The sequence below is a fragment of the Pseudoalteromonas sp. SR45-6 genome, from assembly GCF_014163545.1.
GTDB classification, from domain to species: domain Bacteria; phylum Pseudomonadota; class Gammaproteobacteria; order Enterobacterales; family Alteromonadaceae; genus Pseudoalteromonas; species Pseudoalteromonas rhizosphaerae.
Genome location: NZ_JACJDM010000002.1, coordinates 1 through 111,687 on the forward strand (window position 1 = coordinate 1; position 111,687 = coordinate 111,687).

General features: G+C 39.1%; 76 protein-coding genes. 45 read left to right on the top strand and 31 right to left on the bottom strand.

What is annotated here, in order from left to right; translation table 11 throughout:
* Positions 1-56 precede the first annotated feature (56 nt).
* Complete coding sequence (locus H5158_RS01280) at positions 57-599, bottom strand: GbsR/MarR family transcriptional regulator (protein WP_182739280.1); 543 nt, start codon at positions 597-599, stop codon at positions 57-59.
* Between the two features lie 285 nt (positions 600-884).
* Between H5158_RS01280 and adhP the strand changes: the two genes are divergently transcribed.
* Positions 885-1,895, top strand: a complete 1,011-nt coding sequence (gene adhP / locus H5158_RS01285) for an alcohol dehydrogenase AdhP (RefSeq protein ID WP_149980237.1) — start codon at positions 885-887, stop codon at positions 1,893-1,895.
* A gap of 47 nt (positions 1,896-1,942) precedes the next feature.
* Here adhP and H5158_RS01290 read toward each other — a convergent pair whose 3' ends face one another.
* Together H5158_RS01290 and H5158_RS01295 are read right to left on the bottom strand one after the other, a co-directional pair.
* Positions 1,943-4,354 (bottom strand): TonB-dependent siderophore receptor, encoded by a 2,412-nt coding sequence (locus H5158_RS01290; RefSeq protein ID WP_182739281.1) that lies wholly within the window; start codon positions 4,352-4,354, stop codon positions 1,943-1,945.
* A gap of 189 nt (positions 4,355-4,543) precedes the next feature.
* Positions 4,544-5,812 carry an amidohydrolase family protein gene (locus tag H5158_RS01295; RefSeq protein WP_182739282.1) on the bottom strand — a complete coding sequence of 423 codons (1,269 nt, stop codon included), beginning with the start codon at positions 5,810-5,812 and terminating at the stop codon, positions 4,544-4,546.
* A 146-nt stretch (positions 5,813-5,958) separates the two neighbouring features.
* Between H5158_RS01295 and H5158_RS01300 the strand changes: the two genes are divergently transcribed.
* The 3 genes from H5158_RS01300 to H5158_RS01310 all read left to right on the top strand — a co-directional run bounded on the left by H5158_RS01300 (position 5,959) and on the right by H5158_RS01310 (position 8,872).
* Positions 5,959-7,779 carry a DUF885 family protein gene (locus H5158_RS01300; RefSeq protein ID WP_182739283.1) on the top strand — a complete coding sequence of 607 codons (1,821 nt, stop codon included), beginning with the start codon at positions 5,959-5,961 and terminating at the stop codon, positions 7,777-7,779.
* A gap of 95 nt (positions 7,780-7,874) precedes the next feature.
* Positions 7,875-8,372, top strand: a complete 498-nt coding sequence (locus H5158_RS01305) for a YcgN family cysteine cluster protein (RefSeq protein ID WP_149980241.1) — start codon at positions 7,875-7,877, stop codon at positions 8,370-8,372.
* On the top strand, positions 8,372-8,872 hold the full coding sequence (locus tag H5158_RS01310) for an RNA methyltransferase (RefSeq protein WP_024605233.1): 501 nt from the start codon (positions 8,372-8,374) through the stop codon (positions 8,870-8,872). Before H5158_RS01305 ends, H5158_RS01310 begins: the two co-directional genes overlap by 1 nt.
* A 72-nt stretch (positions 8,873-8,944) precedes the next feature.
* On the opposite strand, the gene H5158_RS01315 is transcribed toward H5158_RS01310, so the two are convergent.
* The gene (locus H5158_RS01315; RefSeq protein ID WP_182739284.1) at positions 8,945-10,675 is read right to left on the bottom strand and encodes a hypothetical protein; all 1,731 of its coding nucleotides are present in this window, start codon (positions 10,673-10,675) and stop codon (positions 8,945-8,947) included.
* A 248-nt stretch (positions 10,676-10,923) separates the two neighbouring features.
* On the opposite strand from H5158_RS01315, the gene H5158_RS01320 reads away from it, so the two are divergent.
* The 14 genes from H5158_RS01320 (at position 10,924) to H5158_RS01385 (ending at position 31,440) form a co-directional block, all read left to right on the top strand.
* Positions 10,924-12,624 (top strand): M1 family metallopeptidase, encoded by a 1,701-nt coding sequence (locus H5158_RS01320; protein WP_182739285.1) that lies wholly within the window; start codon positions 10,924-10,926, stop codon positions 12,622-12,624.
* A 214-nt stretch (positions 12,625-12,838) separates the two neighbouring features.
* The gene (locus tag H5158_RS01325) at positions 12,839-14,110 is read left to right on the top strand and encodes a sugar MFS transporter (RefSeq protein WP_182739286.1); all 1,272 of its coding nucleotides are present in this window, start codon (positions 12,839-12,841) and stop codon (positions 14,108-14,110) included.
* 424 nt (positions 14,111-14,534) lie between these two features.
* Positions 14,535-16,424, top strand: coding sequence for a methyl-accepting chemotaxis protein (locus H5158_RS01330; RefSeq protein ID WP_149980244.1), 1,890 nt, complete (start codon positions 14,535-14,537; stop codon positions 16,422-16,424).
* Between the two features lie 110 nt (positions 16,425-16,534).
* Entirely contained in the window at positions 16,535-17,152 is a 618-nt protein-coding gene (locus H5158_RS01335; RefSeq protein WP_149980245.1) for a DsbA family protein, read from the top strand.
* 215 nt (positions 17,153-17,367) lie between these two features.
* Positions 17,368-18,120: a DUF3450 domain-containing protein gene (locus H5158_RS01340; RefSeq protein ID WP_149980246.1), complete on the top strand. Its 753-nt coding sequence runs from the start codon at positions 17,368-17,370 to the stop codon at positions 18,118-18,120.
* 9 nt (positions 18,121-18,129) lie between these two features.
* The gene (locus tag H5158_RS01345) at positions 18,130-19,497 is read left to right on the top strand and encodes a MotA/TolQ/ExbB proton channel family protein (RefSeq protein ID WP_182739287.1); all 1,368 of its coding nucleotides are present in this window, start codon (positions 18,130-18,132) and stop codon (positions 19,495-19,497) included.
* A 3-nt stretch (positions 19,498-19,500) separates the two neighbouring features.
* Entirely contained in the window at positions 19,501-20,028 is a 528-nt protein-coding gene (locus tag H5158_RS01350; RefSeq protein WP_145235579.1) for a MotA/TolQ/ExbB proton channel family protein, read from the top strand.
* A 50-nt stretch (positions 20,029-20,078) separates the two neighbouring features.
* On the top strand, positions 20,079-20,489 hold the full coding sequence (locus tag H5158_RS01355) for a biopolymer transporter ExbD (protein WP_182739288.1): 411 nt from the start codon (positions 20,079-20,081) through the stop codon (positions 20,487-20,489).
* A 10-nt stretch (positions 20,490-20,499) separates the two neighbouring features.
* Positions 20,500-21,105, top strand: a complete 606-nt coding sequence (locus H5158_RS01360; RefSeq protein ID WP_182717243.1) for an energy transducer TonB — start codon at positions 20,500-20,502, stop codon at positions 21,103-21,105.
* A gap of 18 nt (positions 21,106-21,123) precedes the next feature.
* Positions 21,124-22,431 carry a lipopolysaccharide assembly protein LapB gene (locus H5158_RS01365; protein WP_182739289.1) on the top strand — a complete coding sequence of 436 codons (1,308 nt, stop codon included), beginning with the start codon at positions 21,124-21,126 and terminating at the stop codon, positions 22,429-22,431.
* A gap of 312 nt (positions 22,432-22,743) precedes the next feature.
* Entirely contained in the window at positions 22,744-24,363 is a 1,620-nt protein-coding gene (locus tag H5158_RS01370) for a hypothetical protein (RefSeq protein ID WP_182717245.1), read from the top strand.
* Positions 24,364-24,435: 72 nt separating this feature from the next.
* Entirely contained in the window at positions 24,436-27,159 is a 2,724-nt protein-coding gene (locus H5158_RS01375) for a TonB-dependent receptor plug domain-containing protein (RefSeq protein ID WP_182739290.1), read from the top strand.
* 999 nt (positions 27,160-28,158) lie between these two features.
* Positions 28,159-29,301, top strand: coding sequence for an aspartate-semialdehyde dehydrogenase (asd, locus tag H5158_RS01380; RefSeq protein WP_182731235.1), 1,143 nt, complete (start codon positions 28,159-28,161; stop codon positions 29,299-29,301).
* A 180-nt stretch (positions 29,302-29,481) separates the two neighbouring features.
* Positions 29,482-31,440 (top strand): methyl-accepting chemotaxis protein, encoded by a 1,959-nt coding sequence (locus tag H5158_RS01385; protein WP_182739291.1) that lies wholly within the window; start codon positions 29,482-29,484, stop codon positions 31,438-31,440.
* A 105-nt stretch (positions 31,441-31,545) separates the two neighbouring features.
* On the opposite strand, the gene H5158_RS01390 is transcribed toward H5158_RS01385, so the two are convergent.
* Both H5158_RS01390 and H5158_RS01395 read right to left on the bottom strand, forming a co-directional pair.
* Complete coding sequence (locus tag H5158_RS01390; protein ID WP_182739292.1) at positions 31,546-33,810, bottom strand: bifunctional diguanylate cyclase/phosphodiesterase; 2,265 nt, start codon at positions 33,808-33,810, stop codon at positions 31,546-31,548.
* Between the two features lie 186 nt (positions 33,811-33,996).
* On the bottom strand, positions 33,997-34,803 hold the full coding sequence (locus tag H5158_RS01395) for an ion transporter (RefSeq protein ID WP_182717347.1): 807 nt from the start codon (positions 34,801-34,803) through the stop codon (positions 33,997-33,999).
* A gap of 102 nt (positions 34,804-34,905) precedes the next feature.
* On the opposite strand from H5158_RS01395, the gene H5158_RS01400 reads away from it, so the two are divergent.
* The 6 genes from H5158_RS01400 to H5158_RS01425 all read left to right on the top strand — a co-directional run bounded on the left by H5158_RS01400 (position 34,906) and on the right by H5158_RS01425 (position 39,035).
* Positions 34,906-35,151, top strand: a complete 246-nt coding sequence (locus H5158_RS01400; RefSeq protein ID WP_182717251.1) for a hypothetical protein — start codon at positions 34,906-34,908, stop codon at positions 35,149-35,151.
* Positions 35,144-35,422, top strand: a complete 279-nt coding sequence (locus H5158_RS01405; protein ID WP_182739293.1) for a hypothetical protein — start codon at positions 35,144-35,146, stop codon at positions 35,420-35,422. The genes H5158_RS01400 and H5158_RS01405 overlap by 8 nt, the downstream gene beginning before the upstream one ends.
* Before the next feature lie 287 nt (positions 35,423-35,709).
* On the top strand, positions 35,710-37,599 hold the full coding sequence (locus tag H5158_RS01410) for a bifunctional diguanylate cyclase/phosphodiesterase (RefSeq protein ID WP_182739294.1): 1,890 nt from the start codon (positions 35,710-35,712) through the stop codon (positions 37,597-37,599).
* Between the two features lie 155 nt (positions 37,600-37,754).
* On the top strand, positions 37,755-37,949 hold the full coding sequence (locus tag H5158_RS01415; protein ID WP_145239148.1) for a YwbE family protein: 195 nt from the start codon (positions 37,755-37,757) through the stop codon (positions 37,947-37,949).
* Entirely contained in the window at positions 37,946-38,464 is a 519-nt protein-coding gene (locus H5158_RS01420; RefSeq protein WP_182717254.1) for a DUF4240 domain-containing protein, read from the top strand. Before H5158_RS01415 ends, H5158_RS01420 begins: the two co-directional genes overlap by 4 nt.
* Before the next feature lie 106 nt (positions 38,465-38,570).
* The gene (locus H5158_RS01425; protein ID WP_145239144.1) at positions 38,571-39,035 is read left to right on the top strand and encodes a hypothetical protein; all 465 of its coding nucleotides are present in this window, start codon (positions 38,571-38,573) and stop codon (positions 39,033-39,035) included.
* A 22-nt stretch (positions 39,036-39,057) separates the two neighbouring features.
* Here H5158_RS01425 and H5158_RS01430 read toward each other — a convergent pair whose 3' ends face one another.
* The 3 genes from H5158_RS01430 to H5158_RS01440 form a co-directional block, all read right to left on the bottom strand.
* Complete coding sequence (locus tag H5158_RS01430) at positions 39,058-40,320, bottom strand: Y-family DNA polymerase (RefSeq protein WP_182717255.1); 1,263 nt, start codon at positions 40,318-40,320, stop codon at positions 39,058-39,060.
* Complete coding sequence (locus H5158_RS01435; RefSeq protein WP_145239137.1) at positions 40,308-40,721, bottom strand: LexA family transcriptional regulator; 414 nt, start codon at positions 40,719-40,721, stop codon at positions 40,308-40,310. The genes H5158_RS01430 and H5158_RS01435 overlap by 13 nt, the downstream gene beginning before the upstream one ends.
* An 82-nt stretch (positions 40,722-40,803) precedes the next feature.
* Positions 40,804-41,223 (bottom strand): MarR family winged helix-turn-helix transcriptional regulator, encoded by a 420-nt coding sequence (locus tag H5158_RS01440; RefSeq protein WP_145239134.1) that lies wholly within the window; start codon positions 41,221-41,223, stop codon positions 40,804-40,806.
* Positions 41,224-41,333: 110 nt separating this feature from the next.
* On the opposite strand from H5158_RS01440, the gene H5158_RS01445 reads away from it, so the two are divergent.
* Entirely contained in the window at positions 41,334-42,086 is a 753-nt protein-coding gene (locus H5158_RS01445) for a siderophore-interacting protein (protein ID WP_182739295.1), read from the top strand.
* Between the two features lie 240 nt (positions 42,087-42,326).
* On the opposite strand, the gene H5158_RS01450 is transcribed toward H5158_RS01445, so the two are convergent.
* From H5158_RS01450 to H5158_RS01460, 3 genes are read right to left on the bottom strand one after another with little or no spacing between them, the layout of a single operon-like run.
* Positions 42,327-43,283 carry a sugar kinase gene (locus H5158_RS01450; RefSeq protein WP_182739296.1) on the bottom strand — a complete coding sequence of 319 codons (957 nt, stop codon included), beginning with the start codon at positions 43,281-43,283 and terminating at the stop codon, positions 42,327-42,329.
* On the bottom strand, positions 43,284-44,771 hold the full coding sequence (locus tag H5158_RS01455) for a UxaA family hydrolase (RefSeq protein WP_145239125.1): 1,488 nt from the start codon (positions 44,769-44,771) through the stop codon (positions 43,284-43,286).
* 1 nt (position 44,772) lies between these two features.
* Positions 44,773-46,230, bottom strand: coding sequence for a tagaturonate reductase (locus H5158_RS01460; RefSeq protein WP_182739297.1), 1,458 nt, complete (start codon positions 46,228-46,230; stop codon positions 44,773-44,775).
* 185 nt (positions 46,231-46,415) lie between these two features.
* Here H5158_RS01460 and kduD point away from each other — a divergent pair, with 185 nt between their 5' ends.
* From kduD to H5158_RS01490, 6 genes are all read left to right on the top strand, one after another.
* Positions 46,416-47,180, top strand: coding sequence for a 2-dehydro-3-deoxy-D-gluconate 5-dehydrogenase KduD (kduD, locus tag H5158_RS01465; protein ID WP_182739298.1), 765 nt, complete (start codon positions 46,416-46,418; stop codon positions 47,178-47,180).
* 23 nt (positions 47,181-47,203) lie between these two features.
* Complete coding sequence (kduI, locus tag H5158_RS01470) at positions 47,204-48,046, top strand: 5-dehydro-4-deoxy-D-glucuronate isomerase (protein ID WP_145239116.1); 843 nt, start codon at positions 47,204-47,206, stop codon at positions 48,044-48,046.
* Positions 48,047-48,087: 41 nt separating this feature from the next.
* A complete protein-coding gene (locus H5158_RS01475) occupies positions 48,088-49,065 on the top strand; it encodes a TRAP transporter substrate-binding protein (RefSeq protein WP_259397119.1) in 978 nt (325 codons plus the stop codon).
* Positions 49,066-49,074: 9 nt separating this feature from the next.
* A complete protein-coding gene (locus H5158_RS01480) occupies positions 49,075-49,563 on the top strand; it encodes a TRAP transporter small permease (protein ID WP_145239113.1) in 489 nt (162 codons plus the stop codon).
* A complete protein-coding gene (locus H5158_RS01485; protein WP_145239111.1) occupies positions 49,563-50,864 on the top strand; it encodes a TRAP transporter large permease in 1,302 nt (433 codons plus the stop codon). The genes H5158_RS01480 and H5158_RS01485 overlap by 1 nt, the downstream gene beginning before the upstream one ends.
* A 190-nt stretch (positions 50,865-51,054) precedes the next feature.
* Positions 51,055-52,074, top strand: coding sequence for a LacI family DNA-binding transcriptional regulator (locus H5158_RS01490; protein WP_145239108.1), 1,020 nt, complete (start codon positions 51,055-51,057; stop codon positions 52,072-52,074).
* 640 nt (positions 52,075-52,714) lie between these two features.
* On the opposite strand, the gene H5158_RS01495 is transcribed toward H5158_RS01490, so the two are convergent.
* Together H5158_RS01495 and H5158_RS01500 are read right to left on the bottom strand one after the other, a co-directional pair.
* The gene (locus H5158_RS01495) at positions 52,715-58,885 is read right to left on the bottom strand and encodes a pectinesterase family protein (protein ID WP_182739299.1); all 6,171 of its coding nucleotides are present in this window, start codon (positions 58,883-58,885) and stop codon (positions 52,715-52,717) included.
* A gap of 78 nt (positions 58,886-58,963) precedes the next feature.
* Complete coding sequence (locus tag H5158_RS01500) at positions 58,964-61,927, bottom strand: TonB-dependent receptor (RefSeq protein WP_182739300.1); 2,964 nt, start codon at positions 61,925-61,927, stop codon at positions 58,964-58,966.
* A 190-nt stretch (positions 61,928-62,117) separates the two neighbouring features.
* Between H5158_RS01500 and H5158_RS01505 the strand changes: the two genes are divergently transcribed.
* On the top strand, positions 62,118-63,545 hold the full coding sequence (locus tag H5158_RS01505) for a polysaccharide lyase family 1 protein (protein WP_182739301.1): 1,428 nt from the start codon (positions 62,118-62,120) through the stop codon (positions 63,543-63,545).
* A gap of 85 nt (positions 63,546-63,630) precedes the next feature.
* Here H5158_RS01505 and H5158_RS01510 read toward each other — a convergent pair whose 3' ends face one another.
* The 9 genes from H5158_RS01510 to H5158_RS01550 all read right to left on the bottom strand — a co-directional run bounded on the left by H5158_RS01510 (position 63,631) and on the right by H5158_RS01550 (position 80,357).
* A complete protein-coding gene (locus tag H5158_RS01510; protein ID WP_259399400.1) occupies positions 63,631-64,593 on the bottom strand; it encodes an alpha/beta hydrolase in 963 nt (320 codons plus the stop codon).
* A complete protein-coding gene (locus H5158_RS01515) occupies positions 64,594-66,261 on the bottom strand; it encodes a glycoside hydrolase 43 family protein (protein ID WP_182739302.1) in 1,668 nt (555 codons plus the stop codon).
* Between the two features lie 3 nt (positions 66,262-66,264).
* Positions 66,265-67,479 (bottom strand): glycoside hydrolase family 105 protein, encoded by a 1,215-nt coding sequence (locus H5158_RS01520; protein ID WP_259399401.1) that lies wholly within the window; start codon positions 67,477-67,479, stop codon positions 66,265-66,267.
* Between the two features lie 110 nt (positions 67,480-67,589).
* On the bottom strand, positions 67,590-70,139 hold the full coding sequence (locus tag H5158_RS01525; protein WP_182739304.1) for a glycoside hydrolase family 88 protein: 2,550 nt from the start codon (positions 70,137-70,139) through the stop codon (positions 67,590-67,592).
* A gap of 49 nt (positions 70,140-70,188) precedes the next feature.
* Entirely contained in the window at positions 70,189-71,637 is a 1,449-nt protein-coding gene (gene uxaC, locus H5158_RS01530) for a glucuronate isomerase (RefSeq protein ID WP_182739305.1), read from the bottom strand.
* A gap of 91 nt (positions 71,638-71,728) precedes the next feature.
* Positions 71,729-72,352, bottom strand: coding sequence for a bifunctional 4-hydroxy-2-oxoglutarate aldolase/2-dehydro-3-deoxy-phosphogluconate aldolase (gene eda, locus H5158_RS01535; RefSeq protein WP_145239081.1), 624 nt, complete (start codon positions 72,350-72,352; stop codon positions 71,729-71,731).
* A 22-nt stretch (positions 72,353-72,374) separates the two neighbouring features.
* A complete protein-coding gene (locus H5158_RS01540) occupies positions 72,375-73,844 on the bottom strand; it encodes a glycoside hydrolase family 28 protein (RefSeq protein WP_182731219.1) in 1,470 nt (489 codons plus the stop codon).
* Between the two features lie 241 nt (positions 73,845-74,085).
* On the bottom strand, positions 74,086-77,109 hold the full coding sequence (locus H5158_RS01545; protein WP_182739306.1) for a TonB-dependent receptor: 3,024 nt from the start codon (positions 77,107-77,109) through the stop codon (positions 74,086-74,088).
* 533 nt (positions 77,110-77,642) lie between these two features.
* Complete coding sequence (locus H5158_RS01550; RefSeq protein WP_182739307.1) at positions 77,643-80,357, bottom strand: TonB-dependent receptor; 2,715 nt, start codon at positions 80,355-80,357, stop codon at positions 77,643-77,645.
* 421 nt (positions 80,358-80,778) lie between these two features.
* Here H5158_RS01550 and H5158_RS01555 point away from each other — a divergent pair, with 421 nt between their 5' ends.
* The 3 genes from H5158_RS01555 (at position 80,779) to H5158_RS01565 (ending at position 84,013) form a co-directional block, all read left to right on the top strand.
* The gene (locus tag H5158_RS01555) at positions 80,779-81,537 is read left to right on the top strand and encodes a rhamnogalacturonan acetylesterase (protein ID WP_182717271.1); all 759 of its coding nucleotides are present in this window, start codon (positions 80,779-80,781) and stop codon (positions 81,535-81,537) included.
* Positions 81,538-81,797: 260 nt separating this feature from the next.
* Positions 81,798-82,793, top strand: a complete 996-nt coding sequence (locus H5158_RS01560) for an LLM class flavin-dependent oxidoreductase (RefSeq protein WP_182717272.1) — start codon at positions 81,798-81,800, stop codon at positions 82,791-82,793.
* Positions 82,794-83,032: 239 nt separating this feature from the next.
* Positions 83,033-84,013, top strand: coding sequence for a patatin family protein (locus tag H5158_RS01565; protein ID WP_145239058.1), 981 nt, complete (start codon positions 83,033-83,035; stop codon positions 84,011-84,013).
* A gap of 83 nt (positions 84,014-84,096) precedes the next feature.
* Here the strand turns inward: H5158_RS01565 and H5158_RS01570 are convergent, their stop codons facing one another.
* Together H5158_RS01570 and H5158_RS01575 are read right to left on the bottom strand one after the other, a co-directional pair.
* On the bottom strand, positions 84,097-84,963 hold the full coding sequence (locus H5158_RS01570; RefSeq protein WP_182739308.1) for a DMT family transporter: 867 nt from the start codon (positions 84,961-84,963) through the stop codon (positions 84,097-84,099).
* An 88-nt stretch (positions 84,964-85,051) separates the two neighbouring features.
* Positions 85,052-85,762: an AraC family transcriptional regulator gene (locus tag H5158_RS01575; RefSeq protein ID WP_182739309.1), complete on the bottom strand. Its 711-nt coding sequence runs from the start codon at positions 85,760-85,762 to the stop codon at positions 85,052-85,054.
* A gap of 193 nt (positions 85,763-85,955) precedes the next feature.
* On the opposite strand from H5158_RS01575, the gene H5158_RS01580 reads away from it, so the two are divergent.
* Together H5158_RS01580 and H5158_RS01585 are read left to right on the top strand one after the other, a co-directional pair.
* Positions 85,956-87,362 carry a sodium:alanine symporter family protein gene (locus tag H5158_RS01580; protein ID WP_182739310.1) on the top strand — a complete coding sequence of 469 codons (1,407 nt, stop codon included), beginning with the start codon at positions 85,956-85,958 and terminating at the stop codon, positions 87,360-87,362.
* Between the two features lie 128 nt (positions 87,363-87,490).
* Positions 87,491-88,537, top strand: a complete 1,047-nt coding sequence (locus H5158_RS01585; protein WP_182739311.1) for a patatin-like phospholipase family protein — start codon at positions 87,491-87,493, stop codon at positions 88,535-88,537.
* Positions 88,538-88,672: 135 nt separating this feature from the next.
* On the opposite strand, the gene H5158_RS01590 is transcribed toward H5158_RS01585, so the two are convergent.
* Together H5158_RS01590 and H5158_RS01595 are read right to left on the bottom strand one after the other, a co-directional pair.
* Positions 88,673-89,056 (bottom strand): hypothetical protein, encoded by a 384-nt coding sequence (locus H5158_RS01590; protein WP_182717277.1) that lies wholly within the window; start codon positions 89,054-89,056, stop codon positions 88,673-88,675.
* 665 nt (positions 89,057-89,721) lie between these two features.
* The gene (locus H5158_RS01595; protein ID WP_145239042.1) at positions 89,722-90,285 is read right to left on the bottom strand and encodes a YSC84-related protein; all 564 of its coding nucleotides are present in this window, start codon (positions 90,283-90,285) and stop codon (positions 89,722-89,724) included.
* A 142-nt stretch (positions 90,286-90,427) separates the two neighbouring features.
* Between H5158_RS01595 and H5158_RS01600 the strand changes: the two genes are divergently transcribed.
* Together H5158_RS01600 and H5158_RS01605 are read left to right on the top strand one after the other, a co-directional pair.
* A complete protein-coding gene (locus H5158_RS01600; protein WP_182739312.1) occupies positions 90,428-91,639 on the top strand; it encodes a tyrosine-type recombinase/integrase in 1,212 nt (403 codons plus the stop codon).
* Positions 91,640-92,830, top strand: a complete 1,191-nt coding sequence (locus tag H5158_RS01605) for a sodium:proton antiporter (protein WP_182739313.1) — start codon at positions 91,640-91,642, stop codon at positions 92,828-92,830. It begins immediately after the preceding gene.
* A 57-nt stretch (positions 92,831-92,887) separates the two neighbouring features.
* On the opposite strand, the gene H5158_RS01610 is transcribed toward H5158_RS01605, so the two are convergent.
* Positions 92,888-95,944, bottom strand: coding sequence for an FAD-binding and (Fe-S)-binding domain-containing protein (locus tag H5158_RS01610; RefSeq protein ID WP_182739314.1), 3,057 nt, complete (start codon positions 95,942-95,944; stop codon positions 92,888-92,890).
* A gap of 149 nt (positions 95,945-96,093) precedes the next feature.
* Between H5158_RS01610 and H5158_RS01615 the strand changes: the two genes are divergently transcribed.
* A complete protein-coding gene (locus H5158_RS01615; protein ID WP_145239030.1) occupies positions 96,094-96,303 on the top strand; it encodes a PGPGW domain-containing protein in 210 nt (69 codons plus the stop codon).
* A 77-nt stretch (positions 96,304-96,380) separates the two neighbouring features.
* Here H5158_RS01615 and ppsA read toward each other — a convergent pair whose 3' ends face one another.
* Positions 96,381-98,756 (bottom strand): phosphoenolpyruvate synthase, encoded by a 2,376-nt coding sequence (gene ppsA, locus H5158_RS01620; protein ID WP_149980298.1) that lies wholly within the window; start codon positions 98,754-98,756, stop codon positions 96,381-96,383.
* Positions 98,757-98,910: 154 nt separating this feature from the next.
* Between ppsA and H5158_RS01625 the strand changes: the two genes are divergently transcribed.
* Positions 98,911-99,720 (top strand): pyruvate, water dikinase regulatory protein, encoded by an 810-nt coding sequence (locus tag H5158_RS01625; RefSeq protein WP_145239024.1) that lies wholly within the window; start codon positions 98,911-98,913, stop codon positions 99,718-99,720.
* Between the two features lie 94 nt (positions 99,721-99,814).
* Here H5158_RS01625 and H5158_RS01630 read toward each other — a convergent pair whose 3' ends face one another.
* On the bottom strand, positions 99,815-101,164 hold the full coding sequence (locus H5158_RS01630) for a class II 3-deoxy-7-phosphoheptulonate synthase (RefSeq protein WP_145239021.1): 1,350 nt from the start codon (positions 101,162-101,164) through the stop codon (positions 99,815-99,817).
* Between the two features lie 1,280 nt (positions 101,165-102,444).
* Between H5158_RS01630 and H5158_RS01635 the strand changes: the two genes are divergently transcribed.
* Positions 102,445-103,320, top strand: a complete 876-nt coding sequence (locus tag H5158_RS01635) for a DNA replication terminus site-binding protein (protein ID WP_145239018.1) — start codon at positions 102,445-102,447, stop codon at positions 103,318-103,320.
* 57 nt (positions 103,321-103,377) lie between these two features.
* Here the strand turns inward: H5158_RS01635 and H5158_RS01640 are convergent, their stop codons facing one another.
* Positions 103,378-104,592 (bottom strand): replication protein A, encoded by a 1,215-nt coding sequence (locus tag H5158_RS01640; RefSeq protein WP_145239015.1) that lies wholly within the window; start codon positions 104,590-104,592, stop codon positions 103,378-103,380.
* Between the two features lie 771 nt (positions 104,593-105,363).
* Between H5158_RS01640 and H5158_RS01645 the strand changes: the two genes are divergently transcribed.
* From H5158_RS01645 to H5158_RS01655, 3 genes are all read left to right on the top strand, one after another.
* Positions 105,364-106,602, top strand: coding sequence for an AAA family ATPase (locus H5158_RS01645; protein WP_145239012.1), 1,239 nt, complete (start codon positions 105,364-105,366; stop codon positions 106,600-106,602).
* Positions 106,603-106,617: 15 nt separating this feature from the next.
* Positions 106,618-107,580: a transcriptional regulator gene (locus H5158_RS01650; protein ID WP_182717281.1), complete on the top strand. Its 963-nt coding sequence runs from the start codon at positions 106,618-106,620 to the stop codon at positions 107,578-107,580.
* A gap of 412 nt (positions 107,581-107,992) precedes the next feature.
* On the top strand, positions 107,993-111,139 hold the full coding sequence (locus tag H5158_RS01655) for a DEAD/DEAH box helicase (protein ID WP_182739315.1): 3,147 nt from the start codon (positions 107,993-107,995) through the stop codon (positions 111,137-111,139).
* Positions 111,140-111,687: the final 548 nt, after the last annotated feature.

Below are 111,687 nucleotides of genomic sequence, written 5' to 3' on the forward strand. Positions count from 1 at the left end.
CCTAGAACCTAGAACCATAAAGCACGCTAACTTTACTCTCGTCCCTCGCTAACTCTTCATTTCTTCAATATCTTATCTTTAAAGTCGAGTACTTTACCAATACCTGAGCCTAGCTTCATTAAGCTTTGTAGCTGTTCAGGGCTTAAGCGCTGTAGTTCTGAAGACCACTTAGTGACGGTTTCGAGTAGATCATGAATTTCATGCATTTGTTTCTGGGCAAACTTTTCATCGTCGTTGGTTGCAGGCTCTAGCAAATTATCTCTGAGTAAACTGAGAGTAGGGTCAATCTCACGCTTTTTACGCTCTTCAAATACGCGGTTTGCCATATCCCAAATACTGCCAGCGGGTGCGTAGTATTCTTTTCTGTCACCTGGAATATGCTGCACTTTAATTAAGCGCCAAGATTGTAATTCTTTGATACCCATACTGACATTACCGCGAGATATACTCAGGGCGTCGGCGATTTCGTTCGCTGTCATTGGCTCTTTGGTTATGATCAATAAACCACACATTTGGCCGATTGTGCGATTAAAACCCCAACGACTGCCCATTTCGCCACAGTGCATTACAAAGGCAAAGTTCTTATCTGATAACGTCATTGCTTCTCAAGTTTCAATAAATAATGAAATTAATGCTAGCACGCTGAATATGTTTAGCAAGATTTACTGAGCAATACGCTGAATTTTCCTTGGCTGAATCAAGCCTATGGGATTATGTGTTGGTACTAATAGTCGTTCTTAGTCGTTCAGAACAAGTTATATCACTAAAGTTTGATTTAGATTAATTTTTGCTCATCTAGAGTCGCGTAAGGTGTACACTAATTTACGACAACTAATTTCTTAACAACTACTCAATAACAACTTCGCAACAACAAGGAACGAGCAATGAAAGCAGCCGTTAATAGTACTTACAAAGGCAAATTAGAAATTTCAGACTTACCCATTCCAACCGTTGGAGTCAATGATGTTTTAGTTAAAATAGCCGCATGTGGTGTGTGTCATACTGATTTACATGCCTGTCATGGTGATTGGCCAGTAAAGCCTAAAATGCCGTTAGTTCCAGGGCATGAAGGTGTTGGAGTGATCGAACAGCTGGGTAGTAATATTACTCATTTGGAAATTGGTGATCGTGTTGGCATTCCTTGGCTATACAGTGCATGTGGTCATTGTGAATTTTGTTTAGAAGGTAAAGAGACCTTATGTCTTTCTCAGCATAATACGGGTTACTCAGTTGATGGTAGTTACGCAGAATATTGCTTAGCTGATGGGAACTATGTTGTAAAGATCCCTGAAGGCTTAGGTTTTTCAGAAGCTGCGCCATTATTTTGTGCCGGTGTTACAACCTATAAAGCGCTAAAAGTGTCAGGTGCTAAGCCAGGACAATGGGTCGCTATTGTTGGTGTAGGTGGGCTTGGGCATCTTGCGGTGCAATATGCAAAGGCAATGGGCTTTAATGTAATTGCAGTGGATACTGGTGTTGAAAAACTGGCTTTAGCAAAAGAGTTAGGTGCAGATATCACACTGGACTTTAAAGAATGTGTGCCTAGTGAGGCTATATTTGAGCAGGTAGGGGGCGCACATGCTGTGGTATGTACCGCTGTATCCAAGCCGGGGTTTGAGCAAGCTTATAAGAGTGTTCGCCGTGGTGGAAAATGCGTGTTAGTTGGCCTGCCTCCAGAGGATATGCCGTTGCCTATTTTTGATACTGTACTCAATGGTGTTTCTGTTGTTGGCTCAATTGTTGGCACACGTAGAGATTTACAAGAATGTTTAGAGTTTGCTGCACAGGGCAAAGTCAAAGCAATTATTGAAGAAAAACGTCTTGAAGATATCAATGACATATTTGACGATATGCTCAAAGGTGAAATTAATGGCCGTATAGTCGTCACTATGTAAAGGTAAAAAAGCGCACAAGCATTTTGTGCGCTTTTGCAGCTTATAACTTAAAGCTTATAGCTCAAAGTTAGCTTCGCATTGCGTTCTTCGCCTGGCATACCACCTAAAAACATTGCCTTTGAGTAATACACTTTATTAAACAGGTTGTTTAAGTTTAGCTGTAAGCCCCATTTATCAGTGTTGTAACTCAGTGCTGCATCATAAATGGTATAACTTGGCACATAACCATCAGGGATGCCGAATGATGACGAGTTAGTACTGCGATCATCAACATACTTAACACCGGCACTTAATTTTAGCGGCTGAGCTAGTTCAAACCACTGAGCACTGTATGTTAACCATGTGCTTGCTGTTACATAAGGTACACCTTTTTGACGTGCAGCAAATGAGCTCACATTTGGATTTTTCTGCTCACGTGCATCTTGATAAACACCATTGATATTCACTTTCCATTGCTCATTTAAATAGGCGTTTAAATCAAGCTCAACACCACGGGTTTTTTCTTCGCCATCAAAAAAGCTTTCAGGAATTGATGGATCAGGTTTCGTGTCATCAAACGCTGGGTTTGCATACTCTAAGTTAGTTCGCGCGGTATCAAATACGACTAGTGAGGCGAGTAGCTGATCGTCAAAGCCTTTCATTCTAATACCTAAATCAGTACTCAGTGACTCAGCATCTTCACGGTCGGCTTCATTACCTGCCACAGAGCCTAAAACGCTATACGCGGTGCGGCCTTTTGAATGATTAATGAAAATAGAAACATCATCGCTTGGTTTGTACGTCGCGCCTAAGTTATAGGTTAAGCCGTTATCTGAAGTGCTAGCTTCTGGGGTTGCAGCAGCTGCACTGGCGCGGTAACGGGCATCAACACCTAAATGTTCATATTTTTGAGTAATTTCGTTGTATGCCACACCAATACGAGTTGTGAAAGTGTCATTGATATAAGCAACATGTTGCAGCCCTAAGCCCCATGCTTGCACTTTTTTACTGTAATTACTGGTTTTAAGCGGATCGTAATCATTAAACTGGCCATCACTCCAATTGGGCTTACGGATATCTAAAATATAAGGTAAAGAGCCTTGATAAGTTACATCGCCATTTTTATCTTTTAGAATATAGTCTTTATCCCAAATAGAGTATTGCGTAAAACGGATATCACGGTCTTCGTAGTTTGCATTGACTAAGAATTCGTTATCAATATCACCTAAACTAAAGTCATAGCGTAAATCTGCAAAGTATTGCCATGACTTTTCATCAGCCTCTACTTGGCGATATTCTTGGCGCCGTGCTGCAAATGGATAAAGTACATCATCAACCACCAATGGTGCACGAGGATCAGCATTGATCACACCGTTGCGTTGCCAATACACATAATTATAGGCACCTGTTTGTCTGGCAAAGCTTGACTCATAATTACGGTATTGCAATTGCTGATTTAAAAATAAGTCATCCGTTAAGTAATAATTATGAGTGAGTTTAAAGCGTAGCTCTTCACCTTCATTATCTTTTGCCATCGGAGATATAATACCGCGATGACCAAATTTATACGGCGTTAAACCATCGTTAGCGGCAAGTGAATTAGCGAGTTGTTCACGTTGTGCATCAGAGAGTTGCAGCCCCGCTGAGGTTGGATCGTTAACTAAATCATCCGCAGTCACTTGGCCGGCGGTTTTACCATTTACCGACTGCGCATTATAAATACGGATAGGGTGGCCAATGGAATCAACTGCAATTGCATCTTTAATATAAGCGGCTGAGATCATAATATTTTGGCGATCACTAACTACATATTTTAATGCGCCGTAGATCTCATCACGGTCATCTTTTAAATCACGATAGCCGTCACTGCGCGCGGTTTTTGCATTCACTCTGTATGCAAGGTTATCTGTGATCGCGTCAGTACTATCAAACGATAGCGAGTAAGTGTTCCATTGGCCTACTTCAGCTTGAACTGTGTGCTTAGCTTCAAACTCTGGTTTCTTTTCAATTAGGTTTATCACACCACCGGCGCTGCCCATGCCATATAAACCGGTTGCAGGACCTTTAAGTACTTCTACTGCTTCAACGTTGGTTAATGAGCGAGTCGGGTTAAAGGTGTTGCCTAAACCTGCACCACCGTACATACCATCGTAGGTGTAGTTTGCGCCTAGGCCACGGATCACTAAGTTATCACCAATGCCGTAGTTATTACCGGCTTGTGTTACGCCACTAATATTACGTGCTAAATCTTGTAAGTTATCTACACCTTGGGAATTTATCAGTTCTTGGTCAACCACCACGATTGGTGCAGGTGTTTCCATTAACGACATATCAGATTTAGTGGCTAAACCAGAGTTAAGTACCACAGAGTTTTGCTTTTGATAAACGGAGATACGTTCTATATCTGATTGCTCTGCAGCTAAAGTGCTATAAGACGTTAAACAGGCGAGGGTAAGTAGTGAAAGTTTATGGGTTGTCATAAAATGTTATCATTGAATTGTTTTTCGCAATGATAATGTGTTGCATTTGTATTTCAAGTGTTAATTACCTAGAACGGGCAAATTATTTTTATTTATGCAAATTTGTTACCTTTTGTTTTCTGTTGATTTACATTGACGTGTTGTAACTACTTAAAATGAGTGAGGGGGCATAACGCCCCCAGCTATTAATTATTTATACTTTGTTCCTGCTTTCATTACGAATTCAACATTCTCTAAAAGAGAAATATCGTGTAATGGGTTGCCTTTAACGGCAATGATATCTGCTGCAAAACCTGTTTTAATTTGCCCTAGTTGGTTTTCAACTCTTAGCAGCTTAGCGCCATTGATCGTGGCTGCTTGAATAGCTTGCAATGGTGTCATGCCAAATTCAACCATGCGCGAAAACTGCTTGGCATTATCGCCATGAGGATAAATAGCCGCATCAGTACCAAACACCATATTTACGCCAGCCTTTACTGCTCGGCTAAAACTATCACGCTGTTTTTTAGAAACTTGGCGCTCTTTTGCTAGGTTTTCTTCGGCTACACCATTTTGCTCACCAAACGTGAGGGTATATTCAGTGTTATAAATATCCATTGAAAACCAAGTGCCGTGTTTTTTTGCCAGTTTAATTGCTTCATCGTCAACAAAACTCACATGTTCAACACTGTCTACACCGGCTTTAATGGCTGCGGTAATACCACTGGTACCATGTGCATGTGCAGCAACCGTTAAACCGCGCATATGTGCTTCATCAACAATGGCAGTCATTTCTTCTAATGAATACTGTTGAATACCTACTTTTGTGCCCTTGGAAAATACTCCCCCAGTGGCGCAAAACTTAATAACATTGGCACCGTACTTAATGTTTTCGCGTACTTTTGCACGAACAGCCCATGGGCCATCAGCCACACCTTCGGCAGTGTATTTCATTTCAGGAGGTAGACGGTTGTTGTCACAGTGACCACCCGTTACACCCAAAGAGGGACCAGCAGCCCAGATGCGTGGGCCAATAATATCGCCTGCATTAATGCCGTCACGTACTGCAATGACACTGTAACCTTCGGCGCCCACGTTACGTAAAGTTGTAAAGCCCGCTTTTAAGGTTTTTTCTGCAAAATAGGCCGCTTTAATCGCTTTACGTGGCACTGACTGACCGATACGTTCACTACGAGGGACTGTTGGATCGCTGGTTAAGTGTACGTGCATATCCATCAGGCCAGGCAGAATGGTTAACTCGGGCAACTTAATATGGTCATCACCTTGTTGTAAGGTTGGCATGGTGCCACTACTGATTTTAGTAATGATACCGTCATCGATTTGAATAAGCGGTGCATTAATAAGCTTGCCATTATTAACGTCTAGCATTGCTTTAGCACTAACGTATGTTGTTGCTTGTGCGCTAAAAGCGCTGACACACAATAAGCCCAAAGGGACAGAAAGTGATAATTTATTCATTTATTTTCTAATTTTTGATTATTTAATATAGCAATGTAGCAAGCAGTTTTTAGGCTGTAAACAAAACGCGATAAGTATCGTATTTTCTTTATTTAGCGATTTGAAAGCTGCATACTTGCGCTAACTACTTATACTCAGGGATCATTATGAAAAAATTTAAGTTAACCTTGCTTGTCGCTGGTGTACTCAGCGCTTTGTCTGCGTGTTCAAATACGGCTAATAATAATTTAAACAAGCCACAATCAGCATTAACAAGTGAAACTGCCAGCGCAACAACACAACAATTAAATAGCTTGGTTGAGCAGTACTTTGTTGATTCGTTGCAATTTAGCCCTCTTGATGCAACTTATATTGGCTATAACCAATACAACAACCAATTTACAGCACCGATTACCGAGCAAAACCGAGCTCAGCAGCTTGCTTTTTATAAAGATTATCAGCAACGTTTAGCGGCGATTGACCAGCAGCAGTTAACCGGTCAAGCCTTATTAAGTTATGAAATACTGGCACGGGATTTAGCATTAACAATCGAAGGTTTTCAATTCCCGAGTTACTTATTACCAATTAACCAAATGTCTGGCGCTCACAATACGTTTGCAGGCTTTGGATCGGCGCAAAGTGCGCAGCCATTTGCAAGCTACCAAGATTATGAAAATTTCGTCGCGCGTGCTGAAGGTTTTGTAACTTGGTTAAGCAGTGTGCAAGATGCTATGCAGCAAGGGGTAAATGAAGGCATTGTTTTACCAAAGCCATTAGCTGAAAAGTTATTACCGCAATTTCAAGCGCATATAGTTACCAGTGCAGAACAATCTTTATTTTATAGTCCGATAAAGCAGCTTCCAGAGCAATTCACAGCAGCGCAAAAGCAACAACTCACAGACCAATATAGTGCACTTATTATGGATAAGTTGGTCCCAGCGTATACAAAAATGAGCGAGTTTTTAGCGACCACTTATATACCAAATAGCCGTGCAACAGTAGGTTATAGCGATTTACCAAATGGTAAAGCATGGTATGAATACCAAATAAAGAAAAACACCACCTTGAGTTTATCTGCTGATGAAATTCATGAAATTGGTTTAAAAGAAGTATCGCGTATCCTTAATGAGATGAAAACAGTAAAGGAAACCGTTGGTTTTAAAGGCAGTTTAAGTGAGTTTTTTACTCATTTACGAGATTCTGATGAGTTTTATTTTGATACACCTGAGCAATTAATTGCGGCCTATGAAGCCGTAAAGTTAAAAATTGACGCGCGTGTGCCTAAATTATTTAACATTGCCCCCAAAGCTGATTACGTTGTAAAAGCGGTTGAAGATTTTCGTGCTGAGTCTGCGGCAGGAGCATCTTATCAATCACCTGCGCCGGATGGCTCTCGTCCAGGAATTTTTTATATTAATACCTTTAATTTAAAAGCGCAGCCTAAGTTTCTACTCGAAACATTGTCAATCCATGAGGCAGCCCCAGGACACCATTTTCAAATCGCCTTACAGCAAGAAGTTCAGTCATTACCTGAGTTTCGAAAATTTGGTGGTTACACAGTGTTCGCCGAAGGTTGGGCATTATATGCTGAAAGCCTAGGTAAAGAATTGGGTTTATTTACCGACCCATATATGTGGTATGGCCGTTTATCTGATGAGCAATTACGCGCTATGCGATTAGTGCTCGATACAGGTTTCCATGCTAAGGGCTGGACTCGTCAACAAGGTATTGATTATATGCTGGCTAATTCCTCAATGGCTTTGAGTGATGTAACCGCAGAAGTTGAGCGCTATATAGCTTGGCCAGGACAAGCATTGTCGTATAAATTAGGGCAATTTAAAATTCAAGAACTGCGAGATTATTGTAAACAAGCATTAGGTGATAAATTTGATATTAAAGAGTTTCATACGCAAATTTTAATTGATGGTGCTTTGCCGATGCCAATACTAGAAGCGAAAATTAAACGTTGGGTTGATACGCAGCGCTAACTTTTAAACTTGAAATAGCGCAAAGCTGAATGTAGCTTTGCGCGCGGTGCTCAATTAAGCTAAAATGCGCGCTATTAGGGGCACCGAGTTATACCATGTTTGAAAACCAATTTTGGCTTGAGAAATCACTTGAGCAAATGTCACAAAATGAGTGGGAAGCCATTTGTGATGGCTGTGGAAAATGCTGTTTAAATACCTTTATAGACAGCGAAGATGAAGATGAGTTTACCGCCACAGATCAACTTCGCGATGGTGAAGAACTCATTTTTACTAATATTGTTTGCCAATACTTAGATAATAATACGTGTGGTTGTAGTGAGTATGAAAATCGACAAACATTAGTCCCGTCATGTGTAAAATTAACTAAAGAAAACCTAGACAGCATTTTCTTCATGCCGCAAAGTTGTAGTTACCGCCGTTTGCACGAAGGCCGTGGTTTAGCGTCTTGGCATCCACTAAATAACGGTGGCAGCAAAGAACTAATGCATACATTGGGTATTTCTGTAAAAGACAAAACAGTAAAAGATTGTGATGTAGCTTTAGATGACTTTGATCTGTATGAAGCAGATTGGCCAACGAGGGATTGCGATTAATGACTGCGAAGATTGGTTTGATCAATCCTAAAAGCCCCTCTAACGTTGGCGCAGTGTTAAGAGCTGCGGGTTGCTATGGGGCTGAACAAGTATTTTTTACTGGCACGCGTTATTTAAATGCTAAAAAGTTTCATACCGACACAAAAAATGTTGCTGAACGCATCCCCCTGACTTGCGTTGACGATTTAGCAACAGCAAAGCCCGCAGGTGCGACTGTTGTGGTGATTGAACTAATAGAAGGTGCAACCCCTTTGCCTGAGTTTGTTCATCCTGAAAACGCATTTTATATTTTTGGCCCTGAAGATGGCTCAATTAGCAAAGATGTACTGAACTGGTGCGATGAAGTGGTGTATATCCCCACAATCGGTTGTATGAATTTAGCAGCTACCTGTAATGTGGTTCTTTACGATCGACAAGCGAAACTCGGTGGAGTAGAAAGTTCTGATCAAACGATTATTCAAAGCCGCGACACCAATAATAAAATGATATGGCAGAAATAGTACAAACTGAATTGAACAATTGAAAAAAGGGGCAATTAATGCCCCTTTTTTCGTTTAATTCCAAAAAAGTTATTACTTTTTAGTAATTTTGATCTCTGAATTAATAACAATCCCTTCATCTTTTATATCTGTTGCAAAATACACAGACATTGTTTGATTTTTTAATTGTTCAAGTTCTTCCGGGATCACTTGCCCTGTCATTTTAAATACTTCGATGACAGGAGTCATTAATGAGCTGAGGTCAACTGCGGAAGTTAAAAATCCATTTTTTTCAAGCTCTTGTTCTGATAATGTATTTGCAATAGCCGCTGATTTTTCACCAGTGAATAAAACAATATGCTTTCCTTTTTTAGCTAATCTAATATCAAGGCCAGCAGGTAAAGGATAAGGAATTGCAGCATTGACACTAATTGCATCGCCGTTTTCTGGTATTTCAAGCCCCGCTAATGCGGGTAAAAATCCTTTAGCAGTAAAAAGTAAATTATCAGGATCTGTCGCAGAAAGTGTGATTAGTGCATCTAAAGCTTTTAGTTGCGGCAGTTGATTAGCATCGGCTTCTAAAGCAAGATCTTGAATACTTACACTGACACCTTGAATACCATTAGCCATAGCGGTCATCATTGATAGTGCAGCTAAATTTGAGTCTTGAGTTTGTTGCTGTAAGGCAACAAGAGGTGCACACTCAAATTCAGCTTTTTTAAATGTGCTTGAGAGTATATTTAAAAGCGGTGGAATTTTTGAAATATCCGCACCATAAGCAAAGCTTAGCATTTGCCCGTCAAGTTTAGTCGTATGCTCAGGAACAAAACCTCGCACAGATTTTAATGTTTTAATAATATCTGTAGCAGTGCTTTGGAAAATAGCATCTGCTTTAAAATGAGCATCAGAGTTTGTTACTTGTATGTACGTGCTACCGGTTACTGATGCAGGCCAATAACTAACAAGATTGGTAATGTCATTTTGGCACTGTGGTGTTCTAGCTACCTCTAAAGCATTTGGATCACCCAATTCTTTTAATAGTTCATCAAGCATTTCACCTAGGCGTGATGGTGTTCTAGCGGTAATAGCATTAGCAATCTCAACATGGTCTATATACGCAATAGAGTGGCCATCAAATGAATAATTAGTAATATAGTTTTCAAGTTTAGAGGTTTGCGTTAATGATTTTGTTGGTTTATCAATTGCTAAAGCGAGACGTAAATCTTTAATTGTATTAAGTTTTGTATCAAACGTGATGGTAGCCCAGTTATCTTTAACAGACACAATTAAGTTTAATGTAATATCATTCTCAAGTACTAAAGGGTACGTATTGTAGTCAACACCTTCGATGGTTTGTGTTGTGAAGTTAATTCCCGCTTTATCAGCTGAGCTATTAATTGTATTAAATAAAGCCGTTTCATCTTCCAGTTGATAGCGTAATACTGGCATTAGACCAATTGTATAGGCTAGAGCTTTATAATCATCGGCGAATCCCCAGGCTGCTTTTAGTGTTTCATAAGATGACAATGATGTTTGATATTGCTCTAATAGAGACGCTAAAAACTGTGCATTGTTATCGTTACTTGCCGCTAAATTTTCGATCAATGGCGTAAAATCGTCTGCACCTTTCATTTGATCTGGAATCAAATTGAAATATTTACTATAGGGAAATGGTTTTAGCTGACCATAAAATAAAGCAGTATCAGCAGGGACGTAATCAAGTTGAGCAAGTTCTAATGAGGCTGTTGAACTGTCAGTTTGTGTATAGATTATTGCACCGGCCGCTACAGCAATTGCGCAACCAGCAAGTAGTTTGGTGTTCATTTGGAAATTCCTTTTTTGTATCAGTACCAAGCGGTACGTTCTTTAGTATTTATGTTTTGTAAAACGATATCATAAAAGTGCGTAGCCTAGCGAGGAAAAGCACTATTAGTGTTGGTTGTAGTGAGGGCACGGTATTATATAAATTATTAATTTTATATGGATAATTTGTTGTTTAAACGCAAAATTATCGAATGTTGTTTGTTGTTATGTGACTATTCTAATTCATAATAAAAATAGATGGGATAATCATGAATAATCTTTTTTCTCGAAAAAGTATAATTAATTATATTGCAGTACTTATAAGTTCAGTTTCATTAGCTGCTTGCACCTCAAGCGAAGTGCCATTAGATCCTATTGTAGGAGACACGGGGCAAGCTTTGTCAGATATTGCGTTAAGTAGTGATGTGAAGTTTTATGATTTAGAGTTAGAAGTTTTTCCTACGGATAAAAAAATAGCCGGTATTGGTAAAACCTCATTTTTAATGCTTAAAGCAAACCAATATGTAGAACTAAAATTAGACAGTCGATTTAATATCAGTGATGTAACTGTAGCTGGAAAGAGCGCAAGTTATAAAAGGCTAGGTGGTATTATTACGATTAACTTAGGAGAAGTTAAAACGCCGGGTGAATTGGTTGATGTTGCAGTTCAATATTCAGGGAAGCCACATATTGCGAACAATGCACCATGGGAAGGTGGCTTTGTATTTGATAAGTCACCAGATGGAAAACCATGGATTGCAACAGCTGTACAAGGAGAAGGGTGCGATTTATTTTGGCCCTGCAAAGATCATTTTAGTGATAAAGCAGATTCAATGCGTATTCGTTTAACTGTTCCTAACGGTCTTAGTGCCGTGACTAATGGTGTGCTGCAAGATGTCAAAAAGCTGCAAAATGATAAGGTACAATTTGATTGGCTGTTATCAGTTCCCGCCAGTGATTATAATATAGCTTTAAACATTGGTAACTACGAACGTATTCAAAAATCATATACCAGTATTAATGGTACACAGGTACCTATTGAGTTTTGGGTTTTACCTGAAAACAAGCAAAAAGCAGAGGATTTGATCGATTTTGATTTGCTCAATCAAATACAATTTTTTGAAAGTCATTTAGGTCCTTATCCATGGGGGAATGAAAAGCTAGGTTTTGTTGAAACACCTCATTTAGGTATGGAACATCAAACGATTAATGCTTATGGCAAAAAGTATAAACGTGATGAAAATGGCTATGATTGGCTACTACAGCATGAGTTAGCACATGAGTGGTTTGGGAACTTAATGACCCATGAGAGATTAAATGATGCCTGGCTTCATGAGGGCTTTGGTTTTTACATGCAGCCTGCTTACAGCTTAAATAAATTTGGCAATGCCGCATATAGCTATACGATGTACAAATCGTATTTGGGGTTAAAAAATTGTCAGCCAGTTGTTCGTGAAGGAGAAGTTACTTCTGATGAAGCATTTAACTCGGATATTTATGGTAAAGGTGGCTGGACGTTACATACATTACGTTGGTTAATTGGAGAACAGTTATTCTGGCGTGCAACACGAGAATTATTGTATGGTATCGATAATACCTCAGACATAAAGTATCCAATAAAACCACGATATCGTAATACAGAACAGTTTATTGATATTGTAAACAAACTAACAGGTGATAATTATAATTGGCTATTCGATATTTATTTAAAGCAAGCTGAGCTACCAATCTTAAATAAACGACAAGTGAATGGAGTTATTACACTTAACTGGGATGTGAAATCTTTAAATAATAAGCCTTTTCCTATGCCTTTACCTATCTCTATCAATGGTAAAGAGGATGTTTATTATCCGCAAGACGGAAAAATTATTTTAAATATCAATCCAGATGATCACGTAGTCGTTGATCCTGATATGAAGGTTCTTCGTTACTTACCTATTATTTCTAAATGTAACAAAAAGCAGGATTAATACTTTGCGATTGATACCACAGTAAATTGATATTTACTGTGGTATCAATCGTCGTGAGTAACTCTGCTGTTATGTGTTTCAAAAATACGTGTCACGTTAGTAACTATTTGTTACTGTTGTATATCAATGCATGGATCGTTCCAATTTAATTTTTGTGATTTTTTTATACTAATGTGTAGAATCACACACAACTTGTTAATGGAGTGAAAATCACGTGAGTGAAATAAATACAAATAAAACGTTTGTCACTGAGCAGCCGCAGCAAAATAATAATTACCTGTTACCTTTGACTGCAATGACAACTCTATTTTTTTTATGGGGTTTTATCACAGTACTAAATGATGTACTGATCCCGCGTTTAAAAGGGGTGTTTGATCTTAGTTATACGGAAGCGATGTTAGTGCAGTTCTGCTTCTTTGGTGCTTACTTTATTGTTTCTTTACCAGCGGGGATATTGGTTAAGAAATTTGGTTATAAAAATGGTGTGCTTAGCGGTCTTATTGTGGCTTCTATCGGCTGTATGTTATTTTATCCTGCAGTGGTCGTACATGAATATTGGCTATTTTTAACCGCATTATTTGTACTAGCCGGTGGTGTCACCATTTTACAAGTATCGGCTAACCCTTATGTTGTGGCGCTTGGGCCTGAAAAAACAGCTTCGTCACGGTTAAATTTAGCGCAAGCACTTAATTCATTAGGAACGACTATTGGGCCCTATGTTGGTGGCATTTTGTTCTTTGGCGCAGCAGGCTCATTGACTGCATCTGCGGCGACAGCAGAATCGGTAAAAATTCCTTATTTAATGCTTGCTGCAGCACTGCTTACTATTGCTGTTGTGTTTGCATTTTTAAAATTACCTGAAATCAAATCACACAAAGAAGAACTCGATTGCAAAGCAAAAGGTCATTCTTTAACGCAAGCCCCGCATTTAGTTATGGGTGTGTTAGGTATCTTTTGTTATGTTGGTGGTGAAGTGGCAATAGGTAGCTTTTTAGTTAACTTTTTCGGTGAAGCTCATATTGCAGGGCTCGAAGAGCATACCGCTGCCGCATTAATTGCCTATTATTGGGGCGGGGCGATGGTAGGGCGCTTTATTGGCTCTGCTGCATTACAAAAAATTGCACCATCAAAAGCAATTGCTTTTAATGCATTTGCGGTCATTGCGTTACTTTTAATTACAATCTTCACTGAAGGTGACGTTGCTTTATATGCTGTGCTGTCGATTGGTTTATTTAATTCTATTTTGTTTCCGACAATTTTCTCAGTCGCTATTCAAGGGCTAGGTTCATTAACCAGTAAAGGATCTGGTTGGCTTTGTTTAGCGATTGTTGGTGGTGCATTAGTACCGTTAATTCAAGGCGTTGTTGCTGATGCAATGAATATTCAAGTTAGTTTTATTATCCCAGCACTTTGCTATTGTTTTATCGCTTGGTACGGGTTGAATGTTGTAAAACTTGCGAGCAAGTGGCAACAAAAAATAAACTAAGCTAATAGTAAAACCTCTTTAGATAAATGCATTTGCAGCACTGTAAATGCATTTATTTTCTTATTATTCTCAATGAATCAATCGCACTCTAAAGTAAAACCTCGCAGTTTAGTTCATTACAAAATAACGACGGATATGCACTGAATACGTATTCAATAGCTATTGTTTATAAAAATTACTGGAACCTTCCAATTTTGAGTTTGTTATTTTTTCGGTGCAATTACGACATTGACTGTCTTTACTTATCGATTAATTACTTTATGAATTTGTTATAGGAGTAAGCGCTAAACTAATTTTTTTACCATGCTTTATTATTGTTTTTGGCTATAACATAGCAACTGTTGGCGATAAGATAAGACAAATAGCGTTATTTTTGTTAAAAAGTAGTTAGCTAACAACGATAAAAAAAATAAATAGGTGTGTCATGCAAAGCTCGCTAAAATTTACCACTAAGGTAACTATCGCAGCATCTGTGGTATTAGTGTTGGTGCTGGGGTTATTTACCATCAATAACTTTATTTCAATGCGCTCACAAACGCAGCAGCAACTGTCTCTAATATTACAAGAAAGCTCTCAATCGGTTTCACAAAATATTGCTAATTGGCTCAATAATAAATTAGCAATCGTTCAGTCTGTAGCGAAAACGCATCAGCAAAATGACACTAAGGAATTAACTCTTAGCCAACTCAATAGCGCAGAAATGGCAGGTAAGTTTAAAAACACCTATATAGGCAAACCTGATGGTACTTTTGTACTCAATGATCAAACAGTTGTATTACCTGCTGATTATGATGCCACAATCCGTCCTTGGTATAAGCTGGTAGAAAATAAAACCACCACAGCGTTTACGACTCCTTATATAGACGTAACCACCAATGAGCTAACTATTTCAGCGGTTGCGCCCATTTTAAATAATGGCCGTTTTAGTGGCGTCGCCGGCGCCGATATCGATATGCAAACCATCACTCAAATAGTCAACGAAATTGATTTTTTAGGTTTTGGTTATGGTTTTCTATTAGACAGTGACGGTCGCATTCTAAGCCATCCAGATATCAAATTAAACGATCAGAGTATGGCGAAGCTGTTTGGTAAAAACCTTGCTTTAAAAGCTGAGTTTGTGGAGCAAGAAATCGCTGGTATTGATCATCTTGTATCATTTACACATATCAAAGGTATTGAAAATGTAGATTGGTATTTAGGTGTGGTGATCAACAAAGATATTGCTTATTCATCAGTGGCTTCATTTAGAAATATGGCTGCGATATATATGTGTTTGGGAGTTATCGCGACGATATTAATGATGCAATTTTCATTGCGTTATTTGATGCGGCCTATGCAGCGTTTAAACGATGCAATTAAAGATATAGCCCAAGGTGAGGGGGATTTAACTCGTCGTTTAGAGATTGAAAACGATGACGAATTTGGTGAACTGTCAGGTTACTTTAATGCCTTTATAGATAAAATTCATACCTCAATTGACCAAGTAAAAACGACCACGGTTGAACTTGAACGTTCAGTGGAAAGCTTAGTTGAGCAAACAGAGTCGACGCTAACAATGTACAGTGACCAAACTAAACGCACAGACAGCGTTGCAACAGCGATTAATCAGCTGTCATCAAGTGCGATTGAAATATCAAGCAGCGCAAGTCATGCATCAACCCTTGCTACTGATGCGAATACACAGTCAGTACAAAGTCAAAGTACGTTAAATGATAATATCAATGCCATTGGTGTGTTATCGCAAAATATGGAACAAGCACAACAAATTATTAGTAGTGTTGCTGAACACTCTGCAAGTATTGGTCAAGTACTCGAAGTTATTAAAGGAGTCAGCGAGCAAACGAATTTACTTGCACTTAATGCCGCAATTGAAGCCGCTCGTGCCGGAGAGGCTGGTCGTGGGTTTGCCGTTGTTGCAGATGAAGTGCGCCAGTTAGCTCACCGTACTCAGCAATCAACCCAAGAAATTGAAAATACCGTTAGCCAATTACAGCAAGGTTCAGGCAGTGCCGTTGCGGTTATGAAAGCCAGTTTAGTTGAAAGCGAAAATACTGTAAAACAAGCGCAAGCAGCCGGTGAGCAAATGGCAGGAGTAACCAAAGCTATAAAAGCAATTGATGATGTAAATCATAGTGTTGCAAATGCGACCACTGAACAAAATCAGGTAATACACTCTTTAGATAATGATATTCATACAATTAGTGAGTTATCTCAACAAGGTCAGCTAAACTTAAATAACACTTTAGCTGAGTGTACTCGTTTAAAACTGCAATTTGATGAACTTGAAAAAATGGTGCTACGTTTTAAAGTCTAAATGCAATCAGCGATAACTAAAAAGATAAAATAAATGATGCCGGAATCACCTGTAAGCCAAGGATGAAGGGCTAAATAACGTTGTTTCCAGTGAACAGTAACAGGCCAATAATGAATAATAGTCAGCTTATATATGTGTACGACCCAATGTGCAGTTGGTGTTGGGGTTTTCAAAAGTGCTGGCAAAAAATCCAAGACGCCTTAGCGAATGAAGTTGATATTATTTATAAAGTAGGTGGCCTTGCTGCTGATTCCGAACAGCCAATGCCAGTAAGTATGCAACAGTTTTTACAACAAACTTGGCAGCGTATTGGCCAGCAAACCGGTGCTAAATTTAACTTTGATTTTTGGCAAAACTGTCAACCACGCCGCAGCACTTACCCTGCATGTCGGGCGGTGATTGCAGCACGTTATTTTAATAAAGAGCGGGTTATGCTTGGTGCAATTCAGCAGGGTTATTATTTATCGGCACAAAACCCATCGGATCTTAATACACTCGTTAGCTGTGCACAGCAAATAGGTATTGCTGCTGATGAGTTTTTAGCTATATTGCAAAGTGAACAACTTGAACAGGCGTTTCAACAAGAGTTAGCGTATGTTCAGCAGTTACCTGTGCAGGGTTTTCCATCGTTAGTTCTTTGTCATAAACAGCAGTACTTTGCTATCGCCGTAAACTATACCAACGCAAATGCTGTGCTCAGCACCATTCATCGTATACTTGCCGATTAATTTATTTAATCTCACTTCACTCATCATTAAAGCGTACACGCTTGTTAAATATTAAAAACTATTGCTTTATCTAACGTAAAAAGCTGTATTTATGGCAGTTGTCATAAAAAGGACTTTTTAGCGCAACACCTCTGTCATTTTTCACCTATAGAATCTCGTTCATTGATATTAAGCAACTAGCAAATCCGCTAATTTAACGAGTAAAGGTGTATGCGATGAAAGGCGTTAAACCATTGATATTAGCTAGTATTGTAGCCATGAGTGCAACAGTGCAAGCAAATGATTTAAATAAGGTTATCGATAAAAGCAGTGAAATTAACCAATCAGCTGCGCAATCACAAACAAAAATAGACAAGATTGCAGACTCTATGCAGGGTCGTTTACAACAGTTTAAAACCCTCAATAAAGAAATTGATGGTTTAACGGTTTATAACGCACAACTAAGCAAACAGCTTAGTAACCAAATGAGTGAAATGGAAGCCATTAACTTATCTATGGATCAAGTGTCTATTATTGAACGTCAAATTACCCCATTAATGCTACGCATGATCACAGGCCTTGAGCAATTTGTTGCTCTTGATGTGCCATTTTTAACCGATGAACGTGAAAAGCGTTTAGCGTCATTAAAAGACATGATGAACCGTGCTGACATTAATTCAAGTGAAAAATTCCGCCGTGTTTTAGAAGCGTACCAAGTTGAAGTTGATTACGGCCGTACCATCGAAGCTTATACCGCGTTATTAGATGTTGATGGTCAAGAGCGTGAAGTCGATTTCTTACGCATTGGTCGTTTAGAACTTATTTACCTTACTCGTGATGGTAAAAAAGCAGGCTCATGGGATACAACAAGCAAACAGTTTGTTGCCCTGGATGACTCAACAATCAGCCAAATTAGTAAAGGTTTACGTATTGCACGTAAGCAACTTGCCCCAGATATGTTAACACTGCCAGTACACGCTGCGGATTAAGAGGTTAAAATGAAACTTTTTACAAAAATGACCAAAATTGCTTTATTTGGTGCCACCCTTGGTTTTGCGGGCAACAGCTTTGCTGCTGAAGCTATGGATTTAGACTCGTTATTAAAAACACTTGAGCAAGGTAAAACACAGCAATCAGCACAAAATAAACAACGTGAGCAAGAATTTGCTGCACGTCAAAATGAACAAGTGCAAATGCTTAAAAACACTCAAGCAAAACGTAATCAAATGCTGGTTGAGTCTGAGCGTCTTGAAACACAGTTCGAAGAAAATGAAGTAAAACTTGCTAACCTAACCGATACATTATCTAAGCGTATGGGTTCATTGAAAGAACTTTTTGGTGTGCTGCAACAAGTGGCTGGCGATTCAAGTAATAAATTTGCAACGTCAGTAGTGTCTGCACAGCTACCTGGTCGTGGTGCTTTTATGGATGAATTGGCTCAAAAAATGGGCTCGACCTCTAAACTTGCATCAATCGAAGACATTGAAAAAGTATGGTTTGAACTGCAACGCGAAATGACTGAGCAAGGTAAAGTGTCACGTTTTACAACAGATGTAATTGTAGAAGGCGGCAACAAAGCTAAGCAAGAAGTTATGCGAGTGGGGGCTTTTAACTTAATTTCAGAAGGTAAGTACCTTGATTATAACACCAGCACCAATACGTTAAGTGAGCTTACCCGTCAGCCTGTTGGCCGTTACACCTCAACGGCGAGTGATTTACAACAAGCTAAATCAGGCACTGTACAATTTGCGCTTGACCCAACCGGTGGCTCTATCCTTGGTTTATTGGTACAAGCACCTGATACTTCAGAGCAAGTACATCAAGGTGGTGCGGTAGGTTACGTTATTTTAGGCGTTGGCTTACTTGCTTTAATTATCGCTATTGAACGATTTGTTTCATTGATGCTAATGGGCAGCAAAATCCGTCGTCAACTTAAAGACTCGGTGCCACGTGATGACAATCCACTTGGTCGTGTAATGAAAGTCAAAGATCAATACCCAGATGTAGCATACGACACCTTAGAGCTTAAATTAAGTGAAGCGATTTTACGTGAAATGCCAAAAATCACCCGCAACTTAACGCTCATTAAGATTATCTCGGTCGTTGCTCCATTGTTAGGTCTACTTGGTACGGTAACCGGTATGATCAATACCTTCCAAGCAATCACCTTGTTTGGTACAGGTGACCCTAAACTAATGGCTGGTGGTATTTCACAAGCGCTTGTTACTACGGTACTTGGCCTAGTTGTGGCAATCCCAACGGTATTTTTATACACCTTATTGAATACTCGCTCTAAAAACTTGCTGCTTATTTTGCAAGAACAAAGCGCAGGTATTATCGCTGAGCGAAGCGAAAAGGGAGCATAACCCATGGTGCTATTGATTGACTCAATCAATGCTATCCGTGATTTTCTCGACACTGGTGGCCAAGTTCTGTTGGTCATCGGAGTGTTAATCTTCGCGATGTGGTTATTGATACTCGAGCGATTTATTTATTTTTTTAATGGTTTTCGTAGTTACAAACATGCCATTAAAAGTAGTTGGACAGGGCGCGATGAGCGTAATAGCTGGAACGCTGAGCAAATACGCCAAGCAACTATTTCACGCGCTGGGATGAAGTTAAACAACAACTTAGCGCTGATCAATGTGATGGTTGCCTTGTGTCCGCTGCTGGGGTTACTCGGTACGGTAACAGGTATGATAGAAGTGTTTGATGTGATGGCGATTACCGGAACGGGCAGTGCGCGTTCAATGGCATCAGGTGTATCGAAAGCGACTATCCCGACAATGGCAGGCATGGTTGGTGCGTTATCTGGTGTATTTGCTTCTACGTACTTACAACGCAAAGCAAAGCGCGAAGTAGCCCTACTTGAAGACAGCATGGTTTTAGACCATTAAACAACAATTTTTAGTATGTGGCGAAAGCCACATACAATCAGGAGAATAAAATGAGAGCCCCATTAGGAAGCCTTTTTCAAGAAGATGAAGCTGAAGAAATAAACATGACCCCGATGCTTGATGTTGTGTTCATCATGCTTATTTTCTTCATTGTAACCGCCTCTTTTGTTAAAGAGTCAGGTATCGATGTAAATCGCCCAGAAGCGGCAACAGCCGTTAAGAAAGAGCGTGCAAATATTCTAGTTGCGATTTCAGATCAAGGTGAAATTTGGATCAATAAACGTCAAATCGATGTGCGTGCTGTGCAAGCAAACATTGAGCGTTTAAAAGCAGAAAATCCACAAGGTAGTGTGGTTATTCAGGCTGACAAAAAAGCCACTACAGATACCCTTATTAAAGTGATGGATGCAGCACGCGCCGCAGGTGTATTTGATGTGTCTATCGCGGCACAAAAAGCCTAAGGAAGCCATAATGCGTTATTTAGTAGCATTATTAGTTGCCGGTGTTGTGACCTTTATGTTGTTTTTGGGCATGCAAGCGCTTATCACCGGTGGTGAAGGGGCGATGACTGAGCCAGCTAAAGGCAATGTACTTGATTTTGTAAGGCTTAAAAAAGAAGAAACGGTACAAAAGAAAGAACGTAAACCACAAAAGCCGCCAACGCCGAAAGAGCCTCCGCCGCCAATGGATTCACCGCAAATGCAAAATAGTGATCCAAATGCAGCAGCGTCTAACTTTGACTTTGGTGCCAGTGTTGATGCTGACGTGAGTCTCAGTGGTGGTCTAGCTCTTGACTCTAGTGATGGTGAATATCTACCGATTGTAAAAGTAGCACCTGTTTACCCGCGTCGAGCATTGTCACGGGGCATTGAAGGCTATGTGATTGTTGAGTTTACAGTGACTAAGCAAGGTACTGTTCGTGATGCAAAGGTAGTAAAAGCTGAGCCTGAATCATTGTTTGATCAAGCAGCTATGGATGCGGCACTTAAATTTAAATATAAACCACGCGTGATCGATGGTGAAGCGGTTGAAGTTGCGGGTGTACAGAACAAAATTTCTTTCCAAATTAACGGCTAGAAACAGAGGATTGCGATTATGAAATTATTAAAAACAGCATTAGTGTGTACTTTTGCGATAGGAGCCAGTGTTGCGCTGCCAAGTTTAGTCTCCATGTTACCAGGAGTCACGCTTGCGAGCGTTTACGCACAAGAGCAAAAAACCACGAAAGTGCCTGCGCTACGTGAAAAAGTGTATAGCCAATTGGCTCGTGCACAAAAGTTAGCCGATGATGGCGACGCTAAAGCAGGACTTGAGGCGCTTGATAGCATCAAAGAACGTTCTTCTAGCATGAACTCCTATGAAATTGCCATGATGCATAATTTTTATGGCTTTATTTATTACAACGAAAATGATTTGCCTAAAGCAATTGCATCATTTGAAAAGGTGATAGCAGAAGAAGGTATTCCAGAAACATTACGTGTTAGCACTACTTTTAGCTTAGCGCAATTAGCGATGGCAAACAGTAATTATAATAAAGTCATTGATTTTTTAGCTAAGTGGGATGCAATTAACACTAAGCCTAAAACTGATGCCTATTATGTCCTTAAATCACAAGCGTATTATCAGTTGAAAGATTACCAAAAAGGCATTGATAATATTAACTTAGCGATTGCCCAAAGTGATAGTGAAGGCAAGGTGCCAAAAGAAAACTGGTTAGTACTGCAACGCGCCATGTATTACTCACTTAATCAAACTGAGAATGTAGTTGCTGTACTTGAGCGTATGGTAAAGCTTTATAACAAGCCTGAATACTGGGTGCAACTTGGCGGTATGTACGGTGAAACGGGTAAAGAAAAACAACAACTAGCCGTACTTGAAGCCGCTTACCAGCAAGGTTTTTTAACGTCAAAATCAGATTTACGTCAACTTGCCCAAGTTTACTTATACAACGGTTTAGCGTTTAAAGCGGCTGATGTGATGAGTAAAGCGATTGAATCAGGCGTTGCTGAAAAGTCTGCGAAGAATTATGCATTCATCGCAGAAGCCATGGTCCAAGCAAAAGAAGATAATAAATCAGTTACTTACTTTGCTAAAGCGGCAGAGCTTTCGGATCACGGTAAGTACGATCAACGTATGGCTGAAGTACTTGTTAACTTAGAGCAATTTGAAGATGCCGCTGATGCAGCCCGAACGGCGCTTGATAAAGGCTCACTCGATTTTGAATCAAATGCTTATGTTGCTTTAGGTATGGCGCAATATAGTTTACAAAACTTTGATGCGTCTATTTTAGCATTCGAACAAGCCGAGAAGCATAAAAAATCGCAGCGATTAGCTGAACAATGGATCAAATACGTGAAGCGTGAAAAATTGCATGCTGAAACATTACGCACCGCTTTGTTATAAGTAAATATGGCGTTAAAAAATGCCATTTTAACTTCAACGATTTTATTAAAAAACTCGTTTTATAATCGCAACACCAAAACCGCCTCAGGGCGGTTTTTTTCGTTCTAAATATTCCTAACAAATTGTTATTTAAATAAATTATATTGTCACTTTATGTTTATTAAAGTGTAACTGTATTGTCATACACCTCCCGTATTGTAGTCCTCGTTCTAAAGCTCAAGTGACCTTAAAGCATGTTTTTCGTGTTTTAAAGTGACTTGAGTTTTACTTAATGCGCTAACAAAATAATTAAATACTTTAACGGAGTGAACAATGAAATTATCTGGTTTATTTAAAGTCAGCCTTGTGGCTACTGCAATTACACTCGCTGGCTGTGGCGGTGGTGATATTAATGTTACACCTACAACAGTTGATAACAGTGTAGATAATAGTGTAGACAACTCAGTGACTAACCCAGGTGGTGATAATGGTGGTGATACATTAAGTTGCGCTACATATACATTAGATGGAGCTACATTTACAGGTGAAGCAAAGGGTGTTAACTGTGTTTACAGTCAAGCATTTGCAAGTAATGCGAAAGAAATTACCAGCTCTTTTGTTATCCCTGCATTAAGCAGTGGCGGCGCACATGTATTTGAAGGTGCATTATTTATTGGTGATGATGTAGACACATCAACAGGCGCTACAATTGATGGCAATGGTCCTACATTGTCTATTGAAGCTGGCGCGACGATAGCTTTTACTAAGCCTGAGAGTTTTATTCGTATTGCACGTGGTGCAAATATTGAAGCAATTGGTGAAGTAGATAAGCCAATTATTTTCACAAGCATCAAAGAAGTTGATGGCGATGATGCAACAACCGCACAAATTGGTGATTGGGGTGGCGTTCAGGTAAATGGCCGAGGCCATTCTATCCGTTGTACGGCTGCAGCTGCGGCACAAGATATGTGTAACCACGCTGCTGAAGGTATTGTATCGTATTATGGTGGTAATGATCCGCAAGATAGCAGCGGTATCCTTAAGCATATAGTTATAAAATATGCGGGTTTTGGTGTTGAAGGCGATGAGCTTAATGGTTTAACCCTTAATGCTGTAGGTTCAGGCACAACGATTGATTACGTGCATGTTCATAATGGTTTTGATGATGGTATAGAGCTTTTTGGTGGTAGCGTTAACCTTAAACATATTGTTATTACTGATACAGGTGATGATGGTATTGATTGGGATGAAGGCTGGAAAGGCTATGGACAATTTATTCTTGTACGTTCAAATGAATATGGAAACCATGGCTTTGAAACAGATGGCGCTAAGGTAGATCCATTATCAGCAGATGCACAAGATTTAGTAACAACTGTTTCTAATCCAACAATTGCTAATGCAACGGTTGTAACTACTGGCGACCAAGGTGCTGAAGGGCGTCGTACTGGTGCTGGTATGGAAATGAAAGAATGGGGTAAAGCGCAATTAGCTAATATGCTATTTGTAAACTCTTCATCTGTAGATGGTGCTGGTTGTCTTGATTTATATAATGAAAAAGACCAATCAGGGGATGCTGGTGTGCATGCGAATGCAAATAATGGCGATATCGCATTTATGAGCTCAATATTTGCTTGTGGTAAGAATTTTGAAGACGTAAATACACCTTTAACTGGCGCATTAGCAAGTTTTGATATTGCTTCTTGGTTTACTGGTGGCGAGAATAACCAGTTAATTGGTTTTGCTGATTTTGCAAATGTACTTGGTGCTGATGGTGTTTCAACAGCTGCAACTATTACTGATTCACAAGGCACTGCAGTAGCTACAACAGCTAAAGACATGAGTGAAGTTAACTCTTTCTTTACTAACGCAGGCTATATTGGTGCACTTAAAGACGGTGAATCAAGTGAGTGGGCTGATTTTGTTGCCGCATCTTTACAACGCGCTAGTAATTAATCTAGACCGGCTCTAATTATAAGGCGCTACGGCGCCTTTTTTAAGGGAATTTTAGGTTTAGAGGATATAAATATGAAACATCAAAAGCAGTTTAAAACCAATCTAATAACTTTATCTCTGCTCTCCCTTTTTTCTTCATTTCATTCTTTCGCTGATCAGGCACAAGAAATAATAAATGAAGACGCGATAGAAGAAGTTGTTGCAACAGGTACGCGCCTTAAAGGCAGTGCTAGTGCCGTAATTGATGAGCGTAAAAATCAGGCGTTTGTCGCTGATATAATGGGTTCAGAGCAAATATCTAGAACGGGTGATAGTGATGCAGCTTCTGCACTTCGCCGTGTTACAGGCTTATCATTAGTTAACGATAAGTTTATCTATGTCCGTGGCTTAGGTGAGCGTTACTCTAGCGTACGTTTAAATGGCGCGGTAGTTCCAAGCCCGGATCTAACACGAAATGTAATTCCACTTGATATCTTCCCATCAAGTATTATTGAATCCTTGGCTGTACAAAAAGCCTATTCACCAAATATGCCTGCGGCTTTTGGTGGTGGTGACGTTAATATCAGAACCAAGAGCATTCCAAATGATACTTTATTTAAAGTCGAAATTGGTGCCAGTTATAAAGATACAAACGACGAAGGCTATACATATAATGGTGGCAGTGATGATTGGTTAGGTAAAGATGATGGTACACGCGCATTACCTGGTTCAGTTAAGACTGCGTTAAATACCTATATCAATGGCCTGTCTGATATTTCGTATAGAAATATCAGAGATGTAGAGTCAAGACGTCAGGGGGCTGATATTGGCCAAGCTGCCGCGATAGACTTAAATAAAAGTTTAGCAAAAGCATTGCCAAGAGATTTTGGCTTGGAAAAAGAAAGTTTAAATCCTGATGCCGGTATTAAAGCTGTGTATGGCGACCGTTTTGATAACTTATTTGGCTTAGACGGCTCGTTTGGTTTCTTAGCGTCAGTTGCCTATGAAAATGAATGGTCTAATGCTGAGAAGTTTAGCGCTGTACTTTCTTCTGTTGACGCATCTGAGTCCTCATGTTCACAAGATGACTTTACTTGTTACTCTGCAACAGAGAAAGAAGTGTCAACCAAGCATAATATAAAGTTAAATAGCTCTCTAAATTTAGGTTATAAAATTGGAGGTCACGATTTAACAGCAACTTATATGATGTTACGAGATTCTGAAGATGAAGCCTCTGTTGCGCTTTACCAAGAACCTTCAAAGTCATTAAGTATTGATGCTGGGCAGTTGCAGCGTAGTCACTTAACCTCTTTTGAGGAACGAGAACTTGAAATACTTCAGCTTCGTGGAATGCACAATTTAGATTGGGGTTTTCTTGAAGGTGTTGGTGTAGATTGGCAGTATACTGACTCAACAGCGACTACAAGTATACCTGGTGAGCTTAAAGTAACGGTTCGTGATGAGTACTTAGATGGCAAATATCAACGTACTTTTTACAATGGTAGCTTAGGTGGTAATCCTTATTTGTATCGATTTGTAGAGCTTGAAGACGATGTAGAAAACTGGGGCGTTAATGTAAACAAAGTTTTTTACTTTGATAACGCCGAAGTAGAAATTGCGGGTGGTGGTTATTTTGTTGAAAAAACACGTGATTACCGCACTGACTTTTTTAACTATCGTTTTAACCAAACTCAGTCTTTAGATCTAGCACAAAGTGAAGAAGAAGCACTGTCAATTGGTAGTTTTTTTGCTAACGATGCTGTTGTTGATTCAACGGATGTCGAGTTATTGTTCCAAGAACCAACAGCTGATGATTACTTAGCAGCGCAAATGATTGATGCTTATTACGGCTCTTTTGACGTAACGTTTGCTCAAGATTGGCGTTTAAGCGGTGGTGTGCGTTACGAGGACTTCCGCCAAGTTGCGCTTGCTTTTTCTCGCTCAGCATTCGATCCTGCTTTATTGGCTGATAAATTAAGTGCAGATGCGATAGAACAAGCAAGTGTGATGGAAGATGAGTATTTTACTTCGTTATCTATGACATATAGTCAGCAATCGTATCAAGTTCGTTTTGGTTATGGCAACACGGTTGTACGCCCTGATTTGCGAGAGCTAAGCCCTGTTCAATTCCAAGATCCGCTGACAGGTTATCGAACGCTTGGTAATCCATTCTTAGAATCTAGTTACCTAGATAACTTTGATGCACGTATCGAGTTTTATATGGACAATGGCGATAATTACTCAGTTGGCGCATTCTATAAAGATATCGATAAACCAATCGAAGCACTATTAACAGAAAGCGACGGCCGTTTTACTCTGCAGTTTGACAATGCAGAAACAGCCTATGTTTACGGTATTGAAGCTGAATGGTTAACTGAGTTGCACAGTGATTTATTAGGGGGCGCTTTTTTTACTTCTGGAAATATAACGCTCAGTGATTCAGAAGTTGAAATTGCAGAAGAACAGCGTGGCGATCTCACGAACCTAAAGCGACGTATGACGGGCCATTCAAAGTATGTTGCCAACTTGCAACTGAATTACGATTCACATGATGGCATGCATCAAGCATCTGTTATCTACAATGTATTTGGTGATCGTATTTTAGCTGCGGGTGTTAATAACTTTGATGACGCTTACGAACAACCTTTAAACTCGTTAGACATGGTTTATAGTTATTACCCAACGTTTAATACCACAATAACACTTAAAGTGAAAAATATGTTGGGACAAAACTTTGAAGTAGAACAAAATGATGTGCTAATTCGTTCTCAAGAAACGCCTAGAGAATTAAGCGTGAGCTTTAGCTACGAGTTTTAAAGTCATCTAATAAAGGCAAATTACATAAGTCTCTATTATCTCAGCCCTGCCAAATGCAGGGCTTTTTAATATCTGCTATTTGTAAAACTAATGGTTGTGTAATATCTGTGTTATTAAAGAAGTGATCATTTAATGCAAATTGATATAAGGCTATTATTTTAATGATGATATGTGATTAATGATGAGTTGAACTATGTTGATATTAATTGGAGGAACTTTTGCGCCATGGAATAAGAGCTCAGTTGTTACTGAGCTGTTTGTTTACGTTAGTTACCGCACTTTATACTAGCGTACAATGGATAACACTGATTTTTACTACCAGTATTTTTTGAAACCCATGCGCTACCATACCAGTCATATTCCGCATACTCATATTCATCCTCACCACACTTCACTGTGCTGCCAGTGATTTCTCGCTTATGACCTCGCTCTTTACAGAATTGATTTCCCGATATAAAACTGACAAAGAAGTTGCTATAACTACTATCAACTATCAACTATTACGGTAGGGTTGGGTTGATGTAGATAAGCTTTTTGTTGAGCCCGATGTGTGTTCAACACTGGCAAAAGAAGTATTCGATTCTACATTGATTTCGTTAATATTTGCAGATACACCTAAAGATAGAAAAGTATAATGTTTTCATTTTTTTTGATTCCTTTTAATAAATAAAATAATACACAATACATCTGACTATAAAATGCGAAATGATTATAAATCTTGTTTATTGCATTCTTATTAACTTACTTATGTACAGATAGTCAGTTTCATATTGCAAAAAAATAGCAACAGATGAATCAGTTGGATGTCAAAAACACCGGTCTTTTACAATGACGCACAATAATCATAACTATTAGAAATATGATTATTGACTCAAGATGAAAAAATTTTATGTTCTATGAGTAACACTGGTGTTGCCTCGATCACAGTGCTAGATTGTTCGTTCTAAAAATTAAATCTCACGCAATGAATTTTAATTTTTAACGTATTAGGTATTTCTTATGACTCAAACAGTGGAACAAACAATGAAAAAAGTAGGATTGGTCGGATGGCGGGGCATGGTTGGCTCAGTGTTATTAGAGCGTATGCAACAAGAAAATGATTTTGCTCATATCGACACCACTTTTTTTACCACCTCACAAACCGGTCAGCTTGGCCCTGATTTAGCGGGTCCTGCAAAACCATTACTTAATGCAATGGATTTTGAATCGCTGGCAAAAATGGATATTATTATCACCTGTCAAGGTGGTGACTACACTAAAGCTGTGTATCCACAATTACGTGAAGCAGGCTGGGACGGCTATTGGATTGATGCGGCATCAGCACTGCGTATGAGCGATGACAGTATTATTGTACTTGATCCGGTCAATAAAGATGTGATTGAACAAGGTCTTGAGCAAGGCGTAAAAACCTATGTGGGTGGTAACTGCACAGTGTCACTCATGTTATTAGCATTGGGTGGTTTATTTGAGCAAGACTTGATTGAGTGGGTAAGCCCAATGACTTATCAAGCTGCATCGGGTGCCGGTGCTCGCAATATGAAAGAGCTCATTGCGCAAATGGGCTCTATTCATGCAAGTGTGGCTGACAAGCTAGCTGATCCACAAGCCGCTATTTTAGAAATTGATAAACTAGTCACACAGCAAATAGCCTCAAGCGATTTACCGCAAGAGCAATTTGGTGTGCCGTTAGCAGGCAGTCTTATCCCATGGATTGATGTGCCAATGCCATCGGGTCAATCTAAAGAAGAATGGAAAGCGCAAGTTGAAGCGAACAAAATTTTAGGTTCATCAAAACAGCCTGTGCCTATTGATGGTTTATGTGTTCGTATTGGTGCAATGCGTTGTCACTCACAAGCAATGACGATTAAACTACGTGAAGATATTAGCGTCGAGAAAATAGAACAGATTTTAGCGTCACACAATGAGTGGGTTAAAGTGATCCCGAATGAGCGTGATATTACAGCTACAGATTTAACACCGGTTAAAGTGACAGGCACATTAAGTATTCCAGTAGGGCGTATTCGTAAATTAGCGATGGGGCCTAAATATATTAGTGCTTTTACCGTTGGCGATCAGTTATTATGGGGTGCTGCAGAGCCGCTACGTCGTATGCTACGCATTATTGTTGATAATAAACATTAGTTTACTAGCTGCCATTTATTACAGTTAATATGGAGGGTTGGCAATGTGCCAGCCCTTTTACTGTTGTCTTTTTGCACCGCTTTAGTTTTGTCACTGCTTAGTTAATTTAGTGAGATTGTTTCTTGCTGAATACTCAATAGCTTACTATCTTTATGGGAGTATCTATTTGGCCTCCTATATATGAATATATCAAAAAAATTAAAACTATCTTTTGCCTCCGCCATCGCCTTACCTCTTTTTATTATTGCAGCACTTGTTATCACGCAAACAAGAGAGCAAGCTATTGATAATTTTGCGCAAATGAGCGAAAGAGAAGCACGGCAAATAGATAATGGTATCGCTATATTTTTTGCCGAAATAGAAAAAAATGTTGATTATCTAGCTTCCCATCAAATGGTCTTAGCTGCCAAGCAAGATGTCAAAACTCATGTAGATACAAATAATTCGGTGATGCTAAAACATCTCCAAGGCAGCAGTGTTGAACGTGCCGCATTTCAACAGTTTGATCACTTCGGCCAAACTCACCCAGGGCTTGCTTATATTTATATGGGTAATGAACAAGGTGGTTATATTCAGTGGCCAGCGGGAGAAGTTAATGCTAATTATGACCCACGATCTCGACCTTGGTATTTAACAGGTAAATCTGCAAGTGGTAAAACGGTTCGCACTAGTGCTTATTATTGGGCAGCTGACGACATGGTTATAGTCTCTACTGTAAAAGCAATAAAAGATAATGGACAAATTATCGGTGTACAGGGAATGGATGTTTCTTTGCAAGGACTGACAGAAATTATTGCTAATATTAAGCTGGGTGAAACTGGTTACTTAATGCTGATCGAAGATACGGGAAACATACTTGTTGATGTTAAAAATGAAGATTTTCGTTTTAAACGTTTAACTGATATTGCGGGTGGGAAATACAAGCAGTTAGCGGCTAATACCCAAGGTCAGTTCGAAATTGTTATTAATGACAAAGATTTTATTGCCAATATTTATACTTCAGCTAAGTTAGGCTGGAAATTTATTGGCTTAGTTGAAAAGTCAGAGGTGATGAGCGCCGCAAACACCATGACCGTTACAATTTTAATTATTAGTGCGGTGCTAATTATTGTATTCATTTTAATCGCAAGTTATATCTCAAAAGTAATTTCTTCACCTATAGTTGAAGTCAGTGATGGCCTGGCTGAAATTGCGCAAGGCGGTGGTGACCTAACTCGACGGCTCACGATAAAAACTAAAGATGAGACGGCAAAGCTTGCCAATAGTTTTAACCTATTTTTAAACTTGATTGCTGATTTAGTAAGACAAATCAACGAGTGTGCATTAGATGTAAGCGGTACATCAGAGCAAACTTCTACACAAGCATCGCAATTAACTCGTTCTACCTCCCAACAACAACAAGCACTGGAAATGGCGGCAACTGCAATTAATCAAATGGCTGCGACAGCCAACGAAGTAGCTTCAAGTTGTGCTAATGCGGCAGATCTGGCTATGCAAACGCAACAGGCATCAGAGATAGGTCAAACAGTGATCACAGAGACCGTTCAAAGCGTGGTTGTTTTGAGCGAAGTGATAATTAAAGCAACGGATGATATATCGCAACTTGACACTGAAAGTGAAAATATAATGTCAATTTTAGGCGTTATAAGAGGCATTGCTGAGCAAACTAATTTGCTTGCTTTAAATGCTGCAATAGAAGCTGCTAGAGCGGGGGATCATGGTCGTGGTTTTGCTGTCGTTGCAGATGAAGTACGTGCATTGTCGAAACGTACGTCTGAATCCACTGAAGAGATTGCTACGCAATTAGACAAATTACGTAGCATGTCTGGCCAAGTCACTACTGAAATGAAACGCAGTTTAGACAGCACTAATAAAACGGTTGAACTATCCCATGCTGCACAGCTGCAATTTACGGAAATAACAGCGTCTATTGTTAATATTAGTGACTTAAATACGCAGATAGCAACCGCTGCAGAAGAGCAGCAGCATGTCGCTGAAGATATAAATCGCAATGTTATAGAAATCAAAAATGCGGCTGATGATGTTAGTGAAATTGCTGCCAATACCAGTAATAATGGCGATAAATTAAAAACCTTATCACACGTTCTTACTGATCTAGTTGGAAAATTTAAAGTGTAGTAATAACAGTGGCTAAGAATAAAATACAAGCTGACAATACCGCTCATTAGTCTTCAATGCGAATACTCCAGTCAGCTTAATAGCCGATTCTATTTTTTTCCGGTATTAACTTGTTGGTATTTTTTGCGGATTAAAATTCAAACCTTGTTGTTTTATATGCTCGGTATAGTGGTAGGCCGATAATGGTTTTGAAAAATAAAAGCCTTGAAATTCTTTACATCCCATATTTGCCATAATTTCAACTTGCTGTTGTGTTTCAACTCCCTCAGATACGCATTTTATACCTAGCTCATCACACATGACGTGAATTGCTTTTACTAAGCTCTTTTGCCTTGTTGAGCTTGTAACTTGGCTTATTAGCGAGCGATCAAGTTTTAGCTTATTTATAGGATATTCGGCTAAGCGCGCAATATTTGAATAGCCCACACCAAAGTCATCAACAGAAATTGTGAATCCCCATGATTGTAGGTTTTGCATTAGCGCCAAGGAATATTCTTGGTTTGCTTCTAATGACGTTTCGGTCAGTTCTAATTCAATTTGACTTGGTTTGACATTAAAGTCCGCTAAGTATTTTACTAATTTTGACATGAAATCGCTTTGGCCAAAATCAAGCAATGATATATTTATTGCAACAGGCACTAGTGGAATTTCATCTTTGCTCCAAGTTGCAATTTGAGTACAGACTTTTTGAATTATGAGATCTGTGAGTCGGCTGATCATCCGGTATTCCTCTGCGATAGGAATAAACACCGCAGGTGATACAACACCAAGAGTTTTACTGTTCCAGCGTGCTAATGCTTCAAGTCCAATGCACTTGCCGTCATGTGTTACTTTAGGTTGATAGTGTAACTCTAACTCGGCGTTATGAAGTGCTTCGTCTAATAACATTGATATTTCATGTTTTTCTAAAAATGCTTGTGAGCGTTTTTCATCATAACCATTAATAGGGCGATGATTATCAGCAAGTTTTAATGCCTCTATTGCGTTGTTCAATACAGTAGCACTGCTTTTTCCTTGTCTTGGAAAGTTAGAAAAACCAAATAAAAACGACTGTTGGTATTTTCTGCCCCGCATTATATAAGGTTCATCAAGCGCATGTTTAACTTCGTTTAAAAGCTTATACTCTATTTTGTTAGCTGAGCTTGTAGTTATTATAAATGCTAATTTATTATTACCTACATGAGCGCACAGAACGAGGTCTTCATTAGAGTCTTTTAAGCGCTTATAAGCTGATACTAAATGTGCTTTTGCATCAGCTTTACTGTATTTGAGATTTAAATATTCATTATTTGCACTCTGGGTGATCACAATATAGAAATCACCTTGGTACTTTGCTACAAATCTTTCACACTGAAGCTCAAACCATTCTCTATTGGGAAGGTGTGTTTGACCATCGCTGTAACGTAAACGTTTGTTTTCTTGCTCCATTGCTAATAAGTTTTGTTTTATTTGATGTTGTTCAGTGCAGTCATCAAAGCGCAGCACACAATAATCAGAGTCAGTAACTTGCTGGTAATGTACAGTTTTATAGGTGTTTTTATATTTAAATACTTGGTTCTTTTGTGGGTTAGCTGCAATCACAAGATTAGGTAATAATTTATCGAGTTTAACTGTGCTGTTTTTAACTGTTGCTTTGAAATCAAATAACATTTTCGCTTGACTGTTAAAATCTATAACGGTGTTTTCACTATCGATAATTATTTTTGCAATACTTGATTCAGTAAAAAATGTTCTATAAAGCTCATTTTTTGCTGCTAGATGACTATTTGATTCTGCCATGGTTTGATTTAAGCGTTTTGCAGCAACAATGGTTCGCGCAACTGCGAGCGGAATACAGATATTAAAGAATAAAAATAATAGCCCTGATATATACCAGTCTGAATTTGGTAGTTGCGTATTTATGGAGGTAAGAGATGAAATATCAACGTTGTTTATTATAAAGTAAAAAGGCACGATATTTAAAATTGCATAACCTAGCGCGGTCCTCACACCTAACAGCATCAATGCAATAATAGGGCATGCATACATATACATAGAGCCTACCTTTGCAAGGTTGATGTCTGTTAAAAATACATTCATTGAGATTGTTGCGGCAACAATACTTAGTAGCAGGGCATGTGCACATAAAGTAAAGTATTTACGGCTAGCAATTAGTAAGGTGGCCATTGTCACAGAAAAGCTTGCAGCAAGCACAATAATATATATTAAGTTGAACTCAATTGCGGCGTTTAAAGTATGGCAAAATACTGAGAAACATAAAATTACACCAGCGGTTAAAATAATGCGTAGTGCACTGATACGCCAGTTAGGTACTAGAACGTTTGAATTAACGTGATCTGATAGTAAAAAGTAGCGACTTAAGTAATGCATTATAATTGGTGTAAATTTATCATATTTTTATTAGACCATTGATAAATAGCTAAAAGCAATAATTTATTAGTTTTAGATTTTACACTAGGAATAAATGCTTGGTTTATCGGCTGACTACAGATGAACTTAGTTATAATTGCACTAGCACCTAAGCTTTTATATTCTTAGGTGCTAGTTTATCAATACTTAGTTTTTGGGCTTTAATAGTGTTTTTAGTTCTGCTATTTGTGCCTTCAGCTCATTGATTTGTCCTTGGGTTGCCGGCAAGGAATCTACATCGGCTTGCTCTTCACGGGCATTGCGATGCTCCTGTGACATAACTTCTAGAATAGCGCCTACCATCATGTTTAAAAATACGAAAGCAGTTAAGAATATAAAAGTAAGGTAGTAAATCCAACTTAGTTTATAGACAGCCATAGTTTCGTACATGACGTCGGTCCAATCTTCAAAGGTTGCTATTCTGAACAGAGTCAACATTGAGATTGATACATCTCCCCACAGAAATGGATTTATCTCAGAAAATAACATGCTGCCAGTTGCGGCATAAATATAGAAAATAACAAACATTAACAGCGCAATATAGCCCATTTGCGGTATGGCTTTTAATAGTGAATTAACCAACAAACGTAGTTCTGGCACCATAGAGACTAAACGTAGTACGCGGAATATTCGTAGTAAACGGGCTATAAAAATGGTCGAACCTGCAGCAGGATATAAACTGCCAATGACGATTATAAAGTCAAAGATATTCCAGCCTTTGCTAAAAAAGTCTTTTAAGCCTTTACTTGCAACATAGCGGATAATTAGTTCTATTAAGAAAAACACCGTGATGCCCACGTCCATCCAATGTAAAGCAAATTCAACAGTGGGGTGTAACGAATAGGTGTGTGCACCAACGGTGAGCGCTGATACAACAATAACGGCGATAACAAATGATTGAAATATTTTACTTTTATCGATACGCTGGAACAGCTTTTGTAACTGCGACAACATCATAATTAGCCCTTAACGGTTATAGATATAAAACGTTTGCAATATACAGCAAAATCGTCATGGATGAATTACTTTTCCAGCTTAAAATGTAAGGAATTTTTAATGCTTTTCAATAGGCTAAAATGGGTTGTAAGTGCCTCAGCGGTACTGTTTTTAACCGGCTGTAGTTCAGATGCACGCTATCACGAAATTCAAGCTGCCCGTTTAGGTGAATGCAGCTACATGGCAGATAAAGAATATCATGAATGTATAAAGCGCCAAGAAGACGGTTACAAAAAATTTAAAAAGCAGCAAGACATAGTTCCAGAAAACGACTCAAGCCAAGAGCACACCAGTAAAAATGACTAAAACAGAAAAATTGTTAGATAAAGCACTTCGTAATACTCTAACCATCGCTTGTGAAAATATAAAAGACAAGCACGCTGGTTTTAGTTACTTAACGCATACAGTCAATTTAAAAAAACCAAGTAATAGCTTGCATATAAGTTGTTTTTTTATTGATGAATTAGCACTATTAGAGGCAAACAATGAGCAACAATTGCCTTTAATTGAAGCGCAAATTAAGCAGCAGCTTGTGCTTATAAACATCAAGCCACAAGCAATTAATTTTTCAGCATAGTTTCGTTTTTAAGGTAAAATAAGTTTTTTAAACACTGCTTTGCGTTAAGAAATAACCGATAGTAGTGATGACGCACTTGAAATTCAGGCTTTTCATTTGTGTAACTATTTGATCATTAACAGAGTTCACTTAGGAGCTAAGCGATGATGTGAAATGACATGTCAATATTTGCAAAAAAGGCAATAACTCGGCGCGTATTTTTCGCTCTCGATTGATTTATTAATACTGTATTGATTGGTTATTTTAAGTAGAATGCTCAGTTTAGACAGGGTATGTGATTTAGTGTAATGGCTACTTATTCAAAAAATTTTATAGCTAAACGACTTAGTTTCGTTAGTTCCTATTTCAATTCAGCTATTATTATAAATCTTATAGTTGCTGTTTTTGTTATTTTTAGTGGCATTAATCAAAGTGACTCTGTAGGAAAGTTGTATTGGTTTTGTGTTCTTATTTTCGTATTTTCACTGCGCATTTTAAATCATGTTTTTTTAAGTAATGACAATAATATAAAGTACCATTGTTACTTTATTGGTGTATTTTTAACTGGTTTGACTTGGGCTGTGTTCCCAATATTATTTTTTGAAGATATGCAGATGTCAGAGAAATTTGTCACGCTGGTTGTTTTTAGCTCATTAGCAGGGGGAGCTGTCAATGTTCTGTCCTCCGATATTCGCTCAGCCTTCAGCTATATTACTTTTTTGCTTATCCCATTTAGTATATTGCTTTTATTTCAACCAGACGATAATGAAAATGTTTTAGGCATATTGGGAATTGTATTGTGGTTTATTTTGTGTTTTGTCAGTGCAATACGCGCAGCTAAAGATGTAAAAACCTCAATTAATAATGAAATTAAGCTCGATTTATTTATCCATAATCTAGAAAAAGAAGTGCAAGTTCGTACTGAGAAAATAATTAATTTAGAGCAACGTGATAATTTAACTCAATTATTTAACCGGGGGAGCTTTTTCTCTAATGTCGATCTCGATTTAGCTCAAAATATCAATAACATTAAAGCTGTTCTATTTTTAGATATGGATGACTTTAAAATACTTAATGATAAATATGGTCATGAGTTTGGAGATTTTGTTCTTGCTGAAACTGGAAAACGTTTATTATCGATAGAAAAAAAACGGGAAATGATTGCTTGTAGGTGGGGAGGGGACGAATTTATTCTTTATTCGTGTCACGCGAGTAAAGCTGAGCTGATAAGTAACACGACAAAGCTTGTTGATAATTTAACCCAGCCTGTCGTTAAAGATAACCTGAATATTAGACCCTCCTTTAAAGTGGGCTTGTTTTACACTCGCACAAACTTTGACCTTACTCAAGCTATCAAATATGCTGATGTTGCAATGTACGAAGGTAAAAAAAATCGCAATGAAATTTCAATATTTGATGAACGTATGATGCAAGCTCTTAATAGAGAAGAGATGTTACGTAGATCAATTAAAGAGAGTGTTGAACAAGGAGGCTTTCATCTTTGTTATCAGCCTATTGTTGATATAATCGATAATAAAATAATTACTTTCGAAGTGCTGTTACGTTGGCATTTAAATGATGAATTTATTCCCCCTTCAGAATTTATCGACATAGCAGAACGCTATGGCCAAATTAACTTTTTAGGGGAGTTTGTTTTAGAGCAAGCGATTGCAAGTTTGAGTAAGTTAAACAAACTCGACAATACGATTGCACTATCAATCAACGTATCTGTACTGCAACTTGAAAGTCATGATTTTATTATATTTTTAAAGAATTTATTAAATCGGTATTGTGTTAACACAAATAACATACATTTAGAAATTACAGAAACTATAATGATTAAAAATTTAGTCTATTTATCTAAAGTTATCACACAATTAAAAAGCATTGGCGTACGTATTTCTATTGATGACTTTGGCACTGGGTTTTCCTCGATTTCTGTTTTAAAAGAACTTTCTGTTGATTATATAAAGATAGATAAATCTTATGTTGATAATATTTGTGAGCACTCAAAAGATAAAAGTATTGTTTCAGCAGTGACTAAAATGTCGCATATGATTGGTTGTAAAGTGATAGCGGAAGGTGTGGAGCGTAACGATCAGTTAGCTTTATTAAAAGGTTTAGAAGTTGATAGCTATCAAGGTTATTTATTTAGTAAACCAGTTAAATTTGAACAGGCGCTTGAACTGCTTAGATGAACTTAGGCTTAAGTGATACCTATAAATTTACCAGCATGATTTTGCGGTTATTATCAGTGCAACTAAACCTGAAAAAATGATGATTACGGTGCTTTAGTTTGGTATCAAGATGACATACAGCTATAATCCAACAAAAATAGTAAAAGAGATCCATTATGGCAGTTCCTACTCGTTCACAAATCACCCCTGGCACCGAAGTTAATATCGTTTTAAAACAAGATCAGCGTAGCGGCACATTAACGCAAGGTGTTGTTGAGCGCCTTTTGACTAAATCACCCAATCATCCGCATGGTATTAAAGTGCGCTTAGAGGATGGTCAAGTAGGGCGAGTGAAAGAGATTTTGTCATGAGTGCACTTACTTTAAGCGAATTCTGGCAATTAGTTACCGTTGCAGATAGAACCGCAGAGCCAGAATCAGTCAGTGAACGTTTAAAAGGTTTACTTACAGATTTAAGCGATGCACAGCTCATTGAATTTGATAAGCAATTTAGCATTTGTATGCGCCAAAGTTATACTTGGGAGCTATTCGGTGCTGCGTTTGTAATGGCCGGTTGCAATGATGAATACGGTTTCTCAGAATTTCGTTGTTGGTTAATTTCTCGTGGTGAAGCAGCTTTTAATACTGCGCTTGAAAATGCTGATTCTTTGGCTGATTGCACACCTGTTTATCATTTAAACGAGCAGCCTTATCCTTACTTAGATGAGTATGACTTGATCGCTGGTTTATTATATGAACAGCGTAATGAAGACGAATTACCCTTTGCTCCTTCAGGCCTTGATCAACCCAAAGGTAAGCGCTTTAAAGATAAGCCTAAATTTTTAAAGTTGGCATATCCGCAACTATTTGCTAAATATTGGCAGTAACATAATATTAAAAACCAACCATGACTCAGTATACTGGCTGGTTTTTATTTTAATCACCGTAGCTATGCTATGCTGAGTATATAAATCAATAAATGTCAGGTATTTAATGCGCTATCGTAAAGTATTACTGTGTTTAGTGTCGGTTTGTTTAACTACAGTTGTCAGTGCTAAAACTGAGCTGCCAAGTAATAAAAGTCAGTTTATTAATTTATTCAATACTAAGGTTGGTAGTTATCAATTGGTATCAGGTGAGGCTAAAATGTGTGCTGGTGGACAGTTAGCATGGCTTGATGCAAATGAGCCTGATCTTGGCTTTAAGCTCGGTGATGAAATTATTTTTAATAACTTACACCATGGCACACAAACGAATAAAGTCGCTAACTTTTGTTTGGTCACTACTAAGTATAAATACACCACGCAAAGCATTACCATGTCACTACGCCATACTCGCTGTGAAAACGAGACAGATAATTTAGACACGAGCCAAACGCTGCGTTTTATTTCGCCTACAACGCTTGCGTACAGTGTAGAGAGCAGTAATGTTCGTTGTCAGTTTGAACTACAACTTTAAATTTAACGATAATGTGAGTTTTTTATAAATCACAACTTATTTTCGGTAAATGCTGCCAACGCGTTGTGTACTGAGGCGATAAAAATGCACGCTTCATATGCCATGCTTGGCTTTGTTGTTGACTTGCCAGAGTTAGCGTATCGCAGCCGTATCGCTTATTAATTGAATCTAAACACTCCATTAGTTTTATGTTGTCTTGGCTAGGAGCAAATAGGTCGGGTTGTTGAAACTGTTGTGAACTAAGCTCGAGTGCACCCACACCACATTTATAAAAACGGACGTTGTGTTGATATAGCTGCGTAAATATTTCGCTAATTGCTTTAGCAAATACACGGCTATCTGCGCTAGATACGGGTAACTCATACACTAATGATTTTTTATAGTAATGTGACTCATGGGGCGAGCTTGCCACAAATAGTAACAGGCGTTTAGTTAAGGAGCGTTGCTGACGTAGTTTGCGAGCGACAATAATACTGTGATTGATCAACGCTGTTTTTAATGCAACCGGATCAGTTAAACGTTCACCAAAACTACGGGTCGAAAAAATTTCACGCTTATCTTGGCGTACATCATCCCAATTTAAACACACAATGCCATTTAGCTCATTAACTGTACGCTCAAGCACGACGCTAAATAAACGTTTCATACGTTGTGGTGTTTGTTTGGCTAAATCAAGCGCGCTGTTAATGTTAAGTAGTTTGAGTTTTTTAGCTAAACGTCTGCCAACGCCCCATACATCAGCTACATCCATCGCGGCTAAAATATGTTGTCGTGCTTGTTCGCTATCAATCACTGCAATTCCATTAAAACCGTTGAGCTTTTTAGCAGCATGATTTGCGGCTTTTGCCAATGTTGGTGTAGGGCCAAAGCCAACTCCAACAGGGAGTTTTGTTTCGCGCCAAACTGTGCGACGAATTAACTGGCCATACTGATGCCAGTCATTAATGAGTGGGGTAAAGCCGTTAAACTGCAAAAATGCTTCATCAATCGAATATACGTGTTGGGTGTCGCAAAAACGGCTGATCACATTCATCATTTTATCGCTTAGATCCGCGTACAACTCATAATTAGATGAGCGAATAACCACCTTATGTTTGGCCAGTAAATGTTTAACTTTAAAGTAGGGCTGAAACTTAGGGATATTTAAGCGCCGTGCGATAGGACATATCGCACAAATGCAGCCATCGTTATTGGTTAATACCACAACAGGTTTTGAGCGGATCGCTGGATCAAATACTTTTTCAGCGCTGGCGTAAAACGCCACTGCATCCACTAAGCAATACATTGGCGCAGCTCAGCACTAGAGCGATGTAATCGAATCGAACGAGTAACCACACCTTCTAATTGAAATTCATCACTATCAGTCAGTTGCACTGGGGGATATAAGTCCGATGCAGAGAGTAGCCGTGCATTAGTTTTATCTAATAATTTACAAACAAATAAACCATTTAAGTTAGCTACAATGACATCACCATTTTTAGCTTCTTCGGCGCGATCAACCAATAATAAATCGCCGTCAAAAATACCGACCTCTTGCATTGAGCAGCCGGATGCCACACCAATAAACGTCGCATCGGGGTGTTTGATCAATAGCTGATCCAGTGATAAACCAAGTTCTTTATACTGAGCGGCAGGTGATTCAAACCCGCATACGCCCGCTTCGATATAAATAGGAATAACAAACATAAATAATTAACCAAGCACATATGCTGTATAAGTGTACAGTATATGTGTTTTAGTTAACTTATGCCAAGTAATGAAGTTGCGATCACTGCATATTTTTAATCATTTTTTGAGCAGTATCTAAAAAGTCATTGATTTGTTGAGAGTTTAAGTTTTTGCACATTTGCTCATTAACATGCTGTTCGGCGTTTAATAGTTTGTCATAAAGAGCATGACCTTCAGAGGTAAACGATAAGATAAAGCAACGCTTATCGTGCTCACTGGCATCTTTGTCAATCAGCTTTAATGTAATTAGTTCTTTAACTAAGCGTGCAATTTGCGCTTTATCGCGCTGGGTTTGATTCACAATATCGTTAGCAGTGCAGTGAGTTGTCGCTGCAATAATATGTAGGCAACGCACATGCATTGCGTTTAACCCAAGCTCACCTGCATTAATAGCTTCTCGTATGGTAACGCGATAATTTTGCATTAAAGCAAATAATGTATTGGCCAATGAAGAGTTCATAATAAATCCATAATGGTTGACAAAGTCAATTAAATTGCTATAGTTGATTTTATCAACCAATGGGGCGTTGTGCAATTAAACACGTAAATAAATCTTCTGAGGAGATCAAAATGAGTAGAAAAGTACGTCGTGCAACCGTAATAAGTACAACAGCGATAGCTCCGCATTTAAAGCGTCTGGTTGTTGGCTCAGATGAGTTTCATGATTTTCCTGCGGATCAACAAGGTGCGTACGTAAAAGTACTATTACCACATGCTGGACAAGATGAGGTTGAAACTGACCTCAAAGCAGCTAACCCTGCACCTAAGCGCTCATATACAATCAGAGCTATAGATACTATTAACCATACAATTACGCTTGATTTTGTCGTCAATCAGCATCGTGGTATCGCAACTGATTGGGCTAAACAAGCAAAGCCTGGTGATAAACTCGCAATTGCAGGCCCTGGCCCTAAAAAGCTTGATGATTTTAGTCAGTCGCAGTATTTGATGATTGCTGATTTAACCTCAGTTAATGCTATTAACGGGTATTTACAGCAACTACCTGCAACAGCTGATGTTGATGTGATCATTCATGTTACTGACTCGCAGGATGTTATCGAGCTCGATACAATCAAAGCACACAGCAAACACACTATAAATTGGTTAATTACAATGCAGCCGCAAATAGATGTGGTTGATCAGGCTTCAGTGCTATTGACTCAATATACGCAAAAACCATTGATTTTCATGGCGCTAGAAGCTGCTATTGTGCGCACCATTAAAGATTTAGCGATTGATAAATATGCAATACCGCGTGAGAAGATTGTCTGCTCAGCGTATTGGAAGCAAGGTGTTGATGCAGATGGCAAGCTAACGGTTTAATCACATTATTAGCAGCAAGTAAGGGAATTAGAGTGCATACCCATGAGAGGAAGTTTACTTAAACAAAATAAGCGTCTCACAGCACTTACTTTAGAATAAGTAAACTTAGGTATGCACTCAGGTTCGGTGTCGAGACGTTAAAGAGTGTTAGCCAATCGATTTAAATATTTAACCATTCTAGCAGGCTAAATAAAGCGCTCACTGTATTAGTAGTTTTTGATGTAGAGCAAGAAAAAATAGCTAAGCCTTTATTGTGTGTTTGATTGTCGCAATGTCTATCTCGACAATTGCTCCACGCTTTTGGATCACTTGGGCGGCCAGTAAATTACCCGCTTGTGCACATTGTTTTATAGGTTGCTCTGTTAACCACTGGGCTAAAAAGCCGGCGTTAAATGAGTCACCTGCGGCGGTAGTGTCGATCACTTTTTCTACAGCGACAGTATTAAACAGCTCGACTGAAATTGAATTATCAAGGTGTTTTTTACTGTATTGGCAGCCATCTGCGCCGAGTTTTACAACGACCTCGTGAGCGCCTTGTTGGTGCAAACGCTCGGTACATTGCGCAACATTACTATCTCCCCATAATTGTGCTTCATCGTCAAAAGTCACTAATGCTAAATCGGCTAGTGCGTATGCTTTATTATTGGCAAGGTGGCAGTGCATCTTGCTTGACCATAATGCAGGGCGATAGTTGCTATCATAAATAATTTTTATCCCTTGCTGTTTTAGTAACGCTAAATGGCTGAGTAAAGTATGGCAATCTTGCTCTGCTAAAATTGCCAGCGAGATCCCCGATAAATAAATAGCATCAACTTCGGCAAGGCTGGTTAGTACTTTTTTAAAATCAGTATGTTGCAATAAATATTTAGCGGCTGAGTCGCTACGCCAATACTGAAAAGTACGCTCCCCTGACACATCGTTTTGAATCATATACAAACCCGGTTGTTTGTTATGACTGAGCAGCACATTGTCAGTATTAATATGGTGAGCTTGCCATTTTTCAATCAGTGCACGACTTAGTGGATCAGTGCCCATGGCACTGACGTAATTGACGTTTACTTCATTGCCTGTGAGTTTTTTTAAGTAAATGGCGGTATTCATGCTGTCGCCGCCATAATTTTGTTGCATAGCAGTAAATGGTTGGCCGCTAAGCTCAACCATACATTCGCCAATAATTGCGATGGACTTAGGTGTCATTTATAACGTCACTCCTTTTTTCCAAATAGCAACTTCACGAATGTCGTTTATTTCATTGCAAGTTGGTTGGCCGTTTACGATGTTGACTAGCAGTTCAACAAACTCCCCGTGGACTTGCTCCATTGAGACATCGTTAATTAAAACGCCAGCGTCAAAATCTATCCAGCGTTTTTTCTTATTGGCAAGTTCTGAATTAGTAGCAATTTTTAACGTTGGCACAAATCCACCATAAGGCGTACCGCGGCCAGTGGTAAATAACACCATATGACAACCTGCAGCACCAAGTGCGCTGGTGGCAATAGGGTCGTTACCTGGTGCATCTAATAGATTTAATCCAGGTATTTGCAGGCGTTCACCATAGTGTAAAACCGCTTGTACTTTACTGGTGCCGGCTTTTTGCGTACACCCTAATGATTTATCTTCTAAGGTAGTGATCCCGCCTTTTTTATTACCTGGCGACGGATTTTCATAAATAGGTTGATTATGAGCTTTGTAATAACCTTTAAAGTTATTAACCATGTTAACGAGCTTGTTAAAGGTTTCCTCGTCTTTACAGCGCGACATTAATAAAGTTTCAGCGCCAAACATTTCAGGTACTTCGGTTAATACCGTTGTGCCACCTTGAGCAATTAAATAATCTGAAAAATAACCCAGCATCGGATTCGCCGTGATACCAGACAAACCATCGCTGCCACCACATTCAAGGCCAAACTTTACTTCAGATAAAGTACCTGGTTGACGTTTATCTTGTTTTACTTGGGCATAAATTTGTTCAAGTAGCGCAACGCCTTCTTCAATTTCGTCATCCGCTTGTTGGGTGATCAAAAACTTAATTCGGCCTTCATCGTAATCCCCTAAGCCATCACGAAATGCCGGTAATTGATTATTTTCACAGCCTAAGCCAACGACTAAAGCGCCACCCGCATTTGGATGCAGTGCCATGTTTTGTAGCAGTATCCGTGTTGTATCTAAATCATCACCGAGCTGAGAGCAGCCAAACTGGTGAGGAAACGCATAAATGCCATCAATTTCTAATTGTGGATGACGCAGTTTAAACTCTTTGATCATTTGGTTGATCATGCCATTAACACAGCCTACCGTAGGGATCAGCCAGATTTCATTACGAATGCCAATTTCACCGTTTTGTCTACGATAAATATTTACTTCAGGCGAAGGGGTCGCTTCACTTTGCTCAATAAACTCAGGAATATACTGATAATCCAGTTCATCATTGAGGGTGGTTTTAACGCAATGGGTATGCACCCAACCGCCTTTTTGAATATTCTCTAGGGCAAAGCCAATGGGGGCACCGTATTTAATAACATTCTCTTGTTTATTAATATCGCGCAGCGCCACTTTATGGCCTTTATCAATGTTCTCATTGACTAAGATCTCTTCGCCATCAACGGGCAATATTTCACCAGCGGTGATATTACGCATTGCAATGGCAACATCATCAGTTGGGTGTAGTTTAATTAATGGTTTCATATTATTGGCCTAACTGGTTAGTAAGCGTAGTAGCTACACCTTCAGTGAGCATATTACGTAGGTGAGCTGTAACGGTGGCAGTTAATTCAGGAAGTCCATTTAAATCACTTTCCCAATGCCATTGTGCCCCTAGTACTTGTTCAACAAGCGTGTTTAAGGATAGGGTATTGTTATCAAAGTCATGCCACAGGGTATTAAATAGTTCTAACCATTGTGGGGCATCGCTCAATTCAATTTGCTGCTCATTACGTAGGCCTTTATACATCAAAATTTGCCCTGCAATAGCCAATGCCATCATATTCGGTACGGCGTTATTTGTTTTCACATAGGTGTGCAACTGCGGCAAAATACGGGTCTTAAATTTAGTCATACTGTTGAGTGAAATAGCCAGTAATAAATGGCAAATATACGGATTTCTGAAGCGGTTCAGTACATCATTGGCAAAGCGCTTTAATTCATCTTCAGGTAAATCAAGAGTGGGAATAATTTCAGCAAAGATTAACTGGGTTAAGTATTTTTCAAACAAAGGGTCGGCCAGCGCATCGCCCACAGAATCAATGTTCGCCATGTAAGCTAGTGGCACTAAAGCCGTATGAGCACCATTTAAAATACCGACTTTTTGTTGTTTGTAAGGTGAAATATCATCAACAATTTTTATATTTAGCTCACTGTCTTGCAAGCATAATAATTCAGCTAGATGCTGCGGTCCTTGAATAACAAACAAGTGAAAGTACTCAGCGGTCACCATAAAGTTATCTAAATAACCTAACGATTCTTGTAGTTGTTGATGCTCATCACGGGGGAAGCCAGTGACAATACGGTCAACTAAGCTTGAGCAAAAGTGGTTAGCTTCATTCAACCAGCTTGAAAACGCCTCAGGTAGTTGCCAAAGTTGGCAGTATTGAAACACGATTTCTTTGAGTTTCTCGCCGTTGTAGTCAATTAACTCACAAGGGATGATCACCATGCCGCTGTCAGCTGAGCCGTTAAAGTGATTAAAGCGATGGAACAACCACTGCGTTAATTTAGCTGGGAATGCTTTAGCGGGAGCGTCATCGAGTCTATCAGTATCAATATATTCAATACCAGCTTCAGTGGTATTTGAAAAAATAATTTTCAGATCCGGATTCTCAGCTAATGCCATATAACGCGGAAAATCTTTATAGACAGGAATTTCTTCATTGATTGAACTAATAATACGGTGATCGGCGACGGTTTCACCTTGCTCGTTTAAGCCACGAATAATAGTGGTATACAAACCATCTTGAACATTAAGTAAAGGAATTGCGTCATAATCAATAGGGCGGATCACCGCAACGCCGGCGTTTAGAACACTTGTTTCATTGAGTTTATCAATTTGCCAATCGATAAATGCACGCAAGAAATTCCCCTCACCGTATTGCATTATTTTTGTTGGGTATTTGTTTTTATTAAAGTTTTTTCTATTCAGTGCTTGCATAATATGAACCTATAAACGTTATATGGGCTGATTGATATTTACATCTTAGCTATATTTGCCACCGGTGGCAAATAATATTTGACAAATTGCCACCGGTAGCGAAGAATGGGTATTAACAAGTTTAGTCAATTCAATTTACATTGAATTAGTAATTACGTAATAAACACTTTATACAGGAATTTAAAATGACAGCCACTTTGTTTGATCTAACTTCAAAAACGGCACTCGTCACCGGTGCAAGCCGCGGACTGGGTCAACAAATTGCACTGGGTTTAGCAGCTGCTGGCGCCAAGGTTATTTGCAGTAGTAGTAAAGAGCACGGCTGCCAAGCAACGTGTCAGATGATCAAAGAGCGCGGTGGTGAGGCGTATGATTATGAAGCTGATTTGAGTAATACGGATTCAGTGAATGCCTTAGCAGCTACAGCCTTAGCTAATCATGGCGGTATTGATATTTTGGTTAATGTTGGCGGCACAATATTTCGCAGCCCTGCGGTGGATTACCCGTATGAGCAATGGCAGAACGTGATGAAAGTAAACCTTGATGCCAGTTTTTTATTGGCCCAAGCGGTTGCGCCAAACATGATCAAACAAGGGTTTGGCAAAATAATTAATATTGCCTCAATGCTGTCATACAGCGGCGGTATGACAGTCCCAGCATATACCGCGAGCAAACATGCGGTAGCGGGTCTTACTAAAGCGCTGGCAAACGAATGGGCGCAACACAATATTCAGGTTAATGCTATTGCGCCAGGTTATTTTAGAACCGATAACACCCAAGCATTACAAGATGATGCCGCTCGTAATAGTGAAATTGAAAAGCGTATCCCTGCGGGGCGTTGGGGTGAAGCAGAAGACTTAATTGGTTCAGCCATATTTTTATCATCAACAGCCAGTGACTATGTCAATGGCCATATTCTCGCGGTTGATGGTGGCTGGTTAGCACGATAATTTTTAATTTTAGGTAGCATGTTATGAGCACACAAATAGAGTCACGTTATGCCGTTGGTCCAAATGAAGTTAAAGGCTATGACACCCAACAGTTAAGAGATGAGTTTTTGGTCGACAAACTCATGCAAGAGAACACCATTTATTGGTTATACACTCACTACGAGCGTTTTATGGTGGGCAGTGCGGTGCCAACCAGCGCACCGCTTAGGTTAGAAACGGTAGACAACTTAAAAGCAGCAAACTTTTTAACGGGTAGAGAGCTTGGTGTGATCAATGTTGGCGGCAGCGGCACGGTGACTGCTGATGGAGAAGATTTTCAGCTTGGCTATAAAGATGCCTTGTATTTAGGTAAAGATACCAATGAGGTGCTGTTTACTAGTCATGACAGTGGCAATCCGGCAAAATTTTATCTTAATTCTGCACCAGCTCACCACAAATATCCAAATAAGTTAGTGACACGTAATGATGCCAATGTATTGCATTTAGGTGCGCTTGAAACCTCCAATGAGCGCGATATTAATCAGATGCTGATCAATACCGTAGTACAAACATGCCAACTACAAATGGGGCTAACGGAATTAAAACCAGGCAGCGTCTGGAATACCATGCCAGCTCATCAGCATGATCGTCGCAACGAAGTGTATTTTTATTTTGAAGTGCCAGAGCAGCAAGCGGTGTGTCACTTTATGGGCGAGCCGACTGAAACTCGCCATATTTGGGTACATAACGAGCAAGCAGTGGTATCGCCACCATGGTCAATTCACTCAGGTGCTGGCACACAAAACTACAGTTTTATTTGGGGCATGGCTGGTGAAAACCTCGATTATGATGATATGGATAAATATCAACCAAGCGAGCTGAGATAATCAGCTCTTTAATGATCATATAGCGATAAGAAGAAATAATAATGAATAGAAATCTTCTCATAAAGATAATGCTAGTTTTGTCGTTATTTTTGCTAACTAGTTGCACTGATGACAAAAAAACAGTGCGATTAACTTTGGCACATACATTAGACACCCGCCATGTGGTGCATCAAGCAATGGAATATATGGCTGAACGTTTGGCATTTTATTCAAATGGCACAATGGAAATTGTTATCTATCCAGGTGGTCAGTTGGGGTCTGAACGTGAACTCATTGAGTTGTTACAAATTGGAAGTTTATCAATCACTAAAGTATCGGCAAGCCCGCTGGAAGGCTTTGTACCTGAGATGAAAGTGTTTGGCATTCCGTATTTGTTTCGCGATAGTGAACATTTTTGGCGTGTACTTAAAAGTGACTTAGGCACCGATCTACTTAATAAAGTGAGCACTGCAAGGCTTAAAGGTTTGGGCTATTACGATGCAGGCAGCCGCAGCTTTTACACCACCAATGGCGCGATTAATACCCCAGATGATTTAATAGGTAAAAAAATTCGCGTGTTAAATAGCCCTACAGCAGTAGCAACAGTGCAGGCTTTAGGCGGCGCTGCAGCACCGATTGCATGGGGCGAATTATATGCCGCACTGCAACAAGGTGTAGTTGATGGCGCAGAGAACAATCCGCCAAGCTATTACTTATCTCGTCATTACGAAATCGCTAAATATTATTCGCTGGACGAACATACCTTTGTTCCAGATGTAATTTTAGCAAGCTTAGAAGTTTGGAACTCACTTAACAACGAACAACAACAGTGGTTAACCCAAGCGATGGCCGACTCTGTTGAGTACCAACGTTCATTGTGGCAAAACGCATCTGATGAGGCGCTTAAAGCAGTTATCGCAGAAGGCGTACAAGTGACCTACCCTGACAAACAAGCGTTTCAAGATAAAGTGGCTGATTTTCATGCTTCGTTCGCTGATACAGCGGTTGCAGCTCACATTAAAAAAATAAAAAGCATGTAGGAGCAAACAATGCGACAACTCAACACACACTTAAATCGCATCATAGAGCGATTACTGATTTTGGCCATGATAGCAATTGTAACCGTTGTTTGTTGGCAAGTATTTTCACGATTTATTTTACGTGCACCGAGCTCATACACCGAAGAGTTAGCGCGTTTTATCCTGATTTGGATTGGTGTCTTGGGCGCTTCGTATGCGTATCGTACTAAAGCACATTTAGGACTTGATCTGTTTTATCAAAAAATGATCCCGTCACTTAGGTATAAGTGTTCATTTGTAATCGAAATCTGCGTGCTGATCACAGCATTAAGTATTTTAGTGTATGGCGGCAGCCAATTGATGATGCTGAGCTTTGAATTAAAGCAAACCTCAGCGGCGCTTGAGATCAACATGGGTTATGTGTATATCGTTTTACCGCTGAGCGGGGTGTTGATTGTGATTAATTGCATTGAAAACCTGATCAATTATGCACAGCAAAAATTCACGGAGGAAGCGTAATGGACTTAACAGCAATTGTTTTAATCGTTTGTTTTTTTGTATTGTTATTTATTAATGTACCTATTTCTTTGTGTATTGCGCTATCAACATTAGCAGCGCTATTAATGCACATTGATTTTACGCCTGCCACCACGACCATAGCCCAACAAATGGCCGGTGGCATTGATAGTTTCGCATTATTGGCAATCCCATTTTTTATCTTGTCTGGATTGATAATGGGTCAAGGCGGCATTGCTAAACGGCTGATTGAATGTGCTATGGCGATGATAGGCTTTTTACCCGGCGGCCTGGCACTCGTAAATGTAATGTCGTGCATGTTATTTGGTGCAATATCAGGCTCTGCCGTTGCAGCCACATCGGCGATTGGTAGTTTTATGGTGCCAGAAATGAAAAAACATGGTTACAGTGCCAGTTTTGCTGCGGCGGTTACCGCAAGTGCAGCCACTACGGGCATGTTAATACCACCGAGTAATATTTTAATTATCTATGCCATCGCCAGTGGTGGGGTGTCGATTGCGGCATTATTTATTGCCGGCTACTTACCGGGTATTTTAGTAGGGCTGGCATTGATGATTGTTTGCGCTATTTACTCGATTAAAAACAACTACCCAGTAACAGCAAGACTGCCATTTAACATTGTGATGAAAAAAATACTCGCAGCTTTGCCAAGCTTGTTGCTTATTTTTATTGTTATTGGCGGCATTATTGGCGGTGTATTTACCGCAACTGAAGCCGGCGCTATTGCCGTTATTTATGCTTTAATACTGTCGGTATTTATCTACAAAGAAATCAATATAGCTGAAATGCCTGCTATATTACTAAAAGCTTGTGAAACAACGGCTATTGTAATGCTGATCATTGCCGCGTCTTCGGGCATGTCGTGGTTATTGTCATACACACATATTCCACAGCTGGTCAGTGAGTTCTTTTTAACACTCAGTGATAATCCGATTTTAATCTTGTTGTTAATCAATCTGATTTTAATTTTGGTTGGCGCGTTTATTGATATGACGCCTGCGGTATTGATTTTTACACCGATCTTTTTACCGGTAGCTGAGCAATTTGGTATGTCGCCGATTCAATTTGGGATTATGATTGTATTAAACTTATCAATTGGCTTGGTGTCTCCGCCAGTTGGGAGTGTGCTGTTTGTCAGTTGTGCGGTGGCGAAAACATCGTTACATAAAATAATTAAGCCAATGATGCCGCTGTATGCTGTGATGTTTCTGGTATTGATGTTGGTTACATATGTACCGGCGATCAGTGAAACGTTACCGCGTTTATTTGGTTTAATCGAGTAACTAACCTGAACTTGGGATAATTTATTTGCCAGCGTTTAGGCCAACTTAATCAAACAAATCTGTGATGGAGCTCAACAGCTCCATTTTTCTTTTAAATCAAAGTAGTCAATGTATAACAAGAGCTGACTAACTACTTCTATGGATCTACGGTTAGTGTTAAACTTTGCAATCATCCTAAATAGGAACTTTTATGTCAGTAACGATTAATGATGTAGCTAAGCTGTGTGGTGTTTCAAAGCGCACAGTTTCACGTGTGATCAACCGCTCTCCCGCTGTGGGTGAAGCGACGCGAGAGCGAGTGCTTAAAATTATCAGCGAAGTTGGTTTTTCTCCTGACAAACAAGCTCGGGGGCTGGCATCAAGTCGTTCTTACTTATTAGGTTTAATTTATGATAACCCCGATGCATTGTATATTGATCAGGTGCAACGAGGTGCATTAAGCGTCTGCTCTGAACTTGGCTATGAATTGGTTGTTCATCCTAGTTACTCTAAAAGTGCTGAATTTATTGACGATTGCCTGTCATTTATCTCTCGCTCTAAGCTTGATGGCGTGATTATTTTACCGCCAGTATCTGAAAACAAAGAGTTGGCTGCAGCAATTCGTGAAGCAGGTTGTCCTTATGTGCGCTTAGCATCGGTAGATTTAGATGATGCTGATAATATTGTGGTCTCAGACGAACGCGCAGCAATGAAAGAAATGGCCAGCTACTTGGTTGAACTTGGTCATAAAGACATTGGTTTTATTTCTGGACCGCAAGTTTATCGTTCTTCAATCGAACGCTTAGCTGGATTTTTAGCTGAACTGCAACAATGTAATGTGCAACTGCCTGGAAATCGTATTATTGAAGGCAAAAATAGTTACGAAAGTGGTATTGAGTGCGCTATGACATTGTTAAGCACTGAACCAAGACCAACGGCCATTGTTGCTAACAACGACGAAATGGCGGCTGGGGTGTTACGGGTTGCCAGTAATTTAAACATCAAAGTACCAGAACAGCTATCAGTAGCAGGTTTTGATGATAATATTTTGGCTTCACGGATCATTCCATCGCTAACGACTATTCGAAGACCTGTACAAAATATGGCATGTTTAGCGGTGCAAAAACTCATCAATAAAAGCCAATCGACACAAAGTGAAAAAATTAAATTAGATGACGTAGTCACTCCTTATTTAGTGAAGCGTGAATCTACTAACAGATGCGCTAAATAGTACCGATTACCCCCCTCATAATAACCTTTTTGTTACAGACATATAAAGCGCCTAACTGACAGTAGGGCGCTTACTTCTATCCGTAATCCAATATACTTTTTTGATTTAATTAATGAGTTAATTAAATTTGAGGAGCACCTTTGATAAAATAGCATGAAATATCGCTGTTAAACGAAACGGCCGATATGCTGCCTAAAGGATAAAATGCATAGCGCTCGTTTTTAATATCTGGAACATTTTGTGCGCTGTAAGCCCCGGCTGATATCAATTGTATTAAGTTACTGACCATTTATAGCGACAGATAAATACAGTGATACCAAGGCAGAAATTTTGATAGGGTGTTCTTGGCAATTACTCCTGCATTGCTCTACCTCCTGCATCTATGCAGTCGTACTTGAAAAATTACTAACTCAATTTAATAACGTTAACTTCATGCCCTAGGGTAATCCCCCCATTTTTAATGGAGGCTAGCTCTTTAACCGCAGCGCCTGTTAATCTCTTTGTGAATTATTAACTTGAAGATTTTGTTGCGCAAAGAGAAAGGAATGATATGGATAAAAAAATACCCTTGCTGTGCGGGGCAAGGGTATTGGTAACTATCAAATTGTCTTAAAGCAGCGCTTGGCTGCTCTCATTACAACTACTGAATGGTTATCTCATCCAATGTGATAGTTGCTTCACTTTCCGTTCTGAGAGTGATGAATGAGGTTGCTGTGGCTACCAACCCATCGACGGTGTACGTTTGACCAGGGACGAGCTCTTCAAGTTTTACTGAATAAAACTTTGAAGAGCCGCCATGGATCGAATTAGCGCTACCTGAGGTATTGTTATCTACATATATTTGGAAGCTTTTTGCGGTGTTACCTGCTACAGCCGCGACTTTAAAGCTCACTTGATAGTTGTTACTTAAATCAAGTAGACCCGTTGTGCTTGCATCCGCTGAGGTGGTATTCACCGCAGGGGTGGTATTGGCAATGCTAATACGTGCACCTGTCATGGTTAGTTGCCCAGCGGATACATCGATTGTGCCAGTGACACGATGAAACAGCGGGGTCCCCGTACCCGCTAAACCTGATAGGTCGCGGTAGCTATTACTAAAAAATTCGTCAGCATTTGCTGCGGCAAAATTTTCAGTAAATGGTAAACCAAGCGGCTGTTGCACAGGTGGCTCACTTGGCGCTGCAATGTCTGGGATGTCTAAATCGCTTTGATCTATTTTACCAATACCGGCATGGGCAATAACATGCGCTTTAACGTCCATTACTGGAGTTAACTTATACTCGTAAGGTGCTTGGTATGAGCTGGTGGGTGTCATACCTGTAGCAGTAACCTCTGCTGCCACATCGCCGTCAGCCACATCACCCCAAGTAACGCCTTCACCTAGGTAGTTACCAGAGGTATTCCAATAACCAATTACTTTTGAGTAAAAAGAGACCACAGGATTTTTAGTATGCTCAAAGTAGTTATTCTCAATATGTAGCTCTGCGCCCATTCGTGAGTTAATCGCGCTAGAGGTGATATTGTTATAATAGTTGTTGAATATATGGCCTAGACCAAATCTAAACAACGGAACACGCGATATGATGTTTTCAAAGCGGTTATGGTGAAAGGTAATATGACGATTCTTGTTGCTGCTCGAGTCATCATCACTGTGACCATGGAGTGACGTTTTCCAGCTATCGTGAATATAGTTATATGAAATGGTAATGTTTTCAGCACCCGATTTAGAATCGATTAAACCATCATAATAATCTTGATCAACATTTAACGATGAATAGAGTTCGTTATGATCAATCCAGATATTCGCGGTAGGTTTATTTTCATCACCTTCAATCGAAATACCATCTTTACCGCCGGTAAGTACTTCATGGATTTTTAAGTTTTGGATAATGATGTTATTAGCACGACGAATAGCAATGCCGATACCACTTAGCTCACCACGATCTGCCACACCAATGATTGAGATATTATCCATATCTTTAATTTCGATAGAAGAATTATCGCCGCCACTGTTTGCATCAGTAATGACACCGTCGACATAAATAGTCACTGGAACACCTGATGATTTTGCTTGTGCTAAAGCCGATTTAAGCGCTGTGCCATTATCAACGGTCACGACTGTTCCACCTTCGCCAGCGGTTAGGTTAAAATTATAACCAGCAAAACCCAGACTATTATTCACCGGTGTAATTGCAATTGGCTCATCTGGCAAGATTGGGATTGCTAGTGGTTCAGGTGTCCAACCTTGGCCATCATTAAAGCTTGCAAAAATAGCATTACGCTCAAGTAAGTTAACCACGTCGCTGTCTTGCATAATGTAACCGCCAACACGGGCACTTAAATCAAGGGCATTACCTGCTAAATCCATGCTGCCATACTCGCGCCAGCCACTGGTAGCCGTTGCAATTTCTGGATTTGGTGCAGGTTGACTGTTAACACCTTGCACAGCCCAACCTGAGGTTGCAATGTGGGTATCAAACTTATTATTGATAAGCGTTATGTTATCGAAATATGTGTCACTGCCACCACTGCGTGCAATATAGGTTGAATTATCTAACACATCATTGCCAATTGGTCCTGGGCCATGAGTAAAACTACTGTTTAAAAAGATAAAGCCAGGATCTGTTTGCACAGGTACGCGTGCTTGTAATACATAGCCTCCAGAGGTGTCTTGCGTTGGGTCATTGTCTTTAGAGTCACCTATAGTGCGTATTTCACTGCTTTCAAATAATGCGGTAACTGGGTAGCCCCAAATAAAGTCAACATTACCAGCAACTAAGCTGTTGTAGAACCAGCTATAACCTTTCAGTAATAGGGTATCTTGTTCGCTAATAAAGCTGGCATTATTAGCCACTAAACGACCATTACTATTAAAGTAAATTGTTTCAGCTTGGTTTGAATCAACCTTGTTACGCAAATGCGTGTTTTTCAATGTTAGGTTGTTGATCACTAACATATCCGCACCTTCAACTAAGAATACACCACGACCGCCACCCGGTGTGCCAGAACCTACAGGCGCACTGCCACCTGAGCCACCATTGAGTGTTTCGAAGTTTTCGTACTGAATAATAGTATTGTCTTGGCTTTGCCCTTGTATAGTTACGTTATTTTTATTACGTAAGAATAGCAGTTCATTATATACACCATCTTTGACTGAAATGGTGGTTTGCTCATTTTTAGCAAGATTTGCCATTGCAAAGTTAAGTGCACCTTGCACGGTTCTAAAGTCAGCTACACCGTCATCATCAACCAATAGTTGATTGCTTGCCGGCGTTGTCACTTTAGTGGTGAACGTCCATTGGCTATTATCACCGAGGCCAATAAAATCAGTACCGTTGAGTTGTGCGCCTAATACCACATCATCACCAATGACAACACGATAAGTATGGCCATATTCAAGCACATTATTATGCGGTTTAATGGTTAAGGTATTGCCTTCAATTGTGAGCGGGTAGTAGTACACAGAGCGGACTTTATCCTGGCCGGTGTAGCCTATCACATCGACATTTTTACCCACTTTGAGGGTATCAACTAGGGTGTTGTCGTTTTGCTTATAAATACGAACTTCACCTAAACTACCAAAGGTAGGGGCGTTATCAAAAGTAAGCGATAATTGGGTATCAACAAATTGGTTATCGCTAGCAATCGCTGGCATTACTTTAGCTGTTAAATCACCATAGTCAGCAGTTGGCATAACAAAGCCTTCTGCAACAGAGACTTTAATAGTACGGGTAATACTTGGGTCTGAATCCGATACAAATGTGATCGTTGCATCGCCTGCAGCAATCGGTGTAAGGGTGATCGCATTTCCATCGATTGTAACGCTCACCACTGCTTCATTGCTTGAAGTGACCGTGTAGGTGTCGGCTGTGATACCGTCGTTTTTAATCGCTGTAACGTTGATCAACAATGGATCCATACTGGTACTTGTGTCCCAATTAGGCTCTTTGTAATCAAGGGTTAACTGAATTGGCTTGATACTAGGGTCGCCCACTTTTACATCATCAATTTCAAACGAACGATTATTCGTAAACACACCAATTAAGCCACGCGCTGTATAGCTGGTATCAGTCGCAGAGCCCATTTTCTCACCATCTAAGTATACGGTAAGTTGATCATCAATCATCTCAAATCGAGTGGTGTACCAAACGCCGTCTTCTGTAGCGCCTTTTTCACCGAGTAAGATTGGTGATTTTGTTTGCACTGGACGCGCAATCGACCCTTCGCTACTAACGGCAACCTCCACTTGCGTACTGCTTGATGAGTTTTGCACATTTAAGCCACCGGCGTACCAATTACCGGAATTTAAATAGCGTGCCATCAAAAAGATCTGCTTATTGGCCGTGGTAGAGTTCTGGCGCGGGCGAATTTTCGCTTCAACAAAGTAGTTACCTGTCGAAGGCACGTTTGCCATAGCTTCTTCAGTGGCTAAAATTAGCTCGCCCCCAGCACCGCCTGCGGTGTATCGCATCATGTTATTACCCATGATATCAAGTACATCAAACTCACCCATTGGGGCTTCAGTGTTATCTGGCTTGGCTAAAATTTGCCAATTATTTAAATCACCATTGGCAAAGTCATCACAAAAATACAGTTCAGGTGCATCCGTGCAGCTAAATACAGATGGATCTTTAACATACTCAACTCTGAGGTTATTGATAACCACAGTGCCGCCTGTTTCGGTACGTAACTGTAAAAATGAGTTTTTAGTCGCAAGCTTTCCGGGTACTGTTAAAGTTTGACCAGCAGTAAGCGAGTTGATCAATTCATTATAAAAACGTGAGTCATTACCATGGATTGATTTAGAACTGCTTGATGAGTTGTTATCCACATATATTTGGAATTTATTATCACCTTCAGGGTCACTTATACTGACAATATCCATCACCACTTGATAAGGACGAGACAAATCCAGCGCTCCACTGGTGGTGGTATCCGTTGCTGCTGTTTCAATACCTGGGGTGGTGTTACCTAATGTGAAACGACCTCCATTGAGTTCTAATCCAGTATCAATCACAGTGACTGAGCCGCCTGTTTTGCTAAACATGGGGATTTCATCGCCGTTTGCATCAATAATTTTTTGATGATCAACAGAGAAAATATCCGCAGTAAGTGCGGTAAAGTCAGTGGTAATTGGTAATTCTACTGTTGGGATCTCACCTTCCACAGGAGGATCAATCGGTGGTTCAACCGGCGGTTCAACATCTGGTACGTCGGTTGCCACTGTTTCAATGGTTAAGTTATCAATGACAATCATTGCCGCTGAATCAGTGCGTATTTGGAAATATGAATTTTTAATCTCAGGATTTAAAATACCGCGGGCATCGACATGAGTCAGATCAGGGCCAGTATTTACATCTTCGCCTGGAATGTAGGTATATGAAAACCGTTGACCTGCAGGGGTGTTGGTTTCGTTTATGTCTTTACCATAAAACTTTGAAGCACCACCATGCACTGAATTACTTTGACTGGCAGTATTATTATCAACATAAAGCGATAATCCACCAGCACTATTATGAGAAACAACATCAAAGCTAATGGTAAACCCTTCGCTTAAATTATAAATCCCCACACCTGAGCTATCAGTCGCTGTTGATTCTTTGCCGGGCAGGGTATTACCGATGGTAATACGGTCGCCTTCAAGAATTAGTTGGCCTGCTACATCGTCAATTTTTGCACTACCGCCACTTTTAAAATATAACGGGCCGCTGCCTTGCTCATCCGATAAGCTTTTATAGCTCGATGAGAAAAATGTTTCAGTGTCAGTATCAAACTCTTCAATTAGGGCTAAGCCTGCTTGCTCTGCGAGATCGTTAAGCTTTATAAGCTCTTCTTGCGCTTGCTGCTCGGAGAACACTAAAATATTGTTTTTAGCATCATCATTACTATCACAAGTAAGCACCAGTGTTGCCAGTGCGCTTGGATCGCTGGTGGCACAAACACTGTAGGTATTATTTACGGTGTTATGAGAGCGGGAAATAATATACTCTGTGGTAGCTGATTCGCCTTCACCTGAGGTCAGTGCAAGTACGCGATTACCAAATAAAAACGAATAATTGCCTGTTACTGTTTCGCTACCATCCACTACTTGGCTGAATGTGCCACTAAGGTTTGCTTCATCAACGGGTGTTAATATCAACTGTGCAATACTTGCCTCACTGCCTTGTACTAATGGGTTATACAATGTTCCGCTAAAATCGGCAGTATTAAATGCTAAAGGTTGGGTGCTGTTGTATTGCTTAAAAATAAAATCAACAAAGTGCACAATCGCTTGATCAGCTGGAATTAAGGTATTATTAGCTGAGCCTGCATCAGCGAGCCACGCATTAACGTTTGCCTCAAACTCATCGCTACTAAAATAGTCCGTAATCGTTTGTCCTTCGGCTAAAGTCATAACGGCTGCTTGTGCTGCTTGCTCGCTGATGGTGATGCCATTGCTAGGATCACCATCAACATCTAGTGACTGTAATAAACGCAAACTATTAATAACAGCAGGATGAAACACGGTATCTGTCGAAAATAAAGCAAGTGGAGTTAATACATTGGCGGCAGAGACCGTAGGGAAGGTAAGTGCACCAATTGAGAAATCGATAGCTTCACCTCTAAAGTAATCGAATTGTCCATTTGCGTTTGTTACACCATTGCTTATTGATGGGCTGTTGTAGGTTAAACCAGCAACAGGGCTGTCAACAAATACCCCTTGCACTGGTGGTAACGGGGCTTCTTTGACATTGATAGAACTATCTTCACCGCAGCCTGCTAAGATCGCGGTGATCAGCAAACACGATGGTATTTTTATTGTATTATTCATGCATCCCTCCAAGGATGAAAGCGCGTCATTAACGCGTTAATTGTGTGTGAAATTAACGTTTTTCATTATTAGTAGCTGTTAATAAAATTTATAATTCATACCTAACTGGAACGTACGACCATAATCTTCACGTTGATAGAGGATTTCACCACCGGATAAATCATTACCTTTGAAATAACGTAAATCTGCTTCATCGGTTAAGTTAATCGCGTCAAAATACACGCTGAGGCTTTTCGTAAAATCATATTTCACTTTCATATCAAAGGTTAAGATATCGTCTTGGTATATATCAGCCCATGACTTACAGGTATGTGGGTCTGATACAGAAGCTGATACTGGACAAGAGCCAACCTCTTCAAGGATATCTGAGCGGTAATTACTAATTAGGCGTAACGAGAAAGTCTCATCTTCCCAACCAACAGCAATGTTACCGGTGATATCTGCTTGGCCTGGTAGCTGCATTTTGTCTTGACGAATAGTGGCGTCGAGTTCGGCTTCACTTTTTACAAAGGTCATATTACTTTGCCAAAATAAGCCATTTTCGAAGAACTGATTGTAACTAAGCTCAATCCCGTAGACTGTGGCTTTATCACCATTGAGGGTGATATCAACCTGATTTAGAGCAAGATCTTGAGGAATTGCAAAATCAGATACTTGGTTTACAGGTAAAGTAAGCGGGAGCTCATCTATGCTCATTTGAATACCGGTGACATCGACGATGAAGTTATCAATATTTTTGTAAAATACTGCAGCTTCCATAAATAACTCTTTTGATGGATACCAGCCAAACGAAGCGTCAAAGTTATCCGAAGTCATTGCCACCAAATTTGGGTTACCTACTTGTAACGCATTGTCTGGCCCTAAAATATAGCCTTGTAAATCAATTGCGCTTTGTCCATCTGGTGAGTTGTAGCATTCATTAGTCGTTGGATCACATAAACTAATATCACTATCAAAACGCGCATAACCACGCGCTTGCTTAAACGAAGGGCGGGTATAACTAGTCCACAGTGATGTACGAACCAACATTTCAGGATTTGGTTCGTAGCGTATATGCATACTTGGGAAAAATTCACTGTAGGTAATGGATGCCTCAGGTAAAGGTACCGAAATATCTAAGGTGTGATCACCGCCAAAATTCCAATCATCATTTGATAATGACATATAACCGGTTGATGAAAATTCGGTATGTGCATAGCGTACACCGGTAATAACACTGACCTGCTCTGATAGCTGCAGCTCAGTCATAATATAAGCTGCGTAGGTATCTTCGTATAAGGTATAGTCTTCTTTGGTGCTGTCAATTGACACCTCGCCACCGGTGGCACTGTCGCGCGTAATTTTAGTTGAGTCAACTATGTACTCAAGGTCTTCGTTGCTAACAAAAGGATAGGTAAATAAGCCACCCTCAGGAACCGCAAAGTTATAATCAGTAACATTTGAGTTGGCGACTGTAATACAGGTTTCATCCGTTCCACAATCGAGAGGGTTTATTGCATAGCTCCAGCGATCTTTATCACGGAAGTGTTCGCGTTCGTTATAAGTGCCACCAATTTTAATGAAATTAAGGTACTCAAAATCAAAGTCTTTTTGTAAGTTTAACTTGATACTAGTGACTTCATCAGTGCGGACACTGTCTTCCATAAATAAGTTGTCGTATTCCATATTTGATAAATCGCTGATATCACCATCGGCTTCACCGGCAAAAACATCATTATCTGGATCTAACGCAAAACCACCTAGGGCAGCAGCTTCTTCAGGAGTTAGCACCTGTGCAACAATATTGTTTTTACTACCTTGACCGTAGACAATATTTTCGCGCTCACGAAATTGCACGCGGCGATCACCCACTGATTTATCATCTGTTTTAGAATACGCGTATTCATAATCTACACGTAAAGTATCGGTAATATAGTTTTCACCACCGATGCTGTAATTGGTTGTAGTCGTTTCACCTTCTTGAATGAAAAATTGGTTGTAAATATCGATATCAGACAGCGCAAACTCTTTTGTATCAGTATTTACATAGATAATTTCATCTGCTTGGTCGCCGTTATAAAAGTTATAAAACTCTCTTTGTGCGACGTCATTATCGGTGTAATTTGAGTAGTTACCTCGTATGTAATAAAAACTGTCTGCGGTTGGCTTAAACTCAACATTTAAAGTTGCGGTGGTACGTGTTCGATCAGCAATTTCACGGCGGTTTTCGAGTTGCGCGGGGATCAAAATTTCTGGGGCGACACTGAGTTCTTCTTCGCTTAGACCAATTCCCCCTTGTAAAAAGTTTAATTCGCGGGTGCTATGATGGCGTACTTCATCTACTTGGGTTTTTCTGTCTTCATAGGATAGAGCAAAACCAACCCCTATTTTCTCATCTAAAAATAGTTGTGTACCATCAATGCTAAATTTAGGCGATTGCTCTTCGCGTAATTCACTGTATGAATTTTGTAGCTTCATTTTTAATGTGTTTTTACCACGATCATAGGCAGAGATGGCTTTTACGTTGACTGCACCACCAATTGAATTGAGGTTCATATCTGGGGTAAGGGTTTTAAATACTTCAATTGCACCGAGTGAATCACTGGTGATGCCATCAAGGCCAATTTTACGGTCATCACCTGCGCCAGACAGTTCTGCACCATTCATGCTCACTGATACGAATTTAGGGCCTAAACCACGCACGGCAATGTATTTTCCTTCACCTTCACTGCGTTCAAGTGTCACACCTGGAATTCGACGAAGTGATTCTGCAACATTTTGGTCAACAAAGTTTCCCATGTCATCCGTGGCAATCACTGAGCTAAATGCTTTTGCATCGCGCTCCATAGCACGTGCTTTTAAATCTGCTTGATAAACGCCTGTTACAGCAATGATTTCAATATCATCTTCAGCTTCTACGTTTTTTTTATCTGCTGTTATTTCGGCGTTTGTTGTTGGTTTGTCACTTTCTACCTTTGGCTGTACAGGATCAGCTGTTTGCGCATAAAGTGGCATAGCTACCATTAATGCTGCTGCGATCGTGCTTAATCTCATGCTCTTCATCTTTGTTCCTTTTCCAGGCTTTTAATTGTGTGTGCAAGATATGCGATTCCCGTTGATTCAAATCCCAACTTGCCACCGGTGGCAAAATGGAATAACATGAAGTTAACACTGTATTAATGAAACTGTCAATTTACATATTGACAATTTTTTATTTTAACCAGCATCAAAAACGAAATAGCCAAGGAACATTATGCAAGTTCTGAAGAATAATAATTTAAACTATCTCAATATCGTATTACTAAGCATCATTATTGTGTTGACGGTTTTTGTTTCGACTAATTTATACGCTTCACAAGTTAACACACCATTGGCTTTTCCAACGGCAAAAGGGTTTGGTAAGTACGCAACTGGGGGCATTAATGGCACGCTTTATAGAGTCACTACATTAGAAGATAATTTAGATAAACCGCAACCAGGCAGCCTTCGCTATGCAATTGTGCAAAAGCATCCTCGCACTGTCGTATTTGCGGTGTCGGGTGTGATCAAATTGGCAGGGGAACTTAAAATATCACATGGAAATATAACCATCGCAGGGCAAACTTCGCCAGGTGGGATTGCCATTGTTGGTGCACCTGTGACGGTTTCATCCGCAGATAATGTGATTATTCGCTACTTACGCTTTCGCTTAGGTACATTTGGTTATGCTGATGATTCACTAACGGTGCGTAACAGTGAGAATGTCATTATTGATCATTGTTCATTGAGTTGGTCAGTGGATGAAACCGCGAGCTTTTATAATAACCGCAACTTTACGTTACAAGATTCAATTATTTCTCATAGTTTAAGCCATTCAATTCACCCTAAAGGCGATCATGGTTATGGTGGTATTTGGGGCGGCGTAAATGCGAGCTTTATTAATAATATAATTGCCAACCATGCCAGTAGAACACCAAGGATCAATGGTCATCGGCTTAAATCACCGTACCCACAAAATGAAGAGTTTGTTGAGCTTATCAATAATATTATTTTTAACTGGGGGCATAATAATGTGTATGGATCTGAAAATGGTCGTTTTAACCTGATCAATAATTACTATAAGCCAGGTAAAGCAAGTAAGATCATGCAGTTTGCTGATATTTGGTACTCACCACAGATCAAAGAAAATCAAGCCTATATTATGGGAAATGTACTTGAGAACAATCCACAACTTACTGCGCATAATTATTTAGGTGTAAATTATCGCAAAGCAGTTAAAGCAAAACGCACCATCAGTAATGAGAATAGTCAGTGGTTAAGTGATAAAGCAATCATTACATCACCTATGCAAACAACGCTGGTTTATGTTAGTGCTGAGCAGGCATTTAGTGATGCCATTAAAGGGCAACATATAGGTGCAAGTCGTAATGCACATGGTTATTTCCATGACAGTATTGATACGCTTGTTTATCAACAGCTCACTGATAGTGTCGCGATAAAGAAAAATGGTTTGATTGATCATGAGTTTGAGCTAATTGGTAATTGGGATGCATATAAACAGGAATTTACAGGTGCTCCCGCAATTGTTGATGCTAATGAAGATGGTGTCGCGGATGATTGGTTCAAACAGCATCAGGTGCAATTAAAAAATGCAACTACAGCGCAGGTTTTGCAGCAGTACTTAAATTCGCTTAGCGATTAACAAATAAAGCCTTAATGACTTAGAATAACCATTAACTCATCAAGGCTTTAATTTTAACAACAATAATGATCAACGGGTATAATGATCAACGAGTTTTAGCAAATTGTGCTGTTAAAAATTCATCAATAACGCTGGTAGTAGGCGTTAACCACGGCTGGAATAACCAAAATGAATGCGGCGCATCATCGAACTGGTAAACTTCACTGGGTATATGCAACTCTTGTAACTTTTGTATTGCGCTGTCTCGACCTGCACGAAAGCGTGGCACTGAGCTATTAATGAAAAGTGTCGCAGGCGCGTTTTTATCAATATAGAAAATAGGCGATGCGTCGCGCCAACGCTGTGGGATAGTTTCATACCTACCTCCCAACCACTTGCTGGCTGATGTGACGGCCTTGGCTGGGTTGTTTTCAAAAGGCAGTGCTTCAGGGGACGTGAAGTCACTTAAGCCATCTATATTGATCAGCGCTTGGACCTTAAATCGCTTGGAGTTAGTGTCGCTGCTATCAACAATTCCGCCGCTGTAGGCTAACAGCGCTGCTAATTGGCCACCTGCAGAGCCGCCCGATAAAGCAATCTTAGTGCTGTCTATATTATACTGAGCAGCATTATTTTTAAGCCAATGAAACGCATCAACTAAATCCTCAACTGCTGCAGGATAAGGCGCTTCCTTGCTGAGACGGTAACTGGGCGCGGCAACAATATAACCACGGTCTACCAGCGCAATTGCAAGTGCTGTCATTAATGCTGGGGTGCCTGATTGCCAACCACCCCCGTGGATCAATATGATCAAAGGCGCTGTTTGCGTTTGCTGCTTATGCTGATAAATATCTAAAGTCTGTGCACTGGTTTTAGTTTGCTTGTAAACCAGTACTTTATGAGCGATGACAGAGTCAGGAACTGTCGTTGCTGGCACCTGCATGTGTGGATAGTGTTTGATTAGTTTTATATAGGTATTTTCAACGGTGTAATCAGCTGCTATGCATGGCTGAACACATAGCAATAATACGGCAAAAAAGTTCAACTTTTGATATTTAAACATATTCATTTAATCCAAAGTGTCGTAACGGGCATAGTCAAAATCGGCATAGCTGCTAGCGCCAGAAGTTTCCGACAGGCTAAATAAGCCTAACTTAGCACCTACCCAGCGGCCTTTTTTAGCTTGGAAGTGTTCACCAATAATTTGAAACTCAGCACTTGCAGCGGTTCTATAACTAAAAATGGCTGTGGCGCCTGGTTGTAGAACGACTTTTAGTTCAAGATAGGGTTGTGTCAGTGGTTGTTGCTCTACGATACTTTCTTTACAGCCTTTTCTCGCATTAAAACAGTGCACATAGACTAGCTGTTGTTCGCCAGTAGAAGATGTTTTGATACCAATCCATGCATAGTCTTCACCAAATAAAATTAGTCCTGAGGAACTCGCTGAGCTTGTTTTGTTGACCTGCAATGTGGTCGTAAAAGCAAATTGCTCTGCGGGAATTTTTTGTAGTAACAATGAAGGCGTTGACCATAAATTAGTATTGTTTTGTGCTGTAATTTGCTGCGAGTGTAAGCGTAAAAAGCCGGGGTTGTCTGTCAGTGAATACCAGCTGTTACTTGGATTTGCATTCCATTGCCATAATAAGCTTAGCTCAGCGCTGATGAATTCATCATTGTTCACTATGCTGGTGGGCTGTGGGTTAATTTTGCTTCTAGGTTTAGTGTGCTGTAAAACCGGTTGCCCAGTTCCATTACCATTTTTATCTATGCCTATGATTGGCCAATCATTGTCCCAGCGCATAGGTTGTAAATGGGTGATTCGACCATACGCTTGTTTGCTTTGAAAGTGAATAAACCAGTCCTCATCAAATTGGGTGTGAACCCACGCACCTTGATGAGGACCGTTGATCACTGAATTACCTTGCGCCATGACAACTTTGGCTTCATAGGGACCGGTAATTTTTTTTACTCTAAATACCGATTGCCAACCTAAATCTACCCCACCTGCAGGCGCAAAAATATAGTAGTAACCGTTACGTTTATAAAATTTAGGACCTTCAATGGTGCGATATCCAGGGGGATTTTTACCATCGACAATGTGTGTAAATTTATCACTGACCCAACTTGCGTCATCTTTCATTTCACGCAGCGTTAGTACATTATTAAAGCCAGCACGACTTTTTGCCCATGCATGTATTAAGTAGGTTTTACCATTGTCGTCCCATAAAGGTGCCGGGTCGATTAATCCTTTACCCGCTAAAATAAGCTGTGGGGTTGACCAAGTTCCAGCAGGATCATCTGTTGTGGTTACATAAATACCAAAATCAGGATCAGGGTAAAAAATCCAAAATTTATTATCATGAAAACGGATTGTTGGTGCCCATACGCCGTTGCCATGTTGTACTTTTGCAAAGTGCTCTTGTGGCAGCTGTATTGGCAGCGCATAATTTATTAACTGCCAATTGACTAAATCGGTAGAGTGTAAAATAGGCAAGCCAGGTGCAGAGTTGAAGCTAGATGCTGTCATGTAATAATCGCCATTAACAGCTACTACATCCGGGTCGGAATAATCGGCATGCAAGATTGGGTTTTTATATTCGCCATTACCTAGATCTGCTTGCCACGGGCTTTGAGTGTGTGTTGACGATAGTAATTGCGACTCTTTTGCATAACCTAGGCTGCTACTTAAGCAAACGAGAAAAAGTGCTAAATAGAAATAGTATTTGTTGCTTAGCATCGGTTATTTCTCCATTTCTAAACTAGCAAGAATAAAAGGGCCGACTGCTTTAGGATCGTTCGCACGTACATTTTCACTGATGTAATAAGCAAAGCTGCCATCTCGATATGGTTTTCCGCCAAGTCCTGCTACTTCACATACTTGTTGGATTGATAAGGTATTATCTTTTTCACGTTTAATAAAGTTGCTAACTACAGCATTAAAGGTATTTTTTGCAATCACTTGGTAGCTATCAGACAAGTAACCTTGATTAACAGCTCTTGCAATCGCATAGCTGAGCATAGCACTGCCTGACGACTCTAAATAATTACCGTCTAATTCACCTTTATCTGTAACTTGATACCATACACCGGAGTCAGAACGCAGCTTTAACATGTTATCTATCAATGTATTAAAGCGCTGTGAGAGCCACGCTTTTTTAGGGTGATCACTCGGTAGTTGATCTAATACATCAACCATTGCCATGGCGTACCAACCGATAGAGCGCGACCAATGATTAGGTGATTGTCCGGTTTTTTTATCAGCCCAACGCTGTTGTTTAGATTCATCCCAGCCATGTACAGGTAGAGAGGTGTCACTGCGATAAGTATGTTGTTCAATTAATTCAAACTGTTTTATAACATCATCATACTGATCTACTGTCCCAAAGCGGCGAATATATTCGGCATAAAAGGGGGCTGCCATATATAAACCATCAAGCCACATTTGCGAGGTATAGCGTTTTTTATGCCAAAAGCCACCATCAATTGTGCGAGGTTGTAATTTGAACTGTGCATATAAAGTATCGAGGGCAAGGCGATATTTACGGTCTTTTGTTTCATCAAACATAAAAAACAGTAACTTGCCGGCATTGAGCATGTCGAGATTATATTTACTCATTACGTAGGTTTTAATAGTGCCATCTTCCATAACTAAAGCGTCTACATATTCTTTAATGTAATTGAAATAGCGTTGCTCTGGTTGATGCTGATAGAGCTTGGCAAATGACAGTAACACTAAGCCATGGGTGTAGTCCCAGCGCGGTTGAGTGCGCCAATCAATGGTGTACGCCTGTGGATTACGAGTCATCTCAGAGTTAGCCATTTGCACGGCATAGCTCAGTGAGTTGTTATTATTTTGCGCAGACACATTCATTATTGAGCAGAATAAGCAGCAGAGCAAAAATGAAAAAATATTTTTATTTACGCTGTTTTTATTGATTTTGATTATACGCATCATAAATCCTTATGAGCTTAGTGTGCTGATGATGTTGTTGAAGGGAAGTGAGTTTTGGCCGTTAAGCAAAAATGCGATGGACTTTGCTTTCCGGCTGAATAATCTATGGCTGTTTAGTTGTTACCAGCTAGAAGCTTAGCTACTTCAAGGCTTGCTAGAATGAAGGGACCATTTCCTTTAGGATCATTTTTGCTGACCGGCTCGCTCATATAATAGTGATAACTACCATCACGACCAAAGCCAAGGCCTGCAACATAGCATTGGTTTGTCATACTTACCGTGCCATCGCTATGTACTAATGTAAATTGGTTAAGTAAACCTTGATACGCTGCAAGGGCAGTGTCTTGATAATCAGCATCGATATAGCCATTATTAAGTGCTTTGGCATAAAAGTAAGCAAACATGGCTGTTGCAGTTGATTCTTGGTAGTTACCTAAAGCCGTTGGTTTGTCTAAAACTTGCCACCATGTGCCGGTATCAGTATTTTGAACTTTGGCTATATCCGTGGCTAACTCTTTTACTATGGCGAGTAAGGTATCGCGTTGCTCTGTGTTTTTTGCTGGGATGTAATCGAGTACATCAACCACTGCCATAGCGAGCCAGCCCATACCACGGCCCCAAAATTCTGCAGAAACACCCGTTTGTTTATCTGCCCATGCTTGCTGTTTAGATTCATCCCAACCGTGATAGTACAACCCTGTTTTTGGATCGCGTAGTGCTTCACGTGTGAGCTTAAATTCGTTTACAACCTCGGCGAAGGTTTCTTGTTGCTGATGGCCCGTTTCAAATAAGCTACCGTACTGGGCTAAAAACGGCATACCCATATAAACGCCATCTAGCCACACTTGATGTTGATATTTGTTTTTGTGCCAAAATGCGCCTTGTGATGTACGTGGCTGTAACTGTAATTGTGCACGTAAAGCTTTTGCGGCAGATAAATATTGTTGCTGCTGGGTATCTTGGTATAGCTGGATAAGATTACGCCCAGACGGAATGTTATCAATGTTAAAATTGCTTTGTTTATAGGCGGTGATTTTGCCTTGTTGATCAATAAAGCTACCAGTAACTTGGGCAATCACATTCTTATAAGTTTGCTCATCAGTTGCCATCCCTAATTGGTAGTAAGCATATGGCTGTAAGCCGATAATGTCGTATTCAAACTTTGGGCTGCGCTTACGGTTCACATCCCAGCCATTGGCATGATAGCCTAGTGCTTTTCTTTTCAGCTCTGAATCGGCAAGGGCGCGGGCCCATTCAAGGGCTATTTTATCATTAAGCGGTTGCGTCGTTTTTTTTGCTGTAACTGTGGTATGCAAAGTAATGCGTGGTTTAATTGTCAATCTTTCAGCTTGTTGATCAAGGTACTCAATAAAGCTTTCTTTATCGTTGATACCACTTTCAGGTTGCCAAACAGAGGCAAAATAGTAATCAGCATGCAGTGTATTTTGCCCTTTAGGTTTAAGCACTGCAAGGTAGTTATTTTTGTCTTGGCGTACATCAATAACATCACCTTTTTTAAAAAATACCGCCATACCTAAAGCTGATTTATCTAAACTCTGATTGCCCCAACTGGCAATATAGCTATAGCCATAATTACTCATTGCATCCAGATCACCTTGAATAAACTCAGTATCTGGGTGTTTGACCACACCGGCCACTAAATTAGGCAAATCTTTATCAGTGTTCAGTTCTACATGTGCCAAACGTGAGCCGCCGTGCATACTAATATTGGCTATTAAATCTTGCTGTTGATAGCTGTTTTGCCAGCCTTGATACTCAATTTGTATACTGGCGCGTAAATCGCCATTTTCAATAATCCGTGCTGTACGTTTGCTAACATCAGATACATGTTCCAGCTCATCATTACTACCCATCAAACCAAATCCGCCAGCACCTAAAGACTTACCCACTTTAAGGATATCCATGCCCCAGTCTTGTTTGTCATGATACGAAGAATAACCATCAAGGCCGACAGTATGTAGCACAGGTTGTGTTGTTAATTTGCCGAAAATATCAAAACCATTACGCCAATCTAGATAAAAACGGTAACCGACTTTATCCGACTCAATACCTGGGCCTTCATAACGGATCCAATTTGAATGATCGGTGTAATAATCTGGTGGTGTTAACTCATCAACATTTTTAAATTCACCGCCTACATACTCTTTTTTACCTGTGCCAACTTGGTGTTTTGGCGGACGAGAATGAGGCTGCCATTGACCACCTTGTTTATGGGCAAGATCAGCTTGAACACGTTTTGTTTGTGCTGTGATTGATGGGCTACTTTGCTGTGTAATGGTGACTTCAATCGGTTTATCATTTAAATCGACAATAAAATACACACCATCAAGTTCACCGTCTGAATCAATATCTACTGCTTGGCTTGGTAATACTTGCTGCGCTGTTTTTACAGTTAAAGCAGCAGTTTGGCTAAGACCTAAATCGTAATAGCTAAGATAGATAGGCTCGTCAGGGCGTTTAAACGAAGATGGATTAACAATGTCCACTTTAGCAACTAATGCGCTTCCAAGGGAGTTAGTTTCGCTCGCTTGCAGTGGTGTTTTAAGATCTGCATGTTCTTGGCATGCAATCAATAATAGGCTAGAGCTTAGAGCTGTTCCCATCAAAATGCGCTTTGATAACAGTGATGTTTTTAAAGTCATTGTGTGTCCTCAATGGTTGAGCCACTTAAATTAAGTGGCTCTATTATTGTTATTTATCGAGATTGTATGCTTTTTTCACTAGCCCATAGGTTAGTTGATAAGCCAGAGTCTGGGCAGTACTTTCGCTAATTTGATGATTTGCTACAAGCTCTGCTAAATAGCGACAATCAACGCGGCGTGCAACATCATGACGAGCTGGAATTGATAAAAATGCGCGGGTGTCATCATTAAAGCCAACGGTGTTATAAAAACCAGCTGTTTCAGTTGTTTGCTGTCTAAAACGAAGCATACCGGCGGGGCTGTCATGGAACCACCAAGCAGGACCTAACTTGAGGCTAGGGTAGTGACCCGCTAGTGGCGCAAGTTCTCGACTATAGGTCGTTTCATCTAATGTAAATAGGATGATTTTAAGATCAGGGTGATTTCCGTATTTACTCAATAGTGGTTTGAGTGCATTAACGTATTCAGTTTGGCTTGGAATATCACAGCCTTTATCACGGCCAAATTGATCAAATACCGCTTGGTTATGATTACGATGCGCGCCAGGGTGAATTTGCATCACTAAACCATCTTTAATGCTCATACCGGCAAGCTCAGTGAGCATTTGGCCACGGAATAATTCTTGCTCTTGCTCCGTTGAATGGCCTGTTCGACATTTTTCAAATAATGCTTCACATTCTGCGGTAGGTAAGTCAGCAGTTAATGCAGTAGGGTGGCCATGATCGGTTGCTGTTGCACGTCCTTCAATACGAAAGTAATCACGACGTATTTGAATTGCCGCTAAATAACCTTGCCAAGTCGTTGTATCTTGGTCGGTTATCTCACCAAGTTTAATTACGTTGTCGATAAAATCTTCACGGCTAGCATCAACCACATCATCAGGTCTAAAGGTGGTGATCACACGTTTTGCCATTGCAGAGCCTGCAATTGCGCGGTGGTGCGGGAGCTGATCAAGTGCACCTTCTGTTGTGGCAATTAGTTCAATATTAAAGCGGTCCATCAGTGCATGAGGCTTGAACTCGGGTGTTGCTAACGCAGCTGTAATTTTTTGATAATAGTGCTGACCATTTTCCGAGCAAAGTTTTTCAGTAAACCCAAACACATCACTAAATACCGCATCTAACCAATAGCCACTTGGCGTTCCGGCATACAGGTGATAGTTATCAGCAAAGATTTGCCATACTTTTTCAGGATCAGCTGCTTTTGAACGAGCCATATCGCCTTGCAGCCCATGCTCAGGTACTCCTAAATCAGTCATTGGGATACCTTGACTGTAGAGCATTCTAAACACGTAGTGATCGGGTTTTATAAATAGCTCAGTAGCATTGCCAAAGTTTTCATTTTCATTAAACCAACGTGGATCAGTGTGACCGTGCGGACTAACTATCGGTAAGTCTTTAATTGATTCATATAACTTTCTAGCGATAGCAACGACGCTAGGATCGCTTGAAAATAAACGATCTGGGTGCAATTCTAAAGGTTCGATATTGCTCGGCATTGAAGATTCCTTAACTGTTCTGCTTGTTTATTGCTACCGGTGGCATGTAAAGGTAAATTACACTGACAACGTATGGCAGTCAATATGTTAATTAGTTGTTGTTTAGTACCTGAAGGCAGGCTTGCGTGATTTTGTCATAGTCTTTACTTTGTACCCATTGTGGTTGTGCAACCCAGGTTCCACCCACAGCCATCACATTATTAAGTGCTAAATAGTCTTTAAAGTTTTGTTCATTAATGCCACCTGTTGGGCAAAAGCGAATATCAGCAAATACGCTGCTGACTGCTTTTAAAAACTGCTCGCCACCACACAAAGAGGCAGGAAATAATTTTTGCTCAGTAAAGCCATATTCTTTAGCAAGTAAAATATCGGCGGTGTTTGAAACACCCGGCACAACGGGCACAGAAGATTGACTAAGGGCATCGAGTAATCGTGGTGATACCGCAGGAGTAACAATAAAATCACTGCCGGCGGCAAGACTTTTTGCAAGTAATGCTTGATCAGTAATCGTGCCGGCACCAACGCATAAATCGGGTAGTGCTTTTTTAATCGCGATTAATGCGTCAAGGGAAGCTGGCGTTCGCAGCACTACTTCCACTAAATGAATGCCAGCCTTGTGCATTGCAGTGGCAATAGCCACACCTTCTTCACTACTGTTTGCTTGGATGATAGGCAATATAGGTTGGTTGCCTAATAATGTTGAAAACACGGTCATACAATTTTCCTATTAATACTTATTATTTTTGTAATTGAGCCATAGTTAACGGCTGTTTGTTTAAAGTGACATTGGTTAAGCTCATGTTATTCACATTAGCAACAATAGAATCATCACCCACTTGGTCAAAATGACAGTCGATAAAATGGATATCGTTCATTGGTGCGCGTGCAAAGCCATTGAGGTAAAAAGCCTTACTCAACACATTTTTACAATGTAGGTTTTCAATTTGAATATCACGAACTGTTGGGTCGAACTGTCCCGCATCGCCTTCTTCATAAAAAAAGTTGATCACAACAGCATTTTTAACCGTGCCAACTTCGATGTTACGTATGCGAATATGCTCGATCAAACCGCCACGTACTGAGTTAGTTTTGATACGAATAGCGCGCTCTAGGTGGGGGCTGTCCATGGTGCAGTTTTGCACAAAGACATTATTTACACCGCCAGATATCTCACTGCCGATCACAACACCACCATGGCCTTCTTTCATATGGCAGTTTTCAATAACAATGTTTTGCGATGCTACCCCAACACGGCGACCATCAGCATTTCGGCCCGATTTGATCGCGATACAATCATCACCGGTATCAAAGACACAGTTTTTAATGTGCACGTGGTCACAACTTTCTGGATCACAGCCGTCTGAATTAGGACCATGGCTTGAAAAATTGACGTTATCAACCGTAACACTTTGGCATAAAACCGGGTTCACTAACCAAAAAGGTGAGTTTTTAATTGTTACGCCTTCGATTAAAATATTTTTACATTTATACGGTTGAATAAAAGGAGGGCGTAAATAGGCACCAGTACTGTATATACGTTGGCTGACAGGCACACCAGCTTCGGCATCAACCATTAACTGATCACGTGCTTCACGCTGGTGCAATACTTTACCTTGGCTATCTTTAATTAAATCCCAATGACCTTCCTTGTGTGGTCCCTTCCAAGGCCACCATGTTTGGTTATCACCATTTCCTTGCAGTGTTCCTTTACCTGTGATGGCAATGTTTTCTTGTTCATAAGCATAAATCAGTGGTGAGTAGCCCATCATTTCTAAGCCTTCCCAGCGAGTAAATACCTCTGGTAAGTAATGATTAGGATCAGTGCTGAAACTTAATATTGCCTTATCAGCCAAGTGTAAATTTACGTTAGAAAGTAAATGAATGGCACCGGTCAAGTAGGTGCCATTTGGAATGTAGACCTGACCACCTCCTTGTGCGTGGCAGGCTTCAATGGCGTTTTTAATGGCCTGTGTACAATCATGTTGACCATTTTCTTTTGCACCAAAGTCTTTAATATTAAATTGCTTAGCAGGGAAGGTTGGGACGACTATCTTAGCTTTTATATGTTCAGCCATTTGCCAATCGTCTGCGCTAATAGGCGCTTCAAAAACATTGAGCAAAGGCGCTGACTGACAGCCCATTAAAGTTGCTGTTACCAAAGTGCTAGAAGCTAATGCTTTAAGAAAATAGCGTCGTTGATTATTCATCTTGTATCCTGCTGCTGTAATTGGAATTATTATAATAGGTTAACATTAGCAGTTATTGCCACCGGTGGCAATGTGATTTTACTACAAAGTTTAAATTTTCAAAGACTTATTGTTTTTGAAAAAGTTATTTAAAATTAGTGACTAATAAAATAATCGATAGTAAAAATCATCGATTATGCACGGGGGAGAGTATTATATTGCAGACATAGCCTCAGTTAACGAGGCTATGTGTTGATTAAGTTTAGAAAGTGCCCCTTACACCCACTAAAAACTGGCGACCTGATGAAAGGTTTTCGTAAGGGCGTGGCGTGTAAATATCATTCCACATATCTTGTTTTTCATCTGTTAAATTAACGGCTTCAAATGAAACACTCATTTTCTCTGTTAACTTGTAGCGGGCAGAGAAATTAAGCTTCGCCTTTGCATCATAACCACGCACAAAGGTTGATTCATCTTTATATTCGTCTAAATATTGTTTGTTATAGCCACTTCGGTAGTTATAAGAAAAACGAGCCGACCAATCGTCTACTTGATAGTACAAGGTTATGTTGTATGTGTTCTTTGATGTTTCTTCTTCTACTAAGTTAAGTTGCGTGCCATAAAATGGGTCTTCTATATCACGTGTATAATCAATATAGGTGTAGTTAGTTTGTAAACCTAAGGCATTAAATGGTTCAGGCAAGAAGGTAAAAGGCTGTTGATAAATAAATTCTGCGCCCCACATGCCTTCAGCATCGGTATTGACAAGTTGCGATACTTGCCAAGTCACAGTGCTAGGATCTGTGTCGCCAAGGTCGATACCAAGTCTATCAAGATCGGCTTGTGATAAAACTTGCTCAGAACTTGCTTTTGTTAAACCCGAAATATTTTTATAAAACAGTGATGTTGCAAGCAGCGATTCTTCAGCAAAGTACCACTCTAAACCAACATCATATTGTTTCGCTTTATAAGGCTTGAGTGACGGGCCTGCACCCATCTTAATTGTCGCTGATGGATCATCAATACTCGGCGTATTAATACTGATTGAAGAACGTAAATCAGATAATTTTGGGCGAGTAATTGCGTGTGAATAACTAAAGCGACCGACTAAGTCCTCAGTGATATCGTAAGCAAGGTTTAATGATGGCAGCCATTCATCTCCTTCACTCACAGACTCACGCCAACCATAACCTGCAGCATAGTTTGCACCGTCGCCACGTCCCGCAGTGAAACCATCTTTGTAAATATGATCTAAATTTACGATACGACTGGTGTTTTTGTTATCAACATAACGCACACCAACATTACCACGTAGCTCTTTATCAAATATGTAGTTTCTGAAATCTAACTGGACAAATGCTGTAGCAACTTCTTCTTTAATATAATAAGTGCGTCTAAAATCTTCTTTGGCTTGAAAAAAGTCTGCCCCAGCAAAGGCGTTGTACATGGCATTATAATCAGGTGCTAACCAAGTACTACTGTTAAGCGTTGATGAACCAGGAATTGAAGCGTTGTTACCAAAACTTACACCTTGTTTATCTAAAGTGGTATTAAACAAGCTGCCATCAATTTGGGCTGCATCTAGCGATATAACACGCTCTTCTGCTATTGCGCCTGATGTTTTATTTGTTTCTTTATTGATGTCTTTCCAGTTATTTAAATTATAGTGTTGTTCTGTTTCAAAACTACGCTGACCAACACCAAACTTAACCGTATATTCATCGTTAATCTCGTATGTAAAATCAACTCTAATAGTTTTGTTTTCACTTTCAATTGTTTGCGAGCGATTACGTACTAAACCAGCGGTGTAATTACTTGGATCTGTCATCACCGACGCTATTTCATCTTTACTATAATTCCCGCCAGGTGGCTGACCTGCGGCAAATGCAAATGATGGCATATTAGTGTTTAACTCACCGCTACCAATCGCTTGTCCGCCCGGGTTATTAATTAATGATAATGGGTCTATATTACTATCAAAACTATAGGCCACGGTAGATTGATTACTATCTAGGGCAAAGGTGGTCATATTCGGAATGTCTAAATCTGATTTACCTTGGCCTATTAGGAAGTTCATTTTAAAACGATCGTTAATAAACCAATTTCCAGTAAAGCTAACTTGATCAAAAGTTGATTCAGATGAATCCCGTCGTGTCTCTGAGCGAATAATGGAATTTGAATACGCACCTGCGACTATGGTGTTGTTGGCATCGACATAAATGTTTTCAGGGACGATATCTTTTTGATCTCGTAATAATACTTCGTAGTGATATTCTTCAGAATCATTATCCAAGCTTGCATGCAGCACATCTAAGTTGAATGAGAGGTCATCGGTAGGCGCATACTGAAAAGCAATTGTTGCACCAAGACGTTTTTGCTGTTTTGAATACAATGAATAGCGAGGAATTCGCGGTAAATATAGCCCATCTAAATTTTCATTGGTGTAATTCCCGTTTGGCATCAGTAATGTTTTAGGTGCTACGGTAAGATAATTTGAGCCGCCTTGACCAACAGGTAAACCATCTTCGACAAAACTGGGATTGTTTACAGTCCAACGTCCAGTTGAAGAACCTTCACTTTGTACTGTGCCATCAGAGTATGCAATAGAGGCAAGTACACCAAACTTATTATCCCAGTTATTACTGAGCATAAAAGAAGCACGAGGCGATACATCCTCATCAACATCACTATAACGAGCATTGACATTGTAAGCGCCTTTAAAGCCATCATATTGAAATGGACGCGCCGTTTGTAAGTTAACATTGCCTGAGATGCCACCGTCTTCAAGTTCAGCAGAAACGGTTTTATTAATATCTATTTGGGTAAACAGTTCAGATGCGAATACGTTAAAATCAAAAGCACGAGAGGTATTAGAACCACCAGCCGCATCAGTAGCAGCACCAGCAGATGCTGATTCCATGCCATTAATTGTGGTTTTAACGTAACGAGAACCTAAACCGCGAATGGTAATTTGACGACCTTCACCCGCATCCTCCTCAATAGAGATACCAGGTACGCGTGAAAGAGAATCTGCCACATTTAAGTCAGGAAATTTACCAATATCTTCTGCAATGATGGTTTCACGGGTGCCTACGGCTTCACGCTTAGACATTAAAGCGGCATTGATACTACCGCGAAAACCTTTTACTTCGATCACTTCGAGTTGATCATCAGCAACAGCATCGTCTTGAGGGGCTGCATATGCTAAGCCACTGGTCAATGCGCCACTGAGTATTAAATTGGTCATTAACTTACTAAGTTTAAAATTGTGTGTGCTGGTTGTCATAGTGGTTCCACGTTCTACTTATTGTTATTAAGTTAACATGACTTAAAAGAGAGTGTTTGTCATGTCCTTGTTCTGATTTTTATTGCACCTAACCTCATAATCCATAATGGGAAAAACAACGAGAAAGCAAGTAGCAAAGTGTTTGATGAAATGGATTGCTACCGGTGGCACAAAATGAAAAATATAGCGTTATTGATGCGAATTCAAATGAAAAGCATAACATTATTCATCATTAATTTACATTTAGAACAGCGTACGAATACCATTCAAGTGCAACATTATCTATAAGTACTATGATTTAACTGATTATTTGCCACCGGTGGCATTGTATTTTAATTATAAATAATGGATGCGCTACTTTAGTCGTATAAAAACAATATAAGAATATTTTTGTTAGTATGTGAGTAATTTTTGATTATCAATTAAGAAAGGCAATTAACATTGAGTTGTTGGTATTGTGCGTAAAAAAACAGCTTAATTAAAATGTTAATTAAGCTGTTTACCTTAGGGGAGTTTAAAATTTAAATACTGTTTTACAAGTTGTAGCGTATTCCTAAAAAGAACTGTCGGCCGGTATGATTATATTCACGTGGTAAATCTAAACTGCCATCACCTGTTGTATATAGGCGTTCATACTCATCGGTAAGGTTAATAGCTTCAAATGTTACAGTGACATTTTCATTAATATTATAAAAAGCAGATAGGTCAAAATGTGTTGGACCAGATGTCGCTTCTTCGGCATTACCATTGTTACCCGTGTAATCTGTGATGTAATTGTCGCGTTTATTTACTGAGGCACGAGCGCCATAGTTTTCTTCTTCATAATACAGGGTAAAGTTATAAGAATTTTTAGAAAGACCCGTAATTTCACCTGCAGAGACATACGTATAGTTAGACACTAACCCCATATTTTTTAACAACCCAGGTAGGAATGAAAAAGGTTGCTGATAAATAAGTTCAAGCCCTTTGATCACAGTACCTTGTCCATTTACAGGGACGAAATGAGTGTAAGGGGTAGTTCTAGGATCGAGCGCACTTGATGGATCATATTGCGGATCATTATCAATAAAGGGTAAATAAGCAGGATCGACGAGTTTTTCTTCACTATCACTTTTTATAAAAGAGCCAATATCTTTGTAAAACGCTGTTGCTGCTAATAGCGACTCTTCTGCAAAGTACCATTCAACACCAACGTCTGTATTGGTAGAGGTGAAAGGGTCTAAGAATGGGTTACCCGCACTAACAGTGCCGTTTAAATAAGAAAACGATGGATTACCAGGATTGAGTGAACTCAAACTCGGGCGGGTCATGGTTTTAGATAAACCCAGCCTTACAATCACATCATCGGTTGCATCAAGGGCTAAATTTAGCACCGGTAAAACATTGTCATAGCTATTGTCGATTGATACCGCATCAGTTTGAATAAAACCTGTTGATGTGGTTTCAGTTTTTACATAGCGAACACCTGCATTGGTGCGTAGTAGCATATCGGAAATTTCATATTCAAAATTAGTTTCCACATAGGCAGCCATTGTTTCTTCTTCAACTTTCCAGCTTTGTGCACTGCGTGGCACCCACTCTTTAACTAAAAGCTGTGAATTTATTGCATCAAAATCAGCCACTATAAAGGGTGATAACGTGCCGTCATAACCGCTGCCAAAATCATCGTAGGGCATTAACTGAGAAAATCCAGCTGCAGAATCTTGATCAGGAAAACCGTTTATTTGTGATTCATCGTAACTAACCGTTCTGTCGTTATAGGCTATACCGCCTTTGATATTCATCATATCCATCTCGTATGATAAATCAATTTTAGCGGTGTCATTTTCGCGCAGTACATCTGTTGCACGTAAGCGCCCATCGGCTAAATCAAAAGAGTTGGCATCTAGAGTATCGTAATCGTAATTCATCACAGCGGTATTATTGCTGGTGCCAAAATCCATCGATACTCTATGAGGTGCGTTATTAGTCATGTTATAACGATACTGCTCAGAGCGAGCATCCGATTCAGCAGTGCCCACCATAGCGTCTAATCGAAGGTAATCAGATAAATGATATTTAGCTGAGAATACGTATTGTTGAAATTTTGTTTTTGAAATCTGCTGACGGCTTTCTACTCGAGATTTAACCCCGTTAAATGTCGCTGCTTGGATCTGTTTGCCATTTTCAGCCACGGTAATCGATTCAGGGGTAATTTCGCTGAATGTGTTTCTAAACATCTCGAAAAAGTTGTACATAGTACGGTCATTATCAAGGGTTGAATGTAATGTATCTAGCGTAAGGACCAGATCATCGTTAGGAGCATATTGCAATGAACCGGTAAAGCCTAAACGGTCTTGTTCATTACCAAAAAAATCAGGGCGAGGCAGACGTGGCGTATATAAACAGTTAACAGCATCGACTGTTTGACCTTCGAACTCACACTCCCCAGTATTGGGTGTGCCAATAACTTCTGTATTAGAGGTGTCAGCATAAATACCGCCACCATCGAGTACGGGGGTGGTCCAGCGCACAGTCCCAAAGCCTTCTTGGCGCACAGTGCGTTCAGATTTTGCGACAGAGAATAAAGCCCCGATTGTATCATCAGCAAATGTGTTGCTGATCATAAATACCATCCGTGGGTCGACTTCTTCAGTGAGGTCGTTATAACCGGCTTGCGCAGACGCTGCAACATGAAAGCCTGTTGTGTCAAAAGGACGTGCAGAATACATATCAACAGTGCCCGCTATACCACCTTCTTCAGTTGCAGCTGTGGGCGTTTTTTGGATATCAACACGATTAAATAGTTCGGATGCAAATATATTAAAATCAAATGCACGGCCACCATTTACGCCGCCACCAGAGTCAGTGCCATCGGTACTTGCTGGTACTTCCATACCGTTTAAAGTAGTACGTGTAAATGCAGGACCTAAACCACGTAAGGTAATTTGCCTACCTTCACCACCTTCACGGGAAATTGCCACCCCAGGAATACGTTGTAATGATTCGGCGATATTCAGATCAGGGAATTTACCAATATCTTCTGCCGCGATAGATTCAGTGGTATTTACTTCAAAACGTTTAGTTGCTAACGATTTATTTAATGATGATCTAAATCCAGTTACTTGAATTAACTCAATGTCATTTTGGGCTTTAGTATCTGTTTGTGGCTGTTCATCGGCTGCGATTGCATACGATGTTGTGCCCAGTAGTAAGGCACTAACAATGCAGTTAAGTGGCTTGAGAACGAACTTATTTGCAGTCTTCATTGTGTGTTCCTTTTTTATGCTGTTGATTTGAGCTTTTATTTTTATTACTTTATTTAGCCATTCAAATATAAGTCTATGATTAAATGTCATAAAACTATGATTTGAATCGATAGCAATATCAGCTAAATACGAATGCTACCGGTGGCATAGAAATCAAGCTATATCTAAAAAAGCGTATTGTCAAACCTAATAAATTACATTTTTCATGGTTTATTTACATTTTTTTGCAGTAAAAGTACATTAAGGACTGGTTCAATTTTATTCAGCACTATGATTTAACTTGTTATTTGCTACCGGTGGCAGTTAGTGGTATGTTTATAACTGAAACTACATTTTAATAAAATTATTTTTCACTCAATTACAAAAAATAATTTTATTACGAGCTAAACTGATTTTTTAAAAACGACAAAGAGCGAGTAGAATGGGAAAATTAATTGCAGCAATATTTATCATGATGAGTTTTTCAAGTATGTCAGCAACTACTAAAGTTCAGCTTTTTATGGCAGGGGATTCAACCATGTCAATTAAAGAAGTGAAGGATTACCCTGAAACAGGTTGGGGAATGCCCTTTAGTATCTTTTTTAATGACAGAATTGACGTTAAAAATCGTGCTAAAAATGGTCGTAGTACACGCACCTTTATCAGTGAAGGCTTGTGGGCGGGCATTATAAATGAACTTAATAAAGATGATTTTGTGATCATTCAATTTGGTCATAACGATCAGTCAAAACAGAAAGTAGACCGCTACACTACACCAGAGCAATATAAGCAAAACCTAGTTAATTTTATTGCTGAAGTAAGAGCAAAGCAGGCACAGCCATTACTGATGACCCCGGTAACGCGTCGTTATTTTGATGAAAAAGGTCAGATCAAGGACACCCATCCTATTTACGCTGATATAGTAAGAGATGTAGCTAAACAGACAGGGGTCGATTTTATTGACATGGAACGGGTGACCCAACAGTATTTTCAAAAGCTTGGTGGGATCAACTCACGCTTACGTTTTATGCATATAGCACCTAACTTACATCCAAATTACCCTATGGGCGTAGAAGACAATACCCATTTCAATGAACTTGGTGCTCGAGAAGTTGCTCAATTAGTATTAACTGAAATGAAAAAAATAAATCACCCACTCGTTAAACAATTACGCATACCTGATCCAAAACATTTAAAATAAAAGTAATTATCTATAAATTTTTCGGTTAAGCATGATGTAGCTAATAACGTATGTAGTTTATTTAGTGTAGTGTTATTGCATTGGATGGATGTAAATACATTCAATGCAATAACTTCTGTGCACTTAGCTTAATCGACTGGATTAATTGATTAGCTAAAATTAATGATTGAATTACCCCCCCCAACAGACCCATTAATGTAATGATGGTTAAATTATTTTGATTATCTTTATCACTTAATTAAAGGCAATGAGGAGTACGCATGTCTGGGTTATCTGCAATACCGTTTTCTTTACTTGAGCTTAGCCCAATGAAAGAAGATGCCACCGTCTCAAGTACTCTTGCAAATAGTGTCGCTTATGCACAAAAAGCTGATGAACTCGGTTTTAACCGATTTTGGATGGCTGAACATCATAATATGCCGGGAATTGTCTGCGCGGCAACCTCTGTATTAATTGGCCACATAGCAGGGCAAACTAAAACTATACGAGTAGGTGCTGGTGGCGTTATGTTACCAAATCACCCGCCACTGATTGTTGCAGAGCAATACGGCACGTTAGAGAGTTTATACCCAGGGCGTATTGATTTAGGTTTAGGTCGCGCACCAGGTAGCGATCATATAACCAGTCGTGCTCTGCGCCGAGATGAACGACGCGCTGAAAACTTTGCCGATGAAGTCACTGAACTGCAAACTTTATTTGGCCCTTACGATGGTAGTCACCCTGTTCGCGCTATTCCTGGCGAGAATACCAATGTACCTATTTGGTTACTTGGTTCCAGTTTATATAGTGCGCAACTAGCAGCTAAAAAAGGCCTCCCTTATGTGTTTGCTGGCCACTTTGCACCGCGTTTTGTTTATGATGCAATCGCTTTATACCGCCGTGAATTTCAACCTTCTGATGTGTTAGACAAACCTTATGTAATGCTTGGCTTACCGATTGTTGCAGCAGATAGCGATGAACATGCACAGTTTTTAGCAACCACGTCAAAACAGCGTATCTTAGCACTGTTACGTGGTGATCCTTTATGGCTAAAAGCTCCCGTTAAAAGCATGGCTGGATTATGGAATGAGCAAGAGCAGGCTCAAGTTGAAAACTTTTTAGGATTATCTGTGGTAGGGAGTCCTGTGACCATTGCTCATAAGCTAAATATGATAGTCAAAGAGCTTGGTGTCGATGAATTCATTTTTACCAATGATCTTTACCAAAGTAGCGACCGTCATCACGCGTTGGAGATTTTACGGTCAATAAAAGCATAACCACTGAAAATTAAGCTAAGGTACACTTAACTCCCGTTACAATACAGAAACTAGCTAATACACAAAGTTTACTAGTTTCTGAACTCTACTTAAAAGTGCAAAACACAGCACTAATCTTATTTAAGCTTGCGTTCTGTTTTTATAATCAATTCGATTTATATAATCAATTTTAACGTTTGATTTAAACACATTAAAATGAAGGTATAAACCAGTAAATTAATTACAAAGGAAGGCATATTTTGAAACCTCAAGACCCCAAAATCACAAATACTTTCGATAAAACAGCATTGATCGCGGAAGGTGGTGGGCAACGAGGGATCTTCACCGCAGGTGTACTAGATGCATGGCTTGAACATGAATATGACCCATTCGATTTATTTATTGGTACTTCAGCAGGTTCACAAAACCTTACTAGCTATTTAGCTCGTCAAAAAGGGTATGCCAAACGCTTAATAAGAGGGCTTTCGCGTCACAAACGATTTTTTCAATTAGGCCGTGGTTTAGTAGGTAAACATATAGTCGACTTAGACTGGTACTTTGATAAAACTACCGAAGTTAACAGAGCACTTGATTTTAAAACTGCAAAAGCCAGTTTGGGTGAACGGGAGTTACTTATTACTGCCACTAATGCCCGTGATCGAAAACCTTATTTTTTATCACCAACCGGTGAAGGCCAGCAATGGCGAGATCTTTTAAAAGCGTCAAGTGCACTGCCATTCTTATACAAACAAGGTGTAAAACTCACGCCATGGTTAAATGCATTAGCTGCTAATGAAATAGATAAAACCGACGTACACGCTGAGTCAGACTTTTACCTAGATGGTGGCCTTGCTGCGCCACTACCAGTGCGCGAAGCCTACAATCGTGGTGCACGTAAAATTGTGGTGATCCGCACAGTTGATCAAGACTTTCAAGCGCAATCGGCATGGGTAAACAAGTTAAAAGCGTTTGTTTGTGCATCAGGATATTGCCCAAAAACCTTAGATTACTTATTACAACACGAACAAGCGTATGAGGATGAGTTAGCATTTATTGCCAATCCTCCGAAAGATGTAGAAATAATACAAATTTTTGCAAACCAAAAGCTTTCGAGCAAATTACTTGGTAGTTCAACCAATGATCTACGTCGTGATTATAAATTAGGTTTATTGGCTGGTAATAACTATTTTACTGAGCAATACCCAGCAAACAATACCCACCCTGTTGCTGTGGCTAACTAATTGGTGTTGATGAATTTATTCCGATCAGTTGTATGTGAGTTGGATAAGTATCCTGTGTTGTTAGTTTGTAATTAATAAGCGAGTCATAAATGGCTCGCATTAACGCTCCGAGGCCTGCATTTATAATTACTGATCGCTGCGCCAATTAAAACAAATGCCAATGCAATTAAAATTGCCCATGAAAAATGTATTTGTTGAGCCATAACCAGTAACACGGTAGAAAGTAACGGTGTTAAAAAACTCAAAGAGGCAAGTAACGTTTTATTACCTCTTTTTAAAGCGATGTCCCATAAGTAAAATGCGCCACCGACAGGTCCTAACCCTAACAAAAAAATACCTACAGTCTGCGTTAATGAAAAACGCGTGACTGTTTGTTCAAAATATATATGTGCCAATAAGGCCAAAATAGCTACATAAAGAGAAAGCCAACCAATATCATCAACGTGATTATCAAAGCGAGTCATGAACAATGAATAACTCGACCATAATAGCGCACAACTCGCAGCAAATAGGTAGCCTAAAAAGTACTGGCTATTGATAGTAAAACCACTGCCATCACTAATTAAAAACACGATCCCTATAAAACTAACCAGCCCGCCTATAATCGCATTTATTTTGTTTTCAGACCGTGCGACAAAAACACCCAATAACAATGGCCATAAATATACAATCAGGCTAACTTCAATCAATGGTGCATATTTAAGTGCCATAAAATAACAAAAATGAAAACCAAATAAGCAAACTATGCCAATAATTGTTTGCGCCTTACCAAGTGTCGGCAGAGCTAACAAAGGCTGCTTGGTAACAAGCCGTTTAATAAACAGCAATAAGAACGACACAAAGAAGCACATAAATAGTAATTGAAAAGCCGGTAATGCTTTAGTTAAATTACCCAACAGTGCTAATGCACCCCATAAAAAAATAGCTAATACGCCGAAAATTGTAGACATAGCAAACATTTAATTAAAAATTAATTGATAAAGGTAGTTTATCAATTTTACTATCTAACACTGTGCTTAAAAGACGATATTGTTGACGCTAAAGCTGCTTTTTTAAGTCTCGTGGGGATTGTTTGAAGTAGCAAGTGAAGGCGCGACTAAAGGCTGATGGGTCGTTATAACCAACCTGTTCACCAATGACTGCTATAGGTAAATCAGAGTAACAAAGTAAGGAACGCGCATGTTCCATTCTTAATTGCGTGTGATGTTTAACCGGGCTGGTGTGCATACATTGCTTAAAAACAGCTTTGAATTGAGTAACACTTAAACATGCAACCGCTGCCATATCATTCAGTGTATAGTCTATCGATAAATCTTTTTTTATTAATAACAAAACGTTATTTATCCGCGGATCAATAGTCGCATTGGTAGTTTGTTGCCTGAGTAACACCAAAAATAAATTAAAACATAACGCTGCTTCATCTATGTTAGTTACACATTGCAACTGCTTTTGGGTAAAACTTAGATAGCTCATTAATTTATCATCAATACTGAAACAGGGGGCATTCATCGTCGTTAAGTTATTAGGGAGCTCTAATAAATCGGCCACTATAAAACGTGCATTTTCATCTGATTTAAACGCATGTAGAGTATTTTTAGGGATCACAACACATTGACCAACACCAACAGGCGCCGCGAAATTATTCATTTCAAGTTCTATATAGCCACTAAGTGGTAAAACAAGTTGGTGATAGTGGTGCTGGTGGCTGTGGATTTTTCGTGTGTAGTATCGAATCGATAAGCTATTCATCTATTAAATTTAATAATTGCTATGACAAACAATCATGAAGGGAGTTGTAGGGTGTTGTAAATAACTTTTTGTTATTTTAATACACTCAAAACTTGCTAATTTATATCAGCAAGATAAAGTATTGCCAACTAAATATTCTTAAATTCAGCATATGTATTCTATTGCAGGTTGAAAAATAATAACAAGGGCAAACATGTTTGATTTAATCGTAGGCAGTATAAATAACCTGCTTTGGGGTGAAGGACAAATACTGATCTACATTTTACTGTTTACAGGTATTTGGTTTTCAGTCAGCTTAAAACTGATTCAAATTTTAAAATTTAAACACATGTTCAGCCTTCTCAAAGGCAGTAGCAAATGCAATAAAAACGACATTAGTTCGTTTCAAGCACTGTGCACCGGATTAAGTGCGCGGGTTGGAACTGGCAATTTAGCCGGTGTTGCTGTTGCGATATCAGTAGGTGGCAGTGGCGCCATATTTTGGATGTGGGTGATTGCCATACTGGGCATGGCGACCGGTTTTGCAGAAAGCGTACTTGGCCAAGTGTATAAAGTACGCGATAGCCAAGGCGAATTTAGAGGTGGCCCCGCTTATTATATTCAACAAGGAATAGGCAGTCGTAGTCTCGCTATCGCGTTTGCGTTGTGTTTGTTCTTAGGTTATGGCTTTACTTTTAGCGCGATGCAAACCAACACCATTACTGATGCGCTTAATTTCGCTTTTGAAATTCCAACCTTATATTCAGGCATAGTCATAACCCTACTTGCAGGCTCTATTATACTCGGTGGCTTTAAAGCTATTGCCCGCTTTGCTGAGCGAGTAGTGCCGGTGATGGGCATTGTATTTGTACTGGCAGCTGTGATTATTACCTTGATTAACTTCACCCAAGTGCCTGCTATGTTGAAGGATATATTCTTATCTGCTTTTGGGCTGCAAGAAGCCGGTGCAGGCGCAATGGGCGCGGCAATCAAAAACGGTATTCAACGTGGTTTATATTCTAATGAGGCCGGTGCAGGTAGTGTGCCGCATGCATCAGCAAGTGCGTCGCCTATTCCAAATCACCCAGTAACGCAAGGGTATATTCAAATGCTCGGGGTGTTTTTTGATACTATAGTGTTGTGTAGTTGTACCGCTGTGATTATCTTATTGGCTGATATTGATATCAGTGGTGAGATGGCAGGCATTCGCTTAACACAAGCGGCAATGACCGCACATTTAGCACAAGGGGGCGTGTACTTTGTAGCAGCAGCCATTACTTTATTTGCCTTTACCTCGGTAGTGGCTAATTACGCTTACGCCGAAAGTAACCTACATTTATTTAAGCTCGATAATAAAGTAGGGCGCGGCATTTACACATTTTTATATCTATCAATGATGATGTGGGGGGCGTCTGCCACATTAAAAGAAGTATGGGATTTAGCCGATATTGCCTTAGGGTTAATGACAGTGGTTAACGTTATCGCTATTATACTGTTAACGCCGACTATTTTGTCTGTCACCAGCGATTACCACGCACAAAGAGACAAAGGTTTAGAGCCCGAATTTAAAGTAAAAGATGTAAAAGTACAGGGCAAATGCGAAGACGGCATTTGGGACTAATTCAGCATACTTAACTATAAAAAGCGGTTTTATGGCAACATGAAGCTGCTTTTTGCTTTGCATAAGTATTCACTTTTAGTGTTGTGAAAATAACTAAAGCAACCAAAATAAAAGGCACAATTTTTTAGATGATCGAGATTCACGCAGGGAAAACAGCGGCTAAAATTATTAACGAACAGGGCTTTAAACCTGAACTTTTCACCTCTTTTTTAGGTGCAAGTGGCGGTCCTAAATGGTTTACATTATTTGGCTTAGATAGATATATTTTTGGCGAATTTTTTAAAAACCGTACCCAACCACTTAATTTAATCGGCTCATCTGCTGGCGCTTTTCGCTCTGCATGTTTTTCACAAAACGATCCCGTTGCAGCCATTGAACGCTTAGCAAAATCGTATTCGCAAACCCGATATTCTAGTAATAAACCCACTCCTAATGAAATTACCACTAAAGCCCGCGCACTACTCGAAGATGTGTTTGGCGATAACGGTGTCACCGAAATTATAAATAACCCCGTATTTAAAGCGCATTTTATCGTCGCAAAATCTAACGGGTTAATTGCCAGTGAACATAAATTAATACAGCTTTTGGGTTTATCAAAAAGTTATCTGTTTAATCGCGTTAATCGTAAATTATTAGGCGGGCAATATGAGCGTTTTATTTTTGGCGCACCGAATAGTAATTTAAGTATTACTGACAGCTACAATTTTAAAACTCAAAATATCGCACTCACACAAACAAATTTAAAAGATGCCTTACTGGCATCCGGATCAATACCGCTAGTAATGCAAGGTATAAAAAATATTGCCGGCGCGCCTACAGGTATGTATCGCGATGGTGGTATTGTTGATTACCACTTTGATTTTAAAATTAACAATCCTGGACTTATTCTATATCCACATTTCAATTCAGATCCAAAAGCAGGGTGGTTTGATAAAAGCTTAAAACGTAAAGTCGCCGCTGAAAATTACGATAACGTGGTTATGATCACACCCTCTAAAAAATTCATCGCCAGCTTACCTTACGGAAAAATCCCCGACAGAAACGACTTTACAGATCTCGATGCGGATACACGTATAAAATATTGGCGAACAGTATTTAGCGAGACTGAAAAATTAGCCGATGATTTTGATAAAAAACTCAATAGTGAAAATGTTGAGCTGAAAATAATTGAATGATCTAATCTATCAAGTAATGTAGCTTTATGGCTGATAGTTAACAACGCAAAAATTACGGTACGTAATATAAAAGAAAAGGGCGAAAGCCCTTTTTTATTAGTTGGTTAGTGTTGCTGTAATATTTGATAGTTTGACTTAGTGATATATTGGGTCACAGGCTTTAACGTATTTTAATTCATTTTCTTTTGTTCGATTCTTTTTATATAAATCGGTGAAGTAATTACAGACTGCAAGCTTTTCCTCATATCCTTCTTTGGTATATTTAGAGCGTACTTCACGCATATATTTATCAGCTTTATTTTTATTCGACGCAATCTGAAATTTTCTCTGACGTTCCATAGCAAGTTCAAGCTGTTGATCAAATGTAAGCTCCTTGCTTTGTTTAATGGTTTTTTGATTTTCTTCAATATTGTTTAAGTAGTTCTGAAGCTTATTGTATTCATATGCCTCTTTAGCAAACCATAGAGTAGCGCCAGCAACGACTATGATAAGGTATAGTTTCAGGTCATTAAAATTCATATTTAATCCTTTAAATAGTGTAATTGAAAATATAACAATTTTGTCTTTTAGTGGTTGTAAAGTGAGTAGTAAATTTTAGTTTGTTGTAAATAAAAAGGGGAATTACCCCCTCCTATATTATGAAGCTGTTATCTGCGCTTTCGGTTGCATTTTGCACAATATGGTACGTCTTTACCATTCACTTTATACCAATACCTGTGAGCATTAACTGTTAAAAATTTCCCGCATGAATAACAGTTATGTAAATCGGGACGACTGTTATAAAAAATAATTGCTACAAAAATAGCAATTGAGCCTAATATAAATAAAATTATATTAATACCTTCTTCGTTCATATTAACTTCCTGTTCTTTGCGATATTTCACCAATTATATCTAAAAGCTGGCGAAGATCGGACGGTTTAACTTTCCCCCAAGGCGTAGTCATTATACGGTAATGATGGGCCAGTTGGAGGAAGATAGCCCCGATACATAATTGAGATTTGGTTTGGCTGACGCGTTTGAAAAGTATAGCTATAAAAAATTTGAATTAAAACTAATTGAAAATTTAAGCTATAAGTTATTTTAGCTGATACCCCATAAATTACGTTATGTTAAATAGTTTAAAATAAATTAAAGTGGGCTTAATCATACGAACTAGCCCACTTTTAGAAGGGTTTTGAGGTCTTAATTTAGCTCAGAATCTACCCAGAATTTAGTGCCTTTTAGTACGGCTTGTAATGCAAGGCCATTTTCGGTTAATGAATAAACAGTTACTTGATCTGCAATGGCTTCGGCAACAAGTGCACCGCCTTTATCTTGGTATTTTGCCGCTGCATCGGCATTGCCACCGAAGGCCCAACCATTTTCAATAAAACGATTTAACGCAGCTTGATTATGAAAAACCATTACAACATTAAAGTCTTTAACACCTAAACCAAGTCCTAAACCAGCTTCACCCATATTCATATAAGTGGATTTACCCGTCAAATTATTTTTAACCACACCATAGCCGCCACCAAAGCTGGCTAAAACAACATTGACATTAGCATTATCAAATACTGCATAACCAGCGGCATTTTTAATTTGCTCTTTAACATCTGGTTTTTCTTTGTATAATTTACTTAGTGTATCTGCTCGCATATTTTGCACTAGATTACGCTTTTCAGTTGGAGAAGCACTACCTGTTGTAGCACAACCAGACAGGACTAATGTTAGTGCAACTAAACTTAAAACTATTAACTTTTTCATATGCCTTCCTTAAACCAGCAACATTGCTTTGATATTATCTGATCAGCTTAACAATATAATCATTCACTAAGTCCAATACTAGACAGTATCGGACTTTAAAGTTAAACTGTAACTACTTTATTTTATTAGAAATAACTATATTATGCTTGTTGCTTTGGTCGATACATTAAAACAATTACGGTATCAAATTGCCCATCTTGAAGATGATACAATACAATCAGAATACCCAGAACTTGCCACCTTTATACAGCAAGTTGGCTTGACTGTCGCTGAATCTAAGCAAGAATTAGTATTTTTGTATCAATTTTTATATGTTTATGGTCGAAAATCAGAAGCGACCTATAATCGTTTTCGGAACGAACTCGAACGCTTTTACCTATGGTCTTGGTTAGTCGCAGAAAAATCAGTATTTGAATTAAAACGTGAAGACATAGAAGCCTATGTCGATTTTATGGTCGAACCCGATAAAAGCTGGGCGATGACTTCAGTGCAATGGCGCTATAAAGATGAGCAAGGGATCCGTAGATTAAACGAAAATTGGCGCCCTTTTATGCTCAAAGAATCTATTGCTAGCCAACAAACATTAGCGGCCATGTTTACTGCTTTAAATGTATTTTACAAGTTTGCTATTTTAGAAGAAAAAACCTTTGCTAACTTTGTACCGGTTGTAAAAAAGAATAGCCCTTATTTAGTTGTGCAATCACAAATAAAAATTCCTGATACCTTGAGTGATATTCAATGGGAATATGTATTTGGTGTCACACGTGATAAGTGTGAGCAACAACCTGATCTTGAAAGAAATTTATTTACCTTAGCGTGTTTAAAAGGTCTTTATTTACGGATCTCTGAACTATCAGAGCGACCACAATGGTCGCCTGTTATGTCTCATTTTTGGCAAGATAATGATGGCTTTTGGTTTTTAAGAATTATGGGCAAAGGAAATAAATTACGCGATGTCACACTCAGTGAAGATTTTGTAACTTATTTAAAACGTTATAGGTTGTACCGAGGTTTACCAGCCCTGCCCCGCGTTGATGAATCTGATCCATTGGTGCATAAAATTCGTGGTCAAGGCGGAATGACCGTTCGACAAATTCGTCGCTTAGTTCAACAAAGTTTTGATTTAGCCAAACAATCTTTACTTGATGATGGCTTTACTGATGATGCCGAGCAACTAGAATCGGCAACAGCGCATTGGCTCAGACATACTGGTGCTACGCATGATGCACAAACTCGCCCTTTAAAACATTTATCAGAAGATTTAGGACATGCAAAAATTGCCACCACCGATCAAATATATATTCAGACAAATATCAAAGAACGAGCAAAATCTGGACTTAAAAGGAAAATCTAAATGGAATATGTTGTATTAGCTGCAGTGGGTTTAGCCTTTTTAATTTATTCATTATCTATGCATCAATTAGAGCGAGCTGAAATTACCGGACCTATGTTTTTTGTTATTATCGGTGCGTTGATCGGGTTTATGCTACCAAGTAAAACGGTATATTTAACCAGAGACTTAGATCACTTATTACCTTTAATAGAATTAACACTGAGCATATTTTTATTTACTGATGCGGCAAAAACCAAACTGATGGTTTTAAAACACAGTTTTCAATACCCTAGCCTATTACTTTTTATTGCTTTACCACTTACCTTGTTTGCTGGAATTATTATTGCGAGTTTAATGTTTACCCAGCTCACACTTATTCAAGCTGCACTAGTTGCAATAATATTAACGCCGACGGATGCAGCGCTGAGTAAAGGATTATTAAATAGCAGCGCGGTGCCTGAAAAAATTCGTGAAGGGATCAATACTGAAAGTGGTTTAAACGATGGTTTATGTGTGCCAATATTTTTAGTCTTGATGTTGTTAGCAAAAGAGCCTGCATCTACATTTTCGGTTTTTGATACAGTCATAGTTTTTGCGCGTGAATTAGGTGTGGCTATTCTGGTTGCAGTTGCTGCAATGGGATTGATCATTCCCGCGATTAAATTTGCCATGCAACGTCATTATTTTTCAAATAATAGTAGCCCATTTTTAGTGGTTGGTATGGCAATGGCCATTTTTTCAATCGCACAAAGTTTGCATAGCAGTGGTTTTATTGCGGTGTTTGTTGCTGGATTAATTTTTGATAGATTTACCGATCAGGCTTTGCGCTTAAAACTCGTTGAAGATAGTGAACACATCGCGGACTTTACTGGTTTGTTGATCTGGTGTTTATTTGGTTTTGTGTGCAGCTATTTAGTTTTGCCAGAATTATCATGGCCACTTGCTGTATTTGCACTACTGAGTACAACGCTTATTCGAATTATCCCTGTGATGTTGTCATTACAATTTACTAAATTAAAAATGAAAGAACGTTTTACTTTTGCTTGGTTTGGCCCGAGAGGCTTAGCCTCTATTGTATTTACTTTAATGGTGATCGATAGCGGCATCGAAAATAAATACCTTATAGCTACGATTGCTATGACAACTATTTTATTTAGTGTTTTTATTCATGGTATGAGCACAAAGCCTATTGCTGATAGTTATTTAAAATAAAAAATCACGCTATAAATAATGCCGCATTCCTTTTTAAAAGCGTGCGGCATTTTTATATTAAATGTTATTGCTTAGCTTATCTGCTAGTAGTTCTATTGGGTGTTTTGGTTTGAATTTTTCATAGCGTTTAACTTGGCTACGACAAGAAAAACCGGTTGCTAATAATTGCTCAGGTTTATTTTTCTCTACAACACCTTGCCAACTCATTTCATATAATGCTCGAGAGTTTTTCTGGTTTTGCGCTTCATGGCCATATGTACCTGCCATACCGCAACACCCTGTTGCTGTTGTATTAAGTTTTAGGCCTAAGTCAGTAAAAATTGTTTGCCATACATTCGCCGCTTTTGGTAATGCGGTTGTTTCAGTACAATGACTTAATAACGTAAATGTTATATTGCTATCAACTTTGTTAGCTAATGATTTAAAAGATTGTGTTGCTAACCATTCATGAGCAAGTAGCACTTCAAATTCACCACGTTCATCAGCTAAAATAGAATTATATTCATCCCGATAACACATTACTAATGATGCATCTAAACCTACAAGTGGTGCATTTATTTCAGATAATGAATTTAAAAATGTTGCTGCATTTTTTGCTGTGATCTTAAATTCATTTAAAAAACCTTTAACGTGTTGCGGTTTTCCATTTGGCTTAAACGGTAACAGTATTGCCTTCTTGCCTAGTGCGGAAATTATTTTTATAAAACTTTCTACCAGCTCAGCTTCATAAAAACTGGTAAACGGATCTTGCACAATTAGTACATACTCACTTTGTTGCTCGGGAGATAAGCCTGAAAGTTGTGCAAAATTAAATTCGTGTGTTTTATTAATCCGTTTTGTTAAACGTGGTGAACTGAGTACGGGTGTATCAACATAGCCAACAGATTTTTTTATTAATGAGCTGACTAATTTAGTTTTTACAATTGGGTTTATTACATTTGAAAATTTGGCCATTAATGGTGCACTGGCTTCAATATTACCGACTAGATAATCTTTGAGTGGGCGCGCGTAGTAACTGTGATAATAATTTAAAAAACGTGATCTAAAAGTCGGTACATCAACTTTTATAGGGCACGCTGTGGTACATGCTTTACACGCTAAACACTCATCCATTGAGGCTTTAACTTCATGAGAAAAATCATATACGCCTTTCTTTTTATCGCGGCTATGTTGAAAACGTTCCCACCAGGTGATCACTTCACCTTTGTTAAGTTCTTTTTCAACCTCAATTAAATCAATCTCTTTTGCTTCTTGTAATCGTAACCATTCGCGCATTAAACTTGCGCGACCTTTAGGTGAATTACGACGATCACCGGTTACTTTATATGATGGGCACATAGGAGAGTTTTCATCATAGTTAAAGCAAATACCATTACCATTGCATGTCATTGCATTATTAAAACTAGTTTTAACATCAACCGAAATTTGTCTGTCGAACCACGCACGCTTTTGACCGTCAACACTAACTAGTGAGTCCTTACTTTCAATCGGAGTACATATTTTTCCGGGATTAATCCTATTGTTAGGATCAAAAGCTGATTTTATAAGTCGTAATTGCTTAAATAAATGCTCACCAAAAAACTCAGGGCCATATTCACTTCTATACCCTTTGCCGTGCTCGCCCCACATTAAACCACCGTATTTAGCTGTGAGTTTAACAACTTCATCAGAGATCACTCGCAGTAATTTTTCTTGTTCGGGATCACACATATCAAGTGCCGGTCTAACATGTAATACACCGGCATCAACATGACCAAACATGCCATATTGTAAATTATGGCTATCGAGCAAAGCTCTAAATTCAACAATATAATCTGCAAGATTCTCAGGTGGTACGGCGGTGTCTTCAGCAAACGCCAAAGGTTTTTGTGCGCCTTTAACATTACCTAACAAGCCAACTGATTTCTTACGCATGGCATAAATTTTTAAAATATCAGCCTTACTGCTGGTAAGTTGATAACCAATTACGCCATTTTTTTGTTGTGCAACGCAATCATCGAGTAATGCACAAAGCGACTCAACTTTGTCTTTTATGTCATCAGGCGATACAGCATTAAACTCAACCATGTTAAGCCCTTGCATATCTTTATTTGGCACATCGGTTATTAAGTCCGATACTGAATGCCAAATTATATCTTCACGTGCAAGATTTAAAACTTTGCTGTCAACGGTTTCAACTGAGGTAGCACGAGCATCGACCAAAAACGGTGAATGCCGCAGTGCCGAATCAAAGCTATCATACTTGATGTTGATTAAGGTTTTGAATTCAGCAATAGGTGTGATGTTTAATTTAGCCTCAGTAACAATACCAAGCGAACCTTCTGAGCCAGTTATTAGCCTACTCATATCAAAGGTTTGTAAGTCATCACTTAGCACATGTTCTAAGTCATATCCGGTTAAAAAGCGATTTAAACGTGGAAACTTGGCTAAAATTGCATCACGCTCAGACAAACAAATATCAAGCACTGTTGCGTACAGTTTACCGATTGTAGTGTTTTGTTCAGCAATTAGTTTGGCTTTATCAATGTCTATTGGTGTCGTTGACATTTGTGTGCCATCGACTAAATAAGTGGTAAGTCCTAAAACATGATCGCTAGTTTTACCATACACCAGTGAGCCTTGTCCTGATGCATCGGTATTAACCATTCCGCCGATTGTTGCGCGATTACTCGTTGATAAATCAGGTGCAAAGAAAAATCCATAAGGGCGTAAAAAATCATTTAGTTGATCTTTAATCACGCCCGTTTGCACTCTAACCCAACCTTCTTCAGGATTAATTTCGAGGATTTCTCGCATATAACGTGATAAATCGACTACGATCCCGGGAGTTAATGATTGACCGTTGGTGCCTGTACCACCGCCGCGAGGTCCAAAAGTCAGCGATAGATAAGGGTCTTGTGCAGCAGTTTGCAGGGCAATTTGAATATCTTTTTCAGTTTTAGGAAAAATAACACTTTGCGGTAACTGCTGGTAAATACTGTTATCAGTTGATGCAGTTATACGAGTGGCATAACTTGCATCAGTGTCGCCAGTAAACCCTTGTTTAATTATAGTTTTTAAGTAACTTGCGACTAAATCGGTCGCGGCATCTTGTTGGCTAATAGTTGCTATCATGACGGTAGTAAATTAAGGCATTTGTTCGATTATATCATGCTAAAGAGCAATAGAAATTGAAGATTTTACAGTTTGTAACACTCTTTTTATCGTAAAAAGACTGTGATTACTTATACTCATAGTAGATGCTTAATTGCGAGGGAATTGAAATGAAAAAATGTGTATTAGTTTTAGTCGGCAGTTTATTTATGTTGCTGGGATTATTTTTTGCTATTGTACCAGGCCCTTCTTTGATCTTTTTTATTGCAGGGCTTATGTGTTTCTCTTTTTATTACCCTAAAGCACGCCATTATTTAGCAATTTGCCAAAAAGCGCTGACAAAATCTTGCGCGTTCTTAGATAAGAAGTTAGCCCGATAAAAGTTATAAATAGGCTATAACATATTGAGTAAACAAAAATGCCAGCAATAACGCTGGCATTTTTTATACTTTAACGATTATTTTGCTAATTTTTTAGCAAGGTATAACCAAGTTTCAAGTACTGTATCTGGGTTTAGTGAAACAGAATCAATGCCCTGCTCTACTAACCACGCAGCAAAGTCTTCATGATCTGATGGACCTTGACCACAAATACCAACATACTTTCCTTTTGCTTTGGCAGTTTGAATTGCCATAGAAAGTAGTTTTTTGATTGCAGGGTTACGCTCATCAAATAAATGGGCAATTAATCCTGAGTCACGGTCTAAACCAAGCGTAAGTTGCGTTAAATCGTTTGAACCGATTGAAAAGCCATCAAAATGTTCTAAAAATTCATCAGCAAGTAATGCATTTGATGGAAGTTCACACATCATGATTACTTTTAAGCCATTTTCGCCACGTTTAAGACCATGTTCTTCAAGTAATTCAATAACACGTTTACCTTCTTCAAGGGTACGTACGAATGGGATCATGATTTCAATGTTGGCCATATCCATGTCGTTACGAACACGTTTGATTGCTTCACACTCTAGTGCGAAACAGTCACGGAAATCTTCCGAAATATAACGTGCTGCGCCACGGAAACCAATCATTGGGTTTTCTTCTTCAGGCTCGTATTGTTGTCCGCCAACTAAGTTAGCATATTCATTTGATTTAAAATCAGACATACGAACAATTACACGCTCTGGTGCAAATGCACAGCCTAAGGTCGAAATACCTTCAACTAATTTAGCAATATAGAATTCAACCGGTGATTCGTAACCGGCAATCATCTGTGTGATTTCAGCTTTTAACTCATCTGTTTGAGCATCAAAATTTAGCAATGCTTTAGGATGCACACCAATCATACGGTTGATAATAAATTCAACGCGAGCAAGACCAACACCTGAGTGTGGTAAGCGTGCAAAATCAAATGCACGATCTGGGTTACCAACGTTCATCATGATTTTCATTGGTAGTTCAGGCATTTTATCGACACGTGAAGTGAGGATTTCAAAATCTAAAATACCTTCATAAATAAAGCCAGTGTCGCCTTCAGCACATGATACGGTTACTTCTTGGCCTGCTTTAATCAGGTCAGTTGCATTACCACAGCCTACAACTGCTGGAATACCTAACTCACGGGCAATAATTGCCGCGTGACATGTACGACCACCACGATTAGTTACAATCGCTGCAGCACGTTTCATGATAGGTTCCCAATCTGGATCAGTCATGTCGGTTACTAAAATGTCACCTTGTTGAACTTGATCCATTTCTTTAATCGAATCAAGTACACGAACAACACCTGAGCCAATTTTATGACCGATGGCACGTCCTTCAACGACAACAGCACTGCTGCCATTTAGTTGAAAACGCTCCATAACATTCGTATCTTCGTTTGAACGAACTGTTTCAGGGCGAGCTTGTACAATGTATAGCTTGCCGTCATTACCGTCTTTTGCCCACTCGATATCCATCGCGCGGCCATAATGTTTTTCGATGATCACAGCTTGCTTTGCAAGCTCTTGAACTTCGGCATCGGTAATTGAGAATTTATTTGAAAGGGCTGCATCTACATCTACGATTTCTACTTGTTTACCATGCGCTTGATCGGCAGAGTAAATCATTTGAATCGCTTTTGAGCCAATATTACGGCGCACTACAGATGGCTTACCTTTAGCAAGTGTTGGTTTATGAACATAAAATTCATCAGGGTTTACTGCGCCCTGTACAACCATTTCACCTAGACCATAACTTGAGGTGATAAACACGACATCTTCGAAACCTGATTCAGTATCAATACTGAACATAACGCCAGACGATGACTTATCAGAACGTACCATGCGTTGAATACCCGCAGATAATGCTACGCCGCGATGATCATAACCCTGGTGAACACGGTATGAAATGGCACGGTCATTGAAAAGCGATGCGAACACATGCTTGATGGCGACCATTACTGAGTCGATACCACGTACATTTAGGAAGGTTTCTTGCTGACCTGCGAATGATGCATCAGGCATATCTTCAGCTGTTGCTGATGAACGTACTGCGAATGAAACATCGTCTGCTGCATTGCCGTGGAGTTGGCTGTATGCGTCGCGAATGGCTTGGTCTAAATTAGGTTGGAATGGGGTGTCGATAATCCACTGACGAATATCAGCGCCGACTTTTGCTAGTGTATTTACATCTTCCACGTCCAGTGTGTCTAAAATGTCGTGGATCTTTGCATTTAGTCCTGATTGCTCAAGAAACTCATTAAATGCGTCTGCGGTAGTAGCAAAACCACCTGGGACTTGTACACCAGCGTTTGCTAGGTTAGAAATCATTTCGCCGAGTGAGGCATTTTTGCCGCCAACACGAGGAACATCTTGCATACCAAGCTCTTGATACCAGAGAACGTATTCTTGCACGGATCTTTCTCCAAAAAAACAAATTGTAGTAATAACTGTGAGAGTTAAGAAAGAAAACCTTCTAAAAAGGTCACCTTCATTCTACACTGGCAATAGACCTTACGTAAACCGTAGGGTGGCTATTTTAACTATTAAACGTAATAAAAAGGTTAATATGAGAACTGCATTTTATATTTCTGACGGTACTGCTATTACTTCTGAAGTATTTGGCCACGCCACTTTGTCATTATTTCCCGTTGAATTTAATCATAAAACTATCCCTTTTGTTGAAACTGAAAAAAAAGCGAACGAAATAAAAGCATTGATCAATGCAACGGCACAACGCGAAGGCGAAAAACCTTTGGTTTTTTTTACTTTTGTTAATCACAATTTAAGTGAAATTATTCGCTCATCGAACGCCGTTACTTATGATTTCTTAACTACATTTAGTGAGAAAATTGAGCAAGAACTAAAAGTAGCGCCGGTGCCTAAAATTCATCGTACTCATTCAATGCATGAAAAAAGTTATGACTTTAGAATTGATGCCGTGAACTATGCGCTTACGAATGATGACGGCGCTAATATAAGTAACTATGCTGAAGCCGATATAATTTTGGTCGGCGTAAGCCGCAGTGGTAAAACGCCAACTAGTTTATATTTAGCACTACAGTATGGTATTAAAGCAGCTAACTACCCTATCACTGAAGAAGATTTAGATTCGGGTAACTTACCACAGTGCTTAGTAGCCTATAAGCATAAGCTGTTTGGTTTAACGATTGATCCAGTCAGGTTGGCTGATATTCGCCAACGCCGTATGGCTAATTCAAAATACGCTTCACTTAAGCAATGTCGAATCGAAGTACGCGAAGTTGAAATGCTGTATAAAAAACATAAGCTGGCGTATTTAAATTCGACCCATCATTCTGTAGAAGAAATTTCCGCTAAGATCATTTCTGATACTAACCTTGAGCGACGTAAGTACTAACTTCAATATAGTTAATTTTAGTTACACAAGGTATAAAAATAATATCGGACATTAAAAAAGCCGCATCTGCGGCTTTTGATTTTTTGGACTAACTCTACTTACGTGCGTCTTTTAATAAATCTGCAACTAAGAAGCCAAGTTCTAATACCTGATCAGCATTTAAACGTGGGTCACACTGTGTGCGATAACGCTGTGCTAGATCGTCATCAGATAATCCGTAAGCACCACCAGTACACTCAGTAACATGTTGGCCAGTCATTTCTAAATGAACACCACCTGCATACGAGCCCTCAGCTTTATGAACTGCGAAGAACTGGCTGATCTCACGCAAAATATTGTCAAAGCTTCGGGTTTTATACCCTGATGTCGCTTTTTCAGTATTTCCGTGCATTGGATCAGAACTCCAAATTACTTTACGGCCTTCTTGTTGAACGCGACGTACTAAGGCCGGCAACTTTTCAGGAAGTACATCAGCACCCATACGTGTAATTAATGTTAAGCGCCCTGGGATGTTATCTGGATTAAGCGCATCAATTAAACGAATTAAGTCGTCAGGATCCATTCCTGGGCCAACTTTTACCCCAATTGGATTTTTAATACCTTTAAAGAATTCGATATGAGCATGATCAAGTTGGCGAGTACGTTCACCAATCCAAACAAAATGTGCTGAGCAGTCATACCAATCACCAGATAGATGATCACGGCGAGTAAGCGCTTCTTCATACCCCAGTAATAACGCTTCATGAGAGGTGTATAAATCAGTCTCTTTAAGGCTTGGTGCAATTGTTGAGTTAATACCGCACACTTCCATAAACTCAAGCGCATCTTGAATCTTATCCGCAAGTTGTTGGTATTTTTCTTTAAGTGGGTTTGCTGCAACAAAACCCATGTTCCAGCGATTTACCTGATGTAAATCTGCAAGTCCACCTTGTGCAAATGCGCGTAATAAATTTAATGTTGCTGCACTGTGATGATAAGCCGTCATTAAGCGTTGTGGATCGGGAATACGCGCTTGTTCAGTAAACTCAAAATTATTTACGATATCACCACGGTATGAAGGTAAAGATACCCCATCAATGGTTTCTAAATCTGCTGAGCGTGGTTTAGCATATTGCCCTGCCATGCGCGCAATCTTAACTACAGGGCATTTACCGCCATAAGTTAGTACGACTGCCATCTGTAATATTGTTTTAAATGTGTCACGAATATTAGCGGCATTAAAGTCACTAAATGATTCAGCACAATCACCACCTTGAAGTAAGAAGGCACGGCCTTCACAAACGTCTTCTAGTTGTTTAAATAAACTACGGGTCTCTTCTGCGAAGACCAGTGGCGGTGCACTCTTTAATTGGCCTTCAACAGTTTTCAGCGCTTCTTGATCTGGATACTGTGGCTGCTGAAGTATTGGGAGCTCTCTCCAGCTATTTGGGTTCCACGACTGCATATTAATTTCCTCATTCCTACATTTACCTGATAGATGAAAATTAACGTATGCAGTGCCCCTGTTCAAGGACTATATTCGCTAATTATCAATTATTTAGTTATGAGATAAATATTATTGATGATTTGCACTGTTCTGCCACCTTTTTATTTTTTAAAATATGCACAGGGTATTGTTTAACTTATTAATATAAAACATAAAATTAAATAATACAGCGAGACCTTAGTAAATAAACTAAGTGCCTACTCTACAACTGAAAATAAGAACACATCATACTTAAATTGTAATACTATGTAACCTTAACTTTACAGATGAAATTAGATTATTTTTTATATCAAATGGCTGAAGTTTAAAATATGTGCTAGGGGTGCTGAGTAATAAAGAGGTATACCTAAATTAAATGAAATTCAGTTCGTCTGATGTTGCTTGTAACTACCTTGTTTGATTCATGTTGGCACGTATCTCAAATTACTGATAGTTGTCAATTCAAGCCTGAATGACACTGCAATTAAATTAAGGCAATAGTATGTAATTGTAAAATTCGAGCGCTGGTTTGACTCCAACTCCTATACATCTTATTGGCCTATTTCTCAGCGTTCATATAACATTTTTATAATGCCTGGCTTAAACTAGATAGGTTTAGCAGCTTGTTATCACTGTAGTTCAGCTCTTTAACTATATCGACGATTACTTAAGCTTCATGGTTATAAAGTCTGTAAGCGCAGTTTATTTTTGTGCTCACAGCCATAAACTTACTCACTGCAACTGCACGACTGATAATTTGTAAGCTGTTTCAAATTAGATAATCCCCTGAAGCAAAATTGAAATAGTGTGCCTATGAGTAATTTATAGAATTGGTCACATCAATAAGCTCCCGTAAATTGTTGCATTGATATACCAGTATCCATTGGCAACTGAAAACTACAATAGAGTTAGTCCTCACCCTTTAATTACACAACTTATACTTGAGGTAAATACCTCTATCGCATCGGAGATTATACAATTGCAGCAACATGATGTACTTAATCATCAGCTCAAAGGCAATAATTAAACATACTTATTTAGAGATGATCGAACTTTTAAGTTAGAAAAACTATCAACCTATCCGTTATAAGGTCCTTACCAAGAACAAAGAACACATCATACTTAATTCGATTTATAATATATACTTAGCATCGAGTAAAATTAAACGATAAATAAACAGGTGATTGTGCGCTGCTTTGTTTTTAGTTTAACTGCGGCTATGGTAGACTATTATCATCTATATTGTATGATGTGTTCTTATGGTAACTAAAGTACAAATTCGCAGTCAGTTCGATTTACTTAGTGATTTAACTAATCACTTTATTGATGATTTAATGCAATGCGATTATTCAAAGGCTGATTATTATCAATTGCCTGATATTGATAGTAACGATGAAAAGATAGTCCCTCAATCGATCAATGTTACGAAAATTACAGGTGCTACGGGCCAAAAGTTGATTTTAAATTCATTTAACGATATCTATAAAAAATCAGGCTTAAGTAGTCGTGTTTTAAAACGTCACCCTGGGTTACTGGTAATAAAAAATGCGGATCAAAAACAACTTGTTGCTCGAATTCAACAATTAAATAAAGCTAAAGCTGCATTTAAAGAATGTATTCTAGCCATTGATAATAATGATGCTCGCTTTGAAGCGGTTCATAATGCGATACCAAATTTAATAACACTCGCCGCGTACCGTAAAATTCATTTTGAAGTAAACTCCCCTTTTTCAGTTCGTTTTACCTGGATGCACAAACACGCGACTAAAACACTGACAAAAAAGATGGCACTAGCCATGCTCGAAAAATCAGCCGGTTATTCCAATCCTAGAATGATAGATCAACTCAGTTGGCAAACACTCGTTGCTCAAGAACAATTACGTGTCGCTAGTTTAGGAGATAAAGATAAGTTACGAATAAGACGCCCCACCCGCGTTAGCCCACAAGTAAATGTGAGATACACCGCGCAAAATCGTTATCATGTTAGTGCCGCACTACCTTTTATTTTGATAAACCCTGAACCGGATGTAAAACTAGGTACGTTATCAGATTATCAAAAACCACAAAGCCATCCGCGTAAACGAGAGTATGATTTTCTTGTTGATAGATTATATTTGGAACAAGTTGATAAATAATTATGTTAAAAAGGCCGCTATATAGCGGCCTTAGTCAGAATAAGCTTAAGCGGTAAGTTAATCTTTGACTATTTCTTCAATTTTATCTTCGTCGATTAAAACTGCATTTTCAACTATGCGTTTACCACCTTGAATTTCAATACGTTTGTTATGCTTATTCAAAGTAAGTATTTCATCACAAAACTGATCTGAAGGATGCATCTCGTATGTATAATCTACAATGTTACCAGTTTTATCATCTTTAACATTCGTAATGCTATATTCTGAAATAGCACCTTTTTCGATAAGATCTTTCATCGTAGTGGTCATATCACGACGCAATGCTTTTAATTTATTTTCAGTGATATCGTCAGTTGAATAGATTGAGCCATATTTTTCCATGATAGATAACAATCTAAAATGATATGTTTTTCCTGGTGCCGCATAGCGCCAAAGATGATAAAGACGCAACATCATCCAGCGAGATAATCCGCGCTTTAATTCTTGCGCACTATTGAAATAGTAACCTTTGTATTCGAGGTTATCGATCATGTTATGGACAAACGCATTCAAGCACGCAACACATTTAACATTACCGCCCTGCCCTTTTTTACCACTAAAGTGCAAAGAAGAAAGAAAGTTCATATTTGATTCGTAAAATGAATCATCAATATTGGTATTTTTAGTATCTGTCGCTGAATACTTAAACGATAGCTTAGAACCTTGCAGTGCTTCTAATGCTTCTTTGATTTGTGGGTAAGGCATTGATTGCCCAACAGCTTTAAGTTCTTGCGCTAATTCGTTCATCGAAAAAACCACGGCATATTGAATACCGGACTTAAAATTGATTTTAACAATTTTACCTTTAGAAGCTAAACGGATTAATGCACGTTCTACTTTTTCTTCACGATCTGATGGCCAAACTAAATATTCAACATCTTCACCGTCTTTACGGGTACTTACTACCGCTGGAGTAATTTTAATTTCACCATCATACAAAATGCCATCCACTTTTTCGGATATTTTTCGAGTAATAATGGTTTTTTTAGGTGCTTCTTCGAGTGGTAATTTTTTATGGCCTGAGCGAACAAAACGTCCCCACAAATCATAATGATTAAAAGTATTCGAATAGGCCCTTAGTCCATGCGCTGCATTTTCTAATGAAACCCGCACATCTTTATTGTCTGTAAATAATGCGAGGCTTTCGTTATCTATTGCACTTTCCACCCCGTGGATCTGACCCCGTAATGTATCGGGTAAGTTATCTACCGAGATGTTGACCTTTCGGTTCATTGTTCTTATTTCCAATTTTATTGCGACAGCTAATAACAACACATTAAACAGAAAAAGTTAAATGTTTAAGTTAGTACAAAACTGATCTGGGATTAAAATATATGTTCAGATCACTATTTTACTAAGTAACCTTAATGATCTTGATTTTCAGATCAGTTTTTTACTAACACTACGGTTATAAGTCTAAATTTTACTAACTCACGCGTATTTTTGTCCGTGTATTTTTGTTTTTTAACCAAAAATACACGACATAAATCTAATTTTTACTAATGCCTGTGGATAATCATCGAATCAGTTAGCATAGATCTGATCTATACCTACTACAGATCAGATCTATACTAATTGAACAGCCTATTTATCCCGATTGTAAGTGGATAAGTTCTTAATTATCTTAGTAAAAAACTGATCTCAACAGCGGTTTTTGTGCGTAAACCTGTGTTCAAACTGTGTATAACTTAAGTATCTGATTCAGAGTTAGTAAAATTACGATCTGTCAGTTACTAAAGATCTGATCTTAACCAAGTATAAACCTGATCCACTTTTTTTACTATTATTTATATATATCAGAAACTTAGATGTCTATTTTATGCCCTTAACCTTTACTACCTTATATATTTAACCACCTTTAAACTTCTTTATTTATACTAAGCAATTTTAAAATTACAAATTAATTCTAAATGTCTTGTTATTAAAAGCCATGTCGTCATAAATAGTTGTTTACAGTCAATTGAATGGACATTATACTTAATACCTAACTTTGAGGAATAAAGTATGTCAATTCATAATAATGCGCTATCCACCTATCGGCTTTTAAAAGCAACTGCAGAAGTCGCAGAAAAATCATTAGCAGGACGTATTCAGCATTATCGTGCCCACTTAAAATCTGAAGAAAAAGAGCTTCGAACTTACACTCAAAAAGCAGCAGCAGATCTGTTAGGCTGTAACAATCGTACCTTAAAACGCCGCCATGACAATGGTGATTTTGATGAGCTAAACATTAAACGCGGTGCTAACGGCCATTATGCTTACACCTTGGTAAATATATTTGCTATGGCAGATATAATGGATATCCAGCCAGATCACCGCAATGTTGACGATAAATTACAAGTTATTGTTATTAACTCTCTAAAAGGCGGCTGTGGTAAAACAACCAGTATGGTAAATATTGCTGCAGCCCTAGCTACGACTAACATTAAACGTTACCGTATTGGTATTATTGATTTAGATCCGCAAGGGTCATCATCGAGTTTTTTCCCACCCAGTGAACCTGAACCGATCACGGTCGGTGATTTAATGCGAGATTGCATTGACTTAGATCCAGATGAAACTTGGCAGCAACTTGTTACAAATGCTTTTTTGCCTACGCATATCCCAAATATACGCATTTTGCCTTCTGGTATGGATGACTTTTACTTTGAACACGAAACTGCAACGTTGCTAAAAGATAGTTCAAGTTATGAAAAAACCCGTCATTACCATAAACTATTAGAAAAAGTCATTGATCCGGTTAAGGATCAATTCGATATCATTTTAATTGATACAGCTCCATCTCTTAACTTCATGTTTTACAATGCTTTAATGGCATCTACGGCAATGCTGATCCCGGTACATCCTGAAGCCGTTGATTTCGATGCTAATAACAAATATTTAAAACGTTTAGGCGAAATCTATCATACCGTTGCATCTTTAGGTCATGAAGGTTGGGACTTTATGCAATTTTTAGTAACTAATTACGTAAAAGGCAATCATTCACAGCGTGACATCGTTAAAGATGTACGCAGTGCATTTGGTCGTCAGGTAATGAGTTACCCAATTAACCACAGCTCGGCAATTACAGCGAGCTCTTCGTCATTCAATACTATTTTTGATCAAAAAACATCTGACAGTTTAGCAAGTAGAGAATCACTGATCAGAGCTCAAGAAAATATAAAAGATGTTGTTGATGAATTAGAAATGCTGATCCGTTCAAACTGGCAATCAACACAATCTCAATTGAATGAAACTAAGTAAGGTAGTTAACAAAAAATGGCTAAAAAACGTAAAAATGACACCAGCTTAGATCCTTTTGCTACTTCAATTGGTAATAGTAATCTTGATGAATTACTAGAACAAGCAAACGCAGGCGATGTGATCAAAATGCCTGCACCAAGTGATCCTAATCGTCAGATCACACTTGTTTGCAAAGTGATCCCGCATGCTGAAATAGAAAGTACCACCAAGGTGTACGCAAAAAATCGTCGTGTTCAAGTGTTACTCAATGAAAAGTCTGTCGCTGATATACTCCCTGCAATAGCCGAGGATGGTCGTAACCAACACCCCGCCCTATGTTGGGACAAAGGTGATGAAACACTGGTATTAGCCGGCTCACGTCGTCGTATGGCATGTATAATTGGCAATGCTGACTACATGGTTCTTAGTTCGAGTGATTTTACAGATTTAGATGCTAAGATTTTAGCGGTATCGTCAGACCAATATATTGCCCCTAGCCTCTGGGAACTTGGCCAAGCATATCAACAAACAAAAGATGAGTTAGTTGCACAGGGAAAAAAAGGCTCTTATCGTGAAGTAGCCGCCATTGAAGGTGTATCGCATACAGCTATTGCTGATGCAATTAAAGCCTTTGAGAAGCTTCCTGCTGCCGTACTTGCCCTTTATCCAACAGCGAATCATGTTGGCCGTGAAGTAGCTAAAAAACTGATTGCAGCAAAAGAACGTGATGAGCATAGTTTTAATCAGCAAGTAAATCATTTGACACACGATAATAGCTTAGAAGATATAATTGGTGATGATAAGCGTGCAATGACGATCACTAAATTACTTACCGCTGAGCCACAGTCAGCTCAACGTCGAGAAGCACTACTAGAAAATAATTATATCAGCTTGCAACGTAATTTAAAAAGTGGTGATTTATCAATCAAAATTGATAATAAAGTGATGACTGACAAGCGCTTAGAACAGCTAACTAAGTTATTAAATGCATTTAACTAGTTAATAAAAATCTGATCTGAAGGCTTTTTTTGTTAGTAAAATTCTGATCCCAAACTGTGTTTTGTTAGTAAAATAATGATCTAAAATATCAATAAACCTTACTATTGAGCTCATAGATCATTTTTTTACTAACTGATTAGCTATATTTTTCACTCTTACCGCTATTTTTTTATACCTTAGTAAAAATGTGATCTGTAAACGCGCTTAATAATTAACAATATGTTTATAACTTGTGGGTTTGTTGTTGGTTAATTGTGTTTAACTATTAAATTCAGCTGTTTTTGTATTGAGATCATTTTTTTACTAACTTATCAGCTCCAACCAGTCTTTTTAATCATTTTAATGCTTTAGCTCGACGCCGATAAATCATATACTGGTAAAATTATTTTTATTTTTTACTGCCCTGAGCAATATGTCTGCTAACTTATCTAAGAATGACCTACTCGCTATTTTTGAAGAGATCAAGCAAGAGCAAGCGACTCAATTTCCTTTATCTGAGCGATTTATTAAACAGCTGTTTAAGCCTCCTGTGCTCAGTAAAGCAAAAGAGTACGTAGCAAATGGTCAAATTAATTGGTTAGAGCATAATCATGATTTCTCTGTTATTGATGCCTCGGTGTTTGGAAATCAAGGCTGTACTTTTACCCAACATATAGAGATAAAGAAGTTAGCCAATGGTTTTACAGTTGATCGACACTGTTCATGTAATGCCAAAACTAACTGTCGCCACTTGGCTGCTGTATTGTTAAAGCTGAAGATTGATCATTCTGGTGATTACGGCCAAGACTATATAATTAATGATTGGTTTGAAGAGCTAACAACACTTAAGCAAAACCAGTCAGCACAAGCTAAAAATGTACTTTTATTTGTGCTTGATGTAGAAAACAATCGGGTTATTTTAACACCAAAAATTGCCGCTTTCTCTGCAGAACATCAGTATACCCTCGGTAGAAACCTTACTGATCAGCAGCTTAATAGTTTTGTAACACCATCCGATTTACTCGAAACTGATTTTCGTTTATACAGTTGGATCCGTTCTCAAAATGCACTTGGTAATTTAGAGCTTAGAGGGCAATGGGGATTTAACGCATTGCAGCAGTTGATTGCTTCTCAGCGTTTGTTTTTTGGGCGCTCTCGTCAGTCGATTAAAGCAGATAGTGCTGAAGATCTGAGTTTTTCGTGGTCACACAAAAAAGATCTTATTCAATTAAATGTAAGTTTAACGGGTAAACAATCTTGGTTCTTACTTAAAACCACACCACCGACTTATCTTGATACAGAGTCACTACGCATAGGCCGTTTACGTACGCCACTAAGTGGTGAAGAAGTTGCTCATATCAAAGCGATCCCAGCCATTCATACTGCTAATTTTGATCGTGTCTATAAGCAATTAGCTGCAAATTTTGGTGACGGTGTAATACCTCATTACCAATCATCTGAACGTAAAAAAATAAAACGGGTAGCAGATACTTGTGCTGTTGTGGATGTTAGTAATAGCAATAACCAATTAAAGCTTACGCTTACCTTTAACTATCAAGATGGTAATTACGCTCCAAACTCAGCACCAGCAAATATTCTCAATGCATCGCTTGAAAATACCGTTATCACAGAGCTCACAAATTTAGGCTTTGAACTATGTAAAGGGGCTTTACAAAATGAGTTTGTTTTTAATAAACAATCAGTTATTCATCAGCATTGGTTTAAATACGAGGTTTTGCCTAAACTTCGTCAGCGTGGTTGGAAGGTAACTGATAAAAAACTAGTGATAAAAAAATCAATCACTAATGTCAGCTTGGATGTTAAACGTGGTAAAGGTCATCAAATTGTTAGTAAAATAATGATCTCAAACGCTAAAGCTGCCACCGTATTAGCAAACGATAATTCAGAATTTCAATCACTTAATCGTCAAAGCGAACTTTTTTATTATTATGCAAATGGTAAACAGTTTGGAGTAATAACAAAACCAGCTTTTGATACGCTTACTGATTTTAAAGATCGTTTTGAGTTTATAAAAACACGCGATGAATTACTTATACCTTTATCATTTTTAGTACATTTAATGAAGATGAGCTGTTTTGCGGTTAACTTAGTCGACGACAGCTTAGAGTCTTATTTAGCTGAGCTAGATGCACCAGCTACTGCTACTACAGTGTTACATGGCTTGAATGCGGGCGTGCGGCTTCGAGAGTATCAACAGCAAGGCGTTCAATGGCTACAGTTCTTAAAACGCCATCAGTTAGGCGGAATCCTCGCCGACGACATGGGATTAGGCAAAACCTTACAAGTTATTGCATTTTTAGCTAACGCACGGCAACGAGAGCAAGCAGGCCCAACGCTAATTGTCTGCCCAACGAGCTTGGTAAGTAATTGGCAAAATGAAATGGCTAAATTCGCCAGTAGTATTAAAGTGACGACCCTATTTGGTAGCGCGCGGATTGAGCAATTACAACATTTAGCCCAGGCAGATTGCATTCTTACTACTTATCCATTACTCAAGCGTGATATCGCTTACTACTCGCCGTTGTATTTTGAGAATATTATCCTTGATGAAGCGCAGTATATAAAGAATGACAGTGCGCAAGTATCTCGTTTAGTTAAGCGTTTAAATGCACAATTTAACTTATGTTTAAGTGGTACACCGATTGAAAACAATTTATTTGAATTGAAATCATTGTTAGATTTTGCAATGCCTTCATTGCTTGGTTCACAGGCTCATTTTAAACAGCATTTTCAGACTCCGATTGAGCGTGACGCTGATAGTGATCGTGCTAAAGAGCTTAAATCACTGATCTTGCCTTTTATTTTACGCCGTACAAAAGCTGAAGTAGCACAAGAGCTACCACCTAAAACAGAGTTGATCAAAGAGTTTGAATTCGAAGCACAGCAAAAAGACATTTACCAAAGTATTACTGATTCTCTAGAAGAGAAAATGGTCGACCTGTTTGCTTCCCAAGGCGCGCAAAAGAGCAAATTAGCCTTTTTAGAGGCGTTATTAAAGTTACGACAAATATGTTGTCACCCGCGTTTGATTGACGAACACACCTCAGCTAGAAGTGCAAAACTTGACTGGTTGAGTAGCCATTTACCAGTAATGTTAAGTGAAGGTCGTAATATTATTATTTTTAGCCAATTTACTTCTGCATTAGATATTATTGCGCAGCAGCTAGCATCACTGGAGATCAATTACAGCTTGCTTACGGGGCAAACGCGTCATCGCGATAAAGTGATCGAAGAATTTACCAGTGGTCAAACGTCGGTATTTTTAATTAGTTTAAAAGCTGGCGGTACAGGGCTTAATCTTACTCAGGCGGACACTGTGATCCATTTTGATCCTTGGTGGAATCCAGCAGTAGAAAAACAAGCGACAGATCGTGCTTATCGAATCGGTCAAACAAATCCTGTTTTTGTTTATAAACTGATAATGGCGAATTCAATTGAGCAAAAAGTATTTAAAATGCAACAACATAAGCAAGCGCTTGTTGATGCATTATTTACTGAAAAATCAATGAGTTTTACAAAATTTGATGAACAGCAAATGCTTTCTTTGATAAAAAGTTAGCATTATTTCAAATTAGCCTGATTTATTTTGAACTAAATTAGCGTGAGGGCGTCTACTTCTTTGCTTGTTGTTAAATTGCAGTTTACACAAGCATCATTGTTGATTTCCCCCTATTTGGTTACTAGTTTTAGTAATGATTGAGCCAGCCCATTTTGAGCTGGCTTTTTTTATGCCTGCTATTTGGCTCATGCAATATTATTTTATCAATTTTAAATTTATTTTGAACTAAAGTGGTTTGAGGGCGTCTACTCTTTTGCTTGTTGTTGAATTGCAGTTTACGCAAGCATCATGTTGATTTCCCTATTTGGTTACTAATTTTAGTAATGATTGAGCCAGCCCATTTTGAGCTGGCTTTTTTTATGCCTGTGATTTGGCGCATGCAGTATTATTTTATCAATTTTAAATTTATTTTGAACTAAAGTAGTTTGAGGGCGTCTACTCTTTTGCTTGTTGTTGAATTGCAGTTTACGCAAGCATCATGTTGATTTCCCTATTTGGTTACTAATTTTAGTAATGATTGAGCCAGCCCATTTTGAGCTGGCTTTTTT

Bases quoted from the DNA above. Each gene is read 5' to 3' on its own strand.
- H5158_RS01280 (WP_182739280.1), bottom strand. From the start codon at position 599: ATGACGTTATCAGATAAGAACTTTGCCTTTGTAATGCACTGTGGCGAA.
- adhP (WP_149980237.1), top strand. From the start codon at position 885: ATGAAAGCAGCCGTTAATAGTACTTACAAAGGCAAATTAGAAATTTCA.
- H5158_RS01290 (WP_182739281.1), bottom strand. From the start codon at position 4,354: ATGACAACCCATAAACTTTCACTACTTACCCTCGCCTGTTTAACGTCT.
- H5158_RS01295 (WP_182739282.1), bottom strand. From the start codon at position 5,812: ATGAATAAATTATCACTTTCTGTCCCTTTGGGCTTATTGTGTGTCAGC.
- H5158_RS01300 (WP_182739283.1), top strand. From the start codon at position 5,959: ATGAAAAAATTTAAGTTAACCTTGCTTGTCGCTGGTGTACTCAGCGCT.
- H5158_RS01305 (WP_149980241.1), top strand. From the start codon at position 7,875: ATGTTTGAAAACCAATTTTGGCTTGAGAAATCACTTGAGCAAATGTCA.
- H5158_RS01310 (WP_024605233.1), top strand. From the start codon at position 8,372: ATGACTGCGAAGATTGGTTTGATCAATCCTAAAAGCCCCTCTAACGTT.
- H5158_RS01315 (WP_182739284.1), bottom strand. From the start codon at position 10,675: ATGAACACCAAACTACTTGCTGGTTGCGCAATTGCTGTAGCGGCCGGT.
- H5158_RS01320 (WP_182739285.1), top strand. From the start codon at position 10,924: ATGAATAATCTTTTTTCTCGAAAAAGTATAATTAATTATATTGCAGTA.
- H5158_RS01330 (WP_149980244.1), top strand. From the start codon at position 14,535: ATGCAAAGCTCGCTAAAATTTACCACTAAGGTAACTATCGCAGCATCT.
- H5158_RS01335 (WP_149980245.1), top strand. From the start codon at position 16,535: ATGAATAATAGTCAGCTTATATATGTGTACGACCCAATGTGCAGTTGG.
- H5158_RS01340 (WP_149980246.1), top strand. From the start codon at position 17,368: ATGAAAGGCGTTAAACCATTGATATTAGCTAGTATTGTAGCCATGAGT.
- H5158_RS01345 (WP_182739287.1), top strand. From the start codon at position 18,130: ATGAAACTTTTTACAAAAATGACCAAAATTGCTTTATTTGGTGCCACC.
- H5158_RS01350 (WP_145235579.1), top strand. From the start codon at position 19,501: ATGGTGCTATTGATTGACTCAATCAATGCTATCCGTGATTTTCTCGAC.
- H5158_RS01355 (WP_182739288.1), top strand. From the start codon at position 20,079: ATGAGAGCCCCATTAGGAAGCCTTTTTCAAGAAGATGAAGCTGAAGAA.
- H5158_RS01360 (WP_182717243.1), top strand. From the start codon at position 20,500: ATGCGTTATTTAGTAGCATTATTAGTTGCCGGTGTTGTGACCTTTATG.
- H5158_RS01365 (WP_182739289.1), top strand. From the start codon at position 21,124: ATGAAATTATTAAAAACAGCATTAGTGTGTACTTTTGCGATAGGAGCC.
- H5158_RS01370 (WP_182717245.1), top strand. From the start codon at position 22,744: ATGAAATTATCTGGTTTATTTAAAGTCAGCCTTGTGGCTACTGCAATT.
- H5158_RS01375 (WP_182739290.1), top strand. From the start codon at position 24,436: ATGAAACATCAAAAGCAGTTTAAAACCAATCTAATAACTTTATCTCTG.
- asd (WP_182731235.1), top strand. From the start codon at position 28,159: ATGACTCAAACAGTGGAACAAACAATGAAAAAAGTAGGATTGGTCGGA.
- H5158_RS01385 (WP_182739291.1), top strand. From the start codon at position 29,482: ATGAATATATCAAAAAAATTAAAACTATCTTTTGCCTCCGCCATCGCC.
- H5158_RS01390 (WP_182739292.1), bottom strand. From the start codon at position 33,810: ATGCATTACTTAAGTCGCTACTTTTTACTATCAGATCACGTTAATTCA.
- H5158_RS01395 (WP_182717347.1), bottom strand. From the start codon at position 34,803: ATGTTGTCGCAGTTACAAAAGCTGTTCCAGCGTATCGATAAAAGTAAA.
- H5158_RS01400 (WP_182717251.1), top strand. From the start codon at position 34,906: ATGCTTTTCAATAGGCTAAAATGGGTTGTAAGTGCCTCAGCGGTACTG.
- H5158_RS01405 (WP_182739293.1), top strand. From the start codon at position 35,144: ATGACTAAAACAGAAAAATTGTTAGATAAAGCACTTCGTAATACTCTA.
- H5158_RS01410 (WP_182739294.1), top strand. From the start codon at position 35,710: ATGGCTACTTATTCAAAAAATTTTATAGCTAAACGACTTAGTTTCGTT.
- H5158_RS01415 (WP_145239148.1), top strand. From the start codon at position 37,755: ATGGCAGTTCCTACTCGTTCACAAATCACCCCTGGCACCGAAGTTAAT.
- H5158_RS01420 (WP_182717254.1), top strand. From the start codon at position 37,946: ATGAGTGCACTTACTTTAAGCGAATTCTGGCAATTAGTTACCGTTGCA.
- H5158_RS01425 (WP_145239144.1), top strand. From the start codon at position 38,571: ATGCGCTATCGTAAAGTATTACTGTGTTTAGTGTCGGTTTGTTTAACT.
- H5158_RS01430 (WP_182717255.1), bottom strand. From the start codon at position 40,320: ATGTATTGCTTAGTGGATGCAGTGGCGTTTTACGCCAGCGCTGAAAAA.
- H5158_RS01435 (WP_145239137.1), bottom strand. From the start codon at position 40,721: ATGTTTGTTATTCCTATTTATATCGAAGCGGGCGTATGCGGGTTTGAA.
- H5158_RS01440 (WP_145239134.1), bottom strand. From the start codon at position 41,223: ATGAACTCTTCATTGGCCAATACATTATTTGCTTTAATGCAAAATTAT.
- H5158_RS01445 (WP_182739295.1), top strand. From the start codon at position 41,334: ATGAGTAGAAAAGTACGTCGTGCAACCGTAATAAGTACAACAGCGATA.
- H5158_RS01450 (WP_182739296.1), bottom strand. From the start codon at position 43,283: ATGACACCTAAGTCCATCGCAATTATTGGCGAATGTATGGTTGAGCTT.
- H5158_RS01455 (WP_145239125.1), bottom strand. From the start codon at position 44,771: ATGAAACCATTAATTAAACTACACCCAACTGATGATGTTGCCATTGCA.
- H5158_RS01460 (WP_182739297.1), bottom strand. From the start codon at position 46,230: ATGCAAGCACTGAATAGAAAAAACTTTAATAAAAACAAATACCCAACA.
- kduD (WP_182739298.1), top strand. From the start codon at position 46,416: ATGACAGCCACTTTGTTTGATCTAACTTCAAAAACGGCACTCGTCACC.
- kduI (WP_145239116.1), top strand. From the start codon at position 47,204: ATGAGCACACAAATAGAGTCACGTTATGCCGTTGGTCCAAATGAAGTT.
- H5158_RS01475 (WP_259397119.1), top strand. From the start codon at position 48,088: ATGAATAGAAATCTTCTCATAAAGATAATGCTAGTTTTGTCGTTATTT.
- H5158_RS01480 (WP_145239113.1), top strand. From the start codon at position 49,075: ATGCGACAACTCAACACACACTTAAATCGCATCATAGAGCGATTACTG.
- H5158_RS01485 (WP_145239111.1), top strand. From the start codon at position 49,563: ATGGACTTAACAGCAATTGTTTTAATCGTTTGTTTTTTTGTATTGTTA.
- H5158_RS01490 (WP_145239108.1), top strand. From the start codon at position 51,055: ATGTCAGTAACGATTAATGATGTAGCTAAGCTGTGTGGTGTTTCAAAG.
- H5158_RS01495 (WP_182739299.1), bottom strand. From the start codon at position 58,885: ATGAATAATACAATAAAAATACCATCGTGTTTGCTGATCACCGCGATC.
- H5158_RS01500 (WP_182739300.1), bottom strand. From the start codon at position 61,927: ATGAAGAGCATGAGATTAAGCACGATCGCAGCAGCATTAATGGTAGCT.
- H5158_RS01505 (WP_182739301.1), top strand. From the start codon at position 62,118: ATGCAAGTTCTGAAGAATAATAATTTAAACTATCTCAATATCGTATTA.
- H5158_RS01510 (WP_259399400.1), bottom strand. From the start codon at position 64,593: ATGAATATGTTTAAATATCAAAAGTTGAACTTTTTTGCCGTATTATTG.
- H5158_RS01515 (WP_182739302.1), bottom strand. From the start codon at position 66,261: ATGCTAAGCAACAAATACTATTTCTATTTAGCACTTTTTCTCGTTTGC.
- H5158_RS01520 (WP_259399401.1), bottom strand. From the start codon at position 67,479: ATGATGCGTATAATCAAAATCAATAAAAACAGCGTAAATAAAAATATT.
- H5158_RS01525 (WP_182739304.1), bottom strand. From the start codon at position 70,139: ATGACTTTAAAAACATCACTGTTATCAAAGCGCATTTTGATGGGAACA.
- uxaC (WP_182739305.1), bottom strand. From the start codon at position 71,637: ATGCCGAGCAATATCGAACCTTTAGAATTGCACCCAGATCGTTTATTT.
- eda (WP_145239081.1), bottom strand. From the start codon at position 72,352: ATGACCGTGTTTTCAACATTATTAGGCAACCAACCTATATTGCCTATC.
- H5158_RS01540 (WP_182731219.1), bottom strand. From the start codon at position 73,844: ATGAATAATCAACGACGCTATTTTCTTAAAGCATTAGCTTCTAGCACT.
- H5158_RS01545 (WP_182739306.1), bottom strand. From the start codon at position 77,109: ATGACAACCAGCACACACAATTTTAAACTTAGTAAGTTAATGACCAAT.
- H5158_RS01550 (WP_182739307.1), bottom strand. From the start codon at position 80,357: ATGAAGACTGCAAATAAGTTCGTTCTCAAGCCACTTAACTGCATTGTT.
- H5158_RS01555 (WP_182717271.1), top strand. From the start codon at position 80,779: ATGGGAAAATTAATTGCAGCAATATTTATCATGATGAGTTTTTCAAGT.
- H5158_RS01560 (WP_182717272.1), top strand. From the start codon at position 81,798: ATGTCTGGGTTATCTGCAATACCGTTTTCTTTACTTGAGCTTAGCCCA.
- H5158_RS01570 (WP_182739308.1), bottom strand. From the start codon at position 84,963: ATGTCTACAATTTTCGGCGTATTAGCTATTTTTTTATGGGGTGCATTA.
- H5158_RS01575 (WP_182739309.1), bottom strand. From the start codon at position 85,762: ATGAATAGCTTATCGATTCGATACTACACACGAAAAATCCACAGCCAC.
- H5158_RS01580 (WP_182739310.1), top strand. From the start codon at position 85,956: ATGTTTGATTTAATCGTAGGCAGTATAAATAACCTGCTTTGGGGTGAA.
- H5158_RS01585 (WP_182739311.1), top strand. From the start codon at position 87,491: ATGATCGAGATTCACGCAGGGAAAACAGCGGCTAAAATTATTAACGAA.
- H5158_RS01590 (WP_182717277.1), bottom strand. From the start codon at position 89,056: ATGAATTTTAATGACCTGAAACTATACCTTATCATAGTCGTTGCTGGC.
- H5158_RS01595 (WP_145239042.1), bottom strand. From the start codon at position 90,285: ATGAAAAAGTTAATAGTTTTAAGTTTAGTTGCACTAACATTAGTCCTG.
- H5158_RS01600 (WP_182739312.1), top strand. From the start codon at position 90,428: ATGCTTGTTGCTTTGGTCGATACATTAAAACAATTACGGTATCAAATT.
- H5158_RS01605 (WP_182739313.1), top strand. From the start codon at position 91,640: ATGGAATATGTTGTATTAGCTGCAGTGGGTTTAGCCTTTTTAATTTAT.
- H5158_RS01610 (WP_182739314.1), bottom strand. From the start codon at position 95,944: ATGATAGCAACTATTAGCCAACAAGATGCCGCGACCGATTTAGTCGCA.
- H5158_RS01615 (WP_145239030.1), top strand. From the start codon at position 96,094: ATGAAAAAATGTGTATTAGTTTTAGTCGGCAGTTTATTTATGTTGCTG.
- H5158_RS01625 (WP_145239024.1), top strand. From the start codon at position 98,911: ATGAGAACTGCATTTTATATTTCTGACGGTACTGCTATTACTTCTGAA.
- H5158_RS01630 (WP_145239021.1), bottom strand. From the start codon at position 101,164: ATGCAGTCGTGGAACCCAAATAGCTGGAGAGAGCTCCCAATACTTCAG.
- H5158_RS01635 (WP_145239018.1), top strand. From the start codon at position 102,445: ATGGTAACTAAAGTACAAATTCGCAGTCAGTTCGATTTACTTAGTGAT.
- H5158_RS01640 (WP_145239015.1), bottom strand. From the start codon at position 104,592: ATGAACCGAAAGGTCAACATCTCGGTAGATAACTTACCCGATACATTA.
- H5158_RS01645 (WP_145239012.1), top strand. From the start codon at position 105,364: ATGTCAATTCATAATAATGCGCTATCCACCTATCGGCTTTTAAAAGCA.
- H5158_RS01650 (WP_182717281.1), top strand. From the start codon at position 106,618: ATGGCTAAAAAACGTAAAAATGACACCAGCTTAGATCCTTTTGCTACT.
- H5158_RS01655 (WP_182739315.1), top strand. From the start codon at position 107,993: ATGTCTGCTAACTTATCTAAGAATGACCTACTCGCTATTTTTGAAGAG.